Consider the following 115,343-nt stretch of genomic DNA (forward strand, 5'->3'; position numbering starts at 1 on the left):
GGCACCTTCAAGCGGATCATGCTTGGAAAGTTTCGCTTTCTTCCTTTTCGGCATTGCACTCCCTCACAAAAACGCGGAGTTTACAATACCACCCACAATGCGCAAAAAGCGTGCCGAACAATATTGGGACTGGCCTTTCACTCCTTCAGGACCAAAAGGTACTGGGTACAACGGCAACGGAAGGGCATGGTGATGAATTCTAAAAGTATTATTCATGATTTAAAAACATTGCATTTTCCGAACACACCCGCGGAACGATTTGTGATTCAGAGCAAGCTTGACAGTATTAGATTACACATTCCGCAAATTTTGATGGATATTTGGGAAGCAATGAATGGTGTGAATTTATTTGACCCTATATCTCCACCCTATCAAATACTCGGGATTGAGGAATTCTGCAGCTTAAATGATCATTTCGAGATTGAAGATGCTAGCCTGAAAAACTGGTTTCTTTTTTGCGACATACAGGATGGAAATTTCATTTCAGTAGATCTTTCAGATAAGGAGACTACACCTTGTTTCGACATCTTTCATGAAGATTGGCCCGATTTCTTAGAGAGTACAAAAGTTGCCGATTCGCTTGAAAGTTTCCTTACTGACGCTCTCAATTCTTCTGGTGAACACTACTGGCTGTAGTATTTGTTAGTCACTGAATCGTCAGACAGAACTTGAGGTTTAGCCCTGAATTAATTGGCCATTATTGTGGTTTCATGTTGTTTGTTGATCTGTCATCACCCCAAATTTAATCGTCTCAGTTTGAGCAGAAATAGAAGACGAATTACTCCAGAAAGAAGTCCATTCGAAAATGAAACGTATTGCCGTCATTTTTGATAACCAGTTACGACCTGAGACGACGGGGTTGTATGTTCGTCGGGCGTTGGGGGAGATGGTTCAGGCGGGGTTTTTGGAGTCTGTGGAGCATTTGTTGCCGGGTGAGTTGGATCGGGTTGTTGCTGGGCAATTTGATTTGTTTTTGTATGTTGATGATGGGATACAGAATACAATTCGGGAAGATCTGCGACCGGCGGTTTGGTGGGGGATTGATTCGCATTTGGATTTTGAGCGTTGCCTCAAAATGGCTGCGCAGTGTGATGTTTCATTTACTGCTCAACGGGAACTAAATCTGACCGATTGTGTTCCGATTCGCATAAGTCGAATCGTAGAGCGATCGCAAAGGAGCGAAGCAGAGGACGCTTCTGCCACAAAACGCCACAAATTCTCCCACAAACTTCAATAATTAGCTGACCCAAAAAGAATAAATGCCTGCCTGTCATTTACTTATGACGGGCAGGCATTTTGTAAAGCGGAGAGAGCGGGATTCGAACCCGCGGTCCCCTTTGACAGGGACACATCATTAGCAATGATGCGCATTCGGCCACTCTGCCATCTCTCCTTTCGGAGCCGACACAAAAGTGTGAGTGAGGCTCCGGTGACGAAAGATAGAAGTTCCTTCGCAGAGTTTCAAGATAGAGAGCGATTTCGCTTCACGGATTTCTCAGGGAGGCCTCAAACTCAGTCCATATTGACGGAATTTGCCGGTATCGAATATATCTCAGCTCGAAACATTGATGTTTCGACCACCAAACTCCTTGCTTGCAGTGACTTTAGAATTCCTCATGTGACTGGTGACCTCCCAAAATCGCTGAAATTGCTGTCATTGATTCAAATCACAGTCTGCGATTTTGTTGTTGTTCGATCAGATCAGGTCCTTTTGATGTAGAGGGCTTGCTTGAGGCGTGAGTTGTCGACCTGGAATGGACTTTCGGACACAACATTAGAGATGCCTTTTAAAATTCCAATTTTGCAGCGTTACATCCTGTGGGAAGTGCTGCGCGTCTTTGTTTTTGTGCTCACCTGTATCACCGTTTTGCTGGTTTTTGTGGGCGTTTTTCAACAGGCGACCGAACGTGGTTTGACGCCAGCCCATGCTTTGCAGGTCTTGCCGTTTGTCGTTCCTCATATGCTGCCGTTCACAATTCCGGCAGCAATGTTGTTGACGGTTTCTCTGGTTTATGGCCGACTGGCAGGTGATCAAGAGGTGATTGCCGCCAAATCTGCTGGGATACATCCAGTTTCGTTGATGTTGCCCGCCCTGTTTCTTGGAGCGACTTTAAGTGCTGGTACGCTGGTTTTAAGCGATCAAATGATTCCTTGGTCCATGACAAAAATTGAACAGCACGCGATTTCTGTTCTGGAGGATGTTTTCATCGAGCGTTTGCGAACAGAACTGCAGTTCAGCGACCGTGGAACTGGTTTACACGTGCATGTTGCCGCCGTCGATGATCGTAAACTGATTCAACCGGTCTTCCGCTACGCGAAGAATGGTCGAATCGTGACGATGCAGGCCGAAGAAGCTGAATTGCGACTCGATCTCGAGCGTCAAGAGGTCGTCATTGCGATGACAAATGGATTTATTGAACTGCCGGGCGACCACCGCGTGTTTTTTACTGGAACGCAGGAGGAACGAATTCGCTGGGAGCGTGAGGATGAACTCCGCAAAGCGCGAGATCTCCCAATTCTCTCAATCGGAACGGAAATTGAGCAGATCGAATCGTTTCGGGAGACTCAAAAGAAGAAACGAGCCATTCAAGCGTTCATGTCGATGACCGGAGCGAATTTTCAGCAACTCGTAGGTGATGCCAAGACCACCACGAAAGAGTTGAACGGCGATCGCAAACGATATAACAAGCTCAACACCGAAGTACATAGCCGCTACGCGATGGCCTGCAGCTGTTTCTTCTTCGCACTTCTGGGTGGTCCAGTCGCCATTCGGTTTGGACAGTCTCAGTTTCTGAAGAGTTTCATGCTCTGCTTCGTCCCAATTGTTTGTGGATATTATCCGTTAATGCTCGGTTTGATGGCGCAGGCCAAAAACGGCCATATTTCTCCAGTATGGTCCATGTGGATCGCGAACTTGATTGTGATTGTGTTGTCCTGGTTTGTCATGCGGAAAGTGGTTCGATACTAAGTGTTCGGAGAGGATCTTGTTTTTCAACTGTCCTGCGGAATGTTGAATGCTCGGATCGTTGTGGCAAGTCCATATCTGTCAAATAGTTACGAATCCTTTTCTATTTTGGAAGACGTTGACACACATGTTGCCCTCCCTATAATCCGGTAGTTCGAAGCACAAGCCAATCTCATTTGACCCAGTCTCTTTTGACTAAGCGTAATAAGGATTCAAGTCATGGCAGGTAATGTAGTAGATTTTTCTGACGCCACTTTCCAGGACGAAGTGTTGTCCAGCGATCAGCCCGTACTCGTCGATTTTTGGGCTCCCTGGTGCGGTCCATGCAAAGCGCTGACACCAACCATTGAAGCCTTGGCAGATGAATACGCTGGCAAAGTGAAAATTGGAAAATTGAATACTGACGAAAATCGTCAAGTTGCGATCAATTACCAGATCAACAGCATTCCGACTCTGATCGTTTTCAAAGGTGGAGAACCGGTTCAACGCATCGTTGGCGGCCCTCCAAAGGCTCAACTTGCAGAAATGCTTGATGGCTTTACCAGCTAGAGTTTTTTCGGAAATGATGATCGTGTTCTGTCTCATGGTGGACAGTACTTTGTGGAGTGTACTTTCCCTGATGAAAGTCGGTCTTCACAGGCACGACAAGCATTGAAAATGCTCTAATTGAGTCTGCTCTGAGAGCGGACCGATTTCATCTTCACATGATCTCGGGGAAGGAGTCCCCATGTCCGAACGAACGGAATCGTTCCCCATGAATTCTACCCAGAATCCTGACCGGCTTGAACAAGCCGGTCAGATTCTTTCTCATTTGCAGGCTCAACTCTCTGAGCTTGATCGCCGTGAGCAAAATTTGAATCAGCAAATGTCTGTGCTGATGGAACAACAACGCTCTACGCAGCAAAGCCAGGCGATTGCGGAACGCAAAGCGAACGAATTGCGACAGGAACTTCTCGTCCGCGAGCAAAAAGTTTCGGTAATCGAGAAAGAGGCCAACGAGCGTCGAAACGCAGCCAAGCTTCAAGAGGAGTCTGTTCAAAAGAAAGCAGACGCTCTGGAGGATCAAAGAACCCAGTTTGAACGCGAAATGCAGAAGAAGAGAGATACCTTCGCTGCTGAGTGTCGGGAGAAACAGATTCGCCAACAGGCGGAACTTGCAAAAGAGTTGGAGGCATCCCGCAAGACATTCGAAGAGGAATGCAATCATCGCGAATCCACACTCAACGACCTGATTCGAGAACACGAACAAGAATTCGCAGAAAAATCGGAGCGGTTCGAGAGCGAGAAAACGCGGCATCGGAAAAATGTCGAGGACTGGGCTAAGGAAAAAGTTCTCGAAAAGCAAAGACTCCAAGTCGAACGGCAAACAAAACTGGAGCAGTTGGAAGCGGACTTCAACAACGAAGTGGCTGAGCATCAAGCGAAGATGTCGCAAGAACGACATCAGCTCGATGAAGAAATTCGCTTGCATCAGCAGTCTGTCGAAGAATGGGAGACTCGACAGAAGGCGGAGAAAGAGACATTTGAAGCTGAGATGCTGGCCCGCACTCAGGCATTCGAAACCGAGATGATTAATCGCACTCAGGCGTTCGAGCAAGAATCTCTTGAAAAGCAGACTCAATTCGAAGCTGAAGTTCAACGGCAACAAGAAGAAATCAGAGCAGCTCGCGTAGCGTTCGAAGAGGAACAGCTGAGCCATCTCGAACAAGTGGAAGCCTGGGAACTCCAACAGGCAGAAGAAGAGAAGAGTCTCAAGGAACAACTGAGAACTGAACGAGAAAAATTTGACGCACAATTAAAGCTGGAAAAAGAAACCTTCAATGAAGAATGTCGCGTTCTTGAAGAAGAGTTCTCACAGAAGGTTCAAATCGAGAAAGAAAACCTTCTCGAAGAGCGGCGACGTCTGAAAGAAGAGCTCTCTAAGGAACTTTCCGAAGAAGCAGCCGCCTTGAAAGAAGCTAGACGTCAACTCGAACTGGATCAGCGAGAGCAAAATCGTCTGAATGAAGAATGGTCCAGTCAGCGAACAAGTGAGCGTGCCAAGTTGCTCGAAGAGCTTGAAGATGTGAAGAAGGAGAAGCTTGCTGCGCTCGATTTGCGTGAAAAGAATCTTCAGCGGCGCGAGATCGACTTTGAGAAACGAACTCAACTTCATGAAAGACACCTTGATCGTGTCCGTACTGATCTCAATGCAGAGTCAGCAGATTTAGAAAAGCAGTGTCAGAAACAAAGGTTGTGGAAGGAAGATGTCGAACGTGGGATTCGCTTACGGCTCACTCACATGAAACGTTTCCGTGACCTCGTTGGAAAGCGTGAAGACTGTCTGGAAGAAGAACAGAATCTGTTTGCTGAAACTCGTCGGACTACCGAACGTGATCTTGCTCGCTCGAAGGAACAATTCCTGGAAGAACGTCAACTGTGGTTGCAGCAACGTGCTTTGACAACAGAGCGACTTCAGAATCAGGAGAAGCGTCTCGACGAAGAGTATGCGGCACTGGTTGAGTCTCACAAACAGGTTGAAGCGCTCAGCGATGAACTGGAAGATTCACTTCAAGAGACTTCAAAAACACCTAGCAACCAACCTGTTCAGGCATCGCGGCATTTGAATGGTTTGCTGGCAATCTTAGGGCGGCAGCGTCGTGAGGTGGAGCAGTCAATTCAACGTCTTCAAGAGCGGCTCATTGAGATGCGATCAGAAGGTGCCGAACTCTCTTCGTGGCTTGCTGATCAAGATCAAGTTGTCGCTGAGCGAGAACTTTCGCATCAAGAAAATCTGGAATCGCTTTCAACTCGAGAGCAGGAATTCTCTGCTATTCGTGATCAATGGAATGTCGATCGGCTTCAGGCAGAACATATCATTCGAGATTTGGTCACTCAATTGGAAGTGGCCCTCGATCAAATTGCGCGTTTGCAATCAGAACAAGATAAGGATGACGGGTTCAGCTCGGTTTCACAGGCAGCTTGAACGTGTAGTCAGTCTCGGTCCTGTGCTGCTTCGAGCTTGTTGAGTAAGCGTTGATAGTTGCTCAAACACTCCTCGATCTTAGGGCGCAGGTTCGAAATTTGTTCGTGTTGACTCATCGAGAGTTCTGTCAGTGGTTTGAGCCACTGTTGCATGAGTTCGAACTGAGACTCCAGAACTCCGTAAACCGTTTTCGGTAAACGATTGACGATTGTAATGCGATCGTCTGACTCCGCGTTTTCGCCCTCTTCTTCGTCAACGATTTTTGGTCTGTTTCGATCCGAGGTGCGACTAGGCTCTTCTGATGACGCCGAATCAGGAGCGGTGGTGATCGGGAATGTTTCCGGCCATTTCATCTCGAGCGGTGGGACGCTCACGTTGATCGGACGGTTCGAAAGTCGAGCAATTTGTTCTAACCCTTCTGCCAGCTGTAACGACATCGCACGTAATTCTTCACGTAGGACATCTTCGTCAGGAGCATCGCTCTGAGAATCTGATTTCGCTGAGAGGGTGGTTGCGCCCTCGTTGACTGCTTTGCGAATTGAATCGAGACCATCGCTGAATGTCGTGAGTGTGGCGATCACTTGGCCTACTTTGTCGTCTGATCCGATCCCCCGCATTTTAATGTTCTGCTTGAACGTCCGTTTGATGTCGTCCCAACGTTCTTGCTCGTTCGCGGTAAGAGATCCTGTCAGTTCCTTGAACTTCAACAGATTGGCTTCTGTTCCGGATGTCAGTGTTTGAGCGTCATTCTGGTAGCTACTCTGGATCAGCGACTCGATCTCATCGCCATTCATGACTGGGAGCACTTTCTCAGCGATGCGGTTCATGTTTCGATAAGAACCTTGCAGCAAAAATGGTGGCTCGGTGCGGTAATCATCATGCTGAGCAGCAGAGGTGATGTACTCCTGATTCACCCGCAGAACAACATCGCGGACTCGCATCAGTTTCATCATTGTGTCGACAAAATCGTTCAGCTCTTCCATCGAGTAGTTGGCTTCGAAATCGATTCCCTCAGAAGGAGCCGCGTCCCCACGCAGGGTTCTCTCTGCCATTTTTACGACGGCATATACGTCCTTTTGAGAACGAGATGCAAGTTTTCCTAGAACGGGATTTGAAGTGAGTGCGTTTTCAATATAGCTCAGTTCAAAGGCATCGGCGGTGTCACCAATGATTTCGCCGAGGTTGTAGATGTCGGCCCGATTGCTGAGCATGTCCGGGATCTGGAATTTCTCTCCACTTTCCGTATACGGGTTTCCCGCCATCACCACGGCAACTTTTTTCCCCCGGAAATCATACGTCTGTGTTTTGCCTTTATAGACACCCTCAATTTTTCGCTGAGCATCACACAAGCTGATAAACTTTTGCAGGAACTCGGTATGACAATGCTGAATGTCGTCCAGATAGATGAGAACGTTGTCGCCCATTTCGAAGGCCAGATTCAACTTCTCGATCTCTTCTCGTGCCCCTGCATTTGGTGCAGCGGCCGGGTCGAGTGATGTCACTTCATGTCCCAATGCGGGGCCGTTAACCTTCATGAAGATGATGCCCAGACGATTGGCGATGTACTCCATCAGTGTTGTTTTTCCGTACCCAGGAGGAGAGATTAACAACAACAGCCCTTGGCGATCGGTCCGCTTCCCTTCTCCGGTCGTCCCGATTTGTTTGGCGAGGTTATCCCCGACTAACGGCAAATAGACTTGATCGATCAATTGGTTGCGCACGAACGATGTGAGGACGCGAGGTTGGAATTCCGTGAGTTTCATCGCGTCGCGGTGTTCGTCGACCAACTGAGATTTCAGTTCGTGATAGCGTTTGAAGCGAGGAATGGTCTCGCGTTCAAATGTACTTAAGCGATCCAGGAAGTGATTAAATCGTAGTTCATAGTTTCCGGACTGAATGACAGAATGTGCGCCGATCATCTTGGTGAGTTTGCGTTCCATCTGAGCTGCCACGACAGCCCGTTCATCGACCTGACCATCCATGATCAGCTTGGCGATTTCTTCACGGTAGTCGAAAACTTCTTCTCCGTTTCCGTAGTTCAGGAGAAAAGCCGTGGTCCAGTCACGTGCAAGTTCGAAAGATGCCAGCGTGTCGCGCTGAACCGCTTTCATCGCTTTCGTAAATCGTTCCTGGGCATCCAGCCGTTTTAAGTGATCATGGAACTCGCGGAACAGATTGGCCGCCGTTTGTGACACAACAAATTGATTTCCGCGAACGCTGCGCGAATCATCGGTCAATTCGTCGAACAGATACTCAGCAGCTTCATGAACCAGCCCGGACGGAACCTCAGATGCCCCGTAGAATTCACTTTCTTCAATAAATTCAAACAGCATCTTGCGAAGGTCAGCAAGGTACTCCTGTTGTTGATCCGTGCCTGGGAACAATTGTGAGATTGTCCCAAAGCCTGTTAAGACCTGCTCTTTGAGCTTTTTGGATTTCGAATCGCCAAAGTTCCACCAGAACAGGTTCGCCAAAACGCGACTTCTTGAAGAGTACCGCAACAGTCCACATGCGCTGTCAATTTCAAGGAGTGCGTGGAGGATCTTGGCGGCATCTTGATCGTGTACGCCTTTTGAGTACCCTTCCTGATAGCGTGGTCCCATGAACTTCTGAACTTCGCTGAGCAGATCAACTTCACTCATCAGCTGTTTAGCAGACTGCGGGGACGATTGGTCTTCGTGAGGATTCCACTCCCCGTTTCGTGCCGCCTGTAACATCGTGTAGGCAAGGAACTCAGCCCGGTAGACCTCCTTGTTCTCGCTGACAACTTCCATCGCCCAGACTGACTGTGTGGAGTTCAGCTCTTCGCTGTTCACCGGTTCGTAGAAGTCTGTCCCTGTTAAGTGGTAATTGAGTTCCCCATCGCGAAGGACGGTCGTCAGATCGAGGACCTGCGTATTGACCGAGAAACGGTGGTTGCCGAACCGGATGACGTGATCGCCATCTTCATAAAGTTCTTTTTTGTCTTTCAGTTGCCGTACTGCATCTTCGCGAATCGTTTTCAGCCGCGACTGGATGTCATCGACCTTAACGCTGTCTCCCAATCCTTCTAGATCCGAGACGATATTGCGAACTTTGTCGATCATCAGATCAGAGGCGAAATACCCGTGAATGTCACTGATTTCCTGAAAGGATTCGATGCGATTCTTCACACCTTTCAGAATACGATCAGCAGCATCAGCAAGCGCATTAGCCCGTTTGTTTCTCTTCTCGACAAGTTGCATTCGACGTGAACCAAACGCGCCGGCAACTTCTTCTCGTTTATCAGCAAGCTGGACGATGAACTCATCAAACTCGGCAAATTTTCCTTCGAGTTCCTCGAGCTGAACCATTAACTTGGTGAGATATTCTTCACACTTCTCGGGGGAGTCGCAAACATCGAGATAGTTCACAACCGATTGATTCATCAACTTCAACTGACTTGAAAACTCTGCGGAGCCTTCTACGGATGCCAGTTCCTGAATCTTTCGCTTCAGCGACGCTCGAGCTGCGTTGACATGCGAGAAGATTCCAGAAATGTTATCGATGATTGTCGTACGTTGCGTAGCGTCGTCGATTTTGAGATTGCTGACGATTTCGATCAGCATTTCTAGTTCGTGCGACGATTCTGCAATCTTTTCTTCGACCTGTTTCGCATCGGCAACTTTGCTGAGATCGTCAATCCCCGCTTGTTCAATGGCGACAGCATCGGCATAGGGCTGCAATGCGTCATCGTTCAACAAAAACTCAACACATCGATGCGAAAGCTGATCTGCCTGTTCTGCAACTTCTGTTTCTAACTGTTCGATCAGCTCTGTGTCTGCATATCGTAAGTCACGTAAGCCAATGATCTCACCACGAACACGTCGCAGCCCTGCCAGGGATTTTACGAAGGAGTCGATGTTGTCAAATCGTCGCCGACCGACTTCATTCAACAATTCACGAGTTTCGCCAGCGACCTGCTGAGTCTGCTCGCGAGTGTTTTGTCGAACTCGAACAACCTTCTCAAACTCATCAACCGCCGAAGTCGCTGCGACTTTGATTTGCTGTAAGGGTTCGCCGAGATTGGCCGCTTCAGCGTTGTTGATCCAAAAGTAACTGTCGAGAATATCGCCAGCGTATTTGACCAAATCAACATACAGGTCGGAGTAGCTGTCCTCTTTCTCAATGAGGTTCAGGATCTCGTGACACTCCGCCATCCCGCGAACGATGTCTCGATTGCCAATCTTGTAAAGATAGGAATCTGTGTTCTCAAATGTTTCGTAATCTTCTCCGACGTACGGAGTTTGCCAGACCTGAACCGCGTGGTGCTTTTGTGGCTCGCCATGAGATTTGAAGAGGATCGTTTCCCCGCCACGGAACATCGTAAAACCGTTACAGATGACCGGTGTGTCAACAATCTGTTCAATGAGGTTGTAGCCCAGCAAAACGTAAACGCCCTGGACGGGCTGATAAAAAACGTACAGCGTATCCTCGCCATTCGGAGAAGAGACCCGTCGGTCGAATATCAATCCTTGGATGCTGGTGTCAAACGTTTTTCGTTCACCACTTTGCAGATAGTACCCGTTGGAAAAGATCAGCCCATGATCATCTGGCAGCAAGACGCATGCGTCAGCGATTGAATCGACGCGGCTCGCTTTTTGAATCTTTTCGTTGAAGACGATGTATCGCCAATCCTGCTCCTGATAGGGCCTGATTTTGAGCAGAATCGTGTGACCAACCAATGCGTAGAAAATGTCCGCATCATCGAGAGTCTGGTCCGCATTCTCGACAGGTTCTTCGTAGATCCCTGCTCCCGATTCGGTATTGTTCTCGACCTTAATGGTCAGATCACCGCCGACGGTCTCAACGAAAATTCGATCGTCAATCGAGATGTGTGGATGCTCACCATGTCGCTGCATGTCTCGCGTGGTCTTCTGCCATTCGAATTCATGCTGAGCTGGAAAACGAACTTCGTGGTCGCTGCGATTATCGAGATACCGCAGCGTGTTCCCTTCAACAAGCCACTTGAATGATTTGATGTCGGTCGAACTTTTGCCAACCTGAAAGACCATATAAAGATGAACACCACGTTTGAAAAACTTCGCGAATGTGGCGCTTTTGTAATAGCGATAGACATCCTGGAAGTCTTTTTCAAACGCCGCATTTTGAAGAAGATCCAGAGACTCCGGGCTGAACGTTTTGGTCTCGTTATCGAACGAGTACACCGCAAACACATCTGCGACATGCCGTTCGGTCCGAAGTCCAAACTGGACGTTGTATCCGAATAAAAACTGATCCCCAACCGCCACCATGTCGCGCGGGACACAGTTGTGCTCGGTTGTGATTCTCTCAGTGTTCAGGAGCTTCAGGTCAATCGAACCGAAAACATCCTTGCGGTTCTCATTCAGTTGATCCAGGCGATTCCGCAACTCCTCCCCATGCGACCGCAGCCGATTCCGCAGGATCTCATAGGTCCCGGATTCAAGTTGCGTGGCAACTTCTGGTTGTTGTGGAGATTCTGGCATTAAATTTTCGAACGTAGAATAGCGCGCCCATAGCGGATTAAAATGATTGTATGTCCGACGTCTCAAGGTTTAATGGCTCAGCCATGCTGGACTGGTCGATAAAGTGATATTTGACTGATGCTTTTTAGGATGGTACTGCCTGATGTCCTTGGATTGGATTCTTCTTCTCATGTTGGATTTCATGAGTGTGACTAAGAATAATCTAGTCATACTTTTCTTGAGCATTCCGGTTCGAAATTAAACTTTTCTGAAGGGGTCGTCGGATAATTCAAAATCTACATGGAAGTATTTCACAGCGATATTCGGGACCATTTTTAACGCGAACTTGAGCTTAGGGTCGGATTCTTTGCAAATAATAAGTCCGCTAACAGTTTGGCCATTTTTGCATAGATTCTCAGCGACCCATCCCATGTAGCGTAGGGTTTGTCCTACTACTTTATCTGCCGGACGCCCCTTCTTCAGTTCGATAACGACCAGTTCGTTTGATTTAGTGTCTTCGCATAAAACGTCGATAACACCAACTTCTCCGGTTGAATATTGCTGCCCAATAAGTGACCCGTTTGAATCCTCATAGAGCTTGAAATCTGGACCAAATATTTGTTGGAAATTGCTAATGATGAAATCTTCGAGGTACTTTTCAAGGACGATCTCTATTTTAGGAGGAGGCAGTTCTTCAACCCACTCTTCCTCTTCGGAGTCATCTGTTACTTCTTGTTCTAGAAGCATCTTTAACTTCTCTGAAGTGATCGAGTGTAATGTTTGCATGCCAAACTGAGGGAGCTCCCAAGCCCACCATTCTTGGGTGGTATCCCATTCGACGTCGATATGGTGTGTGAAATTGTACCCAACGTCGAGACTGTGAAAGAGTTCAGCTGTTTTCAATGGATCATGATAGGCTTCTCGAGTTACGGTTCCAATTCCTGCAAGTTCACAAGTTCCATATCGAGCGACGATTGTGTCGCCTTCGTGAATCTCATTGTAAAATTTATATAGTGTATGTGCTGAATGGTTATCCATAAGTTCTTTGAGTTGCTCAATGCTGTAAGAATGAACATCATTCAGGTCATTAAAACCAATTGAAATCAACCCGTTTGCTTTGTCAAATTCCCAGACTTGTTCCCATTCCTCTGGCCATCGACTGTCAAAAGGTGCAATTACCCAAATCTTTGACATAAATAAATTCCTTATGATTCAGTGTTTCAGGAACTTGTCCTAATGAGTTAATAGATTTTGAAATGTTTTTCGTAAAGCTTGACTGCGAAGTTTTGTGTTGCCACGTTTGCCGGACACTTAAAGTGTCCGGCGAACTCGCTGGCGGTTATGAATTCCCTTCTTCACTTGCCAGGACTCCCAGGCCTAATGTGGCGACTTTCTTGTCCATCAGGCCGGCGTTTTTGAAGTACTTCTGGAGTTTCTTTAAACCCGATGTTGTTTTTTCGTCGTCAGATTCAAGAAGCATCTTGCCGAGGACGGCGGAGACGCTGAGGTCTTTGACATCTTCAAATGAGATCCCGAACTGGCTGGTGAATTTCAGCAGGTTTTCTTTGAAGTCACCGTCGGCATCTCCCACGAAGAACGTATTCTTGACGTCAGTGACGACCTCGGAATTGTTCACGTAGCGGTCAACAGCTTTTCCTGCCTGAATTGAACCGACGATCTTGTCGAAGAACTCGGTTTCACCACCGACAATGTCGATGCGGGCGTTGCCCAGTGCAGCTCCGACGATTTCGGATTGTTCGCGGGCGATCTCTGTTTGTGCCTTGATGGCTGCGATTTCGATGTCCTTGTCTTTGTTGAGTCGGAGTTTGAATTCTTCGTGCTCGCGTCCCACTCCATCGAAGAGTTTCATCGCTTCGGCTTTTTGCTCGATGCCCTTTGCGTCGGCGTAGTATTTCTGCTCGATGACAGTCGCTTCGGCCATGCCTTCTTTCTCGAGAGCTTCGGCCTTGGCCTTTTGACCTTTCGCTTCTGCAACAAGTTTCTTCTCGACAACGTTGGCTTCGGCGGTCCCTTCTCTCTCAATGGCGTCCGCACGGACACTCATCACCTGAGCTTCAGCCAGTCCCTCAGCGGCAACTTCGGCCTGGCGAGCTTCTGCGAGCATTTTCTTGGCTGCGGTTTCTTTCTCGGCTGCGGAGCGTGCGGCTTCTGCCTGGATGACTACTTTTTCTGCGTCGAACCCGGCTGCCTGTTTTTGGGCCTCGGCGGCTTTGATTTCTTTGACCAATGCTTCTTCGGCATCTCGTTCAGCATTGGTAATCGCAACTTTCTTCGCTCGATCCGCAGTGGCGAACTCTTCTGTGTCAAAGATACGTTGTTGTTCTTCGACCACGGAGCGTTCGACAGCGACCCGCTCGCGGATCACATCTTGAATGTTTCGTTTCTCGATTTCGATGGCTTTCTCTTTTTCAATCTCCGCCAAGCCAACGATTCGTTCACGCTCGGTCACTTCGAGCAAGCGATCTTTTTCAACCCGTTCGATTTCAACCGCTTCTGTTCGTTCTTTATTTTTCTGAGCGACAACAATTTGACGAAGTTTGTTTTCTTCAGCGATCTGCAATTCTTCTTCTGTCGCGATGCGGGCTGATTCCGCGCGGAGCCGTTGTTCTTCTTGAACTTTGGCAGCTTCTGCATGCTCGCGGGCAGAGATTTCAGCGATCTCTCGTTTTTGTTTTTCGACCGCTTCAACGCGTTGCTTTTCAAGTTCCAGAATTGCTTCCTGAGCTTCGACGTCCTGCTTCTTGATTGTCTTTTCTTTTTCACGCAGAATCTCATTCGATTGAATATGTTCCTGAGCCGTGAGGTTGGTGATCTTCTTGATTCCCTCCGCGTCGAGGATGTTCATCTCACTGAGATGCTCGATGGGAGTCTGTTCCAGGAAATCAATTGCGCAGTCGTCGAGAATGTATCCGTTGAGATCAGTCCCGATGTGCTTCAGGATTTCTTCTTTGAACTGATCACGTTCGGTGTAAAGATCGACGAAGTCGAAATGTTTACCGACAGTCTTGAGGGCTTCTGAAAATTTGGCATCAAAGAGTTCAACCAGTGCAGCTTTTTCGGAGGCACGCTTACAGCCAAGAGCCTGAGCCACCTGAAGAATATCTTGTGACGTATTATTGACACGGACGAAGAAGGCGACTTCGATATCTGCCCGGACGTTATCTTTACAAATCAATCCGGAGACATCGCGCCGTGCAATTTCGATTCGTTTGACCGAAAGGTCCATGTGTTCGACACGATGGGCGATCGGGATCACCCACATCCCGCCACCAGAGACGACTCTCATGCCGCCCCAGCCAGTTTTCACCAACGCCTCTTCTGGCCCGACCTTGCGGTAGAAGCGTGACATCGCAAACAGAAAGCCGACGATGATGAGGCCGCAGGCAAAAATAATGGGTAAGAAAATATCCCAAGGCATGTGATCGCCTTTCATAAAGTGTCACTGTACGAACGAAGCCGTACATCGGTTCATGGTGTTAAGCCAGGTGGTCACCTGTCTCTTTGACGTAATAAATTCCGGTCTCAGGTGAGAAATCCACAATTTGGACGACCGCATCTTTTGGAATCGAGCCTTCAAATGTTCGGATATTCAACCGCAGTGGGGCTCCATCCTCGACATGACAGATTCCATTTCCGAACTTGGGCGTCACTTCGCTGGTAATCACCGAACATGTTCGCCCCAACATGTCCTGAACTGTGTTTGGTTGCTTGGTTCGTAACTTGCCCCGCATTGGATTCGTCAGGAGTTTCGCAACGAGAATTCCGATCCCCAGGCTTCTCGCAATCGCCACTGCATTCTGTTGAAAAGTTGGATTGATCATGTCTCGATCGAACACCATCGTTACGACCCATGCAGCGAGCGAGACAATCGACAGCCACAACATGACCGGAACTTCACCAAGATTCAGCCACTTTAATCCCAGCATCCCCAGATCAGTGACCGATGCATCCATGTCGGCATCAAGATCCAGGTCGAAGTCGATCGCGTCCATGTCGATCCCTCCCAGAATGACGAGTAGCCAGTACGCGCATACGAGACAGAGCAGGATGCTGAAAGGCAGAACCGGCCACTGGAAGTAGGTTTCAACAATGTCAATCATGACTGAACTCCGATGTTGCCAGTATGCAACATGAATGAGGGGCTTCTGTGGGAAAACGTAGAATCGAAGAATTGGATCAAAGAAACCAGCGCGATTTCGGTCAGTTTTCGAATTCTAAGGGCTCAAAGGGTTCTGCGGACCGTTTTGACTCTACTGACTGAACACTTTAATTCTGATATGTCAGCCAGGAACTCGGCCTGAGACGAGAGTCGGTGTCCGGTCCTGCCGCTCATGCCACTCGTTCTGAGTGTGAGTAAAAAACTGCTGGCGGCGGTTCCCAGTAGTCGAAGCAGACGGTATCAACGGTTGTGCCGTAATTGTGGAGAGCTGACCTGTCCATGCGTCTTCAGGAGGACTCGTAACACAATACAGTACAACAGGTTGTGTAACTCATTAGATTTTTCTGCTCGCTATTTCAGAACCGGACGTAAAATTCCCTGAGGGCTGAGTCCCCGGACGTTGCACAGTCATCGTTTCTCTGGCAAGCTTCCTGAGTGAAGAGTTGCCGTAAGTCATTGTTGTGAAGGGAAAGATCATGGCGAGAAAAGACGCACTTTTGAAATTGCATCATCGGCTAACGGAACAACGTGATGAGTTAAGACGCAAGCTGACTCACCAGATGGAATCGGTGGGCGAGCAACGTGGCCCGGGCGATCTGGGGGACCAATCGACAATTGATACTGACCAGGAACTTGGTTCCCAATTGGCGGCACTCGAGAGTCGAGAACTGACTCGTATCGAAAATGCACTCGCAGCAATCCGGGCAGGAACTTATGGGCAATGCGAGCATTGTGAAAAATCGATTCCAATCACTCGACTGAAAGCCCTGCCTCATACGTCTTGCTGTATTCAATGTCAGCGAGAATATGAAATGGTCGGCGGCACCGAGAAGACGGTCGATAACTGGGAATCAGCGTGGGAGCATCAGGCTCGCGAAAATGATCATGAATTAACAGTTCGCGATGTTAAGATGGATGCTCGGTAAAAATCCGAAAGCCTTTCAATTGGTACAGGTGGACGGTTGAAATTCTGACTGGAACGAGATGAATTATATGCGGACTTCCCGAAGAGGCCTGAAATCGACAATTGTCCTCGTGCTTTGCTGCGTCTTCGGAGTCTATTCGTTGAGAATGGTTGATGTTCGTGCAGCTCAGCGGATTGGGCCATCGAATGCATTCGGGAAAACCACAACGACCGCCAACTTCGCACCTGACGAGTTGTCGGATATTCTGCAGCAGGCAGGGCGTCAAATCTCGAAAGTCGCAGCGAAGACCAGTCCGGCAGTCGTTCATATTGAGAGCGAACGCGAAGAACGCAACTCCGTCACAGAGGAGACCGGGTCCGGTGTCTTGCTTTCGGACCCACGCGTCGAAGGTGTGTTTGTTGTCACCAACCGCCACGTTGTCGCTGATGCGGAATTGCGAAACATCAATATCCTGCTGTCCGATCAGCGAGTGATCAATCCGATCGAGAAAATTGAAGATGCTGAAAGTGATATCGCAGTCTTAAGAGTCCGGGACCCGGGACTCGAGGCTGCTCATTGGGGTGACAGTGACAACCTTGATATCGGCCATTTTGTGCTGGCCATGGGAAGCCCTTTTGGTCTCAATCAATCCGTGACATTGGGAATCATTAGTGCCAAGGGAAGGCGCTCGCTTGATCTTCCGGGAAGTCGGGTCATCAATCAGGATTTCCTCCAAACTGATGCTGCCATCAACCCCGGTAACAGTGGTGGGCCGCTGATTGATTTGAATGGTCGCGTTGTCGGCATTAACACAGCAATCGCTTCGCAGGGAGGAGGAAACGAGGGAATCGGCTTCAGCATTCCCAGTAACCTTGTACAGTTTGTCGCCATTCAACTTTTAGAGCATGGAAAAGTCCGGCGTGGATATTTGGGAGTCGAACTCGACGATAAGTTTGACCTTGATGATGCGAAACGCTTTTCACTGGATCGGCTTTTCGGCGCCAGAGTGAGCGTTGTTCTTGATAAAACCCCTGCCGCTTATGCGGGGCTGCAACGCGACGATATCATCATCAGTTTTGATGGCGTTGATATCCAGGACGAGAACGATTTGATACACCGCGTCAGCATGACCCCGGTTAACAAGCAGGTCCGGATGATTGTTGTTCGCAACGGACGAAAGATGACACTCTCAGTCACGCTGGCTGAACGAAATGTTCAGCGAAGTTCGCTCCCGGAAATTCAACAACCCGTCCCAGGTCCAACGCTCTATCAGAACACCGGCCTGTCAACGCACCGCCTGACTCCCCAACTCGCAAAGCAGATCGGATTCAAACAAAGCCAGCAAGGTGTGATTGTTATGAACGTCGCTGATTCAAATCAGGACGCAGACCATCTGCAACTCTTCGACGTGATTGAAGCGGTTGGACGTACATCGGTTTCTACCGAACAGGAATTTCTCGAGCAACTCAGTCAAATCGAGAACGGCCCTGCCCTTCTTAAAGTCCGTCGAATCACAGACGGAAAAATGACATCTCGTTTGGTCATTTTGCAAATTCCGTAAAGCCTCGAAGAACTCCTCTCCTGAGACCCGAGTAGAGTATGTACCTCGGGTTTTGGCAGGCGACTTTGAGTAGTCGCCTGAAGCACGAGTCTGAGAGATCTCCTGCCCTGTCTCGTGTTCTGTTAGAAAGCTTGAAGAGCTTCTACGTTTCCGAACGCCCTGCCCTCTGCTTGCCTTCAATTCAGTCGCATTTTTTGAATGGGGGTTTAAAGCATTTTTCGAATTGGTTTGCAGGTTCTGCCTCGTGGTAGACAGCGATTTTACTGGTGAAAGGTGCTCCGCACGGGTACGCGTGTACACAAAACTGCTTAATGCGAAATGGACATCGCGCTGAATGAGCAGTCGTTGCAATTGACAAGATCGGTAGAATCGGTAAAATCGGAACCGTCTCAGGTAGTAATTCCTCAACGTTTTCACTCTCTTTCCACATAACTGGAGAGCGATGTGATGAAAGTGTGGACGGATTTCACTTCATACGATGAGGCAGTTTCTTTCGCGTGGCAGGCCGCTGAACGCCACGATTTCTCGCAAGCCAACACAAAGTTTCAGGCCCTCCTTCAGAGTGACTCTTCTGTTTATCTGATACTCGAATACTCTCAATTTCTTTTTGATTGCGTCTCGCAAAAAGATGCAGTTGATCTTCTTTTGAAGTCGGCTGACAAGTCTCTTGCTTCTTTGGAATTCAGAAATTGTTGTCTCATCTATAACCGTCTGGCTGTCTTTTACCGAGAGTCTGAAAACGCTCAACTTGCCAGGCAGTATCAGCAGTTGGCGATCTCGTACAACTTGAAATCGGTCACAGAGCAGGATTGCTTCCATATTGATCAGGCCTCGCTTCTCGGGCGTGCTCATGATTATTTTTTAGACGGCGAATTGAACGAAGCAATCACGTTGCTCTTCTCACTCAGAGAAGGGGATGATTTCATCGCAGCGAAGGCCAATCTCCTGCTAGCTGAACTCTATTTGCAAATTGATGACCTCGAAGCTGGCCTGTTTGTACTCGAAGAGACAATTGGCTGGGCGAAAGCCCATGAGGACTCAGTTTTGTTGCTCGCAGCATTCGAATTCAAAAGCAAGTTGTCCGCTCAAAACGAGGATGATCATTCGGCGTCGAATTCGCTCGACGCGGCCATTCGAATCGCTCGCAGATCCGGTCGCTGTACTCGCCAATTGAAACGATTGGAGCAGAGTCAAAAAAAGCTCAACTCACAAATCACGCTTCGAGCTTTCCAGGCAGAATGGAATTAAAGCATTGCCAGATTCTTCATGTCCAACAAGCATGAGTTCTCTCAACAAAAATTCGCAACTTCACAATACGGATCTCGCACAGCAATTCGAAAACGACTCTCAGCGCTACAGTCAACCCGATACTGATTGTTACGTTTTGTCCTTCGACAAGCAGCCTGTGAATTCATACACGTGGTCTTTACGGGAACGGGAATAACTATGCGGCGGATCGAGGGTTTCTGAGCAGACGGAACTCTTCGTCTTCGATGATGTTTTGCATACAGTGCCCGCGTTGAGTTGCCTTGAGGCGACGTTTTAGTGATCGCCGCATCGCTGAGTGGTAACCGACAGTGGTCGTGAAAAGTGTGATGAGATCGAGAAATTTTTGGTCTTTAGCCAATGTCTGTTCGTACATGTAGACGTGGGCGTTGTAGCCCAATCCGATGAGTGCTCCGTCGATTTCACCGATCTGTTGGTTACACGCTTCGATGACAAAGTCAGCACCGATGGAGATCCATTTTCGTTTGATTTTCAGATACCACATTTTCTGAAGTCGTTCATCGAAATAGCTGAAACTGAAAATGGAGGGGATGCGGAAAGTGCGATTGTTCTCCTGCATGTACGTCATGTAGTCATAACCTTGCAGGTTGGTGGCAAACGAAAGGATGGTTCTCTTGACGCCGAGTGAATTGTGCAACTCTCGAGTCACCATCTCCTCGACAGATCCTGTCCAGCGAATTTGCTCACCAGTCGTTTTGAATATCTTCATTACAAGCCGACGGTTCTCGATGTCCTGTGGGCGCATTTTGTTCACAGGGTCGCGCTCGAGTTGTCTTTCAAGATTTTTGGTTTGTGATTGACTGAGCCGTCCGCTCCGTTTGATTTCTTTGCGTAATTGAGCCTGGCGGTCAGATTGCAAGCGATTCAAAATAGAAGATTGTTGTGCTGCGTCCGGATTCCAGATATCGGTACGAATTCCGACCATGTGCGACTGTTTCCATTCTCCGTTTTTCATGTTCTTTTCGGAGATGGTTCCGCAGACATCCATGTTTGCACCGAACCGCTGGTCTTCCGCTTTTTTCAGTTTTTGCAGCAGGTCAATGTTCGTCGGATGCAGACCCATAAAGGCCCACATGTCGACGTATCGATGTGCGAAAGAACGCGACACTTTTGACTTTGGCCAAAACATGCTGAAGCTTTACCACTGCCAGAGAGAATGAACGAATTTCGAAGTTTCGGTCATATTCTGAATTCAACTTCTTTCGCAATATCGAACAGGTGCGAACGGGCGAATCTGTCACTCCACCGGCAAAGACTGCCCTCATGAAGTGCCCGACGTGATCGCGACAGGCAACTTTCGCCGCCAGGAGAGTTATTCATCAAGACGATGATTAGAACTGTTCCTGAAATTTAAAATTGCTCTCTCAAACGTTGAGAAAAGCGACGATTCCAGAGGTTTTCGGACTGGTTCTAAAGACGTTTGCTCTAGCCAGTGCACGTGAAGAACGCGTTTCACCAGCGAAATTACTGCTCGCCTTTTTTGCGTAACGAGACGATCACTTGTCGAGGTTCAATCTGTTCGACGCTCAATTCGCTCGGGATGTTCTTCAAATTTGATTCGCTCTCCCATTGAGGAAATCGAGTTCCTTTTGCAATCGATTTCACCTCCAGTGAGACAACTGCCGAGGCAGGTTTCAACAGGTTGAATGCAGGCTCTGGCCCGGAGAGTGTCAATTCGGCAAAAGTTGGTTTCGGTTCTGCAATTTCCCAACCCTCGGGAACATTTCGGTATTCGATCGGGATTACGAAAGTACGCTGGATCGTGTCGGTGTTATACGCAAATGTGAACCACAGCATCGTTGCGGTGGCGATCGACACAAGCAGCGTCAGCCCGTGGTAGCGTGGGCGTCTCTTTCCGCCGGCGAAACGTCCACCTTTGAAATATGCTCTTAACCGGTCAGCCAATTGCGTTGGATCAACGATTTGCATCTCACCATCTTTGGCAATCGTAATCGTTCCACGTTCCTCGGAGACTGCCACAACCATCGCGTCACAGCATTCCGCAAGTCCTAAGGCTGCTGCATGTCGGGTTCCACTACCGTGCAGTTTCTCGACTTGCTTAGAAAGCGGAAGATGGACTCCAAGCATGGCAATTCGTTCACGTTCAATCAGGACCGCACCATCATGACCGGGAGATTTTGGGTGGAAGATGCTCAGTAAAAGTGGCAGACTGATTTTCGCATCCACATCGACTCCGCCCCGGATGTGACGTCCCAGAGGCTCACGATTTGGGATGACGACCAATGCTCCAATTCGCTGACGAGCCATGAAGGTAATCGCTTCGGTTAAAGTTCCTGTCAGTTTCTCAGAGGGACCGCTGACCGAAGAGCGTAAGAAAAATTGCGAGGCAGCCAGCTTTTCGAATCCGTACCGAATATCACTTTGAAAGATCACAACGAAGGTGATCAGAATTGCGATGGAACCGTATTGGTACGCCAAAGTTGTGAGGTAAAGGTCGAACCATTGAGCCAGTCCGAAAAGGACAACCAGCCCGACGGCCACAATCCCCAATGAGCGCGAGGCTTTTTGCCGCAACCAGACGATGACGACATACAACAGGATGGAGACGATTGCGACATCGAGCAGGTCCGCGAATCGCACTCGTTCAATCAGTTCACGAACGTGTTGTGGCATCGAGTCTAACATCTGATAAAGCACTTACGCACTTTCTGTGCCCATGGAGAACGGTTCTGTCTGGAAAACGCTGAACTCCACAAGGCAGTCCTCGAACACCAATTCGAAAACCACTCGACAAGAGTGAATCGATCACAAATTGCAGCCGAGCGAGGACTGTGATTGTAACAAGATTCTCCCGGGGACCAATCGGATTGTACGACAAATTTTCGATCACTTCTTGCCTGAAACACGCCCGAAACTGAACTGCAACATGTGCAGAAGCATTGAATGGTCGTCGTTTGAACGCGCTGGTCGTCCACGAATCAGAGATACATGATGTCGCCGGCTCATGCGTGCGATGGGATAAGTTTCGACGTGGAACTTTTCAAAATCATTCGTGCAGACGGACTTGGTTTTTCACTGAGCAAAAGCACATTCTCCGCCAAAACCGGAGGTGAAATTCATCAGGACGGGAACAACTGGCATGACGGTTGCAAAATGAACCAGGTAGATCGAGTCGACCAAAGGATTCGATAACTCATTTGGTAATAACAGGAGGCTTCAATGCCAAACGCGATATCTCATGAAACAGCTACCGGCCAGGATCTTGTACGAAGAGTCTGCCACGCAATCACCGAGCTTGGTTACCCAGAGCATTCGTCTGTGCGATGCGAGTCCGATGGTTCTACCGTGACGTTGAAAGGCAAACTTTCGTCTTTCTACCTGCTGCAAATCGCTCAGGTTATAGCCATGGAAGTGCCCGGAGTTCGAGCGGTGGTGAACAAAATCGAAGTCAGTGGGAAGTCGCGAAAGTCTCAATGGTATTGAAGAAAATTCGAACTTTCTGCGACTGAAATTAGTTTCAGAAACTTAGGTGAGATGACTCATAACAAGGAGATGAAAGATGAATTGGGATCAAATTCAAGGCAAGTGGAAACAAGTCAAGGGACAGGCCCAACAGAAGTGGGGCAAGCTGACGGAGGACGACCTCGACGTAATTGATGGGAAACGCGAGGAACTCGTCGGCAAAGTCCAGGAGCAGTACGGAATTGCTAAGGAGGAGGCCGAGAAGCAGGTCTCTGAATTCGAAAGTTCCTGCAGCTGCTAGGACCATCGAACCCTTTCCGGGCGAGCGTTTTACGCTCGCCCGGAAACGTTTACGCATTTAGTTATTAAAGAAGGAGAATCAAATGTCAGTTCAGGACCCCTGTATTGAAGCTTGTCAGAAATGCGCAATCGCATGTGAAATCTGCTTGAGCGAGATGCTCGATGAGCAAAGTGATAATGATTGTCCTCGCTGCTGTCGTGAGTGTATCGACCTTTGTTTGCTGTGTGCGCAGGCAATCGCGAGAAACAGTCGATTCAGCGAAGAGATCTGCAAGCTGTGCGCCGATGCCTGTGAATGGTGTGCTGAGCAGTGTGGAGCCCATGATCACGATCACTGCCAGAAATGTGCAGAGGCGTGCCGTGCCTGTGTCAAAAGCTGCCGAAGCATGGCTCAAGCTTCATAGGACAATGTCTTAGTTATGGGGGATCACTTTCATGACTTCATCGTCGGCTTGTCACGAGACAGGACGCGTAGCTGCGAGTCTCTTTTCTCCATGGTAAATCGCGACTTACGTCGTAGGTTTTGAGCTTACTTGCTCGAACAAAATCGAATGATTTAAAACAAAACCGGAGCTGATCATGTTTGTCCTGGAAACCGTTTTGACAGATGGAATTGCACAACTCTCGTATTTAGTCGGTGACACGGAGACCGGCAGAGCTGCCGTGATCGATCCTCGCACCGACGTCGAGATCTACGAGAAGCTTGCTCGCAAACATGGTGTTTCAATTACTCACATTTTTGAGACTCATATTCATGCCGACTTCGTTTCGGGGAGCCTTTCACTCTCAGCCAGACTAGGCAGTGCTGACATCTGGTTGAGCGGTGAAAATGCAGATTATCAATTTCCCGGGAATGTGATCAGCAATGGTGACACATTTGATTTCGGAGCTTTCTTTCTGGTGGCACGCCATACGCCTGGCCACACTCCAGAACATCTTTCATTTGAAATTTGTGAAGCGAAGAACCCTGACCGACCATTTGCCGTTTTCACCGGCGATTCACTCTTTGTTGGTTCAGCGGGGCGTCCAGATTTATTAGGAGGAGATCAGACGCAAGCTTTGAGTGAAGATCTCTATCGAACATTATACGACTATTATCTGAAGCTGGACGACTTTGTCACGATCTATCCCGGTCACGGAGCAGGCTCGGCCTGTGGTGCCGATATCGGAGATCGACTTTCCAGCACGATTGGCTATGAGCGTCGAACGAATGCATTCTTGAAGTTCCCTGACATGCAGACTTTTCAAGAATTCGTGATCAATGATGCTCCGCCTGTGCCGTGGCATTATCCTGAGCTGAAGAAAGTGAATGCGTCCGGCCCCGATGTGATGGATCGGCTTCCGACCATTCGTGCGCTTCCCCCTGACAAGTTTCGCAAAGTCATGCGAGAAGCTGGGGTGACAACTCTCGATACACGTTCCATGCTGGCGTTCGGAGGTGGTCACGTCCCAGGAGCAATCAATATTGGTGATCGACCAGAGATGTCGGCTTGGGTTGGGCAGATGTTCGATTTGGATCAACGGTTGCTGCTGATCGTTGATGATGATGAAGACATCGAGCAGATTCAGCGTCTTACCGTCCGGACCGGCCACTCAGAGTTTGCTGGTTATCTGGCGGGTGGAATGAAGGCCTGGGAGGTCGCTGGCTTGCCGCTGGAATCAACCCGGCAAATCACCGTCGAGGAACTTCGCGAAATGCAGATGAGTCAGAACGATTTTACACTTCTGGATGTCCGTTCACCGGCTGAGTGGGAGTCAGGGCACATTCCCGGAGCTCAGCATCATTTTATCGCTGACATGCGTGACCGAATCAGTGGATTGGACAAAGCTGATCGCTACGTTACCTACTGCGCGAGCGGTTACCGAGCCAGTATTGCATCAAGTTTAATGCAATCTCGCGGATTTTCAGACGTCTTCAATGTTCCGGGAAGCTGGAGTGCCTGGAAGGCAGTCGGGTACGACATCGAAAAACCGGAGGAGGCGACAGTATGAATATGATTCTTTCAAGACTGACAGTATTGGGTGAAGTTGACCCTTTGCAGTATCCCGGACCTGCCTGGTCACCGTACGTCGTCGGCGCTCTGATCGGAGTGTTGTCGATGTTCACATTCTATTTCTCGAACAAGCCGCTGGGGGCATCGACAGCCTACGCTCGCATTTCGGGAATGCTGGGAAAGCTCTTTGCGCCCAAACATACTCAATCGCTGAAGTACTTTCAGGACAACCCGCCTCGTCCAGGTTGGGAACTGATGCTTGTCATCGGGGTCATCATCGGATCGTTCTTTGCAGCCTGGAGCGGAGGCGAGTTAACCGGTCAGCTACTCCCGGCAATGTGGGTCGAGCGTTTCGGTGCAGATAGCAATCTGCTGCGGATTGGTGTTGCACTGGCAGGTGGGATGCTGATGGCATTTGGTGCTCGGATGGCAGGTGGATGCACCAGTGGTCATGGAATCAGCGGGACGTTGCAACTGGGCATTGGTTCCTGGATCGCAGCGATCTGCTTCTTTATTGGCGGCATTATCACAGCCATGTTGATGTTTGGTGTGTAGCGATTGCTCACAATGCCTTTGAGATTGAAGTGTGTCTCTGGAGTTTCGACATCGTAGAGATGTTATGCGAGCGTCGTTTACGAAATTGTGTGCCCGTGTTGAACCGCGTTTCATCTGGACAATTGCTGTTCGCGATGAAGCAGGACGCAAGACCAATTCGAAACATGCGAAAGAGCAAATCACAAATATTTAATCACACCATGACGATGTCACATCATGGATCAAAACTGTGGAGTATCGACGATGGCTACGACGCTTGAAAAACCGCAACTCGAGGCGACACCTGAAACGGAATCAGAAAGTGTAGCTACCTTTCCGTCCAGGTCGCTCGTTCTGGGACTTGTCTTTGGTGTGGTCTTTGGATTCCTGTTGCAAAAAGGTGGAGTCGCGAAGTTTCATGTCTTGATTGGGCAGCTACTGCTCGAAGACTTTACTGTTGTGAAAGTGATGCTCTCCGCTGTTGTCGTGGGGACCTTAGGGATTCATTTGATGCATCACCTGAAACTTGTTGAGCTACATATTAAACCGACACGAATCGCATCGAATGTCATCGGAGGTTTGCTTTTCGGAACAGGCTTCGCGCTGTCAGCTTACTGCCCCGGAACCGGCGCAGCTGCATTGGGGCAAGGTAATTTCGATGCGTTTGCAATGGTCGCTGGCATGATCGCTGGTTCATATGTTTTTGCAGAAGCCTCAGGCTGGATCAGTCGAAACGTCGACCCGATCGGAGACAAAGGTAAGCTGACCTTGCATGACGTATTGCCGTTCAATCGTGCTGTCGTCGTCATAGGTAGCGCAGCGATCTTGACTGCTGTGCTGGTCATTCTTGAAGTGACGACGGTCCGTTAATCGTTATCAAATTGGGACTTCTCTCATGAAGTTGTAGAGGGGTTTATTTGACAAGTTGCCAGGGGACAGGCTGAAGTGCAGAGAGGGCTGGGTACGGCGAGTGCCATCGGGAGTAACAATTCTGGTCTGATGAGAATACGGATAAAGCAGGTTTTAGAAGCCCTTGGAGGGTTACGATTTCAGTGTTTTCGTTACAATGCTGACTTTCACTGTCGTCACATTCACTCAGTGACATTCCTTGTGGAAGCGGCATCGAATGAAGAATTCTTCCAATACTTCGGACTCAAATGTTGTGGCAGCATCAGCGGTAGTTGGAATCGGTTGTGCTGGTGGCGGGCTCGACGCAATTGAATCGATCTTACGGACCTTCCCCAGTGGTTTGCGTACGGCGATTGTCATTGCTTCTCATGTCAACACTGATGATTCTGATGTCTTGGTCGACCTGATCTCACCACTGACTTCATTCACTGTGAAGTCGCTCAACGAATCGCCGACTCAATTGAATGTGGACACGGTCTATGTTGTCCCGCAACGCAGCATCGTTGTCGAAACGGAATTCGGCTATTCCGCTATGCAAACAGACGACGTTGATCAACGAGCGAAAACAGTTGATCGATTGTTCACCCTGCTTGCTGAGAATTACGGTGAGCGATCCATCGGCGTTGTGGTCTCCGGCACCGGGAGTGATGGAACCCTTGGATTGGCAGCAATCCGTGCTGTCGGCGGGATGACGATTGTTCAGTCACCGGAAACTGCTCACCACGATGAGATGCCTCGCAGCGCGGCAGCGAGTGCCGATCATGCACTTGAGTTGGAGCAAATTTCTGATGAGTTGTCTTCCCATATTCAACACCTCATCAAGAGAAAGGGGCAGGCAGAGTTTCAGATCCAAAGCGATCAGATCGAAGCGATACTTCCTCGAATTTGCGATGCCCTGCTGGCGGCCACGGAGTATGAATTCAGGCATTACAAGAAGCAGACACTCATCCGGCGCATCTTACGACGCATGCAGGTCCTGCGGATTGACGATCCGGATGAATACTTAAGTCGACTCCAGAATGAACGGGAAGAAGCTCATTCATTATTTCGCGAATTGCTGATCAGCGTCACTGCCTTCTTTCGTGATCCAGACACCTTCGCCACGCTTTCGCAACATGTCATTCCCAAGCTGTTTGATCGATATGGAACGGGAGAGACAATCCGAGTCTGGGTGCCGGGGTGTGCGACAGGCCAGGAAGCTTACACGCTAGCGATGCTCATGATTGAGGAGCGTGATAAGCATGGCAGTGACATTGAGATCCAAATCTTCGCGACCGACATTGACCAGCGTGCCCTCAATTTTGCCCGTGAAGGAACATACGCGTCATCGATCAAGGATGAACTCACACCCCGGCGTCTGGATCGATTCTTTCGGAAGACCGGTAATAAGTATGTGGTTCGTAAAGAACTGCGAGACATGTGTGTCTTCTCCAAGCATAATCTGGTCAGCGATCCTCCTTTTTCGCAGATGGATCTGATCTCCTGTCGCAATTTGTTGATTTATCTTGGCCAGCCACTGCAACTGAAACTGATTCCTCTGTTTCACTTTGCTCTTCGGCCACAAGGCTACCTCTTGCTCGGTCCGTCCGAGAACCTGACCTCGCATACCGAGATCTTTCGACCGATCGACAAGAAGCACCGCATCTCGCAGCGAAAAGCCGGTCCGGCGAAACCGACGACACTTTTCAGCGGCACCAGAGGAGGAGCAACATCATTGAGCCATGCGCGAGTCGCCTCTCCCAATGAAGTGGACATCCATCAAATCTCGCAGCGGATTCTGCTGGATGAGTTCGCTCCCCGCTACGCCGTCGTCAACGAAGATGGGCATCTCGTTTGTACGTCACCGGGGTTGGAGCGTTATTTTGCTTTCCCCGATGGTCCTTACGCAAACAACGTTGTGAAGATCGCGAAGTCAGGTTTACGCAGTGGACTGCGGGCAGCGTTTCGAGAATCGAAAGAGTCGTTGCGAACCGTCGTTCGGGACGACTTGACACTCAAGAGTGGTGACGGGCTCCAGTATATCCGACTCACAGTCCAACCTATGCCGGAAATTGGCGAAGACGTTGGGCTGTTCATGTTAATCTTCCACGAATTGGGACTTTCCTCGACGCGGCACGGCAATACAGAAACTTTACCCGATTCCGAAAAAGCGATCGAACAACTTGAACGCGAACTCGATCAGACACGGAGCGATCTGGAGAACACTGTTCAGGAGTTGGAAGGTTCTAATGAGGAGCTGAAATCTTCAAATGAAGAGCTGCGATCGATCGTTGAGGAATTGCAGTCCGCAAACGAAGAATTGGAGACTTCGAAGGAAGAGATCCAAGCCGGAATGGAGGCTCTCTCACGAGCCCGCAGCGATTTGCAGAACCTTCTCGATGGGACGCAAATCGCCACGATCTTTTTGGATTCGAATGGGAAAATCAATAGCTTCACGCCAACTGTTACCAATATCTACAACGTGAAGGAAGGTGACATTGGTCGCCCTTTGAGTGACATCACCTTCAACAGCAAAGAGATGCCGAAGATCCCTACTGCTGAGGAAATCAGAAAGCAGGATCTTGAGATTCTCGAGTGCGAGGTTCAGACGGAGGATGGTCGCTGGTATCTCCGTCGTGTCCTTCCTTACTATCACGAAAGTGAACCTGATGGCGTGATTCTGACCTTCATCGATATCTCGCAGAAAAAACGAGAAGAGATGCAGTTGACGACGGCACTTTCGGTGACTCAGGTCTTTTCAGATTCTTCATCGTTTTCGGAGGCTGTCCCAAAGTTGCTCAATGGTCTCCGCGACAGTCTGGACGCAGAGGTCTGTACGCTATGGATCGTCGATACAAAGACTCAGGAATTGTTCTGCGCAGAAGTTGATTTTGACCGCTCGTCGACCAAGCTCAAGGATTTCATTTCGAGAAGTGAAGAACTCCGTTTCCAGCGAAACCAAGGATTGCCGGGCCATGTCTGGAACTCGCTGCAACCATTATGGATTCAGGATGCAACCGCAGAGTTTCAACAATCTGTTCAGGATTATCGTCGTCATGACACTGCAATAGAGGCGGGGTTGATCAGCGGGATTGCGTGGCCGATTCTTACCGGAGACCAGTTTCGTGGTGTGATTGAATTCTTCACAAGTCGCCCACTGGATCGAGAGCAATCGGTCTTAGTCAGCCTGCTGCGAGAAGTTGGCCGGGAGATCGGACAATTCATGCGTCGGAAAACCTTGGACGACAAATTCCAAGATGAGCAATCCCGCAAGGCAGCGATTCTTGACGCGGCTCTCGATTGTATCGTGACGATGGATATGGAAGGAAACATCGAAGATTTCAATTCGGCAGCTGAGCAGACTTTTGGATACCACAGCGACGAAGTCAGAGGGCAGCAGTTGGCCGATCTGTTGATCCCCGCCGAATATCGTCAGCTTCATCAGGAGGGAATGGTCAAATACCTCCAAACGGGGGAAGCCACTGTGATCGGACAACGCATCGAACTGACTGCCCTCCGCGCCGATCAAACTCAATTCCCGATTGAACTCGCCATCAATGTTTCGCACAACCTTGACGGTTCACCATTTTTCACTGGCTACATTCGTGATGTTTCCGATCGAAAGGAAAAGGAACGTGAGGATGCCGACAGGGAACGTCGACTGGCAATGGCGCTTAAGGCGGGAGGAATGGCCGTTTGGGAGTGGACAGACCAGGCAAGCCTATGGTCGGAAGAACTCTACGAACTCCTCGGACTCAGTCATGAAACAACTGCTTCTCCGGAAACTCTCTTCAATTGTGTTCACCCGGACGATCTGCAGGGATTGCAGGATGCTTGGCAAAAGGCGACTTGCGGCATAGAACCCTATCATCATGAATTCCGCATCGTGTTGCCGACTGGAGAAATTCGCTGGCTGGCAGGTGTTGGTGAGTTCGTCCGAAAAGACGATGAAGTCTCTCAGATTTTTGGATTAAACTGGGATATCACACAAGAGCGAAACGCAGAACTCGCCGTTCGAGAAAGTGAATCGTTCTTGCGTCGCACTCTTGATTCACTGGCAGCTTTTGTGGGGGTGTGTGAACCGGATGGCACTTTGATTCAGATCAATAAGCCGGCAATGGAACTGTCACCCTCCACTGAAAGTGAAGTGCTGGGTTTGCAACTTTGGAACACACATGCCTTCTCATATAATAAGGAAATCCAGGAGCAGGTTCGTGAAGCGGTCGAGAGAGCTGCCGGTGGTGTCTCTTCGCGACTTGATGCAGAGATTCGAGTGCGTGACGACGACCGGATGTTTGTCGACTTGCAGATTGTCCCCATGCGAAATGATGCCGATCAGGTGACCCACTTGATCCCTTCTGCCATTGATATTTCCGAGCGGAGAGAGAGTCAGGAAAAGTTAGCACACTTGGCTGCTGTCGCTGAAGCTGCAAGCCGTGCAAAAAGCGAATTCGTTGCCAATATGAGCCACGAAATTCGTACGCCCATGACAGCCGTACTGGGGTACACTGACTTGCTGCTGGCACAGGAAGAAGACGAGGAGAAGCTCAATCATCTCAAAACGATTCAGCGGAACGGCAATTTTCTATTGGAGATCATTAACGATATTCTCGACCTGTCAAAAATCGAAGCTGGAAAACTCGATATTGCAGTCGAACGGTTCTCGGTTGCCGAACTGGTCGCGGATGTCCTTTCAATGATGTCGGTCAGAGCGACGGAAAAGAACCTGGCGTTCTCAGTCAAGTACGAAGGGACACTCCCTCAGCGAATTGAAAGTGATTCCAAGCGCCTGAGACAGATTCTGATTAATTTGATCGGTAATGCGGTCAAGTTTACGAATTCCGGCAGTGTCATCCTGACAGTCCGTGAAGTCTCTTGTGATGAACAGGCGAAGATTCAATTCAATGTCGCCGATACTGGCATCGGAATGTCTCTCGAGCAGCAAAGCCGTCTATTTCAACCATTTTCCCAAGGCGATGCGTCGGTCTCCCGATCATTCGGAGGGACGGGACTGGGACTGGTGATCAGCCGACGACTGGCAACGTTGCTTGGGGGAGACATCTCCGTGGAGAGCGAACCGGATCAAGGAAGCGCGTTCACCTGCACGATTTCCGCTGGAGACGTTTCCAATGAACCACGAATCCATCCGATTAATGAGACAGGCTCCCTTGAGGAGCAGACGCCACAAAACGGGGCGATACAAAACAATCAACAATTAAGTTGCCGCGTCCTCATTGTTGACGACCGCCGGGATGTCCGATTTTTGAGTTCAAGAATCCTCATTCGTGCCGGTGCCACGATCGAAGAATGTGAAGATGGAATGGAAGCCATTGAACGTTTCGAATCCGATTCAGACTTGCTCGCTAAAATTGATCTGGTGTTGCTCGACATGCAGATGCCGCGTCTGGATGGATACCAGACTGCGACTCGTCTTCGATCACTTGGGTTCACGAAACCGATTGTCGCCCTCACAGCGGATGCCATGCAAAGTGATATGAGTCGCTGCATCGAGGCTGGCTGCAACGAGTTTCTCAGTAAGCCAATCGACTCAGCTCAGCTTATCGAAGCTGTTTCACGACTCACCTCGGCAACAGAGTCGCCCATTCTTAATCGGACCGACTCCAACTGATTGCCTTCACTTGCCAAGCTTCGCGCCTGCCTGGCAGAGTGAGCAGGCGCCACCATGGTTGCTCAACGACCACGCTGATCGCGGGACAACCGTGAATCTTTATCAAGCCGCGAGACGACGCTGACTGATGCTTCCTGACAGTGATCTCCAGCGACTTGGACAGGTTTGTCACACGGTCTGAACATCTCGGCAGGTCGCTCGACGAGTTGGTATGCAGTTTGCATCTCTGATACACGACTGAATTGAAGAGCTTGAACAGGAACAAAAAAGAAACAGCCTCCACGAACAGAGACCCATCGAAAAGTCTAGAGCAGTTTGCTCTATCGTCTGCCCGTGAAGAACGCGTTTGATCCATTAAATCGCTGTTCGCCACGAGGCAGAACCTATGCGCTAATTCGAAAGAGGCTCGAGTTCACTGTTCTTGCTCGTTTTTTGAATCATGAACCAGAGAGAATAAAAATGCCCTACGCACTCCCTCTTGAAATCGAAGACGCCCCTGAAGATTCGAAGCCATTGCTCAAAGCAATTAAGGAGAAATTCGGGAAGTCTCTGAATCTGTTCAGTACATTAGCCCATCAACCAGATGTGCTCGGCGGTGTCACGCAGATCAATGACGGCATTCATAATGACTTGCCAGATCTGTATCGGGAACTGGCTTATTACAAAGTCTCACGAGTCAATTCATGTGACTACTGCTCACATTACCATCGTCAAGCTGCTAAGAAGGCGGGGCTGTCGGAAGAACAGCTCGATTCAATGGATGTTAACTCCAAGCTGTTCGATGATAAAGAGCGTGTCATTCTGAGTTATGCAGAGGAACTCACAAAGACAGCGAACGTCGACCCTCAGGTGGTGGCAAACTTGAAGAGCTTTCTTGATGAGCAACAAATAGTCACACTGGCTGCAACGGTAGCGCTTGCCAACTTCACAAATCGTGTTAACCACGGATTGGACATTGAACTGCCATGAACTCACCACATTTTGACGTCATTGTACTCGGGACGGGACCGGCCGGATCAACGATAGCACGCAAAGCCGCGAAGTCTGGTCACAAAACTGCCATTATTGAATCGCGGGAATTCGGAGGAACCTGTGCACTGCGCGGCTGCAATCCTAAGAAAGTTTATGTGAATGCTGCGTCCATCATTGATCAGGTCCATAGAGCGAATGGAAAACTGATTACCGACTGTGGAGTTGCGATCGACTGGGCGCAGTTACTGGCATTTAAAAAAACATTCACTGAACCTGTCGCTGTAAGAAGTGAACGTTCGTTTCATGATGCCGGGATCGCGACATTCCAAGGCGTTCCGGCGTTTACAGGTCAGGCTGAGGTTTCGGTCAACGAGCATCAACTAAGTGCTAAAAAAATTGTCATCGCGACCGGCGCAAAGCCGGCACCACTTGAAATTCCAGGTGAAGAGTGGGTCATTCAAAGTGATGAGTTCATGGAATTAGAGAGTCTTCCAGAACGTGTCTTGTTTATCGGTGGTGGATATGTGTCGATGGAGTTTGCACATGTCGTTGCTCGCTGTGGCAATTCAGTGACCGTTGTCGATCATCATGAACGTGTCCTCACCAGCTTCGACGCCGACTTAGTCAAACTGCTTCAAGGCTATTCGGAACAGTGGGGAATTCGCTTTCGACATGGAAGTCGTGTCGTCGCTATTGAACTCGCAGCTGACCAATCCATGAAGGTCGTTCTGGAAGGAGGAGACATTATCGACTGTGATATGGTCGTCCACGGAGCTGGACGGGTTCCAAGTATATCCGATCTTCGACTTGAGGCTGGCAACGTTGAATATGAAACAAATGGAATCGTTGTCGACGACTTTATGCGGAGTGTTTCTAACCCGAATGTCTATGCAGCCGGAGACTGTGCAGCGAGCGGGCAGCCAAAGCTGACCCCCACCGCAAATGAGGAAGCTCGCATCATCGCGAAGAATTTGTTCGCTGACAATCCGGAGATCCAACCGAGTTACGGCCAGATCCCCCAGGTTGCATTCACAATTCCCGCAATTGCAGCAGTCGGAATGTCTGAGGAGCAGGCACGGGAGATGAACTCGAACATCGACGTCCGATTTAAAGAGACGTCGGCATGGGGCAGTAACCGCAAGACCGGCGATACGGTTGCGGGCTTCAAGGTGATTCTCGACAAGCAATCCAACAAAATCTTAGGAGCCCACCTTCTTGGTCCCGATGCAGATGAAATGATCAACCTGTTTGCACTCGCGCAGCGATTTAACTTGACCGCTAAAGATCTTAAATCAGCACTCTTCGCCTTCCCCACCAGTTCTGCCGATTTACGGCAAATGGTTTGAGCGATTCACCAGAGACGAATTCGCTCCCACAAAATTTTAGAGTTGGTCCTGAAACCTGATACTGCTCTCTCAAACGTTGAGGCAGGCGGCTATTCCAGAGGTTTTCGGACTGGTTCTAAATAAAAGTTCGAGGCAGAACTGCTTCACAATGTCTTCAGTCTCTCCGTTCTTAACCTTCACGATGCCTGTCCACGATGCCTGTCTATCTAAACTGCACGAAGGTTGTTCAGCTTTGAAACGATCTCGGGGTTAAAACTCCGGATTTCGGAGATGAATGTAAATTTCAAAGTCCGTTTACACATGCTGCCGCTCTGATGGAACGCTCCCTTCTCTGCAGTACACCTTCTCGTTGAGACGTTCTTTCTGCTGACTGAGCAAAGATTGCGGTAAGTCATCTGCAACCGAATTTCATGAACATCACAGCATCACCTTGCAGAGTCGGATGTCCTGTTTCTAAAGTGAACGGCTTGATCTGGAAAACAAGGACGTTAGAAGCAGTCTCAAGACCTATAAAATTGCGACCTTTCTCTGTATCAGAGAAGTGAACAGCAAGTTTTGAGACCAGTTCTAAAACGTTCAGAGCTTGTTGAGGAGTGGTTATGAGAGTTTGCTGTCACAGCATCTCTATTGTGTTTTTTGTTTCTCTCTGTGTCATTCAGTCTTCGTCGTATGTTCACGCCGAGCCTGCGAAGCATTTTATTGCAGCCTTTGACCGGTTTGGAAAACATGACGAAATCGATGAGCATCTCACCCGTGAGTTGTTGATTACGGAATTGAGTTGTACTGCGTGCCATCAATCAAATGAGGAAATCCTTGTTGCAAAAGGAGGTCCGAATCTCGACGGAGCCGGGACTCGGCTTTCAGCGGAATGGTTGCATGACTATCTCGTCAACCCTCAGGGAGTGAAGCCGGGGACAACGATGCCGGACGTCCTGCACGGCCTCTCTAAAGCTGAGAAAGAAAAGACTGCAACTGCACTCACAGCATTTTTATCTACGCAACAAAGTCCATTCCCTCAACTCAAAGCAACAGGGCTGATTCCGGTTACTCATGAATTCTGGCTGAAAGGATCGGTTGAAGAAGGTGGCAAGCTTTATCATTCAGTCGGATGCGTCGCGTGTCATGAACCTGATTCCGATTTCGAAACAGCTGGAAGCACTTCTTCAGCTCTCGACAGGTTGATTGAACAACTTGATCCGGAAGAATTAAAAGAACTGGGGTTGAGCGGAGCAGCGCGGACTGTCAATTCGATCCCACATGGCGATTTAAATAAGAAGTACACTCTTCTTTCACTCTCCCATTTTCTCCATAACCCAGATCGTGACCGTCCATCGGGCCGCATGCCAAATCTCAAGCTGCTTCCCTCTGAAGCAGCTGATATTGCAGCCTATTTGCTACGCAGCCAGAAGACATCACTATCGAACATCGTTCCATCCCAAGATGTGCAACTCATCGCAGAAGGGAAAAAGTATTTTGTGGAACTTCGTTGCGTGAACTGCCACAACATCAAGGGAATGGAGTCGAATCTCGCGAAGACGCCCCTTGCGAATCTGAATTTAAATTCTGAACAATCCTGCCTTGCGAACGCGACTCCGAAACAACCTGCGTATGCTTTAAGCGAAGAACAGAAAACAAAACTTGTTACGGAATCCGAAAAGAGTGGAATGCAGACGGTTGCAAGTCACCACGATCTACGGATGTTGCAGTTGAACTGCTTTGCCTGTCACGAACGGGATACGCTTGGCGGAGTGGGAAGAAAGCGTCAGCAATATTTTGAAACAGTCGGTCATGTTGATATCGGCGACGAAGGCCGTTTGCCGCCGTCTCTCACACATGTCGGCAAGAAGTTGACCCCGTCGTGGTTTGCGAATGTTCTAAATGGGAAAGGCGATATTCGTCCCCACATGACAATCCGGATGCCGATTTTCTCAAAAGCTTTGACACAACAGCTTCCCAAACAAATTGCAATTGCCGACGAGGTGAACGCAGCAACTGAAAAGGAAGTCTTTGGCGACCTTGCGAACCTGGCTCAGCCAGGACGACAACTTCTCAACACCGGATGTATACAGTGTCATCCGCTGCGAGGGGAAAGTCTGGCGAGCGTTGTTGGGACAGATTTGAACGGTGTTCACAATCGTGTTCGACCTGCCTGGTTCAAAGAGTTCCTGAGGAATCCGATTGACCTGAAACAACGGACTCGCATGCCGACGTTCTTTCCGAATGGAGTTAGTTCGAATCCGGATATTCTCGATGGAGACGTCGATCAACAAATCGCTGCGATTTGGGCGTACCTGAAAGAGAATGGAAAGCATCCACTCCCCGAGAAAATTCTGGAAGCACGCTCAAAGAGTTTTGAACTTGTTCCAACCGACAAGCCAATCGTGCTGCGAACTTTCATGGACAAAGCTGGAATGCACGCAATCGCAGTTGGTTTTCCAGAGAAAATTCACTTTGCCTTTGATGCCGAAACTTGTCAATTGGTTGAAGCATGGAAAGGTCGGTTCCTTGATGCTCACGGAACCTGGTATGACCGGTTCACCCCCCTGGCTGAACCACTCGGGACAGACCGGATTAACTTTCATGATACTCTCTCGTACGGCATCTCTGAACTTGGCGGTGGAAGCGCTGAAGTCCTCAAGGATTTAGGACAACAGGCAAAAAAAGATTTTGTTGGGTATCAACTCGATCAGGCCGGAATCCCAACATTCCGTTACAAGATGGCGGGCTACTTAATCGAAGAACGTATCGTTCCTGCCAAGAGCGGCGAACTGCATCGTCAGTTTGTGATTAAAAGCTCAGTCGAGGGAGCAACCGTCGAAACTTCAAACGTCGTATTCCTGTTCAAACTCCTGCCTGGGAAGAAGATTGAAAAGGTGGATGACAGTACATTCATCAACGAAAGCGGACTAACGGTGAAGTTACCCGCCAACTCTCCTTTGACACCTTACGTGATGCACGCTCCTGAGAGACCTCTTGAGAATTTTTGTCTCTCCACAATCCACTCTCAACCCGAACGAATTGAATTTGAGGTCGTTTATAAATGGTGAAACTGACACGAACACTGACCCTGTTTTTCGTTTTCACCTCATTGTTGATGCCATCACATTCGCAAGCCGGTGAAGAAGATTACTACCCACTGATTTCAATTGTGACATCGGCGGCGAAAACGGATTCGCGCTCCAAGAACTGGAAACCGGCCCCGGATGATCTCGTTCTTGAAGTGAGCGGGATTGCAGCACTTGAGGATGGTCGACTAGCGGTCGCCATTCGCAAGGGGGAAATCTGGATTCTCGACGGGGTTTATGAAAATCCGCCTAAGAGTGTGACGTATCAAAAATTTGCGACAGCTCTGCATGAGCCACTCGGGCTCATCTGGAATGATGGAGCATTTTACACAACACAACGTTCGGAATTGACGCGAATCAAAGACAACGACGGCGATGGAGTCGCGGATGAATACTCAACCGTTGCCAAAGGTTGGGGCGTGACCGGGCACTATCACGAATATGCATTCGGTCCTAAGCTCGACGGCGACGGGAACATGTGGGTCACCCTGAACATCGGCCTTGGACTGAAAGGAGATCTTCTTAAGCGAACAGTCAAAGATCCCAAACTTGGATATCGACAGGCATTGTGGCGCGGCTGGGGAATGAAAATCACTCCGAAAGGTGAGCTGATTCCCGTTTGTGCCGGGATGCGTTCGCCGAGTGGTATTGGGAGTAATGCCGAGGGGGACATGTTCTACACCGATCAGCAGGGAAACTGGGTTGCGACGAATACTTTGCACCACATGCGTGACGGAGCCTTCTTCCATCACGTCGAAGCCCTCGCTTCAATGAGTCAACCAGGATCGACGATTCACGATGTCGAGAACATCCCGAATGGAGTTCCATTTCCGCAGGCCATCGAAAAATTTCCACAGCTCGTTCCACCGGCAATCTGGTTTCCGTACAAGAAAGTTGGTCAATCAGGAACGGATATTATGCTCGATAAAAGCGAAGGGAAATTCGGTCCATTTGCCGGACAGTTCTTCGTCGGCGAGTTTACACAAGCTGCAATCAATCGGGTCTTCTTAGAGAAAGTTGGGGGCGAGTATCAAGGAGCTTGCTTCCCGTTTCGGCATGGATTCGCATCAGCGGTTCTGCGTCTCGAACAGGGAGAAGATGGCAGCGTCTTTGCCGGACTGACGAATCGCGGCTGGAGTAGTTTGGGAGCAGCTTCGTACGGACTGCAACGACTCGTTTGGTCAGGGAAAACACCATTCGAAATCAAGGAAATGCGCGCTACGAAGGAAGGGTTCGATCTGATTTTTACGAAACCGGTTGATCCTGAAACCGCGAAGAATCCTGAGTCTTATACGATCAGTAACTACACATACTTGTATCACTCGACATACGGAAGCGATGAAATTCAGACCAAACGTAACTCGATTTCGAAGATCACAGTGTCGGATGACGGGCTCAAAGTCGCATTGAAGGTGAACGGACGGCGAGAACTCTATGTGCATGAACTCGAAGCGAAAGGAATCCGTAGTCGCGACAGCGAATCTTTACTTCACCCTCAGGCGTATTACACGCTGAACCGCATTCCCGAATGAAAAAGTTTTCGAAATTTTCAATCTCTGGAGTGAATCTGCGCGTGGCTTCTCGGTCCTCTTAGGAGAAATGCAGAGGGAAATGCAGGAGCGCAGGTATTATGGAAGACGCATCACGATTATTCCGTATTGGGTTGCTCATCTCGGAGTGTTCAAAAAAAGGAAATATTGGAAACTGAAGATCATCGACGCAGGTATGATATCGAGAGTCTCTGTTCAAGGTTTGAAACGACTTTTACCAGAGGTCTGGAAGCATCTTCTTGATTCTGCCACATCTTTGAAAGAACGTGTCCCGGAAACGATTGGAATGCTCACTTTACTCAATGCATAGAGCATCTTTCGAATTGGTTTGCAGATCCTGCCTCGTGGTGAACAGCATTTTTACGAGAGAAATGCGTTCTTCACGGGTAAACGGTAGAGCAAACTGCTCTAAGAGCAAATTCAGGTTTCGGGGGCAGTTCTCAATAATGTCGAAAATATTTAGCGATTTGAAGCGAATGTTTCGTAGTCATTCGAAGCTTCTGTTTTCAATTTCAATTTCCCACGTTGAAAGAGTCGATCTGATGTACCGTATTTTATTCTCACTGCTCGTAGTCTCTTCAATTGGCGTCTCCCAACTCTTCGCCGATGCAGAGCTTGTCCATGCCCCTGAGTATCAAAAAGGTCAAGTTATTAAGACAGAGATCGAAACCAATCTTGAACAAACATTGATCATCGCAGGAATGAACGTCGAAACCGGCGCCGAGAACTTTCTCACAACTGAAGAGACTGTGAAAGAAGTCACCGCAGACAAAGCCGTTCTCGGTGGCAGATTTAGTGCGATCCTGATGGAGTTGAAGTTGCCCGGTGGACAAAGTATTTCATTTGACTCTGGGAACCCAAATGTCGAGATCCCCCCTGCTCCGTTCGGAGAAGTTGTGAAGTTCCTCAAAATGATGGCAAATTCAACATGGACCACCGAGCTAGACGGAAATCGCCAGGTGACCGGTCTTAAATATGAAGACGACTTTCTCAGCAAGGTCCCAGATGGATTCAAAGATCAAGTCTCTCAGGAGCAGCGGATCATTGATTCCAAAACAACAATCAATCGGCTCCCCGGCAAGTCCGTCAAGGTGGGAGAGAAGTGGGAACGTAACGAAGAAGCGAACTTGGGCAGCGGGCAAACCTTCTACTCAGTTCGTGAATATACTTACGTGGGGCCAGAGGAACATAATGGCAAGAAAATGGAGAAGATCAAAGCTGTCACAAAATCGATTCAATATGACATCACAGGTGGTGGTGCCTTACCGGTGGAGTTGAAGGATAGCGAATTAAAGGTCAAATCGTCCGAAGGTGTTTTGTGGTATGATCCAGAACTCAAGCAAGTGGTTGAGTCCTCAGACGTGACCCATGTTGTTGGTGAATTAACTTTCGTCACTGGAGGAATGGAACTTCCAGCTAAACTCGATTTGACAATGAAAGTGAAATCGAAAAACATCCAGTAATGAAAACATCTCCTCGGTCTGCGAGGCGCGGAGATCTGTTCTGGCGGAAATCCACCGTGAAACAAATTCGCTACCTGCTAAGGGAAGAAGAATCGTGTGGAATTGCCGATCTGATTCTTGCATTCAGTCATCGATTCCGTGAAAATAACATTTTCAATCTGGGCTTTGGGGCACCGCCATTGGTCGTTGTGTCCTCTGAAAATGGGTAAACTTCAATGTCACAAAAGTCGCTTGTTCTGATTGAGTTCAACGAGCTTTGTCCTTCTTTAGTCGAAAAATTTATTCACGAAGGCCATTTGCCAAACTTCAAAAAGCTTCAGAGTGAGTCGCACGTCTATGTGACAGACGCGGAAGAAACGGGGGAATCACTGAACCCATGGGTCCAGTGGGTTACAGTGCACACTGGATTAAGAGCAGATGAACATCAAGTTACAACACTTTCTCAAGGCAATCAGGTAGAAAATAAATCAATTTGGGATGTTCTGTCTGACAGGGGATGTCGGATTTGGGTGTGTGGTAGCATGAATGCAGGTTACAAATTGCCTCTCGATGGATATTTGCTACCAGATGCTTGGTCCACTGGCATCGAACCGACCCCTAAAGGGGAGTTTACACCGTTTTATGAGTACATCAGAAATGCAGTGCAAGAACACACAAATCCCTCAAGCACTGAGTGTAGCTCGAAAGAATTTGTTACTTATTTATTAAAGCATGGGCTTTCGCTGTTCACATTGACACGTTTAGCTCGACAAATCGTGACAGAGAGATTTCGTAACATTGGTTGGAAGCGGGCAATGCTGTTGGATCAAATTCAATTTGATGTCTTCAAGTATTATTTCAAAAAAACTAAGCCACACTTTTCAACATTCTTCATAAATAGCACAGCTCACTACCAGCATTGCTATTGGAGAGAAATGGACCCAAGTAGTTTCATACTCCCCCCTACCCCGGAAGATGTCGCAAAATACGGAGGTGCAATATTAGAGGGGTATAAAAATATGGATGAGCTTATCGGGAAATTCTTGAAACTCGCCGGCGATAAAACAACGCTCGTATTTTGCACCGCATTAAGTCAGCAACCGTATCCAGATTCAGATAATGAGGGAGGAAGACATTACTACCGAATCAAGAAATCAAACCTTCTCGTAGAGAAATTAGGGCTTTCAGAGACGTTTCAGTATGAGCCAGTGATGGCAGAGCAGTTTTGTTTGAATTATCAGTCGACGGAAGATGCTAGTTTTGCAGACAGCCACCTGTCAACTTTTACCGTTCAAGATGATCGTGTCTTCAGCGATGGACGAAATCGACTTTTTCATACGAGTCGCAAAGGAGGTCGACTCATGGTTCAATGTCGTTGTACAAAAACTGTTCCAGCTGACACGCGAATTCATTGTTCAGGTGGTGCAGAAATTCCATTCTTTGACGTGTTTTATAAAGTTGAGTCAGTGAAAAGCGCACGTCATCATCCTGATGGGATGCTTTGGGTTCGACAGCAGGATAAGTCTCACAAGATAATTTCTGAAAAAATCCCGTTGACCGGAGTGGCTCCAATGTTATTGGATTTTTTTGACGAATCATCGCCCCGAGAGCAGACTACTCACCACCCATTACAGGTGGATTCTAACAATTAGGTTTGAGAGGTAAGAGACGTTACAGATTCAAAGTTTCATTAAATTCTTTTCGAGAAGTATCTTACAACAGGGGATTCCGTCAGATTACCATGAGAATCCATTCAAAGATTGTTTATTGCTCATTTTTGCTGATTTGTTTTATCTTCTCTTCGAAAGTGTCTCAGTCCGCCGATGAAACAAAGCGGGTTCTTTCACCGTATCAGTTTGAACTGCCGTCGACTCAAGGAAAGCTGGTCGAGATTTTCAGAAAGTCCGGAACTACGTTGACGGTTGTCTGCTTTCTGGGAACGGAGTGTCCTCTTGCGAAACTTTACGGTCCAAGGTTGCAGCAACTTTCGGAGAAGTATGCTTCGCAAAATATTGACTTCATTGGAGTGAACAGCAATCTTCACGACTCAATGGAAGAATGTCGCAGCTACGCGAAATCTCACGGGGTCACATTTCCCATGCTCAAGGATGTGGGAAACAAGGTTGCCGACGCGTATGAAGTGACTCGCACGCCAGAAGTTGTCGTCGTCGACAGCAATTTTGAAATTCGTTACCGAGGCCGAATCGACGATCAGTATCAGCCGGGGATGAGCAGAGCCAAGCCTGTCCGTCAGGATCTCAAGGAGGCACTCGAGGAGTTGATCGCAGGTAAGCCGGTTTCACGCGCTCTGACGGAACCCGTTGGTTGTCTCATCGGACGGGTTCCACCAACTAAAACGACGACGTCACTCACTTATGCGAAAGAAATTTCACGCATCCTTCAGAGGCACTGTGTGGAGTGTCACCAAACAGGCGAGATTGGTCCATTTGCGTTGACGGATTACGACGAAGTCGTCGGTTGGGGAGAGATGCTTGTCGAAGTTGTTGACCAAAAACGAATGCCACCCTGGCATGCCAATCCATCTCACGGAGACTTTGCAAATGCGCGATGGATGTCTGAAGAGGACAAAGAGGCACTTCGAAATTGGGTTGCAGGAGGAATGCCGTTCGGAAAGAAAGAAGATCTTCCACCTCCGTTGAAGCCACAAACCGTCTGGCAGCTTGCGCGTCAGCCTGATCTTGTCCTCAACATGAGTCCCAAGCCGTTTCAGGTTCCCCCTGAAGGGGTTGTCGAGTATCAGTATTTTGTCGTCGATCCTGAATTCAAAGAAGACAAGTGGGTTACAGGGGCACAAGTGATTCCAGGAAATCGATCTGTTGTCCATCACGCGATCGTTTTTATCCGCCCACCCGATGGCAGCAATTTCCAGGGCATCGGCTGGCTTTCCGGATACGTGCCCGGACAGAAGCCGCTCACCATGCAGCCAGGGTACGCTCGGTTAATTCCAGCTGGTTCCAAGCTCGTCTTCCAAATGCACTATACCCCAACCGGGTCACCACAAACTGACACAACCCAAATCGGTCTGTTGTTTGATGACGAACAAAAGATCACGCACGAAGTTTTCACACTGGTCGGAATCAATCAGGATTTTGAGATTCCTCCGAATGACCCAGATTTCAAAGTACATGGGAATATCGAAAAGCTCCCAAGTCGCGGCGAACTGCTTGCGATGACACCTCACATGCACCTGCGTGGCAAATCGTTCCAAACATCGATTACGAGCCAGGGGAAAAAAGAAATCTTGCTCGATGTCCCCCACTACGATTTTAACTGGCAGCACTTTTACGAGCTTCAAAAACCGATCTCGCTTGCGAAAATTGACTCCCTGAATTTCACAGCGACCTTTGACAATTCAAGTAAGAATCCAGTTAATCCAGCACCGCATGAATATGTCAGTTGGGGCGATCAGACCTGGGAAGAAATGGCTGTGGTGTTTTATGCCGTTGCTCAACCGCGAAAAACTGTCTCCACGACGGCCAAAGCTGACAACACAGAGTCCAACCAATCAAAAACAAAAAACGATGCTGAAGCCGATCAGATAGTCGCACAGTTTTTCGATCGATTCGACAAAAACAAAGATGGGAAAATCTATCGCGAAGAGCTTCCAATCTCGATGAACTCTTTTGGATTTAACAGTTTAAACCGAGACGGAAATGAATATCTCAGCAAGGACGAAATTTACAACCTCGCCATCAAGCAATTGAAGAGACGCCAAAAGTAGACGCCCACCATCTTTCATTTTTCGATCAATTTCCTTAGCACAGAATGTTCCCTTGTCTCGACCTTTCAATCGCGTTTTTGGCTGGACGCTGGATCACCGCTGGCTCACTTTAATTCTACTCAGCTTGATGAGCGGAATTGCATTCTTGGGCTATTATTCGCCCAGCACGATTCGAAGTTTATTCGAATCTGCACCGGAGCAGGTCTCAAAATCTGAATCAGTATCACCAAAGAAACTCGATCAACCGCCCGATGTCGAAGCGATTGAACTCGCCAAAGCCGAAGTTATCCTGGTGATCGACTCGGAGGATTTTTTTACAAAAGAATCATCCCAGGGCCTGCGCAAAGTCGTCGAGGCAATCGAGTCACTGGGATATGTCGACGATGTCCTGTGGATGGAGTCTGCTCCGCCGTTGAACCTCTTTGGTTTGCGCGAACCAATTCTGCCTAAACCGTCTGCTTCCGAGAGGCAGTTCGCCTCAGCCAAAGAACGAGCCCTCAACCACCCACTTATTGGTGGGCAGTTTCTCTCAGAGGATGGCAAGACCACTCTGTTGATGCTGTCGATCAATTGGCTGTTCGTTGAACGCGATGAAGATGTCATGGAGGGGTTGAAAGCTGTCTCGCAGAACGCCGTAGAAGATTTACCCGGTGTCGACTTTTCATTTTTAGTGACGGGTCGCGTTCCGATGTATCTCACCTTTTACAAAGCGAACCAAACCAATCGCATCAAATATCAAGCGATTGGTTATACGATGGTCTTGCTGATGGCGATTATCCTTTTTCGAGGATTCCGTGCCGTACTGATCGTCTCGATCGCCCCAATCTTGGGAGTCTTCTGGTCGTTGGGGGTGATCCGCTTTTTTGACTTTGCCAACAATCCATTTAACGACGTCGTCCTGCCAGTCATGCTCAGCCTCGTGGGGCTGACCGACGGTGTTCACTTAATGGTCGAAATCCGTCGACAACGTGCAGCTGGGCTTTCAGAAAAAGAGGCAGCCCGGGCGGGGATTCACAAAGTGGGACTCGCCTGCGCTCTCACTTCCCTCACGACGGCGATTGGCTTTGGCTCTCTCTCAATGGCGCATCATGAAATTGTACGCGAGTTCGGTTGGAGCTGTGTTATTGGAGTCATTCTGACTTTCTTCGCAGTCATTACGTCAATCCCTCTGGCCTGTTCGACATGGCTAGGAGGGAAGATTCACCACGGTCACGAGAAAGGAATCATCGACAGAAATCTGCATCATATCAGCGGGATTATCGATTTCGTATTACGCTGGCCCAAAGTGATCGGTACGACTGGAATCGTGTTGACGCTTATCCTCGCGTCGATCTCGCTGACGCTCAGCCCCGACGAAAAACAAATAACGTCTCTCCCCACAGGCTCGGAAGCCTCTCGTGCCCTGCTTCACATGGACCAGGCTTTCGGTGGCCTTGAACAAGGTCGAATCGATATCAACTGGAGCGACAAAGTCGATTCCAAATCCCCGGCTGTTTTGGAAGTCGTCGGGAGGGTGACCGAGATTCTGGACAATGAAGACCTCATTGGAACGCCTGTCTCCATCAGCAAACTTGTCGATGCACTTCCCGGTGAAGGAGAAGTCGCAGACCGAGTCTCACTCATTGAACTGCTCCCTCCCCCTCTCAAGCGTGCATTTTTCACTCCCGAGAAACGCCACGCAACTGTTCAGTTTCGAGTGCAGGACTTAGGTATCGCAAAATACAGCCCAGTATTCGGACGTGTGAAAGAGGAACTCGCTGAGCTTAAACTCGAACACCCTGAGTTTGTTTTTAAGATGTCCGGATCAGCCGTCTGGAGATGGGAAAATTTGTATCAAATCGTTGTTGATCTCGCGACCAGTTTGGGAAGTGCTTCAATCATTATTCTGATTGTCCTTGGGATCTCCTATCGATCACTCAGGCTTGGCCTGATTTCAATCGTTCCCAATATGTTCCCATTAGCTGTTACAGGAGCGGTTCTTGCCTTGACTGGGCATACCCTTGAAGTCGTGAGTGTTTGTGCATTCACTGTTTGCTTAGGAATTGCAGTCGATGATACAATTCACTTTCTGACCCGATACCTCGAAGAAGGTCGCACTGCAAGAACGTCTCATGATGCAATTCGAAAAGCGTTCATCGGGACCGGGACTGCTTTAATTATGACCACCTTGGTACTCGATGTCGGTTTTGCAACCGTCCTTTTCAGCGACATGCGGGATCAACAAATCTTCGGAGCCATGGCTGGCATTACAATCACTGCAGCCCTCTTCGGTGACCTGATCTTCCTCCCAGCTCTCCTCTCGATGTTTGGCGTCGCTCCAAAGCGAGATCAAAACTCACCTGATTGTGAGGAAAACGGCCGATCAGAATCCGTCGATGACTCAGCTTCCGAAACCGAGACTGCTTGACGCAGCCACGCAGACGCCTTCTCTCTTCTGCTTTTCCCTGGAAATGCGACATCAGATGAGCAAACTCTAATGCGACCAGCCCTCCGCACTCACTTTCAACCGGCAATCTCTGCGAGAAACTGAAATTTCTTGGAATCACCCCCAAACTTTGATTGACGAGATGAACCTCACATCCCTATCCTGCGTCCAGACAAAATCGGGGCGTAGCTCAGCTTGGCTAGAGCGCCTGCTTTGGGAGCAGGAGGTCGCACGTTCAAATCGTGTCGCCCCGACTTTTTATTGCAAAATTGAACGCCGCAAGTTGTTTTCTAGTAACAACTTGCGGCTTTTTTTCGTGGGTGCTTTCTGTGTGTACTTTTGTGTGTACTTCCGTGTGTACTTTTCAGAAATGAAAACAACCATTAGTCCAAGTCTTTGGACGTTTGTTTGAACCAATCTTGTTACACATCCAAGTTTCTTAATGGTTTAAGCAAAAACAGCTTCGTCAATCGTGTTTCCGAGTTCGCAAAAACTGGACTGGCAGAAGTTGTCGTGTTCGGCAGCGAAATATGCGTCTGATTCGATGCTTGGTTTGAGTCTGATTTCTTGGACGTTGCCGACGAATCCACCACCATTGCTGAGTCTGCCAGCTTGTGAATAATTGCTGCCAGAGTAGGCCACTGTGGATGCTTGTGATGTTGCTGCCTCACTGACGATTGATCCATCAAGATACAATCTCAAAGCATCCTGTGGTTTCCAACTTACTGCCACATGATACCATCGCTCTGGGATCAGCTTGTCTGATGAGAACACTCTGGCCACTACATCCTCACTGAGTTGTATCTTGGCTTGCAATTGTCCGATGTAAGACAGTCCCAAAGCAAAGTTCCACTTGGTGCTGGATGTCTGAACGCCTCGTGAGAAGAACCACTTTTCCCCAAAACTGTTATCTGCTCTTTTGATCCAAAGGCTTACTGAGAACTCACCAGATGTGCTGATGTTGTCTTTGGGAAAGTGAATGAAATCTTTGCCATCGAAATACTGTGAGTCCAGACAGAAGACGCCATCATCCAACGTTGTGAGAAAGCTGGTGTTGCCACCACCACCCGTGCCATCCAGATTGTTGGAACTCAAGTCTGCAAACTCTCCAGCAGCACCAGTTGAGATTTCACCAAGTGGCCAGACAGCAGCAAACCCGTCCCAAGTGTTCCCAGCCATCCAGACTGATGCAGTCCCACCAGCACAGACACCACCTTCTCTGATGTCAGTGCTGAGTGTGGCAGATGATCCAGCTATCAGCCCACCAGATGATGTTTCGTGAAATGTATTGCAGGGACAGAATGTCATGCGTCCTCCATGTTGAAGTAAACCAAGAACTCATTGTCAGTGGTATCAGAGAGATCAGCACGGAAGAACAAGCAGGTATCATCATCAGTTGTTTCTCTGATTTCCGAGTTGAGAACACTTCCATTTGATGATGTGACAACTGCATCATTGAACACAGCAGGGACTCTCACGCCCACCATCATTGTCAAACTGGCTTCCAAGCTGGATTGAGGGATCGTGAGACTCATCCTGTGTGTGTAGCCTGTGGAGTGAACTGGCTGAACAATCTCAACACCACCAGATGTTTGTTCTGTGATCTCTGTCCAAAATTTGGACTTTGGTGAGACGACAGCACCACCAGTGGTATCAACTGTTGTGGAAGAGTTCACTGTCGAACTTCCACCGACTACTGCACCACCTGCAGAAATAATTCCTGACTGGATCGTGGCAAGTCCACTCAGCACCACACCACCCTCAGTGGTGATCGTGGTTTGATACGTCATCTCGGATGCACCACCAACAACCGAACCACCTTCCACGTTGATTGTCACCTGACTCAGTGACTCTCCAGCCAGAACGACACCACCAGTCGTGGTGACTGTTGTGGACTTACTGTGTAAGGATGATCCACCTGTCACAGCACCACCAGCGCCGTCTTCCAATACAAACATTGTATCGAGAGACGTTCCACCAGCTTGAACACCACCTGAGAGACTTGGTGTGACGGATGAACTGAGCGCAGAACTTCCACCAGCAACACCACCACCTATTCCTGTCTCTTGGATCGTTTTTTTGACGTACATCAATCTGAGAGTTGGATGGTAGGCAGAATTAGTGGAGTCCGAAGAATGGACGGTGATCCTGTCACTAATACTACCTGTCTCATGCAGAGTGATAACTTGCAAATCGTTGCCTGAACTCCAGCCAGCACGATCAATCACTTCCTGAGCAACATCTGCGAAGTTGGCATCCTTTCTGATCGCTCCTGCTTCCCAGCCCATCCGATCTATCTGCACTTGCTTGGCTGTTGTCAGTGAGCGTGAAATCCCGTCAGCACGATCAGTGATGACTGGTGAATCGTCTTCATCGACAAGCCAGATTGTTCCACCACCTGCGCCAGATTCGCCACTCGTGGCAGTTAGTTCCAAGTTCGCCATGACGAGGCGTCCATTTTCAGGAACAGTGACACCTGAGAAGTGGAAGAAGTTGTAGTAATTTGGATCGTGCGTGCTGAAACTGGTGGCTGAATCGTTGTAGGAAGTTCCGGCAACAGAGTAATAGCCATCACCATCACAAGTGAACGTGAGTTCTGTGACTGGCTGCATAGTATAGCTGACGTAGAGTCTCGGCCCATTACCCGACTCATTGCTGGCAGCTAGTGCATATCCACTTGGTGAAACATTGCCTGTGGTGTAATCCATCCAGACAGTGAGATTGTTCCCAGATTGCCAGCCAGCACGATCCACAACTTCCTGAACAATCCCGATCAAGCTCGGAGTTCGCTTATCGTAGTAGGTATCATCCCAGTTGGTGTTGAAAATTCGCTGATGCTCTTTGGCTGCTGTTCGTGGCCTTGCTTGTCCATCGGAATTGCTACTTGGTGGCGTTGGACTGTCGGCATCCTCACAAGCGAAGTTGATGTAGCTTGTCTTGTTGTAGTCCACTCCCTCGTAGCCATCGCTGGCGGGAAAATCGATGTAGGCATCAACAATGGTTGCTCCTGCCGGAATTGGCAAAGAGCAAAAGTGAAACCAAGTCTGATACTGGTTTGTTCCATCGCCACCAATTCTGAGCGTAGTGGAGTCGAAATCGAATACAGATGACTCGGTGTCCAAGTAGCCATCATCAGCACAGGGGACTGTGAGTGTGGTGACATAGCCATCAGCAGCAGAACGACTCTCGAACCATTGAGAACATCCACCAGCGACAACACCACCTGTACCCGTTTCCGAGTATCCATAGCTGGCAATGCTGAGAACAGGCTCATAGTTGCCAGTCTCAGCAGCTTTGAGGGATGAGACATAGTTGTCTCGGGCATCGCCTGTCAGCCATTCTGGGATTTTGAGAGTCATATCCTATTTAGTGGAGACAATACAAAAGTTGTATTACAACCCGAATCCGTTGAAGCAGTTACCATAGATAAGTTGGCCACTCGGCTGGCTCTATCGTGATTGTCCCAGATGCGCCATCGAAGCATTCACCAAAAGTAGATTGATGGCTGTCGAATGTTGACGTTCCCCACGGGTTGTGCGAGTCTGAGTAAACGTGTGTGTAGAGGATGCCTCTGTTTACGCTCACATATCCATTGGTTATCTGATAACCAACAGAGGTGCAGCCCTCATCATCAGGGTTGCTCCGATAAAGCGTGTTGTCATAGACACCTGATCCATTGCATCCACCTCGTGAGTCAGTGCAAACATTGTGGCCCAAGCTTTTCAATGCTTGGCAAGTGTAGAGTATGCCAGAGAAGTTGATGTCTGTGGCTGTCCCATCACAATCACAGTTCGCCACAGTTGGCACTGAGACTGTGTATGTCTTGGGGAATGTGTACAACCACATTGGCAATAGGCAACTTCCATCTGTTGGTTCGGGCAAGCCAAAACAAGTGCTGGGAGAACGTCCAAAGCTCCTACGTTTCTGAAAAGTCCACTCACCATCAACAGTGGTGCATCTGATCCAACAGTCTGAGTCCCAGTCATCTGCCCACAGCTTGCCAGTCAGTTCCACACCTGATCCTGTTTTGTATGGATAAAGCTCAATGAACATTGTGGGTAGATATGATCCAACTGGCCCACCAGGATGAGTCAGTTCTCCAAGATAACCACAGAACGTAGGATCATATTCCAGCGTGGCCAGTGTGATGTTGGTGGAGCAGACAGTTTCCCGATAGCTTAGGAAAGAACTCCAAGACAGCTTGAAGCCATCCATCCTGAGAGTCAGTGTGTCCAAGAATGGCACATTGGCTGAGACTGGATCACCAGACTGGATCAGTGTGCCATGCTCCCAGCGATGGTAGACACCAGACTGCGAGCCAAAGATCGGATTGGCGTCTGTCTCCCAGCAGAATGCTTGGTTTCCATTGCAATACCTGCCCATCAAGCACACCCCGCACTGATGATCTTGTAGTAGCCATCTCGAAAGTGGCAGTAGATGGGAACATTGTCCAGCAAGTTCCAACTGAGTGGGTTGGAGACTGGATAGTCCAAGTCTCCCAGCGTGGTGCTTGCTCCATCGTCATACGTTCCTGAGAGCCATTCATCCTCAATGGATGTCACCATCCATCGTGTTCCAGCCCACTGACACCAGCCTGTGTGACCTGTCTTGAGTCCTCTCCAGCCCTCTGGTGATGTCACTGAGTCAGAGATCGTGTTTGGTGCTGTTGGTGTTGATCCCAGCGTTGCCTGCCCTGTGTCATTGCCTCCAAAGATGTTGGTGTTCATGTTGCCTGTCATCGTGAAGTGACATCTAACGATACCGACAGTCAGCACTTCCCAGCCATTGCCGATCTTGCCAATGATGACTTGTTGGCCTGCTGTATAGAGTCCTTCTGCATAGTTGGTGCTGGCCAACAGATACTTAGTGGGATCAGTCCCAGAGATTGACACATTGACTGTCTTGCCGTCCTGTGTCTGAGTGCCAAAATCGTTCTCCAGCAATGTGGCTTTCTTGAGTTGCTTGATCCCTGATGGCTGGCGTCTGTTGCGCTTCCCTGCACCATCATTGAGAGGTGATTTCTCCACTCGTCTCACCACATCGGCAATTCTCTTTTCTGATCGATTATTGAAGCCCATCACGCCACCCCAAACACAGAGAAGTCCAACAACTCAATCACCTCAAACTCAAGGAAGACTGGAGAAGCACCATCTGCCAACTCTCCACCTGATCCATCCAACAAGCGTGGATCAGCCACAGGCTCATCATTGTCGTCCAAGATTTGCACCTTGCCTGATCCATCCAGTTTATTGAATCCCTGATCCAAGAGACTCACTGTGTCGTGTCCATCAGGATCAAACACAAACTCATAGCTCACTTCCCAGTAATCCCCATACTCTTCATCTGGTGTGAACACTGCCTGCTTGGGAACAAACTGAACTTGTCCTGCTTCTGCTCCCATGAATGTGCTTGCGTTGCACTTGCCTGCATAACTCCAGAATGTGGCTGGATCAAAGTTTCCATCAGAGATGTTCTTCTGGACTTGCAGCACTGCCAGATAAACAGTGACTTCCACACCATCCTGAAAGAAATCATTGGCAGAGTTCTGGATCACATCATCATTGATGTCTCTGTCCAGAACTTTGGTTTTGGTGGTGAATGTCCAAGTCTTTTTGGTGCGTCTGGCTGTGGGTGTTTGGTTCTCTTCCTGCTCATCCTGATCGAGCAAGCCATACTCGGTGGTGACTCGCCAGTTGTACGCATCCTCACCCTCATCCACCTTGATCTCTTTGAGTCTGATAAAGCTGTCATCAGGATGTGTGGAAAGAATGGCAACTGATGAATTGAACGCTGTGAGAACGTCATACTCACTGACTGCTGTGGTGGACTCAGCTATGTAACTTCTGCTGTAAGATCGCTCGCCTTTGTAGTTCAAGCTGGCAGAGCGTGAATTGTCTTCAATGAACGTGATACTCATGAGAGTATCTAGTTAGACAATGGCTGTTTCTGTGGTGGGATTATTGGCTCTCCTCATCTCAACCAATGTGTCCTTTTGGACTTTGAGTTGTTCCTTTTGCAGACGTTCCATTGTCTTATCGGCATCAGGGACTTTCAGACGATTTCGGATGATTGATGATCTTGCCTCTTGGCTGCTTGCTGTGGCGAGTCCTGCCAGTTCCATTGAGGCTGACGCTTTGGCAGACTGGACAGCCTGATCCATGCTTTTCTTCATTCCTGCGCCCACAGCATCACCAGCTTTCTGGCCAAGCTCATTGGTGGAGTCCTCTGGCAAGAGTTGAGCCATCCTCTCAGCCCTGAACTGCTCAAAGCCCTGTCCGAGTTCTTCACTCATGCTCTTGGCTTTGTTGGTGAGAGTTTGCTCCATTTGGCCCATCACTCTTTCTGGGATGTCAGGCAGTAGGCTGAATTGCAACGTGGCCTCATCAGTGAGTGGAGTCCAGACATCAGCAAAGGACACCTTGCCTCTGATGAGATCAGGGATGCTGGTGATGACACTGACAACATTGTTGGCAAAATTGCCAAACATCAGTTGTCCAACTCGTCCGAGTTCCGAGAAAATTTCTCGCCAGTTCTCTCCAAACCAAGACAACCAAGCAGGGATGGCCACTGTGAATGTGTGTTGGATCGTGCCAGCAAAGCCCAGCAGACTGGCAGCCATCTGAGTGATCGAGAGCAAGCCCACTGTTTTCCAGTTCTGGAAAGCAAACTCAGCAGCAATCAGCCCAGTGAGGATGGTGTTCCTGAATGTTTCCCAAGTAGGCAGAAAGCCACCGATGGCAGCCCCCATGCCAGCAAAGACTGCTTGGCCCATTTCCCAGAACATCTGGACTCTGGCTGTGATCGTGTTCCAGCCTTGAATGAGAATCGGCTTGATCTGTTGAAAGCCTGCTTTGATGCCCTGCATGAAGCCCTGAATTTTGGGCAGCATACTCTGGACAAAGCCTGTGATGTTGGTTGTGACAGACGTGAGATCAAAGGTGTCAGCGATACCTGCACCGATCTCACCCAGAGCAATGCCAATGTTGTCTTTGAGCGTACTCCAGACACCTCCCAGTGTTTGTGACTGCGCAGCCATCAGCCCAGAGAACTTGCCACCCTCACCAGTCAAGTTGGAGATGGCTGTCTGTAAATGTGTGAAGTTCACCTTGCCTGAACTGACAAGATCACGAACCTTTTCAGCACTCACGCCAAACTGCTTGGCCAGTTCTTCCTGAATCGGAATACCTCTACCAGCAAGCTGGTTGATGTCTTCCATGAACAGCCTGCCACTCACTCTGGCTTTTCCGTAGATGTCAGAGAGATCAGAAAGTGGAATGTTCAAGCCTGCTGAGATGTCTCCCAGCTTTCTGAGTTCGCCTGTCACTTCATCCGCACTGAATCCAAAAGCAATCAATTTCTTGGCTGAGTCAGAAATCTCTGGAAATTGGAAAGGTGTGCTGGCTGCGAATGATCTCAACTCACCAAGTGTTTTCGTAGCCTGTTCTGCACTGCCTGTGAGAACCTTGAAGGACACCATTGTCTGCTCATTGGAAGCAGCCAACTTGAGTGGCCCAGAAACAGCAGAAGCAATCCCTTTGGCCAACACTTGGACACCTTGAATGGCCAATCCAATTTTCGCAAAGCTGGTGACGATGCCATCATTGGCTCGTTTGATGTTGATACCGACAGAGGAGACTGCACCAGAGAAGCCTGAGAGTTGTCCTCGTGCGTTGCCCAGTCCTTTGGACAACCCACCAGTATTCACCCTCATGCCGATATTGATTGAGCCTATGCTCATCTGCCTCCTGCCCAAGCATTCAGCTTGGCGTCAAGTTCTTTTAATGTGTTTACCTTTCTTTGCTTAATCGCTGGCATCCAAAGCTCTGGCTTGAGTTTGCTTCCTTTGCCAGAACCTAAGACTCGGATCAGGACTTCAATGAGAAGCCCATTTCGCCAATATGGATTGTCCATTGGTTCGAACTGATCGAAAGCAATCTGCTCTGAGAGTTCGTCTTCATCGAGAACATCAAGTAACTCAGACTTGGTTTTGCCCAATGCTCTGGACAACCTCATGAGAAACATCTCAGTGGGGTTGTCCCTCAGTCGTTTTTTGCTTGTTTTACTTGTTCATCCAAACTGTTGAAGCTGGTGGCTGCATCCAAGACTTTCTTGAGATCATCAGCGTGAAACTTCTCCAGCAGATGGGCTTCATCTTCGTTGTAGAGTTGTTTCCCATCCTCATCACAGAGGACTGCACAGACTTGCTTGGCGGGATCGTCCAGACTTTGGACTCGTTTGAGATCACCCCAAGACAGTTTTCTGATGTAAGGCTTGCAGCCCCACTCCTTAGTCATGTCCACCTGCTTCACTTTGGGCTTGGGCGCAAGGGAATCAAGCGTGGAACGTAAGCTCATTAGGCTGTTCCTTTCGTGATGTCACCAGTGACTTTGGCTGTCACTTCTCCCATCACCTCTGAACCTTCCTCAATCCCTGTCAGACTGGCTGACTTGGTGTAGGCATCAAATGTCCAAGTGACACTGCCTGTGCCATCAGATTGTGGATAGGTGATGACGTGTTCCACGGTTGAACCGATGCCACTCAGAATGGCTTGGTGCGTTGCGTTGGCATCGTCATAAAAGAATGAATATGACAATTCGCCAGAGTCTTTGACTTGGCTGGCTCTGAATGTCATTGCAGTGGAGTCAAAACCATTGGTTCTGACATCTTCCACTGTCTGCTCTGGTGGTTCGATATTCTCCAAACCTGTCACAGATGTTCCATCGTATGAAAGCCTGACGCCTTCTCCTGCTATACTCATAGATATCTCTCCTCTCAATTGAGTCTGAGGTATCTATGCCTGTGAGAGATTATTCTCGTAGCGTGATGAGGTAGTCAGCAGACTTGCGGTGCAGCCAGTTGGAACTCCCATCTGCTGGCTTTTCGACAGCCAAGAAATCATTGATGAGTTTGGCAGTGAGACATGTTCCAGCGCCATAACTGCCAGAGTATTTCTGCAAGGATTGTCTCAACTGCTCAATGGTATTTACCACATTTGCCATTGATGGTGAGTACACATCAAACTGGACTCTTGCTCTCACCATGCCAACAGAATCATCCAAGCTGGTGATGTGATCGGCAGAGATCAGCGTGTACAACATCGCTGGATAAGTTGGATTTTGTGGCAAGTGAGATGGATAAATCCTCGTGCCAACAATGTTGGTGATGCCTGCTTGATTGCTTAAGAATGTGTATGTGTCTGCTTCAATGCTCATTTGGCCTCTGTAATATCATCAATCCCTTTCAGGATTTCTTGTTCTGTCTTCTGTCTAGCAGTGTCACCCATCTCATCAAAAACATTGCGAAATGTGGGACGTGCTGCCATCTTGGATGTTCCAAATTCCAGCCACTTGGCAATGTAGTTGTCATCCTGTGATCTGACTTCAATGCCGATACTGCCTCGTTTCTGCTTTTTCGCAGCACGAACTTTCACACCTTTGGCAGTTGCGCCAGTATCTTTGGGCATCCTTGCCTTGATCTCAGATTGAATGCCTTTCATCCCTGTCCTCATTGCTTTCCTGAGAACTTTCTTCTGAAGTTTTTGTTCAAGTGTCGCCAGCTTTTTGTCAATCTCTTTGACTCCAGTGAGATACACAGCGTTGTTGAGTTTGCTCATTCCCACTCCCTGCACAGCAGTTCAAGCTGGATGCTTCTCTCATCAAGGTTCTTGATGGATAAAATTTCCAGAGTTCTGCTGTCGTGCTGAATCCTCATCTCAGGTGTCATATCAGCGAGATATCTGATCGTGATTTTGTGCGTTGTCTCGGAGTGCATGGCCTGAGCATGTTCCAGTTCTTGGCCAGAGAGTGGTTGCACTTTGGCCCAGACTTGCGAGAACGTTGTCCAGACTTCGGACTCTGCGCCAAAGTCATCTCTGGTGACAGATCGCTGTTGGATCGTGACAAGGTGTCTGAGTTCGCCTGCTCTCATCAGACATACCTCACATTCATGATCTGTTTTACGAGACGATCCACACCCAGTTTAAGTTGCTCAGTCTTGAGTGTGATCTCTCCCTCTCTGAACTCGTAGGCTGCTCCCACAAGCAAACGCATCAGATGCGGAACTTGATGAGGAACAGGATCAGATTCACAGGTGAACTCAATGTTGATGGCATCTGGCCTGTCAAAAACACTCGGCCATCTCTCCACGGGCGTTAGCATCGCTGCCTGTTTCGTGGAGTTCACCAAGTAGAAATCTGTTCCTACTGAGAGTGACTGGCTTTGATTGTCGGTATCGTAATACGTCAGTGAATCCAGACTTTGGACAGGTGGCTTCGGTATAATGACAACGGGATCAAACTGACTCAGCACCAACGAGTAGGATGTCTCTGAAATCGTGATATCTGCTTCACGTTCGATCCATGCGTAAGCCATCCAAGCCAGATCAGTGATGTAGTCATCATCGGCTGAATGAGTGATCCTCATGTGAGTTTTGAGATCAGCAACACTGATTGGTAGTGTCGCTGCTGGCGTGGTGATCGTGAGTGCTTCCATGCAAGTATCTATGCACCAACAAAGAAACCTCACTCACCAACATGGCAAGTGAGGTTTGAGATCGTCGAACCTTATAGAAATCACGATCTGTTTCAGGAATTATGCTCCGTCATTCAGCATTAAATGTTTGATCGGATCAGTTCCGGCATTCACATATTTGGAGTCGGCTCTCATCGTGGCAATGAAGGCTTTGGCGTCTTCAAGGAAGTATTTCTCAGAGGACTCTCTGATTGAGACATCTCTCACCATGCGAACATGGACATGTGAGAAATCACCAAAGTAGATAACTTTGTTTCCAGCACTGAGCGCTGATGGCAGGAAGTCATTCACAACAACTGGTTTTCCGAGAAGTGTGCCCTGTGGACTTCCATTGAGTCCCGGCCCGAATAACTTGCGTCCTTGCGAGTCTTCCAGCTTGACGAGTGCAGCCAGCACCAAACTGTGCATCATGAAAATACTGTTCTGACGATAAACGTCATTCACCGAAAAATAGAGATCGATGAGTTCATCCTGATCGATGGCAGTTCCAGAAGATGTTTCCACGCCTTCTGTCGTGGCAGCATCAAAACCAGTCAAGTTGGATGAACCACTCCCTGCGCCAGTGGTGATCTCATCAGCCAGTGTTCTGGCAATTCGCTGGCCAAGTGCCTTGCCGATGTAGCTTCCCAGTCCAATCTCGTTGTCTTCCAAGAGTTCGTTGGACACAGGGAAAACACCACTCGTCAGCTTGTAGCTGTTGAAGACAGCTTCACCAAAGGTGAGATCAGCGTTGTCAATGGCTGCCAGTTCTGCTTCATAGGCTGCACTGGTTGTCGTGTCATTGACGGTAACAATGCGGTGTGGCCCGTTGTGGCTGGTTCTGTGAATGGTGCAATACTGCGCCCAGTTCCAATAGCTGGCGAGTGCTTCCTCAAAACCACCTACGATTTCATCAGAAACAGAGTGTCCACCCTTGTTGGCCGTTCCGACACTTTGAGATCGTTCCTTGATCTCCTCATTGTTGCCCAGCAGGTTTATGTTGATACTTGGTGAGTTCCAAGCAAAGCCGGTTTTCTCGGCAGCGTTGGCGTATTCATCCTTGAACTGGCTGGTGTTGCGTGTCAGCCATGCTTTGGTGGCTTTGCCAACGTCAGAACGTGTGATGACATCCTGTTTCGGTTTGCCAGAGTAAGAACGCTCGGCAACGACAACATCAGATTTCTTGTTGTCGGTTGAGACTCGTGCCATTCTCTCGGCAGTCTCAACTTTCTTTTTTGTTTCGTTGTACTCGTTTTCGAGTGCATCCCACTTCGAGAATTCTTCATCGCTGAAAGAACGTTCTTCTGTCTCGACAGAAGACTTCATCTCCAGCATTTCATTTTTGAGTTCGCCCAGCCTTTCACGCAGGGCTTTGGTTTCGTAACAATCCATATCTGTTTACCTCATGTGAGGTGTCCATCACGAGACAACTTTTGCACTTGGGCATAAGTTGGTGATGTTGCAGATATATATGCAGTGAAAGTTGAAAAATGAGGGCTATGATGAATGAGAAAATAAAAGCGTTGATTCAACTTATTGGAATCGTTGCGATTTTCGCTGTAGTGATATTTGCATTCCAGAAAGTGTCCGGGTTTGCGTTTGATTACTCGGACGAACTGATAAAGCCACCAGCGGATGGCAAGTTGTTTCCGAATGAATATGGAGACTCATTCGGGATGGTGAACGCATTGTTTTCGGCACTTGCATTTGCTGGTGTTATCGTCGCAATCATTCTTCAAACGAAAGAATTGACGGCACAAAGAAAGGAGATGCAAACTCAAAACGAAATGCTCGATTTGCAAAGAGAAGCCTTAGATGAACAGAGAAAAGAGATGATCGAGATGCAGCGTGTGCAACTATTTCATACTCGGTTTAATCAACTTTTGGATAAGCAGAATCAGAATAAGGCGGCAGAAATCGAAATTGCCGAGTTAGAATACTTGAGTGACTTTATGAAGAGAGAGACAGGTAGGTATGCAAACGAAAATGAAAGTGGAAATGAATTTGAGTCATTAGCACTGATTGCCTCTAAGTTTCAAGAACTTTCATTCGACTTTTCCCGAATAGAATTGGCTGCCAAGGAGCTAAGTGCCAATCAATTGTGGGAAAGAATAACTGAGGTGATGACTCTATGTACTATCACAAGTTATTCTGCGCTAAGACAATCTGAAGTTTTTCCGGCTATCGAAATTCCGCTTAAAAAATGTCAGCGCATGACTAATAGAATTCGATTAGAAATGTCAAAGATTGATTTTGAATCAATTCAACCTCGACGAAAGAAATTTGACAATAATCGACTGGAACAAATTTTGAAACAAGTGAATAATGTGCTGTCAGATCAGAAATACAATGTCAAACGAATAGATGGGGAATTAACTAAAGAGTTGAGTTCACGTATTGGGGATATTATCGACGAACTAGAAAATCATTTTGCAGATTTTTTTGACTCTTAAAATGATTCAGGACTATTGGCTTTCAAGTAGATAGCGGAAAGCCTCCTCCAAGTCTCCCAAGAGCGTTTCATCTCACTGAGATCAGACTCGCTTCTCACCTGCGCTGATGTCGTCTGATACGCTGGCTTCGGCGTCGGCCCGACATCTCGAACCCAGCACCGCTCAATGATGTTGATGTCCTTGTCACCCTCTTTGATCCACTTCTGTTTCGTTGGACGAAAGCCCAGCGATGAACCACCACACAAGCCCGATGAGATTTTGCTTCTCACATAAACATGATCGGCGTCCTGTGGATTGAAACGCTGTTGATAGAACAATCCTTTCTCATCGACAGTCAGAGTCAGACTTCCCTGAACAGCAGTTGTCCCCAACTTCATGTCTGATTTGTGATCGTACCAGCACTCCACAACCTGATCCTGAATACAAGAGAAGGCTTGTTTGTCGAATCGCTCGTAAGCATCAGCAAACAGATGAACCTCTTCATCGAACACAGCAGCGTAGCCTGTGAAATAGCTCTCACCATTCCGTTCTCTGATTTCCAGTTCAGGAACATAGATGTGTCTCATATTCATGCGATTACCTCATACAATTTATTGCCATCAAATTTGATCTGTTCTGGCAGGGCATGGTTCAGTTCTTCCTGCAATCCTTGCAGATAGGCTTCACAGAGTTCACCTGATCGCTCGTTGATCGGTTCAAGACTTTCCGTCATCGTTCTGAGATGCGCCTCACACAGATCGTGAGTTCCTTTGCTGTCGATGGCTTTCCTGAGTCTGATGGCCAGTCGATCACAGATGGATCGTGTGACAGCTTCCAGCTTGTCTGGTTCTTTGTCCAAAGTCTGGACATCAGGCTGTTCCAACTTTTGTATTGGTTCAGTTGGATTGTCCAGACTTTGGACTTTTGGTTCTGGTGGTGAGAAGGCTTTCTCCACGAATACAAGATTGGACGGCATCACATACTTGTCTGCCCATTCCTCACTGATCGGGACTTCATTGATGGCTTTTCTGTACTCATTGAATGAGATGCCACCTGCTTGCAGTTTCTTGGTAGCTGACTCAACAATCTTGTCATTGTCTGTGTCTTCCAGTTTTGATCTGTCGAACTTGATGCAGTGGGTGTCTCGTTCTTTCTGCCTTTCACTCAGCAACTTGATCGAGAGTTCAGACTCCCAGTCATTGAGATGGCCTGCAATAGAGTTGTCCAGCAAGGACTTGGCATCAGCTTCCCACGAGGCATAAGAACTATTCACCTCTGATCCAAGAAAGCTCGGTGGAACTCCCACAAGGTTGGCAATGTCGATGAGGCTGAACTTCTTGAGATCGACTAGTGAGAACTCACTTGGATTGAGGCCCATTGGCTGCACATCAAATCCTGCTGGCAGAAGTGCAATTTTGTGATGGTTCTCCACACCTGTCTGGATGCGTGCCCAGTCCTGCCTGAACCGTTTGATGTCTTGTTCTGTAATGCCATCTGGCAGCTTGAAAGCAAAGGTAGGACTTGCGCCATTCTTAAAGAAAACCGCTTCATGTCTCTGTGTGGCAATCGCACCACCCAGCATGTCTTTCATCAACTCCAACATGGAGAAGCCAACAATGCCATCACCAATTTTGCGAATGTGGATCACATCAGATGGCATCAGTTTCACAGCCTCATCATCGATGACACTGGCATAGTACAGGACACCATTGTCCTGCACTGGAAATGTTTTGCTCGGATCAAGACGCCAAAGTCCAATGGGCTTGGCTGTCTCGTCTCGTTCGATCCAACAGTATCCATTTCCATAGATGATCTTGTCTTTTTGCAAGGTAGTTTTCAGAACCAGTGCAGACTGATACGGATTGGCTTGGATTCTCAACAGTTTGTAAGCAGGGTGAGTTGGTGCTGGCTGGTTTCCAGCTTCCTCGTTCTTGAGGACAAAGAGATCAAGTCCTGCCACCTTGTCAGCGACGAGAGAGACACCTCTGTACAGGCTCGGCAGTCCAAGTGCTGAATGTTCATTGACTCTCACGCCAGATCGTGATGCAGTGCCACCCAAGAAAGAAAGTGCATCTGGATCAGTGACTCTGACTGTGGCCCGTTTGCGAAAAAGATCAAGAATTCCCATGAGGGTATTTAGGCATCAAGCGTGTAAATCCCTGAATACTTGTACGCTGGCTTGTTGAGGTAGCGGTTTAAAGCATGGATGCCAGCAGAAACTCCATCGTAGCGGCCTGTGGACTTGTCACGATCAATGAGAATGCCGTCCTGATACTCCTTCACCTGCACATTCCTGAGATTGAACCTCATGCAAGGATTGTCCACATAGAACATCTCACCTTTCGAGATGCGCCTCTCAAATTCCACTGTGGCTTCTGAAAGTGATCTCACTGTTGGTGGAAGATCGTGGACGGTGATTCCATGATCGGTTTGCAGGATCGAAGCGGACTCTGCGAAGTTGTAGCCATCGCTGGCAGCATCCACGATCCTGAATCTTTTGCTGTCGTCAATGATCTGTTGTCTGATGAACGCAGGATCAAACTGATTTCCATTTGTCAAAGAGAGAAAGCCTGCTGTCCCCCAAGCCATGAAACTTGTTCCATATTTCTTGTCCGAGAGTTCGGCAGTCTCAATGGGCATTTGGAAACGAGGAATGAGGATCAGCTTGCCATCCTGCTCCACGATGATGACATAGGCAGAAAGTGAATAGAGCGCAGCATCGACACCGATCCAGCAGTCTTTTCCGTAGAGTGTGGACTCATCCAGCATGATTGCTGCCTGATCGATGATCTCATCTGATATCCATTGATCGGCAACTGTCACCCACTGACACAAGTTCTCACACTTGAACACTGCCAAGTCTCGTGGAGACTGTTTGGCTTTCTCATAATGCGTGAGGTAGTAGTTCTTGCTGACGGTTGTTCCCAGCGCAGGGATATACTGCCACCATTGTTCTGGATCGTCAGCATGTTGTTCTGGCACACTATGACAGACTGCGAGATAAGTTGGATCATCGTCCTCATTTTTCAGGATCGCTTGATTTTTCTGCCATTCCTTCCAGACGAGACTTTGCCTGCTGTATTGTGGTGTCGTAATCGCCACCATTTTCCAATGATCGAAAGTGGAAGTACCAGAGAGAGGTAAGCCATCCCAAGCATCCTGCTGATATGGTTGAATTTCTGAAAGCTCATCGACATAAACACTGGTAGCATTTTGGCCTCGTTTTCCAATTTTTGTACCAGACATCAGTTTGAGCATTCCAGCTTTGGACTTCTTCTTCCATCTGATCGTCTTGAGGTTGTGGTTGCACTTGATGTACTTGGAGAGAGAAGAGTTCTCAGCGATGTAGGAAGCGTACTTCCAGATTGACTGGCAGGACTCAATGTTCACGCTCCAGATGTAGACTTCGCTGCCAGCATGAGAAAGGAAATCAAACAAGCTCAAAAGTGCGATACTTGCGCTCTTCGTTTGCTTCTTCATTACGAACACAGAGCCATAGTGATATCTGTTGGTGATCCTCTCAGTTCTGTTGGTGCAGTCGCACTTGGGCTTGTCACATTGTGTGCAGACTGGAGTTTTCTCACCGTAAAGAGGACAGACGATATCGTCCCAAACCCAATCAAGGATGCAGAGTTTTGTGTTGGGCTTATCGGGCATCATGCCGAATGTCTCAACAAACTTCTTCACTTTGAGTGGTTCAGACTCATCATAGAAACCACCCTCGTCCAGCCAGCGTTGATCTGCTTTTGTCTTGGGTGTCATCACTCTCCAAAAATTGCGTTGAGTTCATCATCGTCCTCGTCCTCATCAGCAGCTTGGATGATGTCTCTGAGTCTGTGGATTTGGACAAAGCTGTCTTTCATCACATACGTTGCAGGATTTTGTTTCATCCCACCAGAGACGTTGGGGATGAGGAAACCTTCTCTGTCCACCTCCTCTGATGCTTGTCGATATTGAGCAAGTGCCGTACAAAAGACTGCCAGCAGTTCGTCAGACTCGCAGCGAGCAAAGAGTTTCCGCCAGTAAGATTTGGCAGTGGTAGAAAGCCAAGTTGGTGGTGTTTTCTGAGCCATCACTCACCACCTTTTTTGGTGTCATCTGCTGACGAAAGTTGTTCGATCTCATCACGATATTGCAGCCAGATGGTGATAAGTTGTCGAATGAAAGCAGAGAGTGACAAGCCCTGATAGGCAGCCTCAATTCGGGCTTTGCCTTTGAGTGGCCCAAGTGAGATGGACGTGATTCCATCATTTCGTTGTGATTGTTCCATGACAGTATTTAGTCATGGAGTTATCATTTTATCATCCAGTTGGCTTCAATTTCCCTCGAAAAAAACGCAGAGGATGGGGGCGATTGATGGGAAGCAGATGTTTTAGAATTTAACTTGATTTTCTACACTTCGACATTAGGTATTGATTGTCGAATTTCATCTATGTGCTTGCTAATTTCTAATGATAAAGAAATTGACTTATTGCACATATTTGAAAGTTTCTCACGATTATTTGCTCTTTTTTGTTCATTCAAGCCCAACTTGTACTGCAATGAATACGAAATTCCCATCGCAATGTGACATGCTTGCCAGTATAGCACTGTGAGATTTTGCAATTGCCTGTCACGCACAGGAGGATTTGATAAAAACTGTTCGACGGCTACCAACAAGAATGGCCTAACATCCCATGATGTCTCTCTCTCTTCGTTTAAAGCTTTCAAGTTCTTGATATGTGCTGCCGCTATCTGGGCATTGATGACAAATTCACTTTGTAATGCACTAAGGCTCTGATCGATCTGCGAACTCAGTTGTCTGGTTGTTATCTGACTGAGAGTCTCCAACTGGTGGCCATCATAAAAGAAGGATGACACCTTACGTTCAGGTTCTAGTTCGTGGAGTATCTTCTTTTTTGCAGGTTCGGTGATATTTCCACTGTTGAAGACATAAACAGCGGACACATATCTAATTTCACTTGGAGCAGACGCCAGTTGAAAAGGAACTGTGAAAGCTTCTCGGACTTGGCTTAATAATTCCAGAACTTTCGCCCCTTTGTTTATTGTCTTTTCATGTTTGGCCTGAACTACCATGTGTCTTTGGACTCCGAATCGATCCAATTCAGTAAATACATAGTCTTTTCCAAACTCTTGCGCTCCGTGCTTGTTTGTGATCCCGATGAATCCCATCTTTACCAACAATGGCTTTATGAAATCTTCTCTGAAGCGATCTTCATTTTGATATTTTTCGTAAAGTGACTGCACCTGAAATCCTTCTTCTGCCAAATACACTTGATGGATCGATGATAACTAATCGAATGAGAAAATTCGATCACTCTCCCTTCACTGTCCTCCGACTGTGACACGATTTGCACAGACACCTGTATGTGTTCCGCCAAAACGCAACAGGACAGCCATGATGCCTGTTCTCGTGATGAACCTCTGTGGACACTGTGGTTCTCTCGTGGATTTCTAAACAGTCCTGACAAAGAGGGAACTGAGAGAGTAGCTGCTCTCTGAACCGTCTCCAGCGTGCTGTGTAGTACAGCTTGGACTGCTGGCGTTTTCTTGGCTCACACTTGCAAGGCTTCACTTGCTGGCAGTCTTCACAGATGGTGGATGTTCTTGATGGCATAGCGAAAAGAACCCCACAGGGAGTTGTGTCTGTGAGGTTCTCAGTAACAGAGAGTCAAAGGGTTTTCCGTCCAATGAGCTAAGTTTATTTAGTGATGCCAAGCAAATTCTGAACAGCAGTTTTCCAATTTTCCCCAGTCCAAAGCTTGGACTCTCTCACATCGTCATTCTCTTTGTCATACGTCATGAGTGAGAACTCAATGATGTCTGTCATGCTGTTGATGTCCTCGTCTGGTTTTGGCTTGATTTTGCACAGTGCTGAGAACTGTTTGCCTTGTCCATTGAAGACGAGATTTCTGTGGCACTTCCACTGTCCATAGGAGAAGGATTTCAACGTGTGCCAGCTTGCTGTTTTGGATGAGAACTCAACAAAGAGTATGAGTCCATCGTTGTCAATAATCATGTCGATATCGCTCGGTGTGATGTTTCTTGGAAGGACACCATACCAGAGTGAGTGATCCAGCATTTTTGCTTGAGCATAGGCTTCTCTGCTGTAGATTTTGCCTTTCGTTTCTACATACTCCATGCAGTAGATATGCGAATGAAAGGATTTATTAAATGAATATCTGGCAACAAAGATGTGAGATCATCTTGAACCAACTCTCACCCACCCCATCACAAGCACGGTTTGTTTCCTCAGTGCTTTCGTTCATATTGAGGACTGGCTGTCCACCAACACGACAACAGCAGGCTGTGTTGTCCAACATCTGGAAGCACTGCATTCGTGTTTATGCAGAAGAGAAGCAGATGGAACTGGTAGAGGCAGAAGAACTGGTGTGAGCCAATACAAAAGTTGAAATGAAGAAAGCCCACCAGCAATAGAACTGATGGGCTTTTTGCATTACCGATTTGAGGAAAAGGTATGCAACTTCTTTATGTAGTAACACAAGGCCAAGTATCAAGCAATGCGATTTCCAAGCGTTGATCGAGTTCTGGATCATCTTGTCCAACTCTCTTCCACCAGTTTCGACAATTCGGACGAAAAGCTTGATCTGTCGTAATGATGTCGTACATCACCATCAAAACAAATTTCGTATCGAGTGCTGCCATCCTCATCGTTTTTCGTCTGATCTCGGCTGGTGTGATCTTTCCAAGTTCTGCTGTCTTCTCGGTGAAGAACTTACCAACTGAGAAGACAGATCGTCCTGCGTATCTGGTAGGCTTAGTGACATAGTAGATCACATCACTCACATCTCTAATCTTGTCAATTTGTAACCGAAACTTTTGATCTCCAAGAGACTTTTTGATGTGTCTTCTGAATGTCGGTTTGTGCGGATCACCCTTGAAGAGAAAGTGAAAGTGGGGACGTTTCCCTCTCTTGGATAATTCGATGAAGCCAACGAAATCACATGGTGAATTTCTTCTCAGCTTGTCCCTGAACTTCTGCATGTCGAAATCAGAGTGGATGTGAAGTGTTCCCCAATATGTGATCGGTGTCAGTTTGTCTTGGTGAAATAGAATTCGTCGCCAGCGTGTTGCTGACTGTTGTTTCGTGGTTGCCATGTTCCTTTTCCTCAGAGTTAGATAGTAACTTTGAGAAGGAAATGCGCCCAGATGTGTTGTGAGAGTTGGCGATTTATGGGGTAGTATAAATAAGATGGTTTGAGGTTCTTGAGAGTCTTGGCTGGAAAGCCAAATTTGCTTTGTTCAAAGTTTGGACTTTTGGCCCGAAACGCAAAAAAGCCCACCAGTACAAACTTTGTACTGGTGGGCTTTCGCATATTACAACTTTTGGAACAGATCAGTCATCTGAGACTTGGCCTGCTTCATCGGTTCTCGTGGACAGACTTTCACACTCAGCCTTAAGTGCTGTGAGTTCATCCATGATCGAACCGAACTGATTGAGAACGCTTTGTGCAATCTCAACAGAAGCAGACTCTTCTGAGAGTCGCTTCCTGAATTTCAAGACAGCTTTGTGGATTTCCTTGAGTTGCTTGTCGTACCAAACCTGAGTCTCTTTTCCCAAGTGCTTGGCGATGAGTTCTCGGATGAAGGGTTGAGTGGCTGGCCGATCTTTGTGAGATGTCGCTTCTTTCCAGATGGCACGGATGGAGTTCTCATCCAACTTGCTGGACTTCTCGATCTTCAGTCTTCCGAGTTCCGTAGCCTGCGCTTCGTTGTTGAGTGCTGGCAGTTTGCTCTTGTCGATGACATCTTGGACATCAGCACACTTGATCTTTTGGTACGCACCAGACTTGGTGATTTTCCAGCGTTCGGTGACGTATCCCTCATAGGTGTCGTGAGACTCCTTGTAGAGTTTCTCGTCTCGGATCGTGCGCAGTGCTTGCCCGATCTCGAACGGCTTGGCCATTGCATCGGCAATGATCCGTTCTTGTTGTTGCAGGTTGTTGGACATAATTGTGTCGCTCCCAAATAGGCCATGTTGTTTGCCTCACCGCTCGGTGATGCTGTCGGCCCACTAAGGGGTGCCCCACTTCAAAAGTGACACTTTCACGACAATGTGCCACAATGCGTCTTGTGGGATTTTCTTGAGCGTGGAAAACGGCACAAATGACATCACAAAAATATGTAGCGACACAATTAAAGGACGCCATTGAAGCGAATGGCGAAAGCCTGAAAGAACTCAGTGAGCGTTTGGGGATCAGTTATGACTGGTTGAGACGTGTAGTCTCACGAGGTTTGAGCCATCGCACTACACAGACAGACAAGCACCTGCTGCCATTATGTGAGTACCTGAACATTGATCCAGATAAGCTGATGCGAGACAGGCGACACATCTACACGAATGCTGAGGCTTGGGAAGCGTTCAGGGGGGACTACCCTCACCATTACTGGCTCATCGAGCTTTTCTCGAAAAGATTCACAGAACCAGAAAAGACCATTGAGTATTTCCAGAAACGGCTGGCCTACACACGAGGCAGACTCTACGACAATCAGCGACAAACGAGTTTGGATCGTTTGTTGGAAGTGTTCGTGAATTCATTAGAAAGAAAGTTCACCATCGATTTCGAGTTTGAGAGATGATCTCCAAAGTTTGGACTCACATCATATCGTCTTAAAACTGAACTGCTTGCCAAGCCAGATGACAGCTTTGTCAAACTGTTTTTGTGATGGCCTTCGATAGAACTGGTTTGTCGTTCCTTCTGGTGAGTGTCCTGCAAAGTGTTGAGAGTATCGAGCGTATTCACCATGTTCATCAAACTTGCTGATGGAGGTCTTTCTCAAGTCGTCCAGAGTTCCCCAATTTTCTTTCTTCAATTTTGATCGTCGTTCTCGATACTGCTTTCCGATCATTCGTTTTGCTGATCGTTTTCCTTCTTTAAGTCCATCCTTCCAAAGTGGCGTATTCACTGTGGTTGTAAGCAACAATTCTGGATGACTGCTTTCATGTTCTATCAAAAGAGAATACGTCTCGTCCCACAATCTGTATGTCACTGTAGGAACTGACTCCTCATCTTTTTCTTTGTGTCGTTTGAAAGTGATTGTCTTGGCGGCCTTGTCAAATGTCTCAAATTCTTTTCCATCATCACCAACTGCAATTTTTGTCCAAGTGCCGATGTCACTTTCATAAGCACCAGTGTTGAGCATCAGCAAGTAATACAATCGATGTCTGCCGGTAGCGTGCTTGAATAAGTCGGTGACATCTTCATCATTCCATATTGTGATGATCTTCTTGGTAGGGACTTTGATACCTGATCCTCGTTTCCGCAGATTCGGAATTGGCTCGATAACTTCGGCTGTGTCGGCGCACCATTCAAGAAAATTTTTGACAGTTGTGAGCGTGTCACGTTGTGTTGTCTTGGCAAGATCGCTGGATTGCAGATGGGCACGAAATTCTGCCACCTTCATTCCAGTGGCAGTCAAAATGTTTGGACAGAACTCAGCGAATTTTTCGAGTCTCATTCTTTCATTGTTCATGTTGCCTGCTGTGATATCACCCGCTTTGACATCACTGATCCGAAAGATGAGCCATTGTTTAATTAGCTCATTGGTGTTGAACTCTGACTTGTTTTTCCTTCCTGCTTTGACAGTTGTTTTCACAACAGTCTCGGCAGCATGAAATGCTTCTGTATTCGCATCAGGTATCAGAATTTCAGCAGCCTCGTAAAGTCCTTTCTCGTCCGCTTTCCGAACCATGCCAAGAACGTTTCTGGCCCATGCAGACTGTTTCTCATTTTCAGTGATGTTCGCAAGTTCAATTTCGTCTTGTAGAAGCTCTGAGAGTTTCTTCCTAAGTGGATGCGACTCATCTTCGATTCTCTGTTTCGCTTCCAACTGCTTTTTGATGTCTTCACGCCATTCAACGAAATCGGCCCAAGCCAGAGAACGAGTACGTCTGCTGTCTGAGTCATACGCTTGTGAAGTCCATCGCTGCTTTTTGAACTTCTTAACCCAGCGAATTTTTCCTGATGGTAGTGTTTCTGGCTTTCCGAGTTTGATCTGTTCTCGTGGCATGTTCTTGTTCCCTACTGAATGCGCCATGTGTACTTTTTTATGGTGATTTCTACCAGAAAAGTACCCACGAAACAAGAAAATGCGCCTAAAACCATAGGGTTTTAGTGTGGGTGGCACGTTCAAATCGTGTCGCCCCGACTTTTCGTAACTCTCTTTAAGAAAAGAGTTGCGGCAACTACCGATAACTTCTTAGACGCTTAAGACTCTAAATTGGCACACCATCAGTTGTGCCGGAGTCAATTCTGTGCGTCAGCCATTGAGTCCCAACGCAATTCTCGACTGCGTTCGAGGACCACCTGCTTTCTCAAGTTGTTGATTTTCTGGGGACGATTTTTAGTTTCCAGTTGTACTTAAGACGGGCCACTTCATTGAGAAAGCATAGAGATGAACAACAACAGGAAACTCTACTTCCGAAAATCATACAACGAGCCCTCCGACAAACGCTACATTTTCTGACCAATGTCTACAGCATTTGTCCATGGTTCAAAGATTTGCCAGTCCTCCCGACGCAACTGGTTTTCCGGCCGTTTGGCGAGTTTCGGTGTTGAAATTGGGCCGACCAAGTCAGGCAAAGGCTCCAAATTGTCACGGTATCAAACGCCAGTTGTCTCTCGCAGGCTGGGAATCTTACGTAAGAGAGAGTTATTATTCTAAACGGCGTTCCTCACCCACGTGGTGGGCCACTTAAAGCCAGCCGTAAACTCGCAGCCCTTTTTAAATACGAGTCGCAAAAAGACCGTCCATTGCGCCCTAAGGCCGATACGAGTGGAGTCTTGTTGCGAACTGTAGCACGCAACGTTGACACGGCTAGTGGTGGTCTGACGGAATACGAAGCGATTGAAGGTGTCGTCCGCTGGAATGGTAATCGACCGCACTAATAGTTTGAATCATATCCCATGCATCACGATGTGACACTCATGATTGTCCCGACATCGGACAATCAATTGCGAATGATCCGCGGAGTCATTGACTACGCTCGTGACGTCCCTGAATTTCGGATTGCCAAGCACGCGGCCATTCCCTATTTGCCATGGTCGATGACCAATCAAATCTCCAGCAACGGCGTCATCGCTTGTGCTGAAACCGACGAGCAGATGTCGAAGTTGGCCAGTTTGAATGTTCCGGTCGTGAACTTAACTCTTCACACAGATCCGTCCGACATCATACCAGTTGTCCACTCAGACAATGCTCTGATCGGAAAGCTGGCTGCTGAGCATTTAATGAGCCTTGGACTGCGAAAATTCGCGTTCGTTGGTCACTTTGCGTGGTACCACAACCGTCTGCGGCGTGACGGCTTTTCAGAATACCTTTCTACACACGACTATCCTTGTCATCACATTGACCTTGAATTCGAGGCGGAGACAACAGGAGATTTCAGTGTACGGCGAATCAAGCGGAAAGCTCTACAAGAAGTGCTATCTTCCATCCCTGGTCCGTTCGGTGTGATGGCAGCACATGACGAATTTGCCTTTGAGGTGGTGGAGGCCTGCAACGCAATCGGACGATCCGTTCCGTTCGACGTTGCCATCATTGGAGTCAACGACTATCGGCTGATCTGCGAAACGACGATGCCAGCCTTGTCGAGTATCGCCCAGAATTCGGAAAGGATTGGCTATCTCGCGGCCGAACTGGTCCATGGTCTAATGCGGGGAGAATCCAGACCGCACGCTCCCATTCTGGTCCCTCCGGGGCAAATTGTTGTGCGAAGATCGTCTGAGTTCCTGGCTCTTGACGACACTGAACTGGTATCCGTCGTGACCTATATTCGCAATCATTGCCATCACCCCATTACGGCAGAAGAAATTGCAGAACACTTCGACATGGCCCGTAAGACTCTCGACAAGCGATTTAAAGCAGCACTTGGTCATACGGTAAGCACAGAACTTCGTATGGAGCGAATCCGAATCGCCAGGCGTCTGTTAACCACTACAAATCTCCGAGTCATCGATGTGGGAATCAGGAGTGGTTTCGACAGCGCCAGTGGCTTCGTACGCGCGTTTCGAGAAAGCACGGGAATGACACCGGGACAGTTGCGCTCAGGTGACCCTGAATAGAGCAGTTTGCTCTACCGTGTGCCCGTGAAGAACGCGTTTCATCAATAAAATCGCTGTTCGCCACGCGGCAGAACCAGTACACCAATTCGAAAGATGCTCTAGCCGCAATGATCTTCGTGGCAGACTGAATCGGCTAGCGGCTCCTTGTCTTGATTTATGGGGCGAATCCCGATTGGTTGGGTGGCTGTTCTCGTCCAAAATAATCCTTTGCGTTCAGCACAAGCAAAATGCGCACATAAAAATTCGTTTATTCGGTCGCCCAGCTTTGGCAATTCATGGAGCATGTTCACGTTATCGATTCGTTCTATCTCTTACTACAGGAGCCTTGCCATGCAGCGTCGCAGAGCGTTTACACTCATCGAATTGCTGGTAGTCATTGCAATCATTGCCATTCTCGTTGCCCTGCTCTTGCCCGCAGTTCAGCAGGCGAGAGAAGCAGCCCGCCGTTCACAATGTAAGAACAACATCAAGCAGATTGGGTTGGCGCTACACAACTATCACGATGTCAATCTGACATTTCCACCGGGGCTGGTGCAAGCCAACGACGTGAACGAACACTGCTGGGCATGGGGAACGATGCTTCTGCCCTACGTTGAACAGTCGGCCCTCTACCAAGCAATGGACCCGGGCAACAATTCTGTGTCAGACGTTATTGCCAGCGACCTTTCGTTGCTGCAAACACATCTGCCTGTATACCGATGCCCATCGGAAGTTTCTCTCGAGCTGAATGATCGAATTCGCTTCGGAAAAAATGACGGCTCAGGCAACATACAGCTCGGGACCTCAAACTACGGAGCATGTGTTGGCTACAGTACTTCGGCCTTCTGGAACAGCAACTATAATGACAATGGCGGTGGAGGATTCTTTGCCAACAGCAAGGTTCGAATGGGTGACATCACCGACGGCTCCAGCAATTCGATCGCGGTGGGTGAAGCAACGGGAAAAGTTCCGGGCACAAACACCCTGAATGCGGGGCGAGTTTGGGCAGCAGCCAATTTTTCGCGAACGAACTTTAGTTCCTGGTCAACCACTCCGAACATCAATACTCCGTTCAAAGTTTCCGGCTGGTTCGCTGTTCTCAGCTCAACACATCCGGTGCTGCCGACAAACGGTGTTGCGAATACCCAGTTCAACAGATTCTGGTCATTCTCCAGCTATCACACAGGTGGCGCCCAATTCTTACTGTTTGATGGGTCGGTTCGGTTCATTAGTGAAAACGTGGACCACTCCCCCAATGGGACAATGGCAAACCTCTCTCGAATTGCCGACAGCAACGTCGTTGGCGAATTCTAGGTCGCCAATAGTTTTCACGCCCAGAACCTCATACTCTGCCCCTGCTGTTTGAAGGAGATAGGAAATGCGATTTGCTTGTTGTCTTACCTTAGGATTCGTCACGCTGCTGTGTGGGTGTGGTGGCGGAGTCACGGATCAGCCGAATCTGGGCAGAGTCACTGGAGTGATTACACTCGATGACGAGCCATTGAGTGGTGCCGTGGTTGTGTTCACACCGGAGAGTGGCCGATCATCGATGGGAGAAACCAATGAGGACGGTCAGTACGAGTTGGTCTATATCCGTGACACAAAGGGTGCCACGATCGGCACTCACTCGGTCACGATTTCGAAACAGGAAGCTCCTGCGGGTGCTAATCCGAATGAACCAGATGCAGGAAGCCCGGCGGAGTTGGTGCCTGCCAGATATAACTCCGCTACGACGCTTACAGCTGAAGTGAAGGCGGAAGGAAATGAAATCGACTTTCCCTTGAAGTCAAATCCTTAAGTCGAAGTGACAGCCAGGCGATGGCTTTGTTGGCTTGAAAACCTGAGAATGCCAGTCAGCATGGAATCAGTTGATCGTTTTTTGCGCGTCAAGCTAACAATCCGTACGTACAAACACAGGACCGGTAACGTTGAATATACAAAACGTGCGAACAATCGTTCTAGTCGGGCTTCTCACGGTTTCTCCCGGACTGGCGACCGCCAGTGAAGCTACCGATGATGTCCTTTACCGCACGTCGTTTGAAGACGAGAAGGTCGCCACGTTTCACGAGCTTCAAGACGGCGCTGTCAGAATTCAGGCGACAGGTACAGCGGCGATTTCCTCGAAATTTGCACGTCGCGGAAATCAGTGTTTACATCTGCTTGGTGACGAAAACAACTCGATCACTTTTGAGCTTCCTGACAAAATGCGAGCGATCAAAGGGATAGTCTTTCACGCGGAACGCTGGACCGTCAAAGAACCGTTCACGTTTCGAGTAGAAGCTCAACAGGCTGGTGTGTGGCGAGAAGTCGCGCAACTTGACAACGTTATCTCCGTCGGTGCCCGATTTCTTTCACATATTCAACTTCCCATCTCCGGTGATGGTGAGGTCGAAGCGATTCGCTTCCAGGTGACCGCTGCTCCGCAGTCTGGTGTGCTCATCGACGATTTGTCGTTTCATGCGTCCGCACCGCAGCAACCCACGTCCGTGCCCTCCGTCGTGATGCCGACCGAGCCACTAGAGCTTGTTAGCAATCAGCCGCTCTTTATCTCCGGAACGCAGGAAACTCACACATTCCGTATTCCGTCGATCGTGACGGCCACGAACGGAGACCTGATCGCGATGTGTGATGCTCGAAGGCAGGGAAGCGCCGACCTGGTTCACCAACGGACAATTGATATCGTCGTTCGACGGAGCGTAGACAACGGGGAAACGTGGACTCCCATGAAAATGGTGAACCCTCGTACTGACGGAGGCTGCAGCGATCCTTCCCTTGTGGTTGACGAAGTCACTGGTGACATCTTTTGCTTCTACAACTACATGAACTCAGACAAGTCGAGCAAAGAGTACCGCTTCATCGTGCAGAAGAGTTCTGATCATGGGAAGACTTGGGGGACACCAGTTGATTTCACTGATCAGGTGGCCGGTCCCGAACTGAGACACGCTTTCAAATTCATCACTTCAGGCCGGGGCATTCAGACTCGTGAGGGAGTGTTGATTCACAACTATGTCCGCGTGGGCAAAGGCGTCACGCTGTTTGGAAGCCGTGACCACGGTGCGACGTGGGAAGCCATGGGGGAGGTCACTCCGGGAGATGAGTCAAAAGTTGTTCAGTTGCCCGATGATTCGCTGATGGTAAATTCACGGATCTCGCCAGGGAAGCGGTTTGTACATCGTTCGTCTGATGGCGGGAAAACCTGGGAAAGTGTTGCCGATTTCAACCTTCCAGACCCGCGGTGCAACGCCTGCATCATCCAATACACCGCAAAGCGAGATGGCTATGCTAAAGATCGGCTGATCTTCTGCAATGCCGCGTCGATTAGCGGTCGCAAGAATCTGGCGGTGCGCATTAGCTACGACAGTGGTCACATCTGGAGTGCCGGGAAGGTGATCGACAGTGGGCCATCAGCATATTCGGCAATTACGATCCTGAAAGATGGAAGCATCGGTGTGCTTTACGAACCGGGCCACAATGAAATTCGCTTTGTTCGCTTCACGCTGGCTGCGCTGACTGGTGAGAAATTGCACAAACCCTATGTTTCGTCCCCCAAGACACATCAATAACCAGGAAAAACAAATGAACCGGTTGACCAACCTTATCGCTGCGACCTACACACCGTTGAATGCTGCTGGAGACCTGAATCTCGATCAGGTCGAACCGATGGTGGAACACCTTCTGGAAAGCGGCATCACGGGCCTTTACGTCTGTGGCAGCACCGGCGAGGGGATGTCGCTGAGCACTGATGATCGCCGCGAGGTCGCAGCAGCCTATGTCAAAGCTGCTGCCGGGCGCGTGCCCGTGATTATTCAAGTCGGCCACAACAGCCTCGACGAAGCACGACAATTGTCGGCACACGCTCAGGAAATTGGTGCCGATATCATTTCAGCAACCTGCCCGTCCTACTTCAAAGTCTGCACGGTCGAAGGACTTGTCGACTGCATGGCTGAAGTTGCGTCTGGCGCACCGGATCTACCGTTCTACTACTACCATATTCCAACCCTGACCGGTTCAAATATTGATATGGTAGATTTTCTGACTCAGGGTGCGAAGCAGATTTCCAACCTCGCTGGTCTGAAGTACACCGCAGCGACTTTACATGAATTTCAGGAGTGTCTGGGACTGCAGGATGGCCGCTTCGACGTGGTTTGGGGCTTTGACGAAATGCTGCTGGGGGCACTCGCAACCGGAGCTACCGCCGGAATTGGCAGTACCTACAACATCGCCGCACCGCTGTACCGACGGCTGATCGAAGCATTTGGAAGTGGTTATGTCATTGAGGCCCGTCGACTTCAGGCTTTGTCGATCAACATGATTCGAACGCTGAATCAATACCCGTTTCATCCGGCGATGAAGGCTGTACTGGGAATGAAAGGACTGGATGTTGGCGGATGTCGGCTCCCTCAGGGGCGTCTTTCTGATGCCGACGTGGAATCACTGCGAACAAAGCTGACGTCGATCGGATTCTTCGAATGGTCCGTTTCATGTCTAACGACTTCTGATTCTTAGTGGCTGGATAAGACCACGAGAAAACCCGCTGATGAACGTCACATTTCGGGGCGAGCGTTTTCCGATTGGCCAACGTCTGCACCACGGTGGCTGGCTCATCGCGAAGTTGCGTATCGTTAGAGCATCTTACGAGTTGGTGTACAGGTTCCGCCTCGTGACGAACAGCGATTTTATTGATGAAACGTGTTCATCACAGGCACACGGTAGAGCAAACTGCTCTGGTAGAAAGATGTCGACTCGTTAATTGTTTCTTTGAGAAACGGTGGCGAATTTAATCGTCTCTAAACAAGTCCTGCTCGGGCCAAATCGAGATTTCATTGGCGGCACGGTGAAGGAGTTTGTCGATCTCTCTTCCGAGATGACTTGAAGAGGGACCTGTTCGGGTATTCATCAGGGCAATGAAGTTTTTTCCATCATGCCGTCTTATCATGATTGTTGCAGTTCCTGAGAGCGAGCCTGAATGCCAATGGTTGGTGTTCTCTTCATCAACAGTTCTGTTGGACCAACCCAGAGAGTAGAAAGTCTCCTTCGGCTTGCCATCTTCGTCATGCCCTGCAAGTCCAGGTGGCCGTGAGAACATGGTCTCGATGCTTTTTCGAGAAAGAACTTTGCAGTTGTCGGGGTCATCAAAAGCGGATGCGAATCGGGCGAGGTCGACGGCCGAGGCAATCCATGCTCCGTGAGCATCCATTGCTTCCAGATGCCAACCGCCGTAAGTCCAGGGAACTTTTTGATCGAGATTCATTGCGAAGACTGACTTGCTCGAACCGGGATGATAATACCGAACTTCGTTTTCGGCTCGGTCTTGGAGATGAGTTCGTCCAATTCGCATTGTCGTAATACCTAGAGGAGCAAGCACGTGCTGCTTCACATATTCCTCATACCCCTGCCCTGTTACTTTTTCGATAACGCGGCCGAGCAGGCAGTATCCAAAATTCGAATAGGAGTACCGTTGACCGGGGGCAAAATCGAGCTGTTGACTGAACATCGCAACGATGACATCCTCAGAGCTCGAAGGGGCTGGGACGCCGACTTGTTTTGCAAATCGGACTGACTGGAACATCGCGTCGAAAGACTTCCCTCGATCCCAGCCGCCTCGGTGTTGCAGCAGGTGCCGGATCGTGATGTCACGTTGACGTGAATCAAATTTGTCTCCGGCGGATTTGATCTGTGCTTCGTACTGGTCAAGCACTTCGAAAACCTTGTCGTCCAGACTCAGCTTTCCCTGTTCGACGAGTTGCAGGATGGCGACAGCAGTGATTGGCTTTGAGAGGCTGGCGATGCGGAACAAACTCGTTGGCTGAACTTTTTCTTTTGCAGCGATATCAGCATAACCGTAGCCGCGTGAGTGCATGAGCTGACCATTGTTCGTCACTGCCACTGCAAGTCCTGGAACACGGTGCGTCTTCATAAACTCGCGAATATGTTGATCGTAACTTGCTGTTTCTGGCTGAACTTTTCCCGTAGAAAGATTGTACGCTGCTTTGGCTTCGTCGTAGCCCGGACCACGCAGAACTCGCCCTGGTCGATTGCTGGTTGCTTTCCCGTCTTTTAAAACAAGCTGCCCATTGACGATGACATGCTGCATCCCTTCGGAGAGAGCATCTGGTTGTTCGAAAGTTGCTTTGTCTGTCAGCTTTTCATAATCGAAGAGAATGACATCGGCCGCCAGACCTTCGGCGATTCGGCCTCGGTCGTAGATTCTCACATCATTCGCTGCGACGGCAGTTGCCTGTGCGATCGCTCTTTCGAGAGAAATCACTCCCAAGTCTCGTACATATCGTGAAAGCATTCTGGGAAACGATCCGAAGGCTCTCGGATGCGAGGCGATACGGTTGCCGTTTGCAGGTCCAACGTCGGTACAAAATGAAACGAACTCCTGCTGCATTGCCAGAATTTTATTGGCCTCGGACATTGTTTGAGGCAACGCAAACGCTCCAGATTTTGCGAGGTTGAAGAATGTCTCCCAAGGGTCTTCACCCTGCCTTCTTGCGATTTCTGCAACACTCTTGCCTTTATGTTTGGCATAATTCGGATCAGTCGTTTGACCAATGACAATACGATTCCAATCGTGACCGGAATGCCGGAACCAGTTTTCCCAGCCATCTGTTGTTTCCATCTCTTTGCGGATTTCTGCCCGGAGCTTGGGGGCATCCAATTGGCGGCGGAGCTTGTTGTATCCTTCAGTGAAATGACGCGGGTGAATGAGTGCCGCAATTCCTAATCCGTTGTTGATGTACGGATAAATATCGGCAGTCACCTGCTGACCTTTCGAGCGAGCTTCTTTAATTTTAGCGATGGCGAGTTGCATCTTACCCCAGTTTTGTTGCCCAGCTGCCTTGAGGTGATAGATGTGAACTGGGGCCTTTCCCGCTTCTCCGATTTCGAGAGCTTCGTCAATCGCTTCGAGGAGTTGGTCCCCTTCGTTTCTCATATGCGTGTAATAACCACCACCATATTCACCTGCGACTTTCACCAGAGCACCGATTTCTTCAGTCGTTGCGTAAACAGCAGGTGGGTAGATCAAGGCTGTCGAAACTCCAATTGCTCCAGCTTCCATCGCTTCACGGACCAGCGACTGCATCTGCTTGAGTTCATCAGGTGTCGGCCTTCGATCAACTTCGCCGAGAACAAGTCTGCGAACCTGCGTGTGCCCAACTGTTTGAACCACGTTGACCGGCATGCCTTTCATTTCAAGAAGTGCAAAATACTCAGCCATCGTCGTCCAGCCTTCTCGCAAACCATCAGATTCATTCAACGGAGCTGCGGAGGAACCCTCGCCGGCATTGATGGTGGTGATTCCTTGGGTGAGCAAGTTCAATGCGGATTTGGGATCTTCCATAAATGGTGTGGCTGTTTGCCCCATCATGTCGATGAATCCGGGAGCGACGATCAATCCGGCGGCGTCAATTGATTCCCTCCCCATCTTCGCGGTCAGCTGACCAATCTTTTTTACTTTTCCGTTTGCGATACCAATATCGGCGACATACCACGGCGCACCGGTTCCGTCGACGATTCGCCCGTTCAGAATGACAAGATCGTAAGGTTCAGCGGCTGCGACCCACCCGGAATTGGATTGAACAAGCACTAAAGTGAGCAGCCCGGCTAAGATGGAGAATTTGTTCACAAGGTCTTCCATTGAGACTGAGGTTGGCAGGTTCAAATGTCGCGAATGCGTCTTGTTATTTTGGGGTCATCTTTAAGTAATCAATTCCAAGCATGTACCCCTTCTTGGCTTTTGGATTCGCTCCGAGAATCTGAATCGTTAAAGCCGAAGAGTCGGTGTCGATTTTGACATCCTCAAATTGTAGAACTCCGGTCGTGATGACATTTGTTTCGAAAAGATCTATCGGCGGACCCAACTGAAGAGCTCCGATTGAGAGTTGAACGATCCCGTAATCGCGAGCACATGTGAGGACGAGCTCCAGATCGTGGTTTCCTTTTTGGGTGTCGAGCGGAATTTGCAGTTCGTCTCCCGGTTTGCCACCGATCCAGAAGAGTTGAGCATCTTCGCTCCAGCGGTCCGCTTTAAAGTTCTTCATCGACTGGATCCGAACCGTTCCAGCAGAAGGTTTGAGCTTCAAGGATTCGCCTTCGATGGCATTTTCAACGGCTCCAGTTTTTTGATTGATGGCTGCTTTTTTCCCACGGAGTGAGACTGCTCCATCAACTTTAGGAAGTGGTTTCCCTTTGTACTTCTGAGGCTGCGCCTGCTGCCAATCCGTTTCACTGACACGTGAAATTTTGTGGGTTAAGACATGCGCACCGACCATGCCCCCGGTGATGATGTCGAGCTGACCATCTTTGTTGATGTCGGCCGTGACCAGTTGACGTCCGATCCCGGCTTCATCATCGGCCTGATACGGAAGCCAGTCGACACCGTCGTCAGTGCGGACAAGTCGAAACCAGTAAACGACAGCACCGGCGTCCCAAAGCGGACTTTTTTGATGGTGCGAATAGTACGTTTTCCCTGTGACGATATCCTTGAGCCCGTCGCCATCGACATCAGTGAGGTTCACAGAGTGTAACTCGCTGAAGAGGACTCCATAGCGATTCAGAGAAGGATGATCGCCCATGATGAGGTGTTGTTTGAATGTTCGCTCCTCACCGTCTTGAATTTGTTCATACCATGAGAGACCAAAGTCGTGGGCCGCTTCGCTGGTAATGACGTCGTTGTCCCCATCTCCATCAACGTCGTAGGCATACATTTCCGCTCCGCCATAGGCCGTTGTGAAGGAAACCGGATGGGCGAGCCATCGCGAAGAATCAGCCTTCGACTCAGGTTGTTCATACCAGCCTTTGGAGTGAATAATGTCTTCTCGTCCATCGCCATTGATATCCCCAACTCCGAGGCCATGTCCGAATCGCTTAGCTGTGACTTGTTCGGAGATGGGGTGAAAGGTCCACTTTGAAAAAGGTTTCTCCCAGTCGATGGAGGCGTACCCAAAGAAGCCGTCGCGCGTACAAACGAGTTCAGGACGTTCGTCACCCACCAGATTTGTGAACTGTGGAGATTCGTTGGAGACCCAGTCAAAGACTTCGTGTTTTGTCCAATGCTTCGAGCCGCCCTGCTTGCCCGGGTTCTCATAGACGTATGCCGGAGTTCCCGGGAATCCGGCCGTCAGGATGTCTTTCCAGCCATCGTTGTTGAAATCATAGGTCCATGAGAAAAAGTTGTCGGCGTATCGATCACGGTTCTGCGGAAACGGTTTGTAGATTTCGTGGCTGACCTCGAAATCGGGGCCGGCGAACCAGAGCGGCCCATAGACGATATCTTCGTGCCCGTCATTGTTGAGATCGCCAACTGCAACACCTTCGGAGAAATAGCTGCCTGAAAGTTGCTTTCGCTCAAAAGTGTGTAATGAAAAATCGTCTCCTCTGGAGTCCGATTGAAGCAAAAGCAATACAGCCAACAGCAGCATCGTCGGAATTCTGAGCATGATTTGCCTTTTTAGAACTGATCCGAAAGCTCGAACTCGGTTTCTGAAACAAGGAGGAAATCGCTCATTACACTGGTTCTGCGGTCTCTTCAAGTCCCGTGTCTCTTCAAGCCTGAGTGACCACTATGACAGTTGGGAGCATGATATTTCAATCGTAACGGTCAAGAACATATCGTGGAGAACATCTCATGAAGCATCTGCCGATGGGGTGACATTCAGTGGGGTTGCGAATTAAAGTTGTCGTCGGTGGTTGTCCAATGAACTTAAAAGATCTGGTTTGCGATGCCTGAACTGTTGCTCGCTCTGCTCTCGCTGATGCCTATTCTTGTCGTTGGTGTTTTCCTGGTTGGGCTTCGCTGGCCAGCCAGTCGAGCGATGCCGCTTTCATACCTAACTGCAGTGGCGCTGGCTCTCTTCGTCTGGAAAGTTTCGTTTGCACAAGTTGCAGCCGCCTCAGTGAAAGGGGCGGTGATCGCCGTCACGTTGCTCTACATTATTTTTGGAGCGATTCTGTTGCTCAATGTGCTGCGTGAAGGAGGAGCTCTTCAGCGAATTCGGCAGACGTTTACCGATATTTCACCCGATCGGCGTGTGCAGGCGATCATTATTGGTTGGTTATTTGGAAGCTTTATCGAAGGCTCTGCCGGATTCGGAACACCCGCTGCGGTCGCTGTTCCTCTCATGGTGGGGCTTGGCTTTCCTCCGTTGGCAGCTGTGATGGTCGGTATGATTATTCAGAGTACACCTGTCTCATTCGGCGCCGTCGGAACACCGATTCTGATCGGAGTGAAAGGAAGCCTCGAAGGGAGCAGCGAAGTGATGGCCTACTTCGAAAGCATGGGCATTTCAACTTTAGATGACGGTCTTCGAATGATCGGATTTCGAGTTGCTCTCATCCATGCGTCTGTCGGAATACTGATTCCGCTCTTCGTTGTCTGCATGCTGACTCGGTTCTTTGGAGAAAAGAAATCCTGGAAAGAGGGTCTTGCGGTTTGGCCGTTCGCCATCTTTGCAGCCCTCGCGATGATCGTTCCGTATGTCATCGTCGCCTGTCTTCTCGGGCCGGAGTTCCCGTCACTGTTGGGGGGATTGATTGGACTGTCCATTGTCGTCTTCGCCGGTCAGCGTGGGTTTCTTGTTCCGAAAGGTGATGCCATTTGGGATTTTCCTGAGCCGGGCAACTGGCCGGATGGCTGGCGAGGACGAATGATTCTCAAGGTCAATACCACCAAGACAATGTCTCTCATGCGTGCCTGGTCACCATATTTTCTAGTCGCGATTTTGCTCGTGCTCACACGAGTCCCGTCGTTACCAGGTTTTGCTGGCGAATCTGGCAACGGGCTCAAAGACTTCGTGAGATCAGTGGTGCTTTCGAAGGAGAATCTGTTTGGGACTCACATTTCACTGAAGGCAGAGCCACTTTATATTCCGGGGGCAGTCTTTGTCTTCGTCTCGCTGGTATCGATCCCACTGTTCCGCATGACTGGACAACAAGCCAGAAGTGCTTTCGCTGATTCTGTAAAGACGATTTCTTTAGCATCCGTGGCACTCCTCTTTGCAGTCCCGATGGTGCAAGTCTTTCTCAATAGCGATGGCGGGACCTCTGGTTATGAGACGATGCCGTTCGTTCTGGCGAACGCAATTGCGAATGTGGCGGGTGGCACATGGCCGATGTTCGCACCTTTGATTGGTGGGATGGGGGCTGCGGTCGCTGGCTCGAATACCAATTCGAACATGATGTTTTCATTGTTTCAGTTCGGCGTCGGTCAACGTGTTGGCTATGATCCCGGATGGATCATTGCTCTCCAAGCGGTGGGAGGAGCGGCCGGGAACATGATCTGTGTTCACAATGTTGTTGCGGCGTCTGCTGTGGTTGGGTTAGCCGGGAGAGAAGGCGAGATCATTCGCCGAACTGCTATTCCCTTTTGTTACTACGTTTTGACTGCCGGGCTGATCGGAACGTGGATCGTGACTGTCTTGTCGTTTTCTGGTTAAGAGCATTGCAATGAAATCATTGTTTGTTGAACTTTGTTGTCTCGGAGTTGTCCTTCTTAACGGAATCATCGCCGATGGTGCTGAAGCGTCAGAGCCTCCTCCGAACATATTGTTTGTGCTGATTGACGATATGGGGTGGTCCGATCTGGGTTGTTACGGAAGCAGATTTCACGAGACACCGAACATCGATCGATTCGCTGAACAAGGCGTGCGGTTCACAGATTTCTACGCTGCGGGAGCGGTCTGTTCGCCAACGCGTGCATCGATTCAAAGTGGTCAGAATCAGGCTCGATTGGGGATCACCGATTTCATTCCTGGACATCGACGTCCATTTGCTCCATTGATTGTTCCAGAAGTGACCGGTGCCCTTCCGGCTGAAGTTGTGACCCCAGCTGAAATGCTCAAGCGTAAAGGATACGCAACAGGCTACTTCGGGAAATGGCACTTGGGAAACCGTGAGCAGGAACCGGACTCCCAAGGATACGACATCTCATTGGTGACAAATGGGGGACACCACGCCCCCAGATTTCGAACGAACCCTCCCATCGACGTTCCCGACGGGACTTACTTGGCAGACTTCCTCACCGATCAGACAATTGACTTTATGAGAGAAAATCAAGAACAGCCGTTCTTTGCATTTCTTTCGCACTACGCAGTTCATATTCCGCTTGATGCAAACGAAGATCTGATCAAGAAGTATGAGAACAAGCCGAAGCCTGAAGGTGGCGTGAACAACCCAATTTACGCAGCGATGGTGGAGCACGTTGATCGGAGTTTTGCGAAACTGATGCAGGCTGTCGAAGAGTTGGGGCTGGCGAAAAATACAATAGTGATTTTCACGTCGGACAACGGCGGGCTTTATCAGTCCGCGAGTTTAGGTGGACCGATCGTTTGCTCGAATGCCCCGCTTCGAGATGAAAAGGGGACGCTTTACGAAGGAGGGATCCGTGTTCCTCTCATCATCCGCTGGCCGGGAAAGGTACAGCCCGGAACGGTTTGCAATGAACCGACAATCAGCACCGACTTCTGGCCGACGTTCGCTGAACTCGCAAGTGTTGAAGACTTCGAACATCAAGCGATCGACGGGGTAAGTTTATTGCCGCTCCTGAGAGATTCTAACGCGACTTTAGACCGATCGGCGTTGCATTTCCATTTCCCACATTATCACCACTCCCGCCCTGCCGGTGCGATTCGTCAGGGGCCATGGAAGCTGATTGAATTCTTTGAAGATGGAAAGTTGGAACTGTACAACCTGGAAAATGACATTTCGGAAACTCGCAACCTGCTTGATGATACTTCTCGCACGAAGGAGGACCATCAACAAATTGCTACTCAGATGCAACGGGAACTTGCAGATTGGCGAGAGAGCATCAATGCAAAGATGCCAACGAAGAACCCCAAGCATGATCCAAATCGTGAAATGGAAATTTTGAGGAAACGGCGAGCTGGCTCGAAGCGATAAGTTTTGCTCCAACGTGTGTCCGTATGGAACGCGTTTTACAAGTAAAATTGCTGGGGGGACAAGGTTGAACGTAAAGACCAACCTTGGGTTAGTTCAATTCGGGAGTCGCATCATCGATGAAAAGACGTTTGAAAATTGTTGCCCGCAATTTGCTGGCGAATTCTGAAGGATCGAGTACTTTTTGAGTCAGTTCGCGAATCCCTGGAAACTCTGGCGCGTACTCAGATTGGGCGAGCAGGATGCTCCCATGTTGAAGAACTGCTCCCTGTCGTCTTCGTTGAGCACTGCCAACAATTTTATGATCTCCAATGACGATATCTCGTTCATCTCCGCGCCCGAAGCAGAGGAACGGCTTCTCTGCAAACGCTGCATCTCCACGAAGGTGAGAAGTAATTCCTTCATCCAGAAGTAACTCGATGATGCACTCGTGGACTTCGTTGTAAATTCTCGATGGTGTCGAGCAGAGCGGGTGAGCTTTGGGGAGTGCGATGGAGTACGTCAGTTCTTCATCGTGCAGAATCGCTCCTCCTCCTGAAAGGCGTTTCACCACAGCGAGGTTCGCGAATCGCTCTGGAATTTCAGCAGATGTCGTGACTTGAAAATGTCCCAGTGAGACCGTCGGTTCTACCCATTGATAAGTTCGGAGTGTTGCCTGTCCTGCGACAGCTGCTTCGAGCATGCGGGCATCGACAGCCATGTTTTCTTCACCCGTAAGTGGCCCATGAACTAAAAGATCGCATGATGGCATTGAGGTTGGCATGAGACACAGTTTACGGCTGGGCTGAAATTTTCACTATTAAGCAGAACGTAAGGCTCGCTATTGAATTTGCTGCTGGGCCAGTCTGGCAGTGGCAAGCACAGAGACTATCACAGTGGCAAGTGGCAGGCACATTGGGTGTGTGGTATCACTTCGCGGTTGCTGATTCCGTAAGTAAATTTCGGGCGATTTTTAGTATGTCCTGGCCGATCTCTTCGATAGATCGAATCTCACTTCCGTTTGAAACAGGAATGATGTTCCACATCGAATTCTCCCGAGCCAATTCGAGATAGACTTCACGGACTTTGTCTAAGTAGGGAACATCCGCTTCCTGCAAGTCGGCAGCCTGGTCGGTGTATGTCCGCATTTCTTTTTTGGCGATCAAGTCTTGTGAGACTTGGACTGGGGTATCGAGGAGAATAATTTCGCTGGGACGCGGGACCGAAAAAATCTCGTACTCAATGTGTTCAATCCATTCACGCAGTTGTGATCTTTGCTCACCGGAATACTTTGCTGATTGATGAGCGATGTTTGAAGGAACATAGCGATCAAGGATCAGCAGTTGCGAATTTTTCCGGGCGTCGAGGATCTTCTCGCGCGATTCAAAGCGGTCGCCGGAATAAAGTAGCGAGACGAGAAACGGGTTGAGTTCATCCAGTGCTCCGAACGAACCGTTCAGAAAATCTCCGATTCGCTTCCCGAAGAATGTCTGTTCGTACTGCGGAAAGCTGAGCAAAGCGCAGTTGTGGCCCTCACTGCTGAGGGTCTGCTGGACATGCTTGGCTTGCGTCCCTTTTCCGGATCCGTCGATCCCTTCGATAACGAGAATGGGAGCGAGGTCAGGACTCGATTGCTTGTGGCTGGACATCTATTAATTTAACTCAGCGATGGCGTTCTCAGCATCGGGTGTGATGGAGAAGTATTCCAGAAGGTGGCTTGTTCCGAGGATTTCTCTGACAGTTGGCTGAAGACCGCACAAGACAATACGGCTTCCAGTTCGAATTGACTTGCGGTGTAGAGAAATCAACTTTCCGATAGCGGAACTTGTCAGATATTTGACTGCAGAGAGGTCACAGATCATTCTTCTCCCCGATTCCTCACCAAGGACTCGCGTCAATTCCTGATCGAGTTGTTCGAGGTTTTCGTCGTCGGTCAATTGTTCCCGCGTTATCGTTACGAGAGCAATTTCACCTTCATGACGGAGAAGGAAGAAACTGAAGTGTGGCTCGCTATCAGTCATCGTTTTGCCTGCATGTGTGTTTTGGTCGCCTTTTCGCCGTAGCAGTGAACGAATGTGCCGATGTCCATTTTCGTACCCGGGACTTCGACAGGAATATAGTGGCGATCCGTCCCCTTCACCCAACCGGGGGATTCTGGGATTTCGCGCTCGATCATTACCTCAAGAGGTTTCTCAAGATGTTGTTGATAATAATCAAGTGCCAACTCTCGATCCAGAACCGACAGGGTGTCACATCGGTTCTTTTTGATTTTTGGATCAACCTGATCAGGGTAGTCGGCAGCGGGCGTCCCTTTGCGAGTGCTGAACGGGAAAACGTGAATCTTCATAAACCTTGCCTGACGACAGGTTTCGAGGCTTTCTTCGAATTCTTCGTCGGTCTCACCTGGAAAGCCGACAATCATGTCTGTGGTGAAGGCGACGTTTGGAATGACATCTCGAATTCGTTCGAGCTTTTCCAGAAATCGCCCGGATCGGTAACGGCGACGCATCCGCTCGAGAACAGTGTCCGAACCACTTTGGAGAGCTGGGTGAAACTGGGGACACAAATGTTCACAATCGGCGGCAGCGGAAATGAAATCGGTATCAACTTCATTGGCTTCAATGGAAGAGAGGCGCATTCTCCAGTCGCCGGGGATCGCATCCAGCTTTCTGAACAGATGCCACAAACGGAACGGGGCTTTCCCGGATTTTTTGCGAGTCGTGTCGACCCCATAATGACCGACATGAATCCCTGTTAAAATGATTTCCTTGTGGCCGTTGTCGACCAGCCGTCGGACTTCGTCTTCAATGTCTTGAGGATCGCGACTGCGAAGCCCCGGTCGAACAGAGGGAATAATGCAGTAAGTACATCGCAGGATGCACCCATCCTGTACTTTCACATATGCACGTTTTCGGCCTTCGAAGTAGCTGATCCCTTCGGGCATATCATGAATGCCGTGCCGATCCAGAATATCGGGAAGTTCACGTTTGTCAGTGACGACTTCGAAGACACTCGGCAGTTCTGAAACGGACTTGGGATCGCGAGTCGCATAACAGCCCATGACGACAGTTCGCGTCCCGGGGTTCTTCTTGGCCAGTTGGCGAATCATCTTTCGCGACTTGGAGTCACCTTCGGATGTCACTGTGCAGGTATTGACCACGCACAGGTCGGCGGACTCTTCTTCGGTCGCCTCGCGGTAGCCATTCTTTTCTAAAGCTTCCTTAACCAATTGCGTTTCATACTGATTGACCTTGCAACCCAAAGTGACAAGTCGACACGTTTTCATTTCTGTCTTGGAAGATTGAATCATTGGACCAATTGGAGTCAAAGGTGCTTCTTGGGGTTATTGACTGACATTGCAGTTGGGACGCTTCTGTTTGAAAGCGGAAACCCCATCATTCGTAACACCGGTTTGAGCGATGGAAATCGATTTCAGATTTTCGAGTCCAGCGAGTTTCGCAAGTCCCTCGTCGTCAAAATTTGAATCGGAAATGTTCAGAACTTCCAGACTTTTCATTTTTGCCAGATGATCCGCACAGGCGGGGGTTAAACCGCGGCAACCATGCACGTCCAGGGACTTCAGTTTCGTGAGTGCAGTGAGTGCTGCCAGTCCATCATCGTCCATCGTTCCGTTCCAGACCAGCAAGGTTTCCAGATTTGTGAATGGAGCAATATGGGAAACCCCTTCGTTATCGATAAGAGTTTCGCTTAAATCGAGATACTTCAAAGTTGGAATCGATCCTTTCAACGCAGCCAGCCCCGGTCCGCTAACGGCTGTATCTCGCAGGCGGAGGTCTTGAAATTTCTGATCCGAAAAGTGTGCGAGACCTTCATCACTCACGTAGGTTCTCATGATATTGAAACTGATGAGATTCTTCAGTGGAGCAAGTTCCCCGACATGATCGTCTCCGAGACCAGCATCTTCTAATGCCAGGTAGCGTAACTTCGTCATTTTGCCGATGGTGGCCATCGACTCCCCGGAGACGCTCGTCGAGCGAATTTTCAGATCGACCAGCTTGTTGAGTTGTGTTAGTTCGTTAATGCCTTGGTCACCAATTTTTGTTCCACGTAAATCGAGAACAACGAGATTTTCAAGGCTTGCAACTTCAGCAAGTCCCGCATCATCTGTTCGTGTGTACAAAAGCAAAAGCCGTTCGAGTTGAGGGGCCTTCTTCAAGTGAGCCAGCCCGACTTCATCGATATTGCTGCACTGACGCAAATTGATTGTCGTCAATGCGGGGAGATGCTCTAAAACTGCGAGTGCCTCATTGTCAAACTGACCATTCTCCAGATCGAGCTTGGTGGTATGAGGAATCCCTTTCAGCAAGGGCATCAGTTCGTTGGTCATTTGAGCCGGTTTGCAGTTCGCTTCGATGACGAGGCCAGCAGCATTTTTCTTTAAGACAGCTCCAGCTTCTTCAAGTTTTTTGACTGCTTCGGGATCATCCTGAGCAGCAGGAGCGTCAGCTTTGGGGGCGGTCTCATCCTCAACCATAGGGACGTCAGTCGGTTCATCATCTGCGGCAGGAACATTTTCGTTGTTTGCCGGTTTTGATGGAGACTGGCCTGGGCAACCTGAAAAAATGATGGTTGAGCAGAGGAAAGTCAGGGTGAGAGCAAATGTGGGGGAGATCTTCTTCATGAAATTGGGATCTTGGTTTCAACTGATTTCGTGGGCTTTGGGGCTCTGTGAAGAGCACTTCAGCCAGTTCATACACTGATCACCACGAAATCGGAAGCGTGTGAAACTTTTGTTTTGATTTCGTAGCGCAACTCTTATGTTAGAGAAGCCAGGCCGATTCGAAAAGAAGAGCGGTCCGGATCGGGAGTGGAACGACTAAAATGGTGAGATCGGATTCGGAAGAGAAGGCCTTTCGTGGAGAAGCCGACAGCGTCGCTTTAAGACGGTTCGGTAATTTTAGGCCAGTAAAATGGCCGCATCCACTACAACTGTTGCTGTCAGATCAAATGAGTGATGGTGAAGCGAAGTCTTCTGGCGGGTTGGCGGTAGAATTGCCTCAACTCATTCAGAGTAAATGGCTTACGCGAAACTATTGCGGTTCAAAAGTGGCGACCGTTAAAGCTTTGTCCGATTCTCATCGGGGCGCTTGTTTTGCCAGTGCAACCGTTCGGAAGTAACGATCCCCTGCTTCATCGCACAATTGAGACAATACTTTTCGTCCCCGTGCACGAGGAAGATTTCTCCATTGAGAATTAAGTGGAAGAAGTCTTCTCCCTCATTTTTTGCGTAGCAATACTGTTTTTCCCAGCCTTGCTTGATGTGCGCTTTCCAACCTTCCGGATATGGAACGTAGAGACGAAAATCGTGATCGATTTTGTGCGGTGCGTTGAGCGGTTTCATGACGGAGAGTCCCGGCGAGCAGCAGCCTGGGCTTTACGAAGTTGATTCGCTGCCTGCTCCAGACTTTGTTGCTGAATTTGCAAACGTGTCAGTTCAACGGAAGTGTGAGTCCGGGTCGCGACAATATCAGCGAGCGCCAGCAGAATGATCCAAAACGCCAAGCCGAGCACAATGAGCCAGTAGATCGCAAATGTCACGAGCGCGTGTCCCCAGGGGATCAGTGAATCTCCAGTCGGAATCATTATTCCGATGAGTAGAATCAAACCGGCGACCTGCATGCGGCGCCGGCTGCGGCGTCTTAAAAATTTGAGTTCTTGCTCTGGGAGATCTTGCTTGGAGAGAGAGTCGTTCAGTTTCTTTTGATTGAACAGCAAGAAGCCGCCAAGAGCGATAAGGAATCCTCCAAAGATGAGAGCTGGAATCGGATTATCCATGAATCAATTTCGGATAAGGGCTAACTGATGAACAGCGACTTTGAAATGTTGCGATCGTCGTCAATCGATAATAAACAAGATCACTCTATTTCGAGTCAGTCCGGAAACTTGTGGGATAGTTGCTTTCTCAGTGATTGAGCGAGCGAATTCAGGTTTCAGGATCTGTGATAATTTTAAAACGTGATTCACGCGGAAATCAAACTCAACGCCAAATTCAACGCGGGCAAGAAGCCGATCTCGCCGGATATTTGAGGTATCCGGCGAGATCAGGAATCTTAAAGTGGCTGTGCTCCGATCGTTCCGAAGAGCGTGTCAAGGTAGTCCGCTTTTGAGACCTGTTCCAGGTTTTTCTCAGCGATTTGGCGACGCTCCTGCAACGTTTCGACGAAAGTCTCGTCGAGGCCGTTTTGAGTTTCCAGGTAGTTGTTCACCGAATCAAGCATCGACTGCCAGAGGTTTATTTCGCGTTGCTGTTGGGTTTTTAATCGCTCTTGATACCAGTCACTTTCGAGAAGTGTTTCTCGTTCAAAGAGCTTGCGGATTTCGGGATCACGTTCATCGCGACCTTCAAAATCTCCATGAGCCATGATGTGCAAAATGGCCTTCAACGGAGGACAGGCTTCTTCGATGGAACCATCTTCGAAGTAACGAGTCGCGACCCGTTGATACGCCTGCATGATATGCTCGACACCTTCAGTGAAGGCTTGCTGATCCTGCATTTCGGGACGCAGAATTTCGTCTGAGAAGACTGCTTCCGGAATGTCAAAGACACGTCCGAAGTAAGTTCGCACGAATCGTTTCGTGATGCGGTATCCAAGTCGCCGAGCGGGAAGAACGGTCCCATCTTCACGGACGATATCCGGAACCGGTTCCATCATCCGTTTATCGATCAGTTTTTGAGGATCTCGCTCATCTGGCGACATTCGGCACCAGATTTCGGGGATCAACAAACTGATGTCATGATCAAACCGTGAATTGGGGCCGATGTGCCCTGCCGCTGTGGAGAAGCCAGGAGTTCCTGTAAGGATCATGCTGACCAACGCAGCGTTCAGGTCTAGAGTTGGCCTGAGTGCGTTGAACGGTCCCTTGGTTAATGCTCCTTCTGATCCGGCACCTGTTGTCGATGGGCTTTTTCCGGTCAATGAACAGATGTAGTCCATGAACAGTTCGGGTAACTTCTGGAAATGGATTGGGTTGTAGACCGCCAACCCACGAATCTCTTTCGCTGGATCAGGTGGGTTGTTGCGTCTTCCCGAGAGGATTGCTCCAACAGGAATAGGTACGAACTGATCCGCTGGAATCCGGCGAAACAGACGTGTCCCCATTTCCGCAACATACCGGTCCATGGGATTGACCATATCCGGTCGATCTTGCAAATAGCGAGGATTCTTGGTTGGAACACCGCCGACTTTTCGGGGGTTGTCCGAACAGACGATGTAGCGACTTTCACCTTTTCCAACGGAACGGAGAAGTTTTTTCATCGGAGCGGTAAAGGCATCAAACTCGACGACCTTCGCCCTCATTTCATCCACTTCCTCTCGCGATGTCGGTTCATAGTTGGAGATGAAGTTGACATCTTTACGCGCCAAGTCGGCTTCCGCCTGCTTGTCGAATCCTCGATGAATCGCATCATCAGGACGCTGAAAGAGTCGGAATTCACAGTTTTCAGCAAATTTGTAGGCGTAAGATTCTAAGTAGTCCGGAATCCCTTTAATCAATCTGCCTGGAACGACTGTTGACGCGGTGATGTCGTCTTCGGTCTGAACTTTGAATGCGGCAGCGAAGTCTTGTCTGACCTTAAAGAGTCTCCAGTGTTGGAGAGGATTGAAGCCGACTCGCAAGTATGTTCCGACCAGTTTTCTATCGTACATCTTCAGTTCGTGCCCCATCGAACCGTTGACATCATCAACTCCGAAAATCTTTTCCCACTCACCACGTTTCCAGGAGGGGTGATGGAATCGCTTAATCGCATAAACCAGAGCGTAAATATGCCCTGGAATACTTTTCAGCCAGGAATTGTATTCCGTGTTGTATTCATCTGATGGGGTCAGCAACTTGATGACACTGCCCAGCGAACGACGCGGGCTGAGAACCGATCGACTTTTGTAATCTGCCGTTGAGTTTTCTTCATAAAACTTTTCGTTCCATCGGTCTGAGTAATCTTTGTCAAAGATCATGCGGACGATTTCGACATCCTTCTCAAAGTTTGAAACGAAAATCGAGCCATACTGCATGTAATCGACCAGCGATTTACTGATTTCACTTTTTCCCCCACCGGAGACCGTACTCGGTTTATGACAGAAGACACCCTCGCCAGCCGTTCCGATCAATCGCCACGTCGGAGCTGATGGATGTTTCTCCATTCGAAGGCGAAACCCTGATGGAGCCATGTAAACCTGGTCCGGCAGCAGCGGAATTTCATGCTTTTCCCCATCAAGGGTCCAAGAGATGTTTTGCTCACGCAAATCTGCCAGAGCATTTTCGGGGATGTAAAACAGATTTGGGAATCGTTTGTCGATACCGTAACCTGCTTCCTGAAGATTTATCCATTTTCCATAAGCAGAGACAACATCTTTGTAAGTCTGTTTGTTGTCTCGATGGCTGTTGAAATGGAATTCTTCGCCCACGTTCCAGCTTTGGAAGACGAGCGCCCCTCCGGCGTGTTCTTCTTCAGCGTTCCCCATCAGGTTGGCTGAATAGCTGATTTGTGTTTTGACTTCTTTCTTGCAGTATCCGAAGTAGTTGTCTGCGATCATGGTGACGATCACACCCTCTGCGGTGCGACACGTGATCTTGAACGCTTTGCCGTCGTTGTAGAATTCCTCTTCAGATTCCCAGCACATTCGGTCTTCAATTTGTGCAGGTGTGGCATCATTGATGTTCGGCAGACCCAGTTCTTTCTTCGTCAGTTTCAACAAGTGCGGAGCGAGAATCACGCACCCGGTATGTCCTGACCAATGCTCGACATCAATGGCAGAATCGTTTTCAGGCAAAAATGGATCACCAGCGTTTCCAAAGATCGATTCGACAAAGTCCAGGTTGCTCACGAACGATGCGGGAGCGAAGAAGCGAACTTCCAGCCGTTTCTCGGGTGTGACTCCCGGAACTTCAGGGCGAACAAGCGGGCGAATCAGTAAAGAAATCCATGATTCACCTGATTCCTTCTGATTCGAGGTGAATGGGATCTCCAGAGATTTCGCTGGAGCTTTATCAAAAGCTGCCCTGAACATACGCACAAATGCTTCACGAGGAACGGCGCGTTTGTCTCCCGGGATCGGTAAGCCCCCTTCGACGATGTGAAAGGTTCCTTTTGTTGTTCGGCGATCTGCTGCCGGGTTATGCAAGACCCCATTTCGCACACGATACGATTCGACGTAATCCGACTTGTAGTAATCTCCATCAGCAGGCAGAGAGAGAACGCGTCCAAGCCCATGCCGATCGAGGATCAGAGTTGTACCCGGCACGCTGAGAGGTGACTCGAGTTGAAGATCACTGAAGTGGGAGTTCAGAAAATTTTCAATACGTTCATCGCTGGGACAGCGTTGAGTCTCACCAAGTCGACGAGTTTTCTCCCGGTAGTTCCCCAGCAGACCCGTGGCAAGCTCCACGGTTTCGCGACCACCCGCCTCGGGAGCGATCGGAAGCCCGTTCGCAGCGAGCTTCATATTCACGTATTTCATCATTTCGCGCTCTTGATGTGCGCGTTGAGAACTGGTTTGATCGACTGTAAATCCGAGGGAGAGGTTGTAGTTCATCGTTTATCAACTTAGACCGCCTGACAATTCTGTTGAATTCGCTTCCTTCACTCGAGTGGTGGTTACTTGTTCAAGTTTTGTCAGGACTAATGAAAAGATCTTGGGAACGACGTGAGCAACGTCATTCACAATTGTATCGAATTCAAAAGTTTTTTTCTTCACCAGCAAGGTGAGATATTCAACATTGATTTCCGGTGTCTCGCAATCAATGTGCACCGATGCTCCGGACCAGTCGCATCAAAATGTTGCGATTTTTTGATTTCTCGACTGGCGAGCGGTTGAGCTGATGGTTAATCTGCAATTCGATTCGGGCGCGTACCTTGGATGATGACGATTGTTGCGGGCGCTCGGAGATACAGGATGCGAATTCTTGTTGGTTGGGACGATGCGGAACAAGCTGAGTTATTGCGACTTTATCTCAACGTCGATGACAGTGGCGTTCTGATTACGACAAACCATGAGCAAACTCTCAAAGCGGTCGAGTCCAGCCAACTCTGGGATGCGATTCTCATCACAACGACATTTCCCGATGTTGACACCGCTTACAAAGTTTTTGAAAAGATTCGCGAAATCTGCCCGGAAACTCCACTCATTGGTGCTTGTCATCAAGATGATGTGTACAAGATCGCCCGCTATCTGACGAACGGACTTCGCGCATACGTGATCCGTGACAAAGCGGGAGATTATATGTTTCTGATGACCGCAATCATCGAAGGAGCAGTCAGGCAGGCAGAGGCTGAACGCGAGCGGCAAATCGCTGAGAAGCTTCGACGGGAAGTCGATTCGGTCCGCCAGCTGCAGGAATCGATCATCCCGCATGACATCTCAACGCCTGAAAACTACGGCATCGTTGCGCGGTATGAGTCCTCTCAAATTCAAGTCATTGGAGGACAGCCGGTCACCATGGCGGGGGGAGACTACTACGATGCGTTTACCCTTCCGGATGACTCGATGATCCTGCTGGTCGGTGATGCCTCCGGACACGGAATGAAAGCCTGCATGTCGATCATGACGATGCATACTCTGATCCGGATGATTCGTTACGACGAGTTCCGCGAGCCGGCACATTTTGTTCGATATGTGAATAATCAGCTGAGTCGACAGGCAGTCGTCAATAATGAAGGAGGATTCATCACGCTGTTGTACGGAGTGCTGAACCCCAAAACACACGAATTGAAATGGGCCTCCGCGGGACATCAGTCGCCGGTTCTGCACAATCTTGAGACGAATGAAGTTGTTGAGGTGACGACCGATCTGGACGCAGCGGGATTACCGATTGGAATTCTGGATGATGCCGATTATCAAACTCAAAGTACGATCATCCCTCCCAACAGTCGTCTGTTGTTGTACACCGATGGTTTAGTTGAAGCATTCCCGGCAGACAGCGAAGTTCACGATGAATTCGGCCTGAAGGGTGTCGCTGCGACCATGAAAAAGCACAGGAAGTCGCCACTCCAGGATTGCATGCAGGGACTCTTTGACGACTCCCTGGAATTTACACAGGGGCAAGGTCGTCACGATGATACGTCCGTGGTGATTGTGGAGCGTTCCTGAAAGAGTTGCTATTCGCAGATCACTTGACCCGTCGATTTACTTCTTTTCAAGTTACTTCTTCTCAAGTGGCGCTGATATTTCCAGCAAGTCAACGGCGGGGTGACGATTGCAGAAAATCGTTGCCAGCCGTCCGTATGTAGTGGCCCCTTCTTTCATCTGCAGAGCCTCCGCCAGTTTCGATCCTGCAGTCACTTTCAAGATGGCGCCGAGGTCGATGTGTCTCAGAACATTGTGCGTGATCAAAACTCGACCAAGCGGAATTTGTCTGCTCTGGATCTCATCGCGAACTTTTTTGGTCACGTATTGAAAGTCAAAACGAACAATTCCAAATTGCACAGGCGTTCCATCATCTGAGCGGTTTAGAATAATTTGTCGTGCGTAGATATCTCCATCAGAGACTTCCTGCAGCACTTCGACATTGACCGAACATCCATGGTACTTTTCCATCGTCACAGTCATGTGATGATCATGAGCCAGCATTTGCTTGTATGGCTCAGGAGTCAGCGCAGAGGAGACATGCTCCACCCCGCGGATCAAGTCTTCGTTGTGAGGGATTAACGATGTCAGTCTTTGTAGTTCGTCTGTCGGATTCACAATGTTGCCAAATATTCAATTGATTGACTCTGGAGAAGGAACGATTTTAGTCGCATCATCGATTCGATAGAAGTCAGATTGCAACACCGACAGGGAGGCTCAATCTGAAGGCACCGTTTTTCTTGTAGAAAACGAGTTTAGAGAATTTTTGAATGCTTCTTGTGCCGAGTCTGAAATGGTCACTTTTCTTAATGTTTGAGAGAGCAACTCCGGGTTTCCGAACCAGTTTTGATCAATCTCTCAACGGCGCAACACAACCAGCCAGTCTTCTTTTGCCTCTTCTGGTGGTGGGCCAATTTCGATTTTCTCGCCTGCTTTGATAGTTTTGACATCAGCTGTTTTCAGTGCTCCGCCGGTTCGGGGATTGAACCATTCGACCTGGAATTCACCGTCAGCCTTTGACAGGTCAATTGTTGAAGTTCCGCCGTTGGGAAGGTAGATGAGATAGATTTCGTTCTCTTTGGCGAAGCAGTATTTGGAGACGTTATGCTCGGGATTGCCGATGAGTTCGTCGACGTTTTTCATTTCCCAGAAAGGGATCTGATGGTCGTGGAAGAAGTTGATCGCGATGCGGCAATAGTCCCAAGACTGGTCACGGCTGCGCCAGTCTTCGCAAACGATGTCGTTCTCATCAAACTGATAACCGAAGTAATATTCGTTTCCGGCTCCGCCTGCCATGAGAGTTCCCCACAGCGTTTGTTTGCGGACCTTGTGTTGTGTGTAAACCATGTCCCCTTTGCGGTCATGCCCGTCGAATCCCTTGTAGCCCAGGTCGGGACACTGGGCATGTGCGGCACTCCCCGATTCGTCGAAAGCGACAATCCAGGGCTTGCCAGCTTCGGTTGACAGGTTCACCCATTTTAAGGTTTGAGAGTGTGTCGTTTCCAGTGAACTGTTTTGCAGCGACACTCCCGTTAACTTCGACTTGTCCCCCAACAATGGACGATAAACTTTGTCCTGCTGATCTGGGAATGTGTGAATTACAATGTTGTGATCGTAGGCGTCGAGCATGGCAATTTCATTGATCATCGCCTGTTGCTGAGCAGTTGTTTGCGTGTTCTCTTCACCCAGATTCCAGTTGAGCGCCAGGTTGTGACCGAAGCGAGCAATCATTTCGCGGCAATAGAGTTTTCGCTCGTTGCCAAGTTCGCCACCGTCGAAACTCTCTGGAACTGAGCCAGAGTTTTTCTTGCCCCGTTTATTGTCATCGTTTTCAGTCTCTTGCAGCTTGAAGTGTAAATACATCCCTCGCTGCGTTCCGTGGTCGAAGACAATTCCCCATTGATCAAGCTTGCTGCAATCGTAGTGGAACTTTTTGTTTCGCTCTGCAAACGGCCAGACGTTGTCCCCATCGCCCCCTGCGTTGTATGTGAGGAACGAAAACGCATTACAACCTTTTCCGGAAAGGTAATTGACCGCTCCGATCAGGCCTTTGCCCTTGCCATCTTTCCAGCTTGGATCACCCTGCTTCCAGTCTTTGAGATGCGGCTCCCATGTTTTCAGTGGAGCCTTCCTGGGGTTACCCGCGACTGTGTTATCGAAGTCCACAAAGGCGAGTAAAGTTTCGGGAGCATCGGCGCCTGCTTTCAGGAAATACTGTTTCGAACCGGCAAACTGAAGATACCGTTTGCCGACATATTTCAGCCGCCCATGTGCTCGCAAATCTCGGCCTTGCTTATCGCTTTCGGTGATCTTGAATATTCCCGTTTTTCCATCGAAGCCAGCGAGCCGGTTTGAATTGGCAACCGGGTTGAGCGCGACATCTTTTCCTTTGGTGAAGGAAATCTTGTATGTCCACTCTCCAGTTCGATCAGGAGCAAAGTGGGCTCGCCAGACAGTTCCCGCTTCTGCGGAAGTGTTGGCTGCGTTTCCATCGGCTGCAAAGAATCCCGGAATGTCATACTGAGTTCCGTCCGAGTGCATGAAGAGAACATTCATCCGGTAGTCAGTAAACGGATTCGGATTCTGATCTTTCTCGTGAGCAAATGGCCCATCGAGATTGATCGTCACTTTGTGCCACTGTTTCAAGTCGCCAGCAACTGTGACGCTTCCGTCGCCATCAGGTTGGCGAGGAGTTCGATTCGGTGCAGCAAGAGCAACGCTGGGAAACGCTTTCGGAAGAACGCCAGTTTGGACGACCGTTTCGGGACCAGCATCGTCGGGACGTGGAAAGTCTCGATCGAGAGTCATCAGCCATTTGTCAAATTCGAATCCATCCTCCCGCATCGAGAAGTGAATAATATGTTCGCCCGGTTCCTTGATGTCGAGGTAAATCTTGTGTGGCTCGCCGCAATGTTCTTTTTGAGTTCGTTGTTTGCTTTCCCATCTCCAATTGTGCTTTCCCTGACACCACTGCAATCGCTGCCCGCTCTCGGGCCATTCTCCATCGAGTCCCACATGCAGACCATTATCCTCGGTCCCTGTGGAATAAGCTCGCACCCAAACGTAATACCTGCCAGGTGTGTTCACATGAACCTTGTAATGAAGGACAGCCAACTCTCCCGGTGCTGGAGCGAAGTTCTGGCCCTTGATGAGTTTGTCGTCGTGAGTCCTTCGTGTGTCGGGAAGAATTTCCAGATATGCCCCACCACTGGCACCAGCGACATGAGAGGGGTCGCCATCCGGTTGGATTGACGGCGTCTGTTTCGAATGCGTCAGATAAAATGCCCGGACATCGGCGTTCGACTGCTTGAAAAAATGCTCCGCTTCAACGGCGAGGAGTCCATCTTTCTCAGCGAAGATGAGAGAATTTTCAACAATAGGATTGTTTGCGGAAAGACTCTCCAAAGGCATCAGCGATAACGTTAAGAGGGACACCAGTGAAACATGGAGGGACCGATTCATGGACATCTTTCATTTGAACAAGGTGCAACAATCGCTTGACCATTCAACAATGTCGCATCAACACTTTATAATCTGACTCCTGTTGCAAAGTGAAGCGACTGAGATGAACCCGAAAACAGAAACGATCTCTCTCCTGTGCCAGCTAAGCTACGAATTCTTGCGAAAACTCACTATTGTTGTCGCTGATGACTGATGACGAACTCATGATCCTGATTCAATCGGGAACTGTCGAAGCATTCAACACTTTGGTTGCAAAATACCAGGGAATGTTGATTGGCTTCTTTATGCGCAACACGAGAGATCTCCAACTTTCAGAAGATCTCGCACAAGAGACACTCTTAAAGGTCTATAATCAGGCATGGGACTATTTGCCGTTGGGGCGATTCCGTGGATGGATGTTTCGCATCGCCAGAAATTTATTGATTGACAATGTGCGAAAGAGATCAAACGATGCACTAGTTCAGGCGGTGAAGCGTCAGCCAAGAGAAGAGAGTGATGTCATGGCCCGGATTTCCGAGGATATTCTCGGCCCTGATGAACGGGTTCAGAATCAGGAGTTTTCGAGCCTGATTGATGAACTGCTGGCAGAGATCCCCGAAGATCAACGGCAAACCTTTACGCTGCACCACTATACAGGACTCAGTTTGCCAGAAGTGTCAGAGATTATGGAGATCCCGTTGGCAACGAGTAAAAGCCGATTACGACTCGCCAGAGAGAAACTCGCCGAGAAACTCAGGGCCCGAGGATTTGTTCCACCGAAGCTCGTGGGGTCTGAATAGTCTCCTGTAGTTATTGTTGAGACATAATTTTTTGAAAATTCACCTGATTTCCAATTTGCGATGATCCGTGACAAACAGCAATTCGTTTGAACTCCCATCGCCCCGATCACTTCAGGGCTTATCCGAGAGAACCATGCCTTACTTCAGCCGCTTGACCGACATCGTGACCTGCAACCTGACCTCCATTCTGGAACAGGCAGTCGACAAGAAAGCTGCCTTGGAGGAGATCATCTTTGAGATGAAAGAAGGCGTTTCCGGTGCAGAACGTAGCGTAAATACTGCGGGAAACAATGTTTCTCAACTGGAGGTCGAAATCGGTGAACAGCGTGCTGCCATCGGAAGTTGGGTCCAATCTGCTCAAGAAGCTCTGGCAACGAATAACGAAGCCAAAGCACGACAGGCACTAGAGCGAAAACACGAAGTGGAAGATCTTATCGCTGGCCTTGAGCAACAGCTTGAATCTGCGATCTCCACGCGGGACCACCTGCGAACAATGATGAACGCTCTTCAGGCTCGACTGGCAGATGCGACCCGTCGACTCAAAATGCTGAGCAACGATGAGAACGCTGCGGAAGATTCGCAGTCGTCGGATTCATCGGCCGGTTTTGAGACTTCACCAGATCGCCAAGACCGCGTTGATCTGGAACTCGAAGCATTGCGGAAGCAAATGGAAGTCAAATAAGCCTAAGTTGATCAATATGGAGGTTGATTCTGCAAAATTCCTCCCTGTGATGGCGGCAACGCTTGACCAATGACGATCATCTCTCAAAATCTCGGATGACGCGAACCCAAGGAGACGTTTACGAGTCCTTGAAAGCGGTTCGGACTCCACAAAATCTGTTTCCAAACATCCTTCAGACCTGAACAGCCAATCCATGCGCCTTTCAAATACCGTTAAAACGCTCAAGCCATCCGCCACTATTGCGGCAGCGACCAAAGCCAAAGAACTCAAGGCGCAGGGAGTGAAAGTCTATGAGTTCACGCTCGGCGAACCTGATTTCACAACGCCTGAACACATCTGTGAAGCGGCTCGTCAGGCAATCGCAGACGGGGAAACGCACTACACGCCTGCTGCAGGAATCCCCAAGCTGAAGCAAGCGATCTGCGACAATTATCAGCGAGAATACGGCCTGAGCTACGAGCCTTCGCAGGTTGTCGTTTCAAACGGGGCGAAACATTCGATTCATAACGTCCTGACCGCTCTGTGCGGCCCCGGCGATGAAGTGATCATCCCGACCCCTTACTGGGTCAGCTACAGTGCCTTGGTCGAGCTGACAGGTGCAACTCCCGTTCTTGTTCCCACAACGCAAGAAAGCGGATTTTGCCTTTCTGCTGAGCAATTCGAAAACGCGATTACCGAGAAAACTCGCCTGTTAATGCTCAACAATCCGTGCAATCCAACCGGAGCAGCCTATCCTGTTGCGACTCTGGAAGCACTCGCGAAAGTTGCTGTCGAGAAGCAGATTCCTGTTCTCTCAGACGAAATCTATGAGAAGCTTATTTACGATGGGGCTGAGTTCCGCTCTTTCGCCTCCTTTGGTGAGGAGGTCAAAGACCTGACGATCATCGTCAGTGGTGTCAGCAAAGCGTATGCAATGACCGGATGGCGAATCGGTTGGACGCTCGCTCCTGTCGATGTCACCAAAGCGATGAGCAACCTGCAAAGCCAGCAGACTTCAAATCCATGCAGCATCAGCCAGTTCGCAGCGGTCGAAGCTTTGAATGGTCCACAGGAATGTATTGGTGAAATGCTCGAAAAATTCAAAGAACGTCGCAAATATGTTCTTGATCGATTGAACAAGATTCCGGGACTCAGCTTCGCCACACCGGGCGGAGCGTTTTACGCATTCTTCGACGTCAGCAGCTACTTCGGCAAACCTTTGCTCGGTGGAGTGACTGTCGACAATGCTACAGATTTTTGTACCGCTCTTCTGGAACAGGCTCAAGTTGGCCTCGTCACCGGCGACGCCTTCGGAGCCCCGGGATATGTTCGACTTTCGTTTGCGACTGATCTGGAAACACTAGAACAGGGCTTGAACCAACTCGAGAAGTTCTTGAAAGGTTAACGGTCGTAGCTCGTGACCGTCGTAGCTCGTGACCATTGTCTCGAGCAAAAACATTCCGAGTGAAGATTCTTTCCGCTGTACACAAGCATGTGTGCAGCGGATTTTTTTATAATTGCGTAAATCCAAAACCGTCGATTTGAATTGCCGTCAGTAAGCAAACGATCGCTTGCACTGTAAGCAGTGCAACTGGAATCACGCGACGTTGCCACGTCCCGTTGGCAGTCACCAAGCTCTTGATGACTGGGGCTGCTGCCAGCAGCGCATACGGCATGAGGAAGATCCACAACCGGGCTGCCTCTCCCATATTCTTTCCGCTCGCCCAAAGCACAGCCCAGATGAGAAGTCCGGAAAAGATCCAAATCTGCTCGCGATACTCTTTCTTCACGAGAAAAGCGGCTCCGAGAATACCACAAATTGTTATCGGAACACCGACCGCGAACGAACCTTCCAAAAGGTTCACATAAAGCCAATCGAGGTACGTACGAGAATTGTGGTCGTAGAAAACGGAGTGATTCTTAAAGTTCTGAATCCAGACAGTGAACAGATTCACGTCAATAAAATAATAGAGTAGACCAACGCAGCTGACCCCAGCGACAATTCCGCCAATGGTCGGATGAAGTCCCGTTCTATTCCTCGAAAACGAGTACATCATCTGCAGAAACAGGATGATTCCAATAGTGAAAAACGCCAGGCTCAATGAGGCAGCAAAGACAAAGAGAATCGCTGTCAGAACTCCCCAAAGGGTGCTGTTTTTCTCTAATGCTTTCACCCAGAAAAGTTGGAGAAACATCGCCAGGCACGGGAATGCAGCATCTGACTTTGGCAGAAAAATAATCATCGCCGGAACAAGCAACCACAGCCCCGCAAGTATCCTCGCGGTTGAAGTTGATCCGAACTGGCTGACGAGCATGTAAAGCGGAACCACTGTGAGCACAGAAACGAACTGGGTGATCAAGACCGACAGCCACAAGGCTGCGGACTCACCTTCAGTCAGTGGGCGACCACTTCGCGCCTGTTCCTGAGAGATGAATTGCAACGCGGATCGCACCGACTCCGGAGCAGTCTTCATCACCGTGCTACTGAGTTTCTTGTTCCGATTGCATTCGTAAATCAGAACACGATGGAGCGTCGTCAGACCCGGAGGATGAGTGCCGATGTGCAAATAATTCTCGGGGTTCGACTGATCACTAATGCTCTGTTCGTACTCTGAAAGAAAACGGGGTAAGTTGTGGGCTTCGTATCTTGCTTGATGGTAATAGCCCGACGTTCGGGGATAGAACATCACAAAAACACCACGACCGAGACCACCTCCCAGTGACGTCACGCTTTGAACGGCGACCACCCACCCGAAGCCGAGGACAATCAGTCCTGCTAACCAGAAAAGTGTTCGAGGTTTTTTCTGCTCCTGTCTCGTTGACCAAACCAGATACCCCACCAGCAATCCGGCAGCAATCACTGCCGGAAGCAGGTTGAGAAATGACCCCAATCGCTGAGAGACGCGAGGCCAAACCCATTCACCTGAGACGCCCAGCGGGGTCCTGGTGAACCACAACACCCAAATCTGAAACGATGCCCCGACGAGACAAAGTACAAGTACCAACCACGGAAAGAAGTGGTTGATACTTGGCTCGGTCGGACCTGCGGTTTTCTTTTTACCAGGCACTCAGCGTCTCGATATTCAAAGCTAGAGCAAATCCAGGATTGGTCTTTACGTTCTGCCTCGTGGCGAGCAGGTTACAACGTCATAAAAGGTAGCTTCTTGGACACGACAAGCATTGAAACGCTCTAGTCCAGGAGAGCGATCACGAGTCCGCTGCGTACTTTTGGATCGAACCAAGTCGATTTCGGAGGCATAAACCGGTTCTGGTCGCAGACGTCAACGAACTGGTCCATTGTCACAGGTGCCAGCGAGATCGCCAACTCGAAGTCGCCGTTATTGACACGCTCGACGAGGTACTCGGAAGTCTTATTTCCGCCGACATAGTTGATGCGTTTGTCACGATTGTCAGACATGCCGAGAATTTTGTCGATGATGTGTCGCTGCACGATGTCTGCATCGATGGACTCAGCAGCATTCTCCGGATCATAAGATCCTGCTTTTGGGGTGAGCTCGTACCATTTTCCAGTCAGGTAGACTCCGAGTTTGTGAACGGAATCAGGTCGATAGGTTGTTGCACCAGCCACTTCAGCGACATTGAAATTCTCCGCAGCCTGTGCGAGAAAGTCTTCTGCCGAAACACCATTCAAAGGCAACAGACGGTTGTACGGTTCGAGACCAAGTTGCTTCGTCGGAAAGAAGACGGTGAGGAAGTAGTCTTTTCCAAGTGCCGCTGCTGCAGCACTGCGATGATTTCCGTCAGCGACATAGGCAGCCGGTTCAGCCGCTAACAGATCGATGAGAACCTTCTGTTCAGCTGAATCGGTCACGAGCCAGACTTTATGTTTGTTTCCAGCTTCGTCGATCGCCTCGTAGCTGCAGTCGCGACCATTGCTGATTGATTCCATCGTAGTTTGTAGCGATCCAGAAGAGTCTTTGACTGCGAGATTCACAGTTCCAATGTAGGCGTTCGTTGCATCGATTAACTGGGCTCGGCCGTTCGCCTTTTCGGGCCGAATTCCTTCATTGCGAATAATGGTCCCACGAGGTGTTTCCTCGGTACGAATTTCCTTCGTCGCAGCGTATCCACCGACTCCAAGTTGTGGAGCGTCCGGTCGTTTGGGAGAAGTGATTTCGTAAATCCAGAGCAGGTTCTGAACTTCTTTCGAGAGGGAACTCTTGATGAGCTCCTGCATTTGCTCACCAGAATGTTTTAATGCCTCTGGTCCACCTTCTTCGCAAGCGTTGGCAAGGTCGTCCGTATGACAGTGGGCCATGGTGATTCGGAGAACGTTATCTGGCTTCTGCTGAATAAGATCCCAGATTTCTTTGTCGCTTTGAAATTCGTCGTAGTTGGGAGCACTGATGCGATGAGCAGCTTCAGAGTCGACAGGGACGAGGGCACGCGAGACGGGATGTAGAGTGACCATGTTGAGTTTAGAATTTCTGGTAGAGTGAGTGGACAAAAACGATATTGCGTCCTATCAGTTTTCGGTGAGAGTTTCAAACGATAGGCAATGAATCGCAAGATGTTTGCGAAAGATACCGAACCAAGGGCTTGAAGTCTCTGGTCAACCCGAACATCAGGCAAGGAGAATAGTGTGACCCCTCAGGAATTTCGCAGCGTGTTGAGCCAGACATTTGATGACGAAGTATTAACGCGATCAGAGCGCCGCGCGTTGTCAGCTGTCTTGAAAGAACTGAAACCTGCGGAAACTGAACTTGATGTCTACCGGCACGAAGCGTTCGAATTTGCACGTGAGATGCTGGCTTCCACACCTGACCAGAAGAAGGTGATCGACTGGCTGGAAGATGTCGTGCGGCTCCTCAAACCTGCTCGAGAGAACGGAAAAACGGTCACCACAGAAGCATACTTCAGCCCCGGTGACAAGTGTCGGAATCGAATCCGCTCCTTGCTCCGGCAATCAAGGTCGTCGGTCGATATTTGCTTATTCACCATTACAGACAATGAAATTTCTGACATCATCGCCGAGACTCACAACCGCAGGGTCCAGGTCCGCATCATTACCGACGATGAAAAAGTTGACGACGCCGGCTCGGACATTCAGCGACTGTTGCAAGCAGGAGTCGAAGTCCGTCTCGACAGCTCACCGTACCACATGCATCACAAGTTCGCCCTGTTCGACGAATCAATCCTGCTCTGTGGAAGTTACAACTGGACCCGATCCGCAGCAGAGAAAAATGAAGAGAACATCGTGGTGCTCAACGATGAACATCTGGTGACGCGATTCGGAACTGTGTTCAATGATTTATGGGATCAATATGCCTGATTCCGACAAATCCTGGCGCAAAAAAACAAGTTGAAATAATCACAAAACAGGCAATTGTGGTAGTATTGGGGGCTACAAGTGATTCAAGCACAGAGGTTTTATGGATTATTCTTCTCGTCTTCGTCTATTGGTTGCCTGGTTCATTCTCGTATTTGTGACTGGGGCATCGCTCGTTGCTCAAGAGGTGCCAAAGAAGCCAGATCCCGAGTCGGCAAGCACAATCCCGCAGGGAAAGCCGGCGCTCCCGACCATTTCAGAACTGACGGATCAGCGGCAGGTTGCTTCTCAAGATGCTGATCTCAGCGAAGACGTGCGTGGGCAAATCGACGCCCATTTCGCCAAAGCGATCGAGAACCTTCAGGCCGCCAACCAGTCAGATGAACTGATTGCAAAACTTCGAGAAGAGCTTGATGGATCCCCGCAACGTGTGATGGCGCTCGAGAAAATCCTGGAAAACCGCAAAACCGAACCGAAGTTTTCTGAAATCAATTTCGATGACGTGACAGAGCTGGATCAGCTCACCAAGCGCTGGCAAGACGCTGAAGAAAGGGTCAATGATCTTGAAGATGAGTTACAGAAACTGACCTTGGAACGTGATCGTCGAAATACGCGACGCCCTCAACTCTCGGAACTCCGCACTCAATTGGAGCAGCAACTTGAAGAGACCACAGCGAAAGTGGCTGCTCCACCTCCTGAAGAAGAACGTCCGGAACTGACGACAATTCGTCAAACGAGACTGCAAACCCGACTACATCGTCTTCGTCGAGAAATCGCTCAGATTGAACAGGAAACCCGTACCTACGAAGCGACATCGCGTCGCTGGACGCTCGAACAGGATCTCAAAACGTTAGAACTGCAAGAAGCAGAACACATTGCTCAGGTGTGGCAACAACGGCTTGCAGATGTTCGTATGGAACAAGCGGAACGCGAAGAGAAAGAGGCGACTCGAGCGTTGACTTTGTCGCATTCATCTATTCGAGACGTCGCTAAGCGTAATTCAACACTTGCGAAAGAGAACAGTCTGTTGACTGACACTCTTCAGACGACTCAGGCTGAGTTGGACCAGGTTCATTCTCAACTCGATGCAAGGGAGGAAGAGTTTCGAGCGTTGCAGGAAAGAGCAGAAGCAGCGGAGTATTCTCAGGCAGTGGGCGTACTCTTACGAAGTCGTCGGGTCACACTACCAGATCAAGACGTGATGCGAGCCCGGATTCAGAACCGCCGCAATGAGATCAATTCACTCAACTTGCAGTTGATGGAATGGCAAGCAGAACGAAAAACGTTGGTCGATCTGGATGCTGCAACGATGCGGATTCTTAACACTCTTGAAGATCCACCTCGGTCCGTCAAGCTGGAAGACTTACAAGAGCAGGTTCGAGAACTGCTGACTTCACGCTTGAAAATCTTAAGCAATCTCACAGCGAACGGAAGTTCAAAGCTCGATCTGCTTGTCCGGCTCGACAGTACAGAGAAACGCCTACTCTCAAAAGTTGAGCATGAAGCTCAATGGTTGGCAGAACACGTTCTGTGGGTCCGCAGTACAGGTGTTCTTGGAACTCACCTAAGCATGTTTGCCGATGCAACTCGCATTCTGGCATCTCCGATGCAATGGCAACGCTTCCGCGAAATCTTGTTGAATGATCTCAGCCGGAATAGCTGGGTCTGGGTTTTGTGCTTCATCACAGCTGCCGGACTTTTTGTTCTGCGATCCAAACTGAAGTCCCTGGTCAAGAAAATTGGAGAACTTGCAGAACGTCCAAATTGCGTCACGATTCTCCCCACGCTGAAAACGCTCGTATACACGTTACTCATTGCTCTTCCGATTCCGTTGCTTGTTTATAGTTTCGGTTGGCGAATGGTGTTTCTCAGCCAAGGTGAAAACACTCTTCGTACAATTGGGGAGACCTCACAGCTCATCGCCTACATCTGGTTTGTTCTGGCGATGTCCCGGCAGGTCGCACAGAACCACGGCCTTGGTGATGCACACTTCGAGTGGTCTGACAAATCTCTATCAACGATCCGGCAAACGATGCGGATGCTGGAGATGACGTTGATTCCGGCGCTCTTCGTGTTGATTTTTACTGAGAAATTTGGGGACGATGACATCGCTGCGACATTCGGCCGCGTGGCGTTTATTGCCTCAATGATATTTGTTGAACTGGCTCTTTATCGACTGGTGCGACCATCGAGTCCGATTTTGCAGAATCTTGGACAGGAATTTCCCGAGTCACTTCTCTGGAGAGCTCGTTGGGTCTGGACGACATTTTTACTCTTCGTCCCAGTCGCGTTAGCGATCATGTCTGCGACCGGTTTTCATTACACCTCAATTCAATTGACTCGACGAGTCGCAACGACGACCGGCTATACGCTCATCATCGTGCTGGTCATTTCGTTCCTCTTCCGCTGGCTGCTGGTGACTTACAGGAAGTTGGCAATTCGTCGTGCACAGGAACGCAGAAGGCAGATTTTACAGGCGGCACAGAATGAAAATGACCAGCCAATCCCTCCAGATGCTACCCCCGAACTTCGACTGACAGACATCAATGTTCAGGTCCGCAGCTTACTGCGATTGACCGGCGGCGCAAGCTTGCTGGTTGCAATGTACATGATTTGGAGTGATGTCCTCCCGGCACTAGGAGTTTTGGGAAGAATTTCGATGGGCTGGGACAATGGAATCGCTGGCCTCTCTTCAGATGGCCTTCCGATTCCTGTCACAGTCGCTGATTTTCTCACTTCAGTGACGATTATTGCACTGACCCTCTTCGCTTCGAGTAACCTCCCCGGACTGCTGGAAATTTCTATTCTGCAACGACTCCCCATGGACGCAGGGGCAAGATATGCAGCGAGTACGGTTTCTCGTTATCTCATCGTCGTGACGGGAGTGGTTCTCAGTTTTCGAGGGATTGGAATCGGATGGTCGAGCGTGCAATGGCTTTTGGCTGCGATGAGTGTCGGGCTCGGATTCGGTTTGCAGGAGATCTTTGCAAACTTTGTTTCCGGGATTATTTTATTGTTCGAAAGACCGATTCGAGTTGGTGATACGGTGACAATCGGTGAGATCACAGGGACTGTCACACGCATTCAAATCCGAGCGACAACTGTCCTCGATTGGGACAACAAAGAACTCATTGTTCCAAATCGGGAATTTGTGACCGGGAATCTTGTCAACTGGACACTCTCAAGTCCCACGCTCCGCGTCATCTTGAAAGTTGGCATTGCATACGGAAGCGACACGCGGCTTGCAACAAAGCTTCTCTACGAAATTGCCGAGAAAAATCCCCACGTGCTCGATGAGCCGGAACCGGTTGTTGTCTTCTCCGAGTTCGGTGACAGTACGCTAAACTTAGAGTTGCGCCTCTACGTCAACGGGCTGTTCACATATCGTCGACTCAAACATGAATTGAACACAGCCATTGATGACCTGTTCAAAGAACACTCAATCGAAATCGCATTCCCTCAGCGAGATCTCCATGTCCGTTCCTTGCCTGCAGAAATGTTGAACCTCGAACAAAACGACTCTGACCTGCCGAATCTTAGTGAGATCCCCTCAAAGAATTAATAATCAATATCTTACAATTACATGGCTTCGCCGGATCTGTTGGCGTTGGTCAAGGTGTTGCATCATTTCTTCAAATCGTCACTGAATATGGTTCTGCTCTTGAACTTGTACTGGCGAGCCTTTATCCAACGATGACGCATACTGAGACTCTTTTGGTGCGGCATAACCCGTTTTACTGCAGTGGGTTGCAGATTTGTGGTGTGTTCTTTGCGTATCTTTTGCGACTGAGTGATTCTTTGATTTTGGGCTATCTTTTATGAAAGACGGTTTTTTCTGAGAAAACGTGTCACATGCTTTTTGTTTCTCCGCTGAGAGTTTTACCGGCCAGCAAGGCCAACAACAAAAACTCAAAACAACACACCGGAGAATGAAGATGTTTCGCTCAACCCTCAACTGCCTGTTCGCTGTCACTGTTATCGCTGGCTGCTTCGCTGAAACATCTTTGGCTGACTCACGATCCAACTCGGGCCGTAGCAACTCATCATTCAACAGATCATCATCGTCTTCTTCCCGCAGCAATTTCAGTCAACGCAACTCAGGCGGTTCGTCGTCATCACGATCAAGCGGCAACTCTTCATCCCGTTACGGAAATTTCTCCGGGAACCGATCAAGCTCATCGAATCGGAGTTTCCACGGCAATCATCATGGAAACAGCCACGGCGGGCATTTCAACTCTCATCATAATTCCCATCACCACCATGGCGGACACTTTAACTCACACCACAACAACCATCATTTTGGCGGGCATCACTTCGGCGGTCATTACAACAGCCACAACAATCACCACGGTGGGCATCATGGCGGTCACTACGGCGGGCACCACGGGAGTCATCACAACAGCGGACACAGCAATCGTTACTAAGCCGAACAAGTACAGAATGAGACCCCAAATCTTTAGAGCATCTTTCGAATTGGTTTGCAGGATCTGCCTCGTGGCGAACAGCATTTTCACTAGCGAAATGCGTTCTTCACGGGCACACGGTAGAGCAAACTGCTCTAGCCGGACACAAAATGTGTCCGGCTAAATGCATTGATGCTCAGACCCTCAAGTTTTATTGAAAAGGATGTCGGTGACAATTTCGTGGGTTTCAATGTTCCGTCACACGAAATGCACTCTTCACGATGACAAGGAACTCGATAGCGTATTAGCGCATCTTTCGAATTAGTTTGCAGGTTCTGCCTCGTGGCGAACAGCATTTTCACTAGCGAAATGCGTTCTTCACGGGCACACGGTAGAGCAAACTGCTCTAGTCGACGGATTTTGCAAACAATGTCGGCTTGGTCTCACTAAGAATTTCCAGAATGTTCCGTCGGTCAGATTTTGTCAGGTTCTTGAACTCATCATCTTCGGGGGGGCTTTGTAGAACCTCAATGAGACGCTTTGACACATAATCTTTCATGATTTCTGGTAGAGCATCGAAAGCTTCTGAGTAAATCAAGTAGCTGCACGGGTACTTGAAAATGCGATACTGCAAGTCAAAATCTCGCAGCGACCGCCCTTTGGAATCTCTTTGTCCAGATGATTCGAAATCCTCGCGGAAACTGGACGCCCCCTGAATTGGGGAGGTCAGTTGAAATTCGTCTGCAAACAACATGCAGGCAACGATTTTGTCCCCCACACTGGCGACGCGTCTGTGTGTTGAATCGCTGATGTAATCGTCCTCGCGTTCCAAGGCTTTGTTCATCACAGTGTTGTAATGCAAGGCGTTGCGAGCTTCGAAATTGCCACGCGTGAGCAAGTTGTGCAATTCGAGTTGATGTGCGAGAACCATCAAGGCGACCAGATCGCTGGTCTCTTCCAGATACGGAGTTGTATCAACGAGATCACTGATGTCGGTGAGGTTTGCGCCGCTTTCTCTATCCAGGGAATCGAGTCGAACGTTTTTCGGAGAGATGACATTCCCCATATGTCTCATATCACCGTGTGTTCCGCTGACGTACCAGGCTCCAAAACGCTTGTCGAACGGACTGGACTGTTTCGTGGTGTATGTCCCTGATCCATAGTGAGGTTGGCCGGAACGGTCGACAAAAACAGATCGCATCAAATGTCCCGGGACCCCTTCTGTTCTCGAAGAAGCGTGGCATGTAATGCACTGCCCTTGATCACGGACCAGTTGAGGTCGGTCGACTTTTGTCGTATCGAGGCTGTAGAAGACTCCCCCCAGTTGAGGATCGGCAGTCGAAATCTCAATGACATCCCCACCCTGGACAAAGCCGACGTAAGTATCGTCGTTGAAGTAAAGGGCGCGGGGTTTTTTAGGAGTGATACGCCGAAGCTGCAGGCTCGTTTTAGAGAAGACGAGCATTTGCGAAGAATAAGGAATCTTGAGGGCGTCGAGGAGTGCCGGAAGGTATCCGTTCTTTTCATCGTACTCCAACTCGAGTTTGCCCTCGTCGAGTTGCTTTTGTAACTGGGTGACGGAATCCGTGGGAGTCGAATCGGAGTAGTTGATCGGAGCTGCTTCAAACTCAAGCTGAGCAACCGCTGATGTGCAGTTTCCGATAACGATCAGTGATGCGATTGCAAAGGTGTATCGATTGAACGGCAGCATTATCGAGGCTCCCAAATCTCAGTTTAAACTAAAGCGGACCTGCGTATCCATTTTAGCTTTCGATACCGCATCTGTCACGAATAGAATGGCAAGAAGAGCAGTTGATCTCAAAATCCCGACACGCCTGCGGACGATGCTCATAGTGCTGGCAAGCCAAAGTTTCAGGGTCGAACCACATGCAGGGATTTTCATGCAGGTTGAATCGAATCTCCCAAAATGGCATGATTTCTGCGATTAAATCTTCGGGGACGCCGCGCAACTTTGCTTCATGTTGTCCGTCAATCACCACATAGGGCGGAACCGGGGTTTGCATACAGCAGGCCCCACACCCTTCACAACTCTCAATAATTGGAAGATTGGCAATCTCGGAGTGTTTAAGCATATAGGACTTTTTTCGGTGAGCAATATTTTGAGTTCAAAAAAAAATGAGCCTCCGGGGTCTGTCGCCAGAGGCTCATTGCGATCTGTAAGAAACCGACTACGAAGTCGCTTTTTCGGTCTCTGCGTCTTCTGAAGCTTCTGCTTCTTTTTCAGCAGCTTTCTTTTTCTTTTCTTCCAGTTCGGCAAGATACTTTTCAGGATCTTCGAGGAGAGGTCCGCGGCAGCCTTCGCAGCAGATGAAGATGGGTTGGCCATCAACCATCACTTTGACAGGCGTTCCCATTCCACCAAGCTCTCCGCCAACTGGGCAGAATACTTGTGCTTCAACCAACGCTTTGTCTTCTGCGGAGAGTTCTGGTGGTGCGGCTTCACCAAGTTCGACTGCTGCAGCTTCGTCAGTTGTTGCTGGTTCGCCCTCAGCCGTCGTTTCAGATTTCTTTGCACATCCTGTTGCCATCCCGAGTGTGAGGATGAAACAGATTAGAAGTTGTTTGTTCAACATCTCAGTATTTCCTTAAATTGAGTTTTGAATATGAGCTTAGTCCTGAAACTGAGCTCGATTGTTTGAAGTAGTTTGCGATGAGTCGTTCTGATCTGAGCCGTCTATTCGAAAAGAGGCACATGGGCAGTCCAAGTCGTGCAGTTCTGATAGGTCAGTGGTGTTCTCTGTCGGGCACTTTTCAAGCTGAGAGTTGGCCCGGTCACTTTGGAGTTGTCTCGCAAATTCTGAGTCAATCGCGGATGGCATCAGTAATTGGAGAAGTCCTACAACATCATTCTAGGAAAAAATTTCGAAATCACCAGTCGGAACCGTTTGAGGAACTCTCCTGGAGCCATAATGGGAAGGATTTTCCCACTGTTTGAGGGCTGGATGCCGGTTTTCGGAGTCCCGCTGAGGTAAACGTGCCTGAACTGCTTTCTATTTTGTCTCTGGTCGAAGTTCTGTTGCAACGAAATTGTCTTTCCCTGCGATTTCCTTGACTGCAGAAACAAGCTCGTCACCCTTGATCAGGCAGTCTGAGATTCTTGATTCCGTTGTCTTCTCAAGAAGTACTCCGTGCAGGGCACAATCAAGAATTGTGCAGTTGCTGATATTCACCCGTTTGCAATTCTGAACATTCACAGCTGCTTTTCCGAAGATGACACCTGTAATGTGATTCGCAGAAAACGTGACACCTGTCGAGTTCTCAATCAGAATCGCGTTTTTGCTGAGGGCTCCATCTCCATAGTGATAGCGAGGGTTCCGGTCGAACATGTTGCCTGTGACAACAACACTTTCGGACCCTGTGATTTTCAGGTTGTGTTCGTAACCTTTCCAAACAGTGTTGCCTGTAATCGCAACACTGCGAGCATTGGTAATCTCAATGTTGACGAACACATCAGAAAGAACGTTGTCCGCAATGGTAAGATGACCATGACGTGTTTCGTCGGTGAACGGTCGCGGGGTGCTTTCCCCGTGGTATCGGATGTTGGCGGAATTTGGCGAGTTGTGGTCGTGCTGAATCGTGCAACCGACAATAGCAACCTCAGCGACTGACCCGCCTCGAGAGTCGAGTTCAATGTTGGCACTGGGTGTTGAATCAGGGCCGCCCATGTTCCCTTCAATATCACACGTTCCAATATGAATATTGCGGACGTCGCCTCCTTTGTTCACGATGCCCCCCAGCTTGTTGTAGCTGATGTGGCAACCGATGATGTTTGACTGATGCAGGTTGACTTTGTCATAAAAAATACCGACACCGCTGTTCTCATAGATATGGCAATCAGCGATTAAGACATTGCGGTTGCGTTTGACGAGGTGGATGCCGTGATGCAATTTGCGGAGCACAACCCGGGTGATTGTGATTTGCATTGTTCCGGTCGCTTCGATGCCGTTTGCTTCCGGATGATTCCCGAGGATTTCGACTCCTTCGACCATTGGCGTTCGCTGATTTTTCCAGACATTCTCTTTCACGGTCGCGGGGGCGGCAGTTCCTTCATGTGTCCCAATGAATCGAAAAGCAGGACCCGGGCCATCCATTAGAATGGTCGCTGTTCCGTCTCCACTGATGGAAATTGGGCCGGTTTTGTCGAGATCGATTTCGATGGTTTTGGTAATTCGAAAAACACCTTTGGGAAATGTGAGTGGTGCTTTCTTCTCTGAGATCCATTGATTGATCACCGCTGTATTGTCGGTCGTTCCATCTCCGACGAGTTTGGGAATGGTGGAAGCCTCCTGGGCTTCGGAAGTGCAAACTGCAATTCCTGAAATGATCATTCCCATGCACAGACACGTAAAGAGTCGTGAGTGATTGAGGCTGATGAAAGTCGCGAAGCGTCTCATGGTGTTGTCATCCAATTGGGACAGTGTGATCGTCGGTGTGGTTATCAGTGTAGTCGTCAGTGTGGACAAAAATGTTACTAAGTGGGTCCGGAAGATAGTGACATATCGTTCGTCAGTTTTCGAGTGACTGCGCCGGGGGGATCCCTTTCGATGTGCGGATTTCCTCTGCATTCCGAAAGAGAAACTATCGGATTAATCGGTGCAATTGTTTCTTCGATGTCGCTCTTTGCCCTCGTCGGTTCTGGTTGCCACCATCTGCGAGTTGATATTCGGTTGTTGATCATGCACTTCTCCTGCTGAGTGATAGAGTCGTAAAGAGGTCGTGTGGTCGCCCTGACGCCGACTCGTTTTCAGACTGAACGAGATTTGCATCCATTGAGACTCTTTGGAAGGAACAAGACCTTCATCTGTTGTTAGTCCCGTCATAACCTTTACGGCGTCTCCAAAATGATCGTGCAGAATCAATGCTCAACTGGCAGGAATTGATCGCTCAGAGGTTTCAAGGTCAATCGCTCCCGCAGTTACCTTCCCGGATTCAGATTCCGCGTCCTCCTCAGTGCATCGCCGAATTCTTAAAACTGGTTGACCGACCGAACACTCCACTGAATGAACTGGCATTATTGATCGAGAAGGATTCGGAAATAGCGACCAGCGTCCTGCGGATCGTGAATGGTTCACAAATGATGCTACGAGATCGCGTCTCTTCGATTTCGCGAGCCATTGGTTTGCT

The 115,343-nt window shown here is 49.0% G+C and carries 92 protein-coding genes and 2 tRNA genes (1 of these 94 running past the window's edge); 42 read left to right on the forward strand and 52 right to left on the reverse strand.

Going from position 1 to position 115,343, the window contains the following annotated elements; translation table 11 throughout:
* The coding region (locus ACN0YR_RS06225; protein ID WP_417848332.1) for an SMI1/KNR4 family protein at positions 1-636 on the forward strand (636 nt) is incomplete at its 5' end.
* Between the two features lie 169 nt (positions 637-805).
* A complete protein-coding gene (locus ACN0YR_RS06230; RefSeq protein ID WP_417848333.1) occupies positions 806-1,237 on the forward strand; it encodes a hypothetical protein in 432 nt (143 codons plus the stop codon).
* A gap of 67 nt (positions 1,238-1,304) precedes the next feature.
* Here the strand turns inward: ACN0YR_RS06230 and ACN0YR_RS06235 are convergent.
* Positions 1,305-1,393 (reverse strand) — tRNA-Ser (locus tag ACN0YR_RS06235).
* 387 nt (positions 1,394-1,780) lie between these two features.
* Here ACN0YR_RS06235 and ACN0YR_RS06240 point away from each other — a divergent pair.
* From ACN0YR_RS06240 to ACN0YR_RS06250, 3 genes are all read left to right on the forward strand, one after another.
* Positions 1,781-2,968, forward strand: a complete 1,188-nt coding sequence (locus ACN0YR_RS06240) for an LptF/LptG family permease (RefSeq protein ID WP_417848334.1) — start codon at positions 1,781-1,783, stop codon at positions 2,966-2,968.
* A 216-nt stretch (positions 2,969-3,184) separates the two neighbouring features.
* On the forward strand, positions 3,185-3,514 hold the full coding sequence (gene trxA, locus ACN0YR_RS06245) for a thioredoxin (RefSeq protein WP_417848335.1): 330 nt from the start codon (positions 3,185-3,187) through the stop codon (positions 3,512-3,514).
* 178 nt (positions 3,515-3,692) lie between these two features.
* Positions 3,693-5,930, forward strand: coding sequence for a hypothetical protein (locus ACN0YR_RS06250; RefSeq protein ID WP_417848336.1), 2,238 nt, complete (start codon positions 3,693-3,695; stop codon positions 5,928-5,930).
* An 8-nt stretch (positions 5,931-5,938) separates the two neighbouring features.
* On the opposite strand, the gene ACN0YR_RS06255 is transcribed toward ACN0YR_RS06250, so the two are convergent.
* From ACN0YR_RS06255 to ACN0YR_RS06270, 4 genes are all read right to left on the reverse strand, one after another.
* Positions 5,939-11,416, reverse strand: a complete 5,478-nt coding sequence (locus ACN0YR_RS06255; RefSeq protein WP_417848337.1) for a DNA repair ATPase — start codon at positions 11,414-11,416, stop codon at positions 5,939-5,941.
* A 237-nt stretch (positions 11,417-11,653) separates the two neighbouring features.
* The gene (locus tag ACN0YR_RS06260) at positions 11,654-12,589 is read right to left on the reverse strand and encodes an endonuclease NucS domain-containing protein (RefSeq protein ID WP_417848338.1); all 936 of its coding nucleotides are present in this window, start codon (positions 12,587-12,589) and stop codon (positions 11,654-11,656) included.
* Between the two features lie 145 nt (positions 12,590-12,734).
* On the reverse strand, positions 12,735-14,834 hold the full coding sequence (locus tag ACN0YR_RS06265; protein ID WP_417848339.1) for an SPFH domain-containing protein: 2,100 nt from the start codon (positions 14,832-14,834) through the stop codon (positions 12,735-12,737).
* 58 nt (positions 14,835-14,892) lie between these two features.
* On the reverse strand, positions 14,893-15,516 hold the full coding sequence (locus ACN0YR_RS06270) for a hypothetical protein (RefSeq protein WP_417848340.1): 624 nt from the start codon (positions 15,514-15,516) through the stop codon (positions 14,893-14,895).
* Positions 15,517-16,051: 535 nt separating this feature from the next.
* Between ACN0YR_RS06270 and ACN0YR_RS06275 the strand changes: the two genes are divergently transcribed.
* From ACN0YR_RS06275 to ACN0YR_RS06285, 3 genes are all read left to right on the forward strand, one after another.
* On the forward strand, positions 16,052-16,501 hold the full coding sequence (locus ACN0YR_RS06275) for a TraR/DksA family transcriptional regulator (RefSeq protein ID WP_417848341.1): 450 nt from the start codon (positions 16,052-16,054) through the stop codon (positions 16,499-16,501).
* A gap of 67 nt (positions 16,502-16,568) precedes the next feature.
* Complete coding sequence (locus ACN0YR_RS06280; RefSeq protein ID WP_417848342.1) at positions 16,569-18,041, forward strand: trypsin-like peptidase domain-containing protein; 1,473 nt, start codon at positions 16,569-16,571, stop codon at positions 18,039-18,041.
* Between the two features lie 447 nt (positions 18,042-18,488).
* Entirely contained in the window at positions 18,489-19,289 is an 801-nt protein-coding gene (locus tag ACN0YR_RS06285; protein ID WP_417848343.1) for a hypothetical protein, read from the forward strand.
* Positions 19,290-19,485: 196 nt separating this feature from the next.
* Here ACN0YR_RS06285 and ACN0YR_RS06290 read toward each other — a convergent pair whose 3' ends face one another.
* Positions 19,486-20,436, reverse strand: coding sequence for a hypothetical protein (locus ACN0YR_RS06290; RefSeq protein WP_417848344.1), 951 nt, complete (start codon positions 20,434-20,436; stop codon positions 19,486-19,488).
* A 356-nt stretch (positions 20,437-20,792) separates the two neighbouring features.
* Positions 20,793-21,974, reverse strand: coding sequence for a diadenylate cyclase (locus ACN0YR_RS06295; RefSeq protein ID WP_417848345.1), 1,182 nt, complete (start codon positions 21,972-21,974; stop codon positions 20,793-20,795).
* A 534-nt stretch (positions 21,975-22,508) separates the two neighbouring features.
* Here ACN0YR_RS06295 and ACN0YR_RS06300 point away from each other — a divergent pair.
* From ACN0YR_RS06300 to ACN0YR_RS06330, 7 genes are all read left to right on the forward strand, one after another.
* Positions 22,509-22,772 (forward strand): BON domain-containing protein, encoded by a 264-nt coding sequence (locus ACN0YR_RS06300; protein ID WP_417848346.1) that lies wholly within the window; start codon positions 22,509-22,511, stop codon positions 22,770-22,772.
* 76 nt (positions 22,773-22,848) lie between these two features.
* Entirely contained in the window at positions 22,849-23,052 is a 204-nt protein-coding gene (locus ACN0YR_RS06305; RefSeq protein WP_417848347.1) for a CsbD family protein, read from the forward strand.
* A 154-nt stretch (positions 23,053-23,206) separates the two neighbouring features.
* Positions 23,207-23,455, forward strand: a complete 249-nt coding sequence (locus ACN0YR_RS06310; protein ID WP_417848633.1) for a four-helix bundle copper-binding protein — start codon at positions 23,207-23,209, stop codon at positions 23,453-23,455.
* Between the two features lie 175 nt (positions 23,456-23,630).
* Entirely contained in the window at positions 23,631-25,043 is a 1,413-nt protein-coding gene (locus ACN0YR_RS06315) for an MBL fold metallo-hydrolase (protein WP_417848348.1), read from the forward strand.
* The gene (locus ACN0YR_RS06320; RefSeq protein WP_417848349.1) at positions 25,040-25,600 is read left to right on the forward strand and encodes a YeeE/YedE thiosulfate transporter family protein; all 561 of its coding nucleotides are present in this window, start codon (positions 25,040-25,042) and stop codon (positions 25,598-25,600) included. The genes ACN0YR_RS06315 and ACN0YR_RS06320 overlap by 4 nt, the downstream gene beginning before the upstream one ends.
* A gap of 243 nt (positions 25,601-25,843) precedes the next feature.
* Complete coding sequence (locus tag ACN0YR_RS06325) at positions 25,844-26,449, forward strand: YeeE/YedE family protein (RefSeq protein ID WP_417848350.1); 606 nt, start codon at positions 25,844-25,846, stop codon at positions 26,447-26,449.
* A gap of 256 nt (positions 26,450-26,705) precedes the next feature.
* The gene (locus tag ACN0YR_RS06330; protein ID WP_417848351.1) at positions 26,706-32,096 is read left to right on the forward strand and encodes a CheR family methyltransferase; all 5,391 of its coding nucleotides are present in this window, start codon (positions 26,706-26,708) and stop codon (positions 32,094-32,096) included.
* A gap of 62 nt (positions 32,097-32,158) precedes the next feature.
* On the opposite strand, the gene ACN0YR_RS06335 is transcribed toward ACN0YR_RS06330, so the two are convergent.
* Positions 32,159-32,320: a hypothetical protein gene (locus ACN0YR_RS06335; RefSeq protein ID WP_417848352.1), complete on the reverse strand. Its 162-nt coding sequence runs from the start codon at positions 32,318-32,320 to the stop codon at positions 32,159-32,161.
* Between the two features lie 235 nt (positions 32,321-32,555).
* Here ACN0YR_RS06335 and ACN0YR_RS06340 point away from each other — a divergent pair, with 235 nt between their 5' ends.
* The 10 genes from ACN0YR_RS06340 to ACN0YR_RS06385 all read left to right on the forward strand — a co-directional run bounded on the left by ACN0YR_RS06340 (position 32,556) and on the right by ACN0YR_RS06385 (position 46,892).
* Positions 32,556-33,065, forward strand: coding sequence for a carboxymuconolactone decarboxylase family protein (locus ACN0YR_RS06340; protein ID WP_417848353.1), 510 nt, complete (start codon positions 32,556-32,558; stop codon positions 33,063-33,065).
* Positions 33,062-34,414, forward strand: a complete 1,353-nt coding sequence (locus ACN0YR_RS06345) for a dihydrolipoyl dehydrogenase family protein (protein ID WP_417848354.1) — start codon at positions 33,062-33,064, stop codon at positions 34,412-34,414. Before ACN0YR_RS06340 ends, ACN0YR_RS06345 begins: the two co-directional genes overlap by 4 nt.
* Before the next feature lie 629 nt (positions 34,415-35,043).
* Complete coding sequence (locus ACN0YR_RS06350; protein ID WP_417848355.1) at positions 35,044-37,461, forward strand: c-type cytochrome; 2,418 nt, start codon at positions 35,044-35,046, stop codon at positions 37,459-37,461.
* Between the two features lie 47 nt (positions 37,462-37,508).
* Entirely contained in the window at positions 37,509-39,011 is a 1,503-nt protein-coding gene (locus ACN0YR_RS06355) for a hypothetical protein (RefSeq protein WP_417848356.1), read from the forward strand.
* Positions 39,012-39,090: 79 nt separating this feature from the next.
* Positions 39,091-39,339 (forward strand): hypothetical protein, encoded by a 249-nt coding sequence (locus ACN0YR_RS06360; RefSeq protein WP_417848357.1) that lies wholly within the window; start codon positions 39,091-39,093, stop codon positions 39,337-39,339.
* A 232-nt stretch (positions 39,340-39,571) separates the two neighbouring features.
* Positions 39,572-40,492: a hypothetical protein gene (locus tag ACN0YR_RS06365; protein WP_417848358.1), complete on the forward strand. Its 921-nt coding sequence runs from the start codon at positions 39,572-39,574 to the stop codon at positions 40,490-40,492.
* 215 nt (positions 40,493-40,707) lie between these two features.
* The gene (locus tag ACN0YR_RS06370) at positions 40,708-42,123 is read left to right on the forward strand and encodes a hypothetical protein (RefSeq protein ID WP_417848359.1); all 1,416 of its coding nucleotides are present in this window, start codon (positions 40,708-40,710) and stop codon (positions 42,121-42,123) included.
* Positions 42,124-42,278: 155 nt separating this feature from the next.
* Entirely contained in the window at positions 42,279-44,213 is a 1,935-nt protein-coding gene (locus ACN0YR_RS06375; protein WP_417848360.1) for a redoxin domain-containing protein, read from the forward strand.
* 52 nt (positions 44,214-44,265) lie between these two features.
* Positions 44,266-46,620 carry an efflux RND transporter permease subunit gene (locus ACN0YR_RS06380; protein ID WP_417848361.1) on the forward strand — a complete coding sequence of 785 codons (2,355 nt, stop codon included), beginning with the start codon at positions 44,266-44,268 and terminating at the stop codon, positions 46,618-46,620.
* A 197-nt stretch (positions 46,621-46,817) separates the two neighbouring features.
* Positions 46,818-46,892 (forward strand) — tRNA-Pro (locus tag ACN0YR_RS06385).
* A 193-nt stretch (positions 46,893-47,085) separates the two neighbouring features.
* Here the strand turns inward: ACN0YR_RS06385 and ACN0YR_RS06390 are convergent.
* The 14 genes from ACN0YR_RS06390 to ACN0YR_RS06455 all read right to left on the reverse strand — a co-directional run bounded on the left by ACN0YR_RS06390 (position 47,086) and on the right by ACN0YR_RS06455 (position 58,538).
* Positions 47,086-47,946, reverse strand: coding sequence for a LamG-like jellyroll fold domain-containing protein (locus tag ACN0YR_RS06390; RefSeq protein ID WP_417848362.1), 861 nt, complete (start codon positions 47,944-47,946; stop codon positions 47,086-47,088).
* Complete coding sequence (locus ACN0YR_RS06395) at positions 47,943-49,997, reverse strand: hypothetical protein (RefSeq protein ID WP_417848363.1); 2,055 nt, start codon at positions 49,995-49,997, stop codon at positions 47,943-47,945. Before ACN0YR_RS06395 ends, ACN0YR_RS06390 begins: the two co-directional genes overlap by 4 nt.
* 58 nt (positions 49,998-50,055) lie before the next feature.
* Entirely contained in the window at positions 50,056-51,021 is a 966-nt protein-coding gene (locus tag ACN0YR_RS06400) for a hypothetical protein (protein ID WP_417848364.1), read from the reverse strand.
* Positions 51,021-51,665, reverse strand: a complete 645-nt coding sequence (locus ACN0YR_RS06405) for a hypothetical protein (RefSeq protein WP_417848365.1) — start codon at positions 51,663-51,665, stop codon at positions 51,021-51,023. Before ACN0YR_RS06405 ends, ACN0YR_RS06400 begins: the two co-directional genes overlap by 1 nt.
* A gap of 50 nt (positions 51,666-51,715) precedes the next feature.
* Positions 51,716-52,555: a hypothetical protein gene (locus ACN0YR_RS06410; RefSeq protein ID WP_417848366.1), complete on the reverse strand. Its 840-nt coding sequence runs from the start codon at positions 52,553-52,555 to the stop codon at positions 51,716-51,718.
* A gap of 12 nt (positions 52,556-52,567) precedes the next feature.
* Positions 52,568-54,376, reverse strand: coding sequence for a tape measure protein (locus ACN0YR_RS06415; RefSeq protein ID WP_417848367.1), 1,809 nt, complete (start codon positions 54,374-54,376; stop codon positions 52,568-52,570).
* Entirely contained in the window at positions 54,373-54,651 is a 279-nt protein-coding gene (locus tag ACN0YR_RS06420) for a hypothetical protein (RefSeq protein ID WP_417848368.1), read from the reverse strand. The genes ACN0YR_RS06415 and ACN0YR_RS06420 overlap by 4 nt, the downstream gene beginning before the upstream one ends.
* 26 nt (positions 54,652-54,677) lie before the next feature.
* Complete coding sequence (locus tag ACN0YR_RS06425) at positions 54,678-54,992, reverse strand: hypothetical protein (protein WP_417848369.1); 315 nt, start codon at positions 54,990-54,992, stop codon at positions 54,678-54,680.
* Positions 54,992-55,396, reverse strand: a complete 405-nt coding sequence (locus ACN0YR_RS06430) for a hypothetical protein (RefSeq protein WP_417848370.1) — start codon at positions 55,394-55,396, stop codon at positions 54,992-54,994. The genes ACN0YR_RS06425 and ACN0YR_RS06430 overlap by 1 nt, the downstream gene beginning before the upstream one ends.
* 49 nt (positions 55,397-55,445) lie before the next feature.
* Positions 55,446-55,850: a hypothetical protein gene (locus ACN0YR_RS06435; RefSeq protein WP_417848371.1), complete on the reverse strand. Its 405-nt coding sequence runs from the start codon at positions 55,848-55,850 to the stop codon at positions 55,446-55,448.
* Positions 55,847-56,251, reverse strand: a complete 405-nt coding sequence (locus tag ACN0YR_RS06440; RefSeq protein WP_417848372.1) for an HK97-gp10 family putative phage morphogenesis protein — start codon at positions 56,249-56,251, stop codon at positions 55,847-55,849. The genes ACN0YR_RS06435 and ACN0YR_RS06440 overlap by 4 nt, the downstream gene beginning before the upstream one ends.
* Positions 56,248-56,565, reverse strand: coding sequence for a phage head closure protein (locus ACN0YR_RS06445; protein WP_417848373.1), 318 nt, complete (start codon positions 56,563-56,565; stop codon positions 56,248-56,250). Before ACN0YR_RS06445 ends, ACN0YR_RS06440 begins: the two co-directional genes overlap by 4 nt.
* Positions 56,565-57,128 carry a head-tail connector protein gene (locus ACN0YR_RS06450; RefSeq protein ID WP_417848374.1) on the reverse strand — a complete coding sequence of 188 codons (564 nt, stop codon included), beginning with the start codon at positions 57,126-57,128 and terminating at the stop codon, positions 56,565-56,567. Before ACN0YR_RS06450 ends, ACN0YR_RS06445 begins: the two co-directional genes overlap by 1 nt.
* A gap of 99 nt (positions 57,129-57,227) precedes the next feature.
* Positions 57,228-58,538, reverse strand: a complete 1,311-nt coding sequence (locus ACN0YR_RS06455) for a phage major capsid protein (protein WP_417848375.1) — start codon at positions 58,536-58,538, stop codon at positions 57,228-57,230.
* Positions 58,539-58,645: 107 nt separating this feature from the next.
* Between ACN0YR_RS06455 and ACN0YR_RS06460 the strand changes: the two genes are divergently transcribed.
* Entirely contained in the window at positions 58,646-59,599 is a 954-nt protein-coding gene (locus ACN0YR_RS06460; protein ID WP_417848376.1) for a hypothetical protein, read from the forward strand.
* Here the strand turns inward: ACN0YR_RS06460 and ACN0YR_RS06465 are convergent.
* The 7 genes from ACN0YR_RS06465 to ACN0YR_RS06495 all read right to left on the reverse strand — a co-directional run bounded on the left by ACN0YR_RS06465 (position 59,596) and on the right by ACN0YR_RS06495 (position 65,720).
* Positions 59,596-60,171, reverse strand: a complete 576-nt coding sequence (locus tag ACN0YR_RS06465) for an HK97 family phage prohead protease (protein WP_417848377.1) — start codon at positions 60,169-60,171, stop codon at positions 59,596-59,598. The two genes, ACN0YR_RS06460 and ACN0YR_RS06465, sit on opposite strands and share 4 nt — an antisense overlap.
* Entirely contained in the window at positions 60,168-61,706 is a 1,539-nt protein-coding gene (locus ACN0YR_RS06470) for a phage portal protein (RefSeq protein ID WP_417848378.1), read from the reverse strand. The genes ACN0YR_RS06465 and ACN0YR_RS06470 overlap by 4 nt, the downstream gene beginning before the upstream one ends.
* An 8-nt stretch (positions 61,707-61,714) precedes the next feature.
* Positions 61,715-63,340: a terminase TerL endonuclease subunit gene (locus ACN0YR_RS06475; protein WP_417848379.1), complete on the reverse strand. Its 1,626-nt coding sequence runs from the start codon at positions 63,338-63,340 to the stop codon at positions 61,715-61,717.
* A complete protein-coding gene (locus tag ACN0YR_RS06480) occupies positions 63,340-63,651 on the reverse strand; it encodes a phage terminase small subunit P27 family (RefSeq protein WP_417848380.1) in 312 nt (103 codons plus the stop codon). Before ACN0YR_RS06480 ends, ACN0YR_RS06475 begins: the two co-directional genes overlap by 1 nt.
* Entirely contained in the window at positions 63,651-63,848 is a 198-nt protein-coding gene (locus ACN0YR_RS06485; protein WP_417848381.1) for a hypothetical protein, read from the reverse strand. Before ACN0YR_RS06485 ends, ACN0YR_RS06480 begins: the two co-directional genes overlap by 1 nt.
* A 122-nt stretch (positions 63,849-63,970) precedes the next feature.
* Positions 63,971-64,852: a hypothetical protein gene (locus ACN0YR_RS06490; RefSeq protein ID WP_417848382.1), complete on the reverse strand. Its 882-nt coding sequence runs from the start codon at positions 64,850-64,852 to the stop codon at positions 63,971-63,973.
* A gap of 427 nt (positions 64,853-65,279) precedes the next feature.
* Positions 65,280-65,720 (reverse strand): hypothetical protein, encoded by a 441-nt coding sequence (locus tag ACN0YR_RS06495; RefSeq protein WP_417848383.1) that lies wholly within the window; start codon positions 65,718-65,720, stop codon positions 65,280-65,282.
* Positions 65,721-65,752: 32 nt separating this feature from the next.
* Here ACN0YR_RS06495 and ACN0YR_RS06500 point away from each other — a divergent pair, with 32 nt between their 5' ends.
* Positions 65,753-65,974, forward strand: coding sequence for a hypothetical protein (locus ACN0YR_RS06500; protein WP_417848384.1), 222 nt, complete (start codon positions 65,753-65,755; stop codon positions 65,972-65,974).
* Between the two features lie 93 nt (positions 65,975-66,067).
* Here ACN0YR_RS06500 and ACN0YR_RS06505 read toward each other — a convergent pair whose 3' ends face one another.
* Positions 66,068-66,697 (reverse strand): hypothetical protein, encoded by a 630-nt coding sequence (locus ACN0YR_RS06505; RefSeq protein ID WP_417848385.1) that lies wholly within the window; start codon positions 66,695-66,697, stop codon positions 66,068-66,070.
* Positions 66,698-66,935: 238 nt separating this feature from the next.
* Positions 66,936-67,550 (reverse strand): hypothetical protein, encoded by a 615-nt coding sequence (locus ACN0YR_RS06510; protein ID WP_417848386.1) that lies wholly within the window; start codon positions 67,548-67,550, stop codon positions 66,936-66,938.
* Between the two features lie 155 nt (positions 67,551-67,705).
* On the opposite strand from ACN0YR_RS06510, the gene ACN0YR_RS06515 reads away from it, so the two are divergent.
* Complete coding sequence (locus ACN0YR_RS06515; RefSeq protein ID WP_417848387.1) at positions 67,706-68,179, forward strand: helix-turn-helix domain-containing protein; 474 nt, start codon at positions 67,706-67,708, stop codon at positions 68,177-68,179.
* 21 nt (positions 68,180-68,200) lie between these two features.
* Here the strand turns inward: ACN0YR_RS06515 and ACN0YR_RS06520 are convergent, their stop codons facing one another.
* Complete coding sequence (locus ACN0YR_RS06520) at positions 68,201-69,610, reverse strand: hypothetical protein (protein ID WP_417848388.1); 1,410 nt, start codon at positions 69,608-69,610, stop codon at positions 68,201-68,203.
* Between the two features lie 896 nt (positions 69,611-70,506).
* Between ACN0YR_RS06520 and ACN0YR_RS06525 the strand changes: the two genes are divergently transcribed.
* The 5 genes from ACN0YR_RS06525 (at position 70,507) to ACN0YR_RS06545 (ending at position 76,149) form a co-directional block, all read left to right on the forward strand.
* The gene (locus ACN0YR_RS06525) at positions 70,507-71,664 is read left to right on the forward strand and encodes a substrate-binding domain-containing protein (protein ID WP_417848389.1); all 1,158 of its coding nucleotides are present in this window, start codon (positions 70,507-70,509) and stop codon (positions 71,662-71,664) included.
* A 330-nt stretch (positions 71,665-71,994) separates the two neighbouring features.
* Positions 71,995-72,957 carry a DUF1559 domain-containing protein gene (locus ACN0YR_RS06530; RefSeq protein ID WP_417848390.1) on the forward strand — a complete coding sequence of 321 codons (963 nt, stop codon included), beginning with the start codon at positions 71,995-71,997 and terminating at the stop codon, positions 72,955-72,957.
* Positions 72,958-73,021: 64 nt separating this feature from the next.
* Positions 73,022-73,441 (forward strand): hypothetical protein, encoded by a 420-nt coding sequence (locus ACN0YR_RS06535; RefSeq protein ID WP_417848391.1) that lies wholly within the window; start codon positions 73,022-73,024, stop codon positions 73,439-73,441.
* Positions 73,442-73,571: 130 nt separating this feature from the next.
* On the forward strand, positions 73,572-75,206 hold the full coding sequence (locus ACN0YR_RS06540; protein ID WP_417848392.1) for a sialidase family protein: 1,635 nt from the start codon (positions 73,572-73,574) through the stop codon (positions 75,204-75,206).
* 13 nt (positions 75,207-75,219) lie between these two features.
* On the forward strand, positions 75,220-76,149 hold the full coding sequence (locus ACN0YR_RS06545; protein ID WP_417848393.1) for a dihydrodipicolinate synthase family protein: 930 nt from the start codon (positions 75,220-75,222) through the stop codon (positions 76,147-76,149).
* A 271-nt stretch (positions 76,150-76,420) separates the two neighbouring features.
* On the opposite strand, the gene ACN0YR_RS06550 is transcribed toward ACN0YR_RS06545, so the two are convergent.
* Complete coding sequence (locus tag ACN0YR_RS06550) at positions 76,421-79,276, reverse strand: serine hydrolase (RefSeq protein ID WP_417848394.1); 2,856 nt, start codon at positions 79,274-79,276, stop codon at positions 76,421-76,423.
* A gap of 55 nt (positions 79,277-79,331) precedes the next feature.
* Positions 79,332-81,089, reverse strand: a complete 1,758-nt coding sequence (locus ACN0YR_RS06555) for an FG-GAP repeat domain-containing protein (protein ID WP_417848395.1) — start codon at positions 81,087-81,089, stop codon at positions 79,332-79,334.
* Positions 81,090-81,371: 282 nt separating this feature from the next.
* Here ACN0YR_RS06555 and ACN0YR_RS06560 point away from each other — a divergent pair, with 282 nt between their 5' ends.
* Together ACN0YR_RS06560 and ACN0YR_RS06565 are read left to right on the forward strand one after the other, a co-directional pair.
* Positions 81,372-83,084, forward strand: a complete 1,713-nt coding sequence (locus ACN0YR_RS06560; RefSeq protein WP_417848396.1) for an L-lactate permease — start codon at positions 81,372-81,374, stop codon at positions 83,082-83,084.
* 10 nt (positions 83,085-83,094) lie between these two features.
* Positions 83,095-84,546 carry a sulfatase gene (locus ACN0YR_RS06565; protein ID WP_417848397.1) on the forward strand — a complete coding sequence of 484 codons (1,452 nt, stop codon included), beginning with the start codon at positions 83,095-83,097 and terminating at the stop codon, positions 84,544-84,546.
* An 88-nt stretch (positions 84,547-84,634) separates the two neighbouring features.
* Here the strand turns inward: ACN0YR_RS06565 and ACN0YR_RS06570 are convergent, their stop codons facing one another.
* The 8 genes from ACN0YR_RS06570 to ACN0YR_RS06605 all read right to left on the reverse strand — a co-directional run bounded on the left by ACN0YR_RS06570 (position 84,635) and on the right by ACN0YR_RS06605 (position 94,073).
* The gene (locus tag ACN0YR_RS06570; protein ID WP_417848398.1) at positions 84,635-85,306 is read right to left on the reverse strand and encodes a lipoate--protein ligase family protein; all 672 of its coding nucleotides are present in this window, start codon (positions 85,304-85,306) and stop codon (positions 84,635-84,637) included.
* A gap of 145 nt (positions 85,307-85,451) precedes the next feature.
* Positions 85,452-86,171 (reverse strand): thymidylate kinase, encoded by a 720-nt coding sequence (locus ACN0YR_RS06575; RefSeq protein WP_417848399.1) that lies wholly within the window; start codon positions 86,169-86,171, stop codon positions 85,452-85,454.
* A 3-nt stretch (positions 86,172-86,174) separates the two neighbouring features.
* Positions 86,175-86,543, reverse strand: coding sequence for an STAS domain-containing protein (locus ACN0YR_RS06580; RefSeq protein ID WP_417848400.1), 369 nt, complete (start codon positions 86,541-86,543; stop codon positions 86,175-86,177).
* Complete coding sequence (mtaB, locus tag ACN0YR_RS06585) at positions 86,540-87,808, reverse strand: tRNA (N(6)-L-threonylcarbamoyladenosine(37)-C(2))-methylthiotransferase MtaB (protein ID WP_417848401.1); 1,269 nt, start codon at positions 87,806-87,808, stop codon at positions 86,540-86,542. Before mtaB ends, ACN0YR_RS06580 begins: the two co-directional genes overlap by 4 nt.
* Before the next feature lie 57 nt (positions 87,809-87,865).
* Positions 87,866-89,164, reverse strand: a complete 1,299-nt coding sequence (locus ACN0YR_RS06590) for a hypothetical protein (protein ID WP_417848402.1) — start codon at positions 89,162-89,164, stop codon at positions 87,866-87,868.
* A gap of 435 nt (positions 89,165-89,599) precedes the next feature.
* Positions 89,600-89,884: a hypothetical protein gene (locus ACN0YR_RS06595; RefSeq protein ID WP_417848403.1), complete on the reverse strand. Its 285-nt coding sequence runs from the start codon at positions 89,882-89,884 to the stop codon at positions 89,600-89,602.
* A complete protein-coding gene (locus ACN0YR_RS06600; RefSeq protein WP_417848404.1) occupies positions 89,881-90,318 on the reverse strand; it encodes a hypothetical protein in 438 nt (145 codons plus the stop codon). Before ACN0YR_RS06600 ends, ACN0YR_RS06595 begins: the two co-directional genes overlap by 4 nt.
* 275 nt (positions 90,319-90,593) lie before the next feature.
* A complete protein-coding gene (locus ACN0YR_RS06605) occupies positions 90,594-94,073 on the reverse strand; it encodes a hypothetical protein (protein WP_417848405.1) in 3,480 nt (1,159 codons plus the stop codon).
* A gap of 360 nt (positions 94,074-94,433) precedes the next feature.
* On the opposite strand from ACN0YR_RS06605, the gene ACN0YR_RS06610 reads away from it, so the two are divergent.
* Complete coding sequence (locus ACN0YR_RS06610) at positions 94,434-95,627, forward strand: PP2C family protein-serine/threonine phosphatase (RefSeq protein ID WP_417848406.1); 1,194 nt, start codon at positions 94,434-94,436, stop codon at positions 95,625-95,627.
* Between the two features lie 51 nt (positions 95,628-95,678).
* Here ACN0YR_RS06610 and ACN0YR_RS06615 read toward each other — a convergent pair whose 3' ends face one another.
* Positions 95,679-96,221, reverse strand: a complete 543-nt coding sequence (locus ACN0YR_RS06615) for a hypothetical protein (protein ID WP_417848407.1) — start codon at positions 96,219-96,221, stop codon at positions 95,679-95,681.
* A gap of 240 nt (positions 96,222-96,461) precedes the next feature.
* Positions 96,462-99,065, reverse strand: coding sequence for a DUF5060 domain-containing protein (locus tag ACN0YR_RS06620; protein WP_417848408.1), 2,604 nt, complete (start codon positions 99,063-99,065; stop codon positions 96,462-96,464).
* A 185-nt stretch (positions 99,066-99,250) separates the two neighbouring features.
* Between ACN0YR_RS06620 and ACN0YR_RS06625 the strand changes: the two genes are divergently transcribed.
* The 3 genes from ACN0YR_RS06625 (at position 99,251) to ACN0YR_RS06635 (ending at position 101,910) form a co-directional block, all read left to right on the forward strand.
* Positions 99,251-99,844 (forward strand): RNA polymerase sigma factor, encoded by a 594-nt coding sequence (locus tag ACN0YR_RS06625; RefSeq protein WP_417848409.1) that lies wholly within the window; start codon positions 99,251-99,253, stop codon positions 99,842-99,844.
* A gap of 133 nt (positions 99,845-99,977) precedes the next feature.
* Positions 99,978-100,526 (forward strand): PspA/IM30 family protein, encoded by a 549-nt coding sequence (locus ACN0YR_RS06630; RefSeq protein WP_417848410.1) that lies wholly within the window; start codon positions 99,978-99,980, stop codon positions 100,524-100,526.
* 193 nt (positions 100,527-100,719) lie between these two features.
* The gene (locus ACN0YR_RS06635) at positions 100,720-101,910 is read left to right on the forward strand and encodes a pyridoxal phosphate-dependent aminotransferase (RefSeq protein ID WP_417848411.1); all 1,191 of its coding nucleotides are present in this window, start codon (positions 100,720-100,722) and stop codon (positions 101,908-101,910) included.
* Positions 101,911-102,016: 106 nt separating this feature from the next.
* Here the strand turns inward: ACN0YR_RS06635 and ACN0YR_RS06640 are convergent, their stop codons facing one another.
* The gene (locus tag ACN0YR_RS06640; RefSeq protein ID WP_417848412.1) at positions 102,017-103,573 is read right to left on the reverse strand and encodes a hypothetical protein; all 1,557 of its coding nucleotides are present in this window, start codon (positions 103,571-103,573) and stop codon (positions 102,017-102,019) included.
* 122 nt (positions 103,574-103,695) lie between these two features.
* Positions 103,696-104,937, reverse strand: a complete 1,242-nt coding sequence (locus tag ACN0YR_RS06645) for a DUF1015 domain-containing protein (protein WP_417848413.1) — start codon at positions 104,935-104,937, stop codon at positions 103,696-103,698.
* A gap of 171 nt (positions 104,938-105,108) precedes the next feature.
* Between ACN0YR_RS06645 and ACN0YR_RS06650 the strand changes: the two genes are divergently transcribed.
* Both ACN0YR_RS06650 and ACN0YR_RS06655 read left to right on the forward strand, forming a co-directional pair.
* Entirely contained in the window at positions 105,109-105,798 is a 690-nt protein-coding gene (locus ACN0YR_RS06650; RefSeq protein WP_417848414.1) for a phospholipase D-like domain-containing protein, read from the forward strand.
* 100 nt (positions 105,799-105,898) lie between these two features.
* The gene (locus tag ACN0YR_RS06655) at positions 105,899-109,357 is read left to right on the forward strand and encodes a mechanosensitive ion channel domain-containing protein (protein ID WP_417848415.1); all 3,459 of its coding nucleotides are present in this window, start codon (positions 105,899-105,901) and stop codon (positions 109,355-109,357) included.
* A 715-nt stretch (positions 109,358-110,072) separates the two neighbouring features.
* Here the strand turns inward: ACN0YR_RS06655 and ACN0YR_RS06660 are convergent.
* From ACN0YR_RS06660 to ACN0YR_RS06685, 6 genes are all read right to left on the reverse strand, one after another.
* A complete protein-coding gene (locus tag ACN0YR_RS06660; RefSeq protein ID WP_417848416.1) occupies positions 110,073-110,309 on the reverse strand; it encodes a hypothetical protein in 237 nt (78 codons plus the stop codon).
* Between the two features lie 295 nt (positions 110,310-110,604).
* Complete coding sequence (locus ACN0YR_RS06665; protein ID WP_417848417.1) at positions 110,605-111,909, reverse strand: hypothetical protein; 1,305 nt, start codon at positions 111,907-111,909, stop codon at positions 110,605-110,607.
* A gap of 52 nt (positions 111,910-111,961) precedes the next feature.
* Positions 111,962-112,291: a YkgJ family cysteine cluster protein gene (locus ACN0YR_RS06670; protein ID WP_417848418.1), complete on the reverse strand. Its 330-nt coding sequence runs from the start codon at positions 112,289-112,291 to the stop codon at positions 111,962-111,964.
* Positions 112,292-112,387: 96 nt separating this feature from the next.
* On the reverse strand, positions 112,388-112,792 hold the full coding sequence (locus ACN0YR_RS06675) for a hypothetical protein (RefSeq protein ID WP_417848419.1): 405 nt from the start codon (positions 112,790-112,792) through the stop codon (positions 112,388-112,390).
* A 417-nt stretch (positions 112,793-113,209) separates the two neighbouring features.
* Positions 113,210-114,613, reverse strand: coding sequence for a right-handed parallel beta-helix repeat-containing protein (locus ACN0YR_RS06680; RefSeq protein ID WP_417848420.1), 1,404 nt, complete (start codon positions 114,611-114,613; stop codon positions 113,210-113,212).
* A 192-nt stretch (positions 114,614-114,805) separates the two neighbouring features.
* Positions 114,806-115,039 carry a hypothetical protein gene (locus ACN0YR_RS06685; protein ID WP_417848421.1) on the reverse strand — a complete coding sequence of 78 codons (234 nt, stop codon included), beginning with the start codon at positions 115,037-115,039 and terminating at the stop codon, positions 114,806-114,808.
* Positions 115,040-115,077: 38 nt separating this feature from the next.
* On the opposite strand from ACN0YR_RS06685, the gene ACN0YR_RS06690 reads away from it, so the two are divergent.
* Positions 115,078-115,343, forward strand: partial view of a protein kinase domain-containing protein gene (locus tag ACN0YR_RS06690; RefSeq protein ID WP_417848422.1) — the 5' end (the start) only. 1,633 nt of this gene lie beyond the right edge of the window; 266 of the gene's 1,899 nt are visible here — the first part of the coding sequence; it begins with the start codon at positions 115,078-115,080; the stop codon falls past the right edge of the window.

The organism is Thalassoglobus sp., assembly GCF_048270125.1.
Taxonomy (GTDB): domain Bacteria; phylum Planctomycetota; class Planctomycetia; order Planctomycetales; family Planctomycetaceae; genus Thalassoglobus.

Excerpts from the sequence above, each read along its gene's own strand:
- ACN0YR_RS06580 (WP_417848400.1), bottom strand. The coding sequence starts at position 86,543 with ATGACTGATAGCGAGCCACACTTCAGTTTCTTCCTTCTCCGTCATGAA.
- ACN0YR_RS06465 (WP_417848377.1), bottom strand. The coding sequence starts at position 60,171 with ATGAATATGAGACACATCTATGTTCCTGAACTGGAAATCAGAGAACGG.
- ACN0YR_RS06500 (WP_417848384.1), top strand. The coding sequence starts at position 65,753 with ATGAATATCTGGCAACAAAGATGTGAGATCATCTTGAACCAACTCTCA.
- ACN0YR_RS06495 (WP_417848383.1), bottom strand. The coding sequence starts at position 65,720 with ATGGAGTATGTAGAAACGAAAGGCAAAATCTACAGCAGAGAAGCCTAT.
- ACN0YR_RS06525 (WP_417848389.1), top strand. The coding sequence starts at position 70,507 with ATGCATCACGATGTGACACTCATGATTGTCCCGACATCGGACAATCAA.
- ACN0YR_RS06620 (WP_417848408.1), bottom strand. The coding sequence starts at position 99,065 with ATGAATCGGTCCCTCCATGTTTCACTGGTGTCCCTCTTAACGTTATCG.
- ACN0YR_RS06335 (WP_417848352.1), bottom strand. The coding sequence starts at position 32,320 with ATGCAAACTGCATACCAACTCGTCGAGCGACCTGCCGAGATGTTCAGA.
- ACN0YR_RS06340 (WP_417848353.1), top strand. The coding sequence starts at position 32,556 with ATGCCCTACGCACTCCCTCTTGAAATCGAAGACGCCCCTGAAGATTCG.
- ACN0YR_RS06260 (WP_417848338.1), bottom strand. The coding sequence starts at position 12,589 with ATGTCAAAGATTTGGGTAATTGCACCTTTTGACAGTCGATGGCCAGAG.
- ACN0YR_RS06360 (WP_417848357.1), top strand. The coding sequence starts at position 39,091 with ATGCAGGAGCGCAGGTATTATGGAAGACGCATCACGATTATTCCGTAT.
- ACN0YR_RS06645 (WP_417848413.1), bottom strand. The coding sequence starts at position 104,937 with ATGGTCACTCTACATCCCGTCTCGCGTGCCCTCGTCCCTGTCGACTCT.
- trxA (WP_417848335.1), top strand. The coding sequence starts at position 3,185 with ATGGCAGGTAATGTAGTAGATTTTTCTGACGCCACTTTCCAGGACGAA.
- ACN0YR_RS06305 (WP_417848347.1), top strand. The coding sequence starts at position 22,849 with ATGAATTGGGATCAAATTCAAGGCAAGTGGAAACAAGTCAAGGGACAG.
- ACN0YR_RS06315 (WP_417848348.1), top strand. The coding sequence starts at position 23,631 with ATGTTTGTCCTGGAAACCGTTTTGACAGATGGAATTGCACAACTCTCG.
- ACN0YR_RS06560 (WP_417848396.1), top strand. The coding sequence starts at position 81,372 with ATGCCTGAACTGTTGCTCGCTCTGCTCTCGCTGATGCCTATTCTTGTC.
- ACN0YR_RS06450 (WP_417848374.1), bottom strand. The coding sequence starts at position 57,128 with ATGGAAGCACTCACGATCACCACGCCAGCAGCGACACTACCAATCAGT.
- ACN0YR_RS06610 (WP_417848406.1), top strand. The coding sequence starts at position 94,434 with ATGCGAATTCTTGTTGGTTGGGACGATGCGGAACAAGCTGAGTTATTG.
- ACN0YR_RS06485 (WP_417848381.1), bottom strand. The coding sequence starts at position 63,848 with ATGGAACAATCACAACGAAATGATGGAATCACGTCCATCTCACTTGGG.
- ACN0YR_RS06460 (WP_417848376.1), top strand. The coding sequence starts at position 58,646 with ATGATGAATGAGAAAATAAAAGCGTTGATTCAACTTATTGGAATCGTT.
- ACN0YR_RS06575 (WP_417848399.1), bottom strand. The coding sequence starts at position 86,171 with ATGTCCAGCCACAAGCAATCGAGTCCTGACCTCGCTCCCATTCTCGTT.
- ACN0YR_RS06675 (WP_417848419.1), bottom strand. The coding sequence starts at position 112,792 with ATGTTGAACAAACAACTTCTAATCTGTTTCATCCTCACACTCGGGATG.
- ACN0YR_RS06285 (WP_417848343.1), top strand. The coding sequence starts at position 18,489 with ATGAAAGTGTGGACGGATTTCACTTCATACGATGAGGCAGTTTCTTTC.
- ACN0YR_RS06270 (WP_417848340.1), bottom strand. The coding sequence starts at position 15,516 with ATGATTGACATTGTTGAAACCTACTTCCAGTGGCCGGTTCTGCCTTTC.
- ACN0YR_RS06310 (WP_417848633.1), top strand. The coding sequence starts at position 23,207 with ATGCTCGATGAGCAAAGTGATAATGATTGTCCTCGCTGCTGTCGTGAG.
- ACN0YR_RS06390 (WP_417848362.1), bottom strand. The coding sequence starts at position 47,946 with ATGACATTCTGTCCCTGCAATACATTTCACGAAACATCATCTGGTGGG.
- ACN0YR_RS06370 (WP_417848359.1), top strand. The coding sequence starts at position 40,708 with ATGTCACAAAAGTCGCTTGTTCTGATTGAGTTCAACGAGCTTTGTCCT.
- ACN0YR_RS06250 (WP_417848336.1), top strand. The coding sequence starts at position 3,693 with ATGTCCGAACGAACGGAATCGTTCCCCATGAATTCTACCCAGAATCCT.
- ACN0YR_RS06630 (WP_417848410.1), top strand. The coding sequence starts at position 99,978 with ATGCCTTACTTCAGCCGCTTGACCGACATCGTGACCTGCAACCTGACC.
- ACN0YR_RS06320 (WP_417848349.1), top strand. The coding sequence starts at position 25,040 with ATGAATATGATTCTTTCAAGACTGACAGTATTGGGTGAAGTTGACCCT.
- ACN0YR_RS06475 (WP_417848379.1), bottom strand. The coding sequence starts at position 63,340 with ATGACACCCAAGACAAAAGCAGATCAACGCTGGCTGGACGAGGGTGGT.
- ACN0YR_RS06565 (WP_417848397.1), top strand. The coding sequence starts at position 83,095 with ATGAAATCATTGTTTGTTGAACTTTGTTGTCTCGGAGTTGTCCTTCTT.
- ACN0YR_RS06515 (WP_417848387.1), top strand. The coding sequence starts at position 67,706 with ATGACATCACAAAAATATGTAGCGACACAATTAAAGGACGCCATTGAA.
- ACN0YR_RS06455 (WP_417848375.1), bottom strand. The coding sequence starts at position 58,538 with ATGGATTGTTACGAAACCAAAGCCCTGCGTGAAAGGCTGGGCGAACTC.
- ACN0YR_RS06555 (WP_417848395.1), bottom strand. The coding sequence starts at position 81,089 with ATGCTCAGAATTCCGACGATGCTGCTGTTGGCTGTATTGCTTTTGCTT.
- ACN0YR_RS06400 (WP_417848364.1), bottom strand. The coding sequence starts at position 51,021 with ATGGGCAGGTATTGCAATGGAAACCAAGCATTCTGCTGGGAGACAGAC.
- ACN0YR_RS06365 (WP_417848358.1), top strand. The coding sequence starts at position 39,572 with ATGTACCGTATTTTATTCTCACTGCTCGTAGTCTCTTCAATTGGCGTC.
- ACN0YR_RS06410 (WP_417848366.1), bottom strand. The coding sequence starts at position 52,555 with ATGAGTATCACGTTCATTGAAGACAATTCACGCTCTGCCAGCTTGAAC.
- ACN0YR_RS06480 (WP_417848380.1), bottom strand. The coding sequence starts at position 63,651 with ATGGCTCAGAAAACACCACCAACTTGGCTTTCTACCACTGCCAAATCT.
- ACN0YR_RS06680 (WP_417848420.1), bottom strand. The coding sequence starts at position 114,613 with ATGAGACGCTTCGCGACTTTCATCAGCCTCAATCACTCACGACTCTTT.
- ACN0YR_RS06600 (WP_417848404.1), bottom strand. The coding sequence starts at position 90,318 with ATGGATAATCCGATTCCAGCTCTCATCTTTGGAGGATTCCTTATCGCT.
- ACN0YR_RS06590 (WP_417848402.1), bottom strand. The coding sequence starts at position 89,164 with ATGAAGAAGATCTCCCCCACATTTGCTCTCACCCTGACTTTCCTCTGC.
- ACN0YR_RS06505 (WP_417848385.1), bottom strand. The coding sequence starts at position 66,697 with ATGGCAACCACGAAACAACAGTCAGCAACACGCTGGCGACGAATTCTA.
- ACN0YR_RS06605 (WP_417848405.1), bottom strand. The coding sequence starts at position 94,073 with ATGAACTACAACCTCTCCCTCGGATTTACAGTCGATCAAACCAGTTCT.
- ACN0YR_RS06230 (WP_417848333.1), top strand. The coding sequence starts at position 806 with ATGAAACGTATTGCCGTCATTTTTGATAACCAGTTACGACCTGAGACG.
- mtaB (WP_417848401.1), bottom strand. The coding sequence starts at position 87,808 with ATGAAAACGTGTCGACTTGTCACTTTGGGTTGCAAGGTCAATCAGTAT.
- ACN0YR_RS06625 (WP_417848409.1), top strand. The coding sequence starts at position 99,251 with ATGACTGATGACGAACTCATGATCCTGATTCAATCGGGAACTGTCGAA.
- ACN0YR_RS06445 (WP_417848373.1), bottom strand. The coding sequence starts at position 56,565 with ATGAGAGCAGGCGAACTCAGACACCTTGTCACGATCCAACAGCGATCT.
- ACN0YR_RS06435 (WP_417848371.1), bottom strand. The coding sequence starts at position 55,850 with ATGAGCATTGAAGCAGACACATACACATTCTTAAGCAATCAAGCAGGC.
- ACN0YR_RS06325 (WP_417848350.1), top strand. The coding sequence starts at position 25,844 with ATGGCTACGACGCTTGAAAAACCGCAACTCGAGGCGACACCTGAAACG.
- ACN0YR_RS06395 (WP_417848363.1), bottom strand. The coding sequence starts at position 49,997 with ATGACTCTCAAAATCCCAGAATGGCTGACAGGCGATGCCCGAGACAAC.
- ACN0YR_RS06280 (WP_417848342.1), top strand. The coding sequence starts at position 16,569 with ATGCGGACTTCCCGAAGAGGCCTGAAATCGACAATTGTCCTCGTGCTT.
- ACN0YR_RS06570 (WP_417848398.1), bottom strand. The coding sequence starts at position 85,306 with ATGCCAACCTCAATGCCATCATGCGATCTTTTAGTTCATGGGCCACTT.
- ACN0YR_RS06425 (WP_417848369.1), bottom strand. The coding sequence starts at position 54,992 with ATGAGCTTACGTTCCACGCTTGATTCCCTTGCGCCCAAGCCCAAAGTG.
- ACN0YR_RS06275 (WP_417848341.1), top strand. The coding sequence starts at position 16,052 with ATGGCGAGAAAAGACGCACTTTTGAAATTGCATCATCGGCTAACGGAA.
- ACN0YR_RS06510 (WP_417848386.1), bottom strand. The coding sequence starts at position 67,550 with ATGTCCAACAACCTGCAACAACAAGAACGGATCATTGCCGATGCAATG.
- ACN0YR_RS06535 (WP_417848391.1), top strand. The coding sequence starts at position 73,022 with ATGCGATTTGCTTGTTGTCTTACCTTAGGATTCGTCACGCTGCTGTGT.
- ACN0YR_RS06440 (WP_417848372.1), bottom strand. The coding sequence starts at position 56,251 with ATGAGCAAACTCAACAACGCTGTGTATCTCACTGGAGTCAAAGAGATT.
- ACN0YR_RS06470 (WP_417848378.1), bottom strand. The coding sequence starts at position 61,706 with ATGGGAATTCTTGATCTTTTTCGCAAACGGGCCACAGTCAGAGTCACT.
- ACN0YR_RS06670 (WP_417848418.1), bottom strand. The coding sequence starts at position 112,291 with ATGCTTAAACACTCCGAGATTGCCAATCTTCCAATTATTGAGAGTTGT.
- ACN0YR_RS06345 (WP_417848354.1), top strand. The coding sequence starts at position 33,062 with ATGAACTCACCACATTTTGACGTCATTGTACTCGGGACGGGACCGGCC.
- ACN0YR_RS06430 (WP_417848370.1), bottom strand. The coding sequence starts at position 55,396 with ATGAGTATAGCAGGAGAAGGCGTCAGGCTTTCATACGATGGAACATCT.
- ACN0YR_RS06355 (WP_417848356.1), top strand. The coding sequence starts at position 37,509 with ATGCCATCACATTCGCAAGCCGGTGAAGAAGATTACTACCCACTGATT.
- ACN0YR_RS06415 (WP_417848367.1), bottom strand. The coding sequence starts at position 54,376 with ATGAGCATAGGCTCAATCAATATCGGCATGAGGGTGAATACTGGTGGG.
- ACN0YR_RS06240 (WP_417848334.1), top strand. The coding sequence starts at position 1,781 with ATGCCTTTTAAAATTCCAATTTTGCAGCGTTACATCCTGTGGGAAGTG.
- ACN0YR_RS06265 (WP_417848339.1), bottom strand. The coding sequence starts at position 14,834 with ATGCCTTGGGATATTTTCTTACCCATTATTTTTGCCTGCGGCCTCATC.
- ACN0YR_RS06655 (WP_417848415.1), top strand. The coding sequence starts at position 105,899 with ATGGATTATTCTTCTCGTCTTCGTCTATTGGTTGCCTGGTTCATTCTC.
- ACN0YR_RS06420 (WP_417848368.1), bottom strand. The coding sequence starts at position 54,651 with ATGAGGTTGTCCAGAGCATTGGGCAAAACCAAGTCTGAGTTACTTGAT.
- ACN0YR_RS06685 (WP_417848421.1), bottom strand. The coding sequence starts at position 115,039 with ATGACGGGACTAACAACAGATGAAGGTCTTGTTCCTTCCAAAGAGTCT.
- ACN0YR_RS06330 (WP_417848351.1), top strand. The coding sequence starts at position 26,706 with ATGAAGAATTCTTCCAATACTTCGGACTCAAATGTTGTGGCAGCATCA.
- ACN0YR_RS06255 (WP_417848337.1), bottom strand. The coding sequence starts at position 11,416 with ATGCCAGAATCTCCACAACAACCAGAAGTTGCCACGCAACTTGAATCC.
- ACN0YR_RS06595 (WP_417848403.1), bottom strand. The coding sequence starts at position 89,884 with ATGAAACCGCTCAACGCACCGCACAAAATCGATCACGATTTTCGTCTC.
- ACN0YR_RS06635 (WP_417848411.1), top strand. The coding sequence starts at position 100,720 with ATGCGCCTTTCAAATACCGTTAAAACGCTCAAGCCATCCGCCACTATT.
- ACN0YR_RS06300 (WP_417848346.1), top strand. The coding sequence starts at position 22,509 with ATGCCAAACGCGATATCTCATGAAACAGCTACCGGCCAGGATCTTGTA.
- ACN0YR_RS06530 (WP_417848390.1), top strand. The coding sequence starts at position 71,995 with ATGCAGCGTCGCAGAGCGTTTACACTCATCGAATTGCTGGTAGTCATT.
- ACN0YR_RS06520 (WP_417848388.1), bottom strand. The coding sequence starts at position 69,610 with ATGCCACGAGAACAGATCAAACTCGGAAAGCCAGAAACACTACCATCA.
- ACN0YR_RS06665 (WP_417848417.1), bottom strand. The coding sequence starts at position 111,909 with ATGCTGCCGTTCAATCGATACACCTTTGCAATCGCATCACTGATCGTT.
- ACN0YR_RS06295 (WP_417848345.1), bottom strand. The coding sequence starts at position 21,974 with ATGTTAGACTCGATGCCACAACACGTTCGTGAACTGATTGAACGAGTG.
- ACN0YR_RS06545 (WP_417848393.1), top strand. The coding sequence starts at position 75,220 with ATGAACCGGTTGACCAACCTTATCGCTGCGACCTACACACCGTTGAAT.